97 protein-coding genes, 5 tRNA genes and 1 pseudogene are annotated in these 97,782 nt (G+C 41.7%); 46 read left to right on the top strand and 57 right to left on the bottom strand.

The genetic code is table 11. The features are described 5' to 3' along the window. Positions 1–1,785: pseudogene (locus tag J0X13_RS14270) on the bottom strand (hypothetical protein); the annotation flags it as partial. A 395-nt stretch (positions 1,786–2,180) separates the two neighbouring features. Between J0X13_RS14270 and J0X13_RS14265 the strand changes: the two are divergent. Both J0X13_RS14265 and J0X13_RS14260 read left to right on the top strand, forming a co-directional pair. Next, positions 2,181–3,770, top strand: a complete 1,590-nt coding sequence (locus J0X13_RS14265; protein WP_207072040.1) for a peptide chain release factor 3 — start codon at positions 2,181–2,183, stop codon at positions 3,768–3,770. A gap of 110 nt (positions 3,771–3,880) precedes the next feature. Next, positions 3,881–4,312, top strand: coding sequence for a hypothetical protein (locus tag J0X13_RS14260; protein WP_207072039.1), 432 nt, complete (start codon positions 3,881–3,883; stop codon positions 4,310–4,312). Positions 4,313–4,347: 35 nt separating this feature from the next. On the opposite strand, the gene J0X13_RS14255 is transcribed toward J0X13_RS14260, so the two are convergent. The 27 genes from J0X13_RS14255 to J0X13_RS14130 form a co-directional block, all read right to left on the bottom strand. Next, positions 4,348–4,659, bottom strand: coding sequence for a DUF3467 domain-containing protein (locus J0X13_RS14255; RefSeq protein WP_207029733.1), 312 nt, complete (start codon positions 4,657–4,659; stop codon positions 4,348–4,350). A gap of 53 nt (positions 4,660–4,712) precedes the next feature. After that, entirely contained in the window at positions 4,713–9,011 is a 4,299-nt protein-coding gene (rpoC, locus tag J0X13_RS14250; protein WP_207072038.1) for a DNA-directed RNA polymerase subunit beta', read from the bottom strand. A 39-nt stretch (positions 9,012–9,050) separates the two neighbouring features. After that, positions 9,051–12,860 carry a DNA-directed RNA polymerase subunit beta gene (gene rpoB / locus J0X13_RS14245; RefSeq protein WP_207029735.1) on the bottom strand — a complete coding sequence of 1,270 codons (3,810 nt, stop codon included), beginning with the start codon at positions 12,858–12,860 and terminating at the stop codon, positions 9,051–9,053. Positions 12,861–12,988: 128 nt separating this feature from the next. Beyond that, on the bottom strand, positions 12,989–13,372 hold the full coding sequence (gene rplL, locus J0X13_RS14240) for a 50S ribosomal protein L7/L12 (protein ID WP_014033483.1): 384 nt from the start codon (positions 13,370–13,372) through the stop codon (positions 12,989–12,991). 55 nt (positions 13,373–13,427) lie between these two features. After that, positions 13,428–13,946, bottom strand: coding sequence for a 50S ribosomal protein L10 (rplJ, locus tag J0X13_RS14235; RefSeq protein WP_207072037.1), 519 nt, complete (start codon positions 13,944–13,946; stop codon positions 13,428–13,430). Positions 13,947–13,969: 23 nt separating this feature from the next. After that, positions 13,970–14,662 carry a 50S ribosomal protein L1 gene (gene rplA, locus J0X13_RS14230; RefSeq protein ID WP_207072036.1) on the bottom strand — a complete coding sequence of 231 codons (693 nt, stop codon included), beginning with the start codon at positions 14,660–14,662 and terminating at the stop codon, positions 13,970–13,972. Between the two features lie 20 nt (positions 14,663–14,682). Further along, positions 14,683–15,120, bottom strand: coding sequence for a 50S ribosomal protein L11 (gene rplK / locus J0X13_RS14225; protein ID WP_207072035.1), 438 nt, complete (start codon positions 15,118–15,120; stop codon positions 14,683–14,685). Between the two features lie 67 nt (positions 15,121–15,187). Then, positions 15,188–15,739 carry a transcription termination/antitermination protein NusG gene (nusG, locus tag J0X13_RS14220; protein ID WP_014033479.1) on the bottom strand — a complete coding sequence of 184 codons (552 nt, stop codon included), beginning with the start codon at positions 15,737–15,739 and terminating at the stop codon, positions 15,188–15,190. Between the two features lie 12 nt (positions 15,740–15,751). Beyond that, complete coding sequence (gene secE / locus J0X13_RS14215) at positions 15,752–15,940, bottom strand: preprotein translocase subunit SecE (protein ID WP_100817505.1); 189 nt, start codon at positions 15,938–15,940, stop codon at positions 15,752–15,754. Positions 15,941–15,961: 21 nt separating this feature from the next. Beyond that, a tRNA-Trp gene (locus J0X13_RS14210) sits at positions 15,962–16,034 on the bottom strand. A gap of 72 nt (positions 16,035–16,106) precedes the next feature. Next, on the bottom strand, positions 16,107–17,294 hold the full coding sequence (gene tuf, locus J0X13_RS14205) for an elongation factor Tu (protein WP_207029739.1): 1,188 nt from the start codon (positions 17,292–17,294) through the stop codon (positions 16,107–16,109). Positions 17,295–17,341: 47 nt separating this feature from the next. After that, positions 17,342–17,413 (bottom strand) — tRNA-Thr (locus tag J0X13_RS14200). An 89-nt stretch (positions 17,414–17,502) separates the two neighbouring features. After that, positions 17,503–17,575: transfer RNA gene (locus tag J0X13_RS14195), tRNA-Gly, on the bottom strand. Between the two features lie 79 nt (positions 17,576–17,654). Further along, positions 17,655–17,737, bottom strand: a tRNA-Tyr gene (locus J0X13_RS14190). Positions 17,738–17,760: 23 nt separating this feature from the next. Then, positions 17,761–17,834 (bottom strand) — tRNA-Thr (locus tag J0X13_RS14185). A gap of 101 nt (positions 17,835–17,935) precedes the next feature. After that, positions 17,936–18,238, bottom strand: coding sequence for a ribosome hibernation-promoting factor, HPF/YfiA family (hpf, locus tag J0X13_RS14180; RefSeq protein WP_207072034.1), 303 nt, complete (start codon positions 18,236–18,238; stop codon positions 17,936–17,938). A 53-nt stretch (positions 18,239–18,291) separates the two neighbouring features. Next, positions 18,292–19,182, bottom strand: a complete 891-nt coding sequence (locus tag J0X13_RS14175) for a tyrosine-type recombinase/integrase (RefSeq protein ID WP_207072033.1) — start codon at positions 19,180–19,182, stop codon at positions 18,292–18,294. A gap of 97 nt (positions 19,183–19,279) precedes the next feature. Continuing rightward, entirely contained in the window at positions 19,280–19,474 is a 195-nt protein-coding gene (gene rpsU / locus J0X13_RS14170; RefSeq protein WP_119606422.1) for a 30S ribosomal protein S21, read from the bottom strand. A 92-nt stretch (positions 19,475–19,566) separates the two neighbouring features. Continuing rightward, positions 19,567–20,736 carry an acyl-CoA dehydrogenase family protein gene (locus J0X13_RS14165; RefSeq protein WP_207072032.1) on the bottom strand — a complete coding sequence of 390 codons (1,170 nt, stop codon included), beginning with the start codon at positions 20,734–20,736 and terminating at the stop codon, positions 19,567–19,569. A 10-nt stretch (positions 20,737–20,746) separates the two neighbouring features. Beyond that, positions 20,747–21,601, bottom strand: a complete 855-nt coding sequence (locus J0X13_RS14160; RefSeq protein WP_207072031.1) for a ComEA family DNA-binding protein — start codon at positions 21,599–21,601, stop codon at positions 20,747–20,749. A 14-nt stretch (positions 21,602–21,615) separates the two neighbouring features. After that, a complete protein-coding gene (locus J0X13_RS14155; RefSeq protein ID WP_207072030.1) occupies positions 21,616–23,235 on the bottom strand; it encodes an alanine/glycine:cation symporter family protein in 1,620 nt (539 codons plus the stop codon). A gap of 84 nt (positions 23,236–23,319) precedes the next feature. Continuing rightward, positions 23,320–24,327, bottom strand: a complete 1,008-nt coding sequence (locus tag J0X13_RS14150) for a potassium channel family protein (RefSeq protein ID WP_207072029.1) — start codon at positions 24,325–24,327, stop codon at positions 23,320–23,322. 2 nt (positions 24,328–24,329) lie between these two features. After that, a complete protein-coding gene (locus J0X13_RS15635) occupies positions 24,330–24,557 on the bottom strand; it encodes a PspC domain-containing protein (RefSeq protein WP_014033469.1) in 228 nt (75 codons plus the stop codon). An 8-nt stretch (positions 24,558–24,565) separates the two neighbouring features. Beyond that, on the bottom strand, positions 24,566–25,846 hold the full coding sequence (locus J0X13_RS14145) for a DUF2851 family protein (protein ID WP_207072028.1): 1,281 nt from the start codon (positions 25,844–25,846) through the stop codon (positions 24,566–24,568). A gap of 21 nt (positions 25,847–25,867) precedes the next feature. Further along, on the bottom strand, positions 25,868–26,179 hold the full coding sequence (locus J0X13_RS14140; RefSeq protein ID WP_207029747.1) for a rhodanese-like domain-containing protein: 312 nt from the start codon (positions 26,177–26,179) through the stop codon (positions 25,868–25,870). 79 nt (positions 26,180–26,258) lie between these two features. Continuing rightward, entirely contained in the window at positions 26,259–26,891 is a 633-nt protein-coding gene (locus J0X13_RS14135) for a thioredoxin family protein (RefSeq protein WP_207072027.1), read from the bottom strand. A 6-nt stretch (positions 26,892–26,897) separates the two neighbouring features. Continuing rightward, on the bottom strand, positions 26,898–27,452 hold the full coding sequence (locus J0X13_RS14130) for a TlpA family protein disulfide reductase (protein WP_207072026.1): 555 nt from the start codon (positions 27,450–27,452) through the stop codon (positions 26,898–26,900). A 134-nt stretch (positions 27,453–27,586) separates the two neighbouring features. Between J0X13_RS14130 and J0X13_RS14125 the strand changes: the two genes are divergently transcribed. The 12 genes from J0X13_RS14125 to J0X13_RS14070 all read left to right on the top strand — a co-directional run bounded on the left by J0X13_RS14125 (position 27,587) and on the right by J0X13_RS14070 (position 38,091). Further along, on the top strand, positions 27,587–28,033 hold the full coding sequence (locus J0X13_RS14125; RefSeq protein WP_207072025.1) for a MarR family winged helix-turn-helix transcriptional regulator: 447 nt from the start codon (positions 27,587–27,589) through the stop codon (positions 28,031–28,033). A gap of 7 nt (positions 28,034–28,040) precedes the next feature. Then, entirely contained in the window at positions 28,041–28,673 is a 633-nt protein-coding gene (locus tag J0X13_RS14120; protein ID WP_207072024.1) for an NAD(P)H-dependent oxidoreductase, read from the top strand. Positions 28,674–28,715: 42 nt separating this feature from the next. Next, complete coding sequence (locus tag J0X13_RS14115) at positions 28,716–29,288, top strand: YceI family protein (RefSeq protein ID WP_207072023.1); 573 nt, start codon at positions 28,716–28,718, stop codon at positions 29,286–29,288. 242 nt (positions 29,289–29,530) lie between these two features. Then, on the top strand, positions 29,531–30,928 hold the full coding sequence (locus J0X13_RS14110; protein WP_207072022.1) for an anthranilate synthase component I family protein: 1,398 nt from the start codon (positions 29,531–29,533) through the stop codon (positions 30,926–30,928). A 2-nt stretch (positions 30,929–30,930) separates the two neighbouring features. Then, complete coding sequence (locus tag J0X13_RS14105; protein WP_207072021.1) at positions 30,931–31,497, top strand: anthranilate synthase component II; 567 nt, start codon at positions 30,931–30,933, stop codon at positions 31,495–31,497. Positions 31,498–31,580: 83 nt separating this feature from the next. Then, entirely contained in the window at positions 31,581–32,576 is a 996-nt protein-coding gene (gene trpD / locus J0X13_RS14100; RefSeq protein ID WP_207072020.1) for an anthranilate phosphoribosyltransferase, read from the top strand. A 47-nt stretch (positions 32,577–32,623) separates the two neighbouring features. Further along, positions 32,624–32,926 carry a GIY-YIG nuclease family protein gene (locus tag J0X13_RS14095; protein ID WP_207072019.1) on the top strand — a complete coding sequence of 101 codons (303 nt, stop codon included), beginning with the start codon at positions 32,624–32,626 and terminating at the stop codon, positions 32,924–32,926. A 125-nt stretch (positions 32,927–33,051) separates the two neighbouring features. After that, a complete protein-coding gene (gene trpC, locus J0X13_RS14090; RefSeq protein WP_207072018.1) occupies positions 33,052–33,837 on the top strand; it encodes an indole-3-glycerol phosphate synthase TrpC in 786 nt (261 codons plus the stop codon). A gap of 8 nt (positions 33,838–33,845) precedes the next feature. Continuing rightward, positions 33,846–34,496 (top strand): phosphoribosylanthranilate isomerase, encoded by a 651-nt coding sequence (locus J0X13_RS14085; protein WP_207072017.1) that lies wholly within the window; start codon positions 33,846–33,848, stop codon positions 34,494–34,496. 13 nt (positions 34,497–34,509) lie between these two features. Continuing rightward, on the top strand, positions 34,510–35,694 hold the full coding sequence (trpB, locus tag J0X13_RS14080; RefSeq protein ID WP_207072016.1) for a tryptophan synthase subunit beta: 1,185 nt from the start codon (positions 34,510–34,512) through the stop codon (positions 35,692–35,694). A gap of 105 nt (positions 35,695–35,799) precedes the next feature. Next, positions 35,800–36,561, top strand: a complete 762-nt coding sequence (trpA, locus tag J0X13_RS14075; protein WP_207072015.1) for a tryptophan synthase subunit alpha — start codon at positions 35,800–35,802, stop codon at positions 36,559–36,561. Between the two features lie 33 nt (positions 36,562–36,594). Then, positions 36,595–38,091: a M20/M25/M40 family metallo-hydrolase gene (locus tag J0X13_RS14070; protein ID WP_207072014.1), complete on the top strand. Its 1,497-nt coding sequence runs from the start codon at positions 36,595–36,597 to the stop codon at positions 38,089–38,091. Positions 38,092–38,163: 72 nt separating this feature from the next. Here the strand turns inward: J0X13_RS14070 and J0X13_RS14065 are convergent, their stop codons facing one another. From J0X13_RS14065 to J0X13_RS14040, 6 genes are all read right to left on the bottom strand, one after another. Continuing rightward, positions 38,164–38,361: a hypothetical protein gene (locus tag J0X13_RS14065; RefSeq protein WP_207072013.1), complete on the bottom strand. Its 198-nt coding sequence runs from the start codon at positions 38,359–38,361 to the stop codon at positions 38,164–38,166. 116 nt (positions 38,362–38,477) lie between these two features. Then, entirely contained in the window at positions 38,478–39,176 is a 699-nt protein-coding gene (locus J0X13_RS14060; RefSeq protein WP_207072012.1) for a uracil-DNA glycosylase family protein, read from the bottom strand. A gap of 120 nt (positions 39,177–39,296) precedes the next feature. Beyond that, the gene (locus J0X13_RS14055) at positions 39,297–41,846 is read right to left on the bottom strand and encodes a phosphoenolpyruvate carboxylase (RefSeq protein ID WP_207072011.1); all 2,550 of its coding nucleotides are present in this window, start codon (positions 41,844–41,846) and stop codon (positions 39,297–39,299) included. Positions 41,847–42,019: 173 nt separating this feature from the next. Beyond that, positions 42,020–42,781 carry a peroxide stress protein YaaA gene (yaaA, locus tag J0X13_RS14050; RefSeq protein WP_207072010.1) on the bottom strand — a complete coding sequence of 254 codons (762 nt, stop codon included), beginning with the start codon at positions 42,779–42,781 and terminating at the stop codon, positions 42,020–42,022. A gap of 88 nt (positions 42,782–42,869) precedes the next feature. Then, entirely contained in the window at positions 42,870–43,901 is a 1,032-nt protein-coding gene (locus J0X13_RS14045; RefSeq protein ID WP_207029764.1) for an RluA family pseudouridine synthase, read from the bottom strand. A gap of 3 nt (positions 43,902–43,904) precedes the next feature. Then, complete coding sequence (locus tag J0X13_RS14040; protein ID WP_207072009.1) at positions 43,905–44,492, bottom strand: PASTA domain-containing protein; 588 nt, start codon at positions 44,490–44,492, stop codon at positions 43,905–43,907. A 79-nt stretch (positions 44,493–44,571) separates the two neighbouring features. Here J0X13_RS14040 and J0X13_RS14035 point away from each other — a divergent pair, with 79 nt between their 5' ends. From J0X13_RS14035 to J0X13_RS14015, 5 genes are all read left to right on the top strand, one after another. After that, positions 44,572–45,546 (top strand): D-alanine--D-alanine ligase, encoded by a 975-nt coding sequence (locus J0X13_RS14035; RefSeq protein WP_207072008.1) that lies wholly within the window; start codon positions 44,572–44,574, stop codon positions 45,544–45,546. A 33-nt stretch (positions 45,547–45,579) separates the two neighbouring features. Then, positions 45,580–46,035 (top strand): pantetheine-phosphate adenylyltransferase, encoded by a 456-nt coding sequence (coaD, locus tag J0X13_RS14030; protein WP_207072007.1) that lies wholly within the window; start codon positions 45,580–45,582, stop codon positions 46,033–46,035. Between the two features lie 199 nt (positions 46,036–46,234). Beyond that, complete coding sequence (locus tag J0X13_RS14025; protein ID WP_207072006.1) at positions 46,235–48,061, top strand: PAS domain-containing sensor histidine kinase; 1,827 nt, start codon at positions 46,235–46,237, stop codon at positions 48,059–48,061. Then, entirely contained in the window at positions 48,048–48,461 is a 414-nt protein-coding gene (locus J0X13_RS14020) for a response regulator (protein WP_242535739.1), read from the top strand. The genes J0X13_RS14025 and J0X13_RS14020 overlap by 14 nt, the downstream gene beginning before the upstream one ends. 70 nt (positions 48,462–48,531) lie before the next feature. Further along, positions 48,532–50,304: a M14 family metallopeptidase gene (locus J0X13_RS14015; protein WP_207072004.1), complete on the top strand. Its 1,773-nt coding sequence runs from the start codon at positions 48,532–48,534 to the stop codon at positions 50,302–50,304. Here J0X13_RS14015 and J0X13_RS14010 read toward each other — a convergent pair. Then, positions 50,297–50,896, bottom strand: coding sequence for an NUDIX hydrolase (locus tag J0X13_RS14010; protein WP_207072003.1), 600 nt, complete (start codon positions 50,894–50,896; stop codon positions 50,297–50,299). The two genes, J0X13_RS14015 and J0X13_RS14010, sit on opposite strands and share 8 nt — an antisense overlap. 7 nt (positions 50,897–50,903) lie before the next feature. On the opposite strand from J0X13_RS14010, the gene pyrE reads away from it, so the two are divergent. Together pyrE and J0X13_RS14000 are read left to right on the top strand one after the other, a co-directional pair. After that, positions 50,904–51,545 carry an orotate phosphoribosyltransferase gene (pyrE, locus tag J0X13_RS14005; RefSeq protein WP_207072002.1) on the top strand — a complete coding sequence of 214 codons (642 nt, stop codon included), beginning with the start codon at positions 50,904–50,906 and terminating at the stop codon, positions 51,543–51,545. A gap of 9 nt (positions 51,546–51,554) precedes the next feature. Then, positions 51,555–51,953: an SRPBCC family protein gene (locus J0X13_RS14000; RefSeq protein WP_207072001.1), complete on the top strand. Its 399-nt coding sequence runs from the start codon at positions 51,555–51,557 to the stop codon at positions 51,951–51,953. On the opposite strand, the gene J0X13_RS13995 is transcribed toward J0X13_RS14000, so the two are convergent. Further along, positions 51,947–52,690 carry a biotin--[acetyl-CoA-carboxylase] ligase gene (locus J0X13_RS13995; protein WP_207072000.1) on the bottom strand — a complete coding sequence of 248 codons (744 nt, stop codon included), beginning with the start codon at positions 52,688–52,690 and terminating at the stop codon, positions 51,947–51,949. The two genes, J0X13_RS14000 and J0X13_RS13995, sit on opposite strands and share 7 nt — an antisense overlap. 82 nt (positions 52,691–52,772) lie before the next feature. Between J0X13_RS13995 and rsfS the strand changes: the two genes are divergently transcribed. The 6 genes from rsfS to J0X13_RS13965 all read left to right on the top strand — a co-directional run bounded on the left by rsfS (position 52,773) and on the right by J0X13_RS13965 (position 57,503). Next, a complete protein-coding gene (gene rsfS, locus J0X13_RS13990) occupies positions 52,773–53,150 on the top strand; it encodes a ribosome silencing factor (protein WP_100817468.1) in 378 nt (125 codons plus the stop codon). Between the two features lie 6 nt (positions 53,151–53,156). Beyond that, on the top strand, positions 53,157–55,109 hold the full coding sequence (ftsH, locus tag J0X13_RS13985) for an ATP-dependent zinc metalloprotease FtsH (RefSeq protein WP_207071999.1): 1,953 nt from the start codon (positions 53,157–53,159) through the stop codon (positions 55,107–55,109). Between the two features lie 66 nt (positions 55,110–55,175). Further along, entirely contained in the window at positions 55,176–55,784 is a 609-nt protein-coding gene (locus J0X13_RS13980; RefSeq protein ID WP_207071998.1) for an LUD domain-containing protein, read from the top strand. A 4-nt stretch (positions 55,785–55,788) separates the two neighbouring features. Beyond that, a complete protein-coding gene (locus J0X13_RS13975) occupies positions 55,789–56,592 on the top strand; it encodes a phosphatidate cytidylyltransferase (RefSeq protein WP_207071997.1) in 804 nt (267 codons plus the stop codon). Further along, complete coding sequence (locus J0X13_RS13970; protein ID WP_207071996.1) at positions 56,582–57,247, top strand: phosphatidylserine decarboxylase family protein; 666 nt, start codon at positions 56,582–56,584, stop codon at positions 57,245–57,247. Before J0X13_RS13975 ends, J0X13_RS13970 begins: the two co-directional genes overlap by 11 nt. Then, complete coding sequence (locus tag J0X13_RS13965) at positions 57,240–57,503, top strand: acyl-CoA-binding protein (RefSeq protein WP_207029780.1); 264 nt, start codon at positions 57,240–57,242, stop codon at positions 57,501–57,503. The genes J0X13_RS13970 and J0X13_RS13965 overlap by 8 nt, the downstream gene beginning before the upstream one ends. On the opposite strand, the gene J0X13_RS13960 is transcribed toward J0X13_RS13965, so the two are convergent. The 5 genes from J0X13_RS13960 to J0X13_RS13940 form a co-directional block, all read right to left on the bottom strand. Further along, positions 57,500–58,768, bottom strand: coding sequence for a sterol desaturase family protein (locus J0X13_RS13960; RefSeq protein WP_207071995.1), 1,269 nt, complete (start codon positions 58,766–58,768; stop codon positions 57,500–57,502). The two genes, J0X13_RS13965 and J0X13_RS13960, sit on opposite strands and share 4 nt — an antisense overlap. 52 nt (positions 58,769–58,820) lie before the next feature. Beyond that, complete coding sequence (locus J0X13_RS13955; RefSeq protein ID WP_242535738.1) at positions 58,821–59,654, bottom strand: sugar phosphate nucleotidyltransferase; 834 nt, start codon at positions 59,652–59,654, stop codon at positions 58,821–58,823. A gap of 5 nt (positions 59,655–59,659) precedes the next feature. Further along, complete coding sequence (locus J0X13_RS13950) at positions 59,660–60,712, bottom strand: GHMP family kinase ATP-binding protein (RefSeq protein WP_207071994.1); 1,053 nt, start codon at positions 60,710–60,712, stop codon at positions 59,660–59,662. A gap of 14 nt (positions 60,713–60,726) precedes the next feature. Beyond that, positions 60,727–62,115, bottom strand: a complete 1,389-nt coding sequence (locus J0X13_RS13945) for a Gfo/Idh/MocA family protein (protein ID WP_207071993.1) — start codon at positions 62,113–62,115, stop codon at positions 60,727–60,729. A gap of 107 nt (positions 62,116–62,222) precedes the next feature. Further along, positions 62,223–64,847 (bottom strand): valine--tRNA ligase, encoded by a 2,625-nt coding sequence (locus J0X13_RS13940; protein WP_207071992.1) that lies wholly within the window; start codon positions 64,845–64,847, stop codon positions 62,223–62,225. 196 nt (positions 64,848–65,043) lie between these two features. Here J0X13_RS13940 and J0X13_RS13935 point away from each other — a divergent pair, with 196 nt between their 5' ends. Further along, positions 65,044–65,430: a DUF1573 domain-containing protein gene (locus tag J0X13_RS13935; protein WP_390822340.1), complete on the top strand. Its 387-nt coding sequence runs from the start codon at positions 65,044–65,046 to the stop codon at positions 65,428–65,430. A gap of 62 nt (positions 65,431–65,492) precedes the next feature. Here J0X13_RS13935 and J0X13_RS13930 read toward each other — a convergent pair whose 3' ends face one another. Then, a complete protein-coding gene (locus J0X13_RS13930) occupies positions 65,493–66,797 on the bottom strand; it encodes an aspartyl protease family protein (protein ID WP_242535737.1) in 1,305 nt (434 codons plus the stop codon). Positions 66,798–66,986: 189 nt separating this feature from the next. On the opposite strand from J0X13_RS13930, the gene J0X13_RS13925 reads away from it, so the two are divergent. The 9 genes from J0X13_RS13925 to J0X13_RS13885 all read left to right on the top strand — a co-directional run bounded on the left by J0X13_RS13925 (position 66,987) and on the right by J0X13_RS13885 (position 75,782). Further along, positions 66,987–68,180, top strand: a complete 1,194-nt coding sequence (locus J0X13_RS13925) for a pyridoxal phosphate-dependent aminotransferase (protein ID WP_207071990.1) — start codon at positions 66,987–66,989, stop codon at positions 68,178–68,180. After that, positions 68,177–69,193: a UDP-N-acetylmuramate dehydrogenase gene (murB, locus tag J0X13_RS13920; protein ID WP_207071989.1), complete on the top strand. Its 1,017-nt coding sequence runs from the start codon at positions 68,177–68,179 to the stop codon at positions 69,191–69,193. The genes J0X13_RS13925 and murB overlap by 4 nt, the downstream gene beginning before the upstream one ends. A 201-nt stretch (positions 69,194–69,394) precedes the next feature. Next, positions 69,395–69,961: an RNA polymerase sigma factor gene (locus J0X13_RS13915; RefSeq protein WP_207029788.1), complete on the top strand. Its 567-nt coding sequence runs from the start codon at positions 69,395–69,397 to the stop codon at positions 69,959–69,961. After that, positions 69,958–70,716 (top strand): anti-sigma factor, encoded by a 759-nt coding sequence (locus J0X13_RS13910; protein ID WP_207071988.1) that lies wholly within the window; start codon positions 69,958–69,960, stop codon positions 70,714–70,716. The genes J0X13_RS13915 and J0X13_RS13910 overlap by 4 nt, the downstream gene beginning before the upstream one ends. A gap of 74 nt (positions 70,717–70,790) precedes the next feature. Beyond that, a complete protein-coding gene (locus J0X13_RS13905; protein ID WP_207071987.1) occupies positions 70,791–71,000 on the top strand; it encodes a membrane or secreted protein in 210 nt (69 codons plus the stop codon). Positions 71,001–71,029: 29 nt separating this feature from the next. Then, a complete protein-coding gene (locus J0X13_RS13900) occupies positions 71,030–71,590 on the top strand; it encodes an RNA polymerase sigma factor (RefSeq protein WP_207071986.1) in 561 nt (186 codons plus the stop codon). A gap of 62 nt (positions 71,591–71,652) precedes the next feature. Next, complete coding sequence (gene lipA / locus J0X13_RS13895) at positions 71,653–72,528, top strand: lipoyl synthase (protein WP_207071985.1); 876 nt, start codon at positions 71,653–71,655, stop codon at positions 72,526–72,528. A 24-nt stretch (positions 72,529–72,552) separates the two neighbouring features. Continuing rightward, positions 72,553–73,563 (top strand): type I glyceraldehyde-3-phosphate dehydrogenase, encoded by a 1,011-nt coding sequence (gene gap, locus J0X13_RS13890; protein ID WP_207071984.1) that lies wholly within the window; start codon positions 72,553–72,555, stop codon positions 73,561–73,563. Beyond that, positions 73,560–75,782, top strand: coding sequence for a tetratricopeptide repeat-containing hybrid sensor histidine kinase/response regulator (locus J0X13_RS13885; RefSeq protein ID WP_207071983.1), 2,223 nt, complete (start codon positions 73,560–73,562; stop codon positions 75,780–75,782). The genes gap and J0X13_RS13885 overlap by 4 nt, the downstream gene beginning before the upstream one ends. On the opposite strand, the gene lpxK is transcribed toward J0X13_RS13885, so the two are convergent. After that, on the bottom strand, positions 75,779–76,777 hold the full coding sequence (lpxK, locus tag J0X13_RS13880; protein ID WP_207071982.1) for a tetraacyldisaccharide 4'-kinase: 999 nt from the start codon (positions 76,775–76,777) through the stop codon (positions 75,779–75,781). The genes J0X13_RS13885 and lpxK overlap by 4 nt on opposite strands. A gap of 48 nt (positions 76,778–76,825) precedes the next feature. Here lpxK and J0X13_RS13875 point away from each other — a divergent pair, with 48 nt between their 5' ends. Then, positions 76,826–77,920: a Nif3-like dinuclear metal center hexameric protein gene (locus J0X13_RS13875; protein ID WP_207071981.1), complete on the top strand. Its 1,095-nt coding sequence runs from the start codon at positions 76,826–76,828 to the stop codon at positions 77,918–77,920. Between the two features lie 5 nt (positions 77,921–77,925). Beyond that, positions 77,926–78,705 carry a zinc ribbon domain-containing protein gene (locus J0X13_RS13870; RefSeq protein ID WP_207071980.1) on the top strand — a complete coding sequence of 260 codons (780 nt, stop codon included), beginning with the start codon at positions 77,926–77,928 and terminating at the stop codon, positions 78,703–78,705. 110 nt (positions 78,706–78,815) lie between these two features. Here J0X13_RS13870 and J0X13_RS13865 read toward each other — a convergent pair whose 3' ends face one another. Further along, positions 78,816–80,162 carry an FAD-dependent oxidoreductase gene (locus tag J0X13_RS13865; protein ID WP_207071979.1) on the bottom strand — a complete coding sequence of 449 codons (1,347 nt, stop codon included), beginning with the start codon at positions 80,160–80,162 and terminating at the stop codon, positions 78,816–78,818. A 141-nt stretch (positions 80,163–80,303) separates the two neighbouring features. On the opposite strand from J0X13_RS13865, the gene J0X13_RS13860 reads away from it, so the two are divergent. Genes J0X13_RS13860 through J0X13_RS13850 form a run of 3 tightly spaced genes read left to right on the top strand, consistent with a single transcriptional unit; the run spans position 80,304 to position 83,278 of the window. After that, positions 80,304–80,453: a DUF2256 domain-containing protein gene (locus tag J0X13_RS13860; protein WP_207071978.1), complete on the top strand. Its 150-nt coding sequence runs from the start codon at positions 80,304–80,306 to the stop codon at positions 80,451–80,453. Beyond that, on the top strand, positions 80,443–81,741 hold the full coding sequence (locus tag J0X13_RS13855; protein ID WP_207071977.1) for a DASH family cryptochrome: 1,299 nt from the start codon (positions 80,443–80,445) through the stop codon (positions 81,739–81,741). The genes J0X13_RS13860 and J0X13_RS13855 overlap by 11 nt, the downstream gene beginning before the upstream one ends. Before the next feature lie 4 nt (positions 81,742–81,745). After that, positions 81,746–83,278 (top strand): cryptochrome/photolyase family protein, encoded by a 1,533-nt coding sequence (locus tag J0X13_RS13850; protein ID WP_207071976.1) that lies wholly within the window; start codon positions 81,746–81,748, stop codon positions 83,276–83,278. Between the two features lie 139 nt (positions 83,279–83,417). On the opposite strand, the gene J0X13_RS13845 is transcribed toward J0X13_RS13850, so the two are convergent. The 4 genes from J0X13_RS13845 to J0X13_RS13830 all read right to left on the bottom strand — a co-directional run bounded on the left by J0X13_RS13845 (position 83,418) and on the right by J0X13_RS13830 (position 85,720). Beyond that, positions 83,418–83,963 (bottom strand): ClpP family protease, encoded by a 546-nt coding sequence (locus J0X13_RS13845; protein ID WP_207071975.1) that lies wholly within the window; start codon positions 83,961–83,963, stop codon positions 83,418–83,420. Between the two features lie 73 nt (positions 83,964–84,036). Next, entirely contained in the window at positions 84,037–84,867 is an 831-nt protein-coding gene (locus tag J0X13_RS13840) for a mechanosensitive ion channel family protein (protein ID WP_207071974.1), read from the bottom strand. Between the two features lie 34 nt (positions 84,868–84,901). Continuing rightward, positions 84,902–85,090, bottom strand: coding sequence for a hypothetical protein (locus J0X13_RS13835; RefSeq protein WP_207071973.1), 189 nt, complete (start codon positions 85,088–85,090; stop codon positions 84,902–84,904). Then, entirely contained in the window at positions 85,091–85,720 is a 630-nt protein-coding gene (locus J0X13_RS13830) for an RNA polymerase sigma factor (protein WP_313786734.1), read from the bottom strand. It lies immediately after the preceding gene. 86 nt (positions 85,721–85,806) lie between these two features. On the opposite strand from J0X13_RS13830, the gene J0X13_RS13825 reads away from it, so the two are divergent. Further along, on the top strand, positions 85,807–86,496 hold the full coding sequence (locus J0X13_RS13825) for a hypothetical protein (protein ID WP_207071972.1): 690 nt from the start codon (positions 85,807–85,809) through the stop codon (positions 86,494–86,496). A 162-nt stretch (positions 86,497–86,658) separates the two neighbouring features. Continuing rightward, on the top strand, positions 86,659–87,054 hold the full coding sequence (locus tag J0X13_RS13820; protein ID WP_207071971.1) for a VOC family protein: 396 nt from the start codon (positions 86,659–86,661) through the stop codon (positions 87,052–87,054). Between the two features lie 45 nt (positions 87,055–87,099). On the opposite strand, the gene J0X13_RS13815 is transcribed toward J0X13_RS13820, so the two are convergent. Genes J0X13_RS13815 through J0X13_RS13805 form a run of 3 tightly spaced genes read right to left on the bottom strand, consistent with a single transcriptional unit; the run spans position 87,100 to position 90,081 of the window. Continuing rightward, a complete protein-coding gene (locus tag J0X13_RS13815) occupies positions 87,100–88,248 on the bottom strand; it encodes an MFS transporter (protein ID WP_207071970.1) in 1,149 nt (382 codons plus the stop codon). Positions 88,249–88,289: 41 nt separating this feature from the next. Then, the gene (gene kynU, locus J0X13_RS13810) at positions 88,290–89,558 is read right to left on the bottom strand and encodes a kynureninase (RefSeq protein WP_207072067.1); all 1,269 of its coding nucleotides are present in this window, start codon (positions 89,556–89,558) and stop codon (positions 88,290–88,292) included. Between the two features lie 58 nt (positions 89,559–89,616). Further along, entirely contained in the window at positions 89,617–90,081 is a 465-nt protein-coding gene (locus J0X13_RS13805) for a GNAT family N-acetyltransferase (protein ID WP_207071969.1), read from the bottom strand. Between the two features lie 66 nt (positions 90,082–90,147). Here J0X13_RS13805 and J0X13_RS13800 point away from each other — a divergent pair, with 66 nt between their 5' ends. After that, complete coding sequence (locus J0X13_RS13800; protein ID WP_207071968.1) at positions 90,148–90,789, top strand: O-methyltransferase; 642 nt, start codon at positions 90,148–90,150, stop codon at positions 90,787–90,789. On the opposite strand, the gene J0X13_RS13795 is transcribed toward J0X13_RS13800, so the two are convergent. The 6 genes from J0X13_RS13795 to J0X13_RS13770 all read right to left on the bottom strand — a co-directional run bounded on the left by J0X13_RS13795 (position 90,755) and on the right by J0X13_RS13770 (position 96,273). After that, complete coding sequence (locus J0X13_RS13795; protein WP_207071967.1) at positions 90,755–91,327, bottom strand: phosphatase PAP2 family protein; 573 nt, start codon at positions 91,325–91,327, stop codon at positions 90,755–90,757. The genes J0X13_RS13800 and J0X13_RS13795 overlap by 35 nt on opposite strands. Before the next feature lie 7 nt (positions 91,328–91,334). Beyond that, entirely contained in the window at positions 91,335–91,607 is a 273-nt protein-coding gene (locus J0X13_RS13790; protein WP_127138444.1) for a Sec-independent protein translocase subunit TatA/TatB, read from the bottom strand. A gap of 83 nt (positions 91,608–91,690) precedes the next feature. Next, a complete protein-coding gene (locus J0X13_RS13785) occupies positions 91,691–94,003 on the bottom strand; it encodes a M1 family metallopeptidase (protein ID WP_207071966.1) in 2,313 nt (770 codons plus the stop codon). Positions 94,004–94,063: 60 nt separating this feature from the next. After that, the gene (locus J0X13_RS13780) at positions 94,064–94,582 is read right to left on the bottom strand and encodes a DUF6702 family protein (protein WP_207071965.1); all 519 of its coding nucleotides are present in this window, start codon (positions 94,580–94,582) and stop codon (positions 94,064–94,066) included. A gap of 144 nt (positions 94,583–94,726) precedes the next feature. Then, a complete protein-coding gene (locus J0X13_RS13775) occupies positions 94,727–95,536 on the bottom strand; it encodes a BamP family beta-assembly machinery protein (protein WP_207071964.1) in 810 nt (269 codons plus the stop codon). Further along, positions 95,533–96,273: a BamP family beta-assembly machinery protein gene (locus J0X13_RS13770; RefSeq protein WP_207071963.1), complete on the bottom strand. Its 741-nt coding sequence runs from the start codon at positions 96,271–96,273 to the stop codon at positions 95,533–95,535. The genes J0X13_RS13775 and J0X13_RS13770 overlap by 4 nt, the downstream gene beginning before the upstream one ends. A 213-nt stretch (positions 96,274–96,486) precedes the next feature. On the opposite strand from J0X13_RS13770, the gene J0X13_RS13765 reads away from it, so the two are divergent. Further along, positions 96,487–97,782, top strand: a 1,296-nt coding sequence (locus J0X13_RS13765; RefSeq protein WP_207071962.1) for a phage tail-like protein, incomplete at its 3' end; no start/stop codon positions are given.

Genomic DNA, 97,782 nt, shown 5'->3' with positions numbered 1-97,782 from the left:
GTTCCAAGTGGAATCGGGGTCGACCGTTTGGCTGTCAAGTTCAAAATCACATGGGTCCTGTGGGTCGGTTCCGTCCTCTTCTTCATCGCCATTCGTGACTCCATCGCCATCGCAATCCGCGGTCAGGTAATCACCGCTCTGCGGCAAGGTCACACTATCGGGATTGTAGTCGCATGGATCTAATGGGTCCGTGCCATCTTCTGTTTCATCCTCGTTGGTCACACCATCGCCATCGCAATCGGAACTGTTCCAAGTGGAATCGGGGTCGACCGTTTGGCTGTCAAGTTCAAAATCACATGGGTCCTGTGGGTCGGTTCCGTCCTCTTCTTCATCGCCATTCGTGACTCCATCGCCATCGCAATCCGCGGTAAGGTAATCACCGCTCTGCGGCAAGGTCACGCTATCGGTATTATAATCACAAGGATCTAATGGGTCTGTCCCATCTTCTTTCTCTTGTCCATTGCTCACTCCATCACCGTCACAATCAGCTTTTTTCCATTCTTCTGATGGCGAACAGTCTTGATTTTCCAGTACAAAATCACAAGGATCCAACGGGTCTGTCCCATCTTCTTTCTCTTGTCCATTGCTCACTCCATCACCGTCGCAATCAGCTTTTTTCCATTCATCGGAAACGGAACAATCTTGGTGTTCCAGTACAAAATCACAAGGATCCAATGGGTCTGTCCCATCTTCCTTCTCTTGTCCATTGCTCACTCCATCACCGTCGCAATCAGCTTTTTTCCATTCTTCTGATGGCGAACAGTCTTGATTTTCCAGTACAAAATCACAAGGATCCAATGGGTCTGTCCCATCTTCCTTCTCTTGTCCATTGCTCACCCCATCACCGTCGCAATCAGCTTTTTTCCATTCTTCTGAAGGCGAACAGTCTTGACTTTCCAGTACAAAATCACAAGGATCCAAGGGGTCTGTCCCATCTTCTTTCTCTTGTCCATTGCTTACCCCATCACCGTCGCAATCAGCTTTTTTCCATTCATCGGAAACGGAACAATCTTGGTGTTCCAGTACAAAATCACAAGGATCCAATGGGTCTGTCCCATCTTCCTTCTCTTGTCCATTGCTCACCCCATCACCGTCGCAATCAGCTTTTTTCCATTCATCGGAAACGGAACAATCTTGGTGTTCCAGTACAAAATCACAAGGATCCAAGGGGTCTGTGCCATCTTCATGCTCTTGTCCATTGCTCACTCCATCGCCATCACAATCAGCTTGGAGGTATTCATCACTTTGAGGAAAGGTAATATGTTCAGGATTGTAATCACAATAATCCAATGGATCGGTAGCATCTTCTTTCTCATCTTCATCGCTTACGCCATCACCATCTGCATCGGTGTCATCTCCTCCATCTCCACAGGCGCCCAATGTATCACCATGATCTAAATGAGCCTTAACTGAAGCGGGGGCTACGCTTATTGTATGATATCCATTTCGGGGATTGTTGTAACTTTTATCTTCTTTATGGCAAAGTAAAACTTTGTCGGGACCATTATAATTAGCTTCTTCACTATTATAATTACAAACACCGGTTTCTTGAGCATCAGAATTATTAGTCTCCCAATTTCTTTGCGTATTAAAGTCCAATGCCAAATTGGAACTATTCAACGTATAGCTATCACCAGTATCATCATGAGATATATTCCTGTTGTTCTCAAGAGAGCTTGGAACATTCTTAAAAGATGTAATATTAGGATATACTATAAATCCCAGAACCAGAAGTAAGACAAAAATTTTGCCCTTTCTAAAATCTAAGAAAGTAATTTTTTCCATAAATGATAAGTTTTGGTCAACTAATCACCATGGCTTAAAGAGGTCCTCGTAATTGTAAGAAAATTGGGGTTTTCCTGTTTGTTTTAATGTCACCGGCCCTTTGGACACATATAGACACAATTACGTCACATAGTTAAACTATTTGACTCTCACCTCCTATTTTTCTCGATAAAAGGCGATTTCCTCATCATTATTTACCTCATCTGCTTGTTTTACAAATGGATAAACCCCGTGTGAATGGCTAGCGAGCATAAAACGAGCGGAAATTACTTTTCTTTTTGGTTATGGGTAACTTTAATCCTCTATTTTTTTCCAATTATATTAACAATCCCGAATCATGCTAAAAATGAGTGGCAAAACATATAAATCCCCTATTTTTGCCGAAATTTTTGTTGATGGAATTTGAAAAGGAAATAGCAAAACGAAGAACTTTCGGAATCATCTCCCACCCGGATGCCGGAAAAACAACTTTGACTGAAAAATTACTCTTGTTCGGTGGTGCGATTCAAGAAGCCGGTGCTGTAAAAAGCAATAAGATTAAAAAATCGGCTACGAGTGACTTCATGGAAATTGAGCGCCAAAGAGGAATTTCAGTCGCTACTTCCGTTTTGGCATTTATTTATAAAGACAAGAAAATCAACATTTTGGATACTCCTGGGCACAAGGATTTTGCCGAGGACACTTTTCGAACCTTGACAGCCGTAGATAGCGTTATTGTTGTTATCGATGTGGCGAAAGGTGTAGAGGAACAAACGGAAAAGCTGGTGGAGGTGTGCCGCATGCGTAATATCCCCATGATCGTTTTCATCAACAAATTGGACCGTGAGGGTAAAGATGCCTTTGACCTTTTGGACGAAGTGGAGCAAAAATTGGGACTCACAGTAACGCCTTTAAGCTTTCCGATCGGCATGGGGTACGACTTCAAGGGAATTTATAACATCTACGAGAAAAACATTAACCTTTTTAGCGGCAATAGCAAAAAGAATATTGAAGAGACCATTGCCTTTGATAATTTAGACAATCCGGAACTTGAAAAAGTAATAGGAACAGAAGCCGCCGAAGAATTGCGCGGAAATCTAGAACTTGTTGAAGGGGTTTATCCCGATTTTGATAAAGAAGCCTATTTAAAAGGTGCGCTACAGCCCGTATTTTTCGGCTCTGCATTGAACAATTTTGGGGTTCGAGAACTATTGGATTGTTTTGTGGACATCGCTCCCTCACCTCGCCCCAAAAAAGCTGAAGAACGTTTGGTAAAGGCCAATGAAAAGGATTTTTCAGGCTTCGTATTCAAGATACACGCCAACATGGACCCTAAACACCGTGACCGTCTTGCTTTTGTTAAAATTGTATCCGGTACGTTTGAAAGGAATACGCCCTATTTACACGTTAGACAGGGAAAAAAGCTGAAATTCTCTAGTCCAAACGCCTTTTTTGCCGAGAAAAAAGAAATTGTGGATGTTTCCTATCCGGGTGATATCGTGGGGCTTCACGATACGGGCAACTTTAAAATCGGTGACACTTTAACCAGTGGGGAAGAGTTGCACTACAAAGGGATTCCAAGTTTTTCTCCGGAACACTTTAGGTACATCAACAACGCCGACCCGATGAAGGCAAAACAATTGTACAAAGGTATTGACCAATTAATGGATGAAGGGGTTGCCCAATTATTTACCCTCGAAATGAACGGAAGAAAGGTAATTGGAACAGTTGGGGCCTTACAGTATGAAGTGATCCAATATAGATTGGAACATGAATATGGAGCCAAATGCACTTACGAAAACTTCCCTGTGCACAAAGCTTGTTGGGTAGAACCTGAAGATGAAAAGAACGAAGAGTTCCAAGAGTTTAAACGGGTAAAACAAAAGTTTTTGGCCACTGATAAAAAGGGACAATTGGTGTTTTTGGCGGATTCGCCCTTTTCACTACAAATGACACAACAGAAATATCCCTCCGTCAAATTACATTATACTTCTGAGTTCGAATAGTATTAAGACACTAAGAACAAGCATCATACATTTCTGGATATGAAAGGGTTATCTTTTCATATGTCTTTTTTTTGTACATTGAATAGCATAACCAATTAAATAAAGAAATTATGACTACATCAGTAAAACCACCTACATGGTTCTGGGTGGTGAGCGTTATTGCGCTTTTATGGAATTTGGTCGGAGTTTTCAACTATCTCAATCAAGCTTTTAATCAAGTAGCCATTTTGGAAAGTTTGAACCAAGCGCAACGTGAGGCTTTTGAAAGCATACCGGCTTGGGCAACCGCAGCATTTGCCATTGCCGTTTTCTCAGGGACCATTGCCTGCATAGGGCTTTTAATGCGTAAAAAATGGGCGCGCCCTCTTTTTATCATCTCATTGATTGCCGCTATTGCACAATTTATCCACTGGCTGTTTATTTCCAATGCTGTTGAGGCTTTTGGACCTTCTACCTATGCCATGCCAGTAATCATCATTGTTATTGGACTCTATCTTATCTCTTTTTCCAAAAAAGGTATCCAGAAAGGTTGGCTAAAATAAATCATAAAAAAAGCCCCGAATATTCGGGGCTTTTTTTATGCTTCACCAGTAGGTCCGAAATTTAACGGAATTGCTGGTTGTTCGTAATCTTGTATAGTTCCGTGCGCCTGTTCAAATCGGCTTACATTATCATTTAAAGCCTTCAACAGTTTTTTGGCGTGTTGGGGCGTTAAAATAATCCTGCTCTTTACTTTCGCCTTTGGTGCACCCGGCATTAAACTAATAAAGTCTACAACAAATTCAGATACAGAGTGGTTGATAATCGCTAGATTGGAATACGTTCCCTCTGCGGTTTTCTCATCCAACTCTATATTGATCTGCTTCTGTTTTTTCTTTTCTTCAGCCATACTATTTAGTCTTAAAAACAAAAACCCCGGCTTAAGGCCAGGGTTTGTTTTATTTAGAATTTAAATTCCTCTTTTCGGGCCATGATCTCATCATACTCCTCTTTGGAACCTACGATAATACTATCATAATCCCTCATACCGGTACCGGCCGGAATCTTATGTCCTACAATCACATTCTCTTTCAAACCTTCCAAGGTATCCACTTTACCACTTACTGCGGCTTCGTTCAATACTTTAGTGGTTTCCTGGAACGATGCTGCAGAAATAAACGACTTGGTCTGCAACGATGCTCTTGTGATACCTTGCAAGATTGGGGTTGCAGTTGCTGCAACAGCATCTCTTGCGGTCACCAAGGTCTTATCCTCTCTTCTTAGAATAGAGTTCTCGTCCCTTAGCTCACGTACGGTCAAAATCTGTCCTGGTTTCAATCTTTCCGAATCACCGGCATCCTCAACAACTTTTTTACCGAAAATCTCATCGTTTTCATTGATAAAGTCGTCTTTGTGTACCAATTGATTTTCTAGGAAAATCGTATCTCCTGGGTCTTGGATTTTTACTTTACGCATCATTTGTCTCACAACAACCTCGAAGTGCTTGTCATTAATTTTCACACCTTGTAAACGATATACTTCTTGCACCTCGTTCACCAAGTACTGTTGTACTGCAGATGGTCCCTTAATGGACAAAATATCTTCTGGCGTAATGGAACCATCGGACAATGGCATACCTGCTCGTACGTAGTCATTCTCCTGAACCAAGATTTGGTTGGACAATTTAACCAAGTACTTTTTGATATCGCCTGTCTTGGACTCGATAATAATTTCACGGTTACCACGCTTGATCTTACCGAAGGATACCACACCATCAATCTCGGAAACAACTGCCGGATTGGAAGGGTTACGTGCTTCGAAAAGCTCTGTTACCCTTGGAAGACCACCGGTAATATCCCCTGCCTTGGCAGATTTACGTGGGATTTTTACCAAGATCTTACCTTCTTTCACCTTCTCATCGTCATCAACCATCAAGTGAGAACCTACAGGCAAGTTGTACGAACGCAATGTTTCACCTTTTCCATCCTTGATCAACAAGGTCGGTATCAACTTTTTGTTTCTGGTCTCGGAAATCACTTTTTCTTGGAAACCGGTCTGTTCATCGATTTCAACTTGATAAGTAACCCCTTGCTCAAGATTTTCGTAAGCAATCTGACCAGAGAACTCAGAAACGATCACACCATTATATGGATCCCATTCACAAATTATAGTTCCTTTGGTAATTTTCTCACCGTTCTTAATGAACAATTGAGAACCGTAGGGGATGTTATTTGTACTTAGGGTAATTCCGGTTTTTGGATCGACAATCTTAACTTCAGATGTTCTAGAGATTACAATATCGGTTTTACCACCTTCACTGTTTTCCCCTTTAACCAATCTTAGGTCTTCAATTTCAGCAATACCATCAAACTTGGACTCCAACTTGTTATCCTCGGAAATGTTACCTGCAATACCACCCACGTGGAAGGTACGCAAGGTCAACTGTGTACCTGGCTCACCAATGGATTGCGCGGCTACAACACCAACAGCTTCTCCTCGTTGTACCATTTTATTGGTAGCAAGGTTTCTACCGTAACATTTGGCACAGATTCCTTGTGGAGCCTCACACGTTAATGGGGATCTTACCTCTATTTTCTCGATTGGAGCTGCCTCTACCCTTTTTACATCGGCTTCATTGATTTCTTGTCCTGCTTTCAGCACAAGCTCTTCGGTCAGTGGGTTGTACACATCGTGCAACGATACCCTACCCAAGATTCTCTCACCTAAGGTTTCAACAATCTCCTCGTTTTTCTTCAATGGTTCTACTTCGATACCTCTCAAAGTTTCACAATCTTCGCTATTCACGATCACATCTTGTGAAACATCCACCAAACGTCTGGTCAGGTAACCCGCATCCGCCGTTTTCAAAGCGGTATCCGCAAGACCTTTACGTGCACCGTGGGTAGAGATAAAGTATTCCAAAATCGACAACCCTTCCTTAAAGTTCGAAAGAATCGGGTTTTCGATAATTTCACCACCACCAGCTGTAGATTTTTTAGGCTTGGCCATCAATCCACGCATACCGGTCAACTGACGAATCTGCTCTTTGGAACCCCTTGCACCTGAATCCAACATCATATACACTGAGTTGAATCCTTGCTTGTCCTCACGGATTCGTTTCATCGCCAACTCGGTCAGCATAGCGTTGGTAGATGTCCAAACATCAATTACCTGGTTGTAACGCTCGTTGTTGGTGATAAGACCCATGTTATAGTTCATCATAATACCATCGACCTGCTCATTGGCCTCGCCGATCATATCCTGTTTTTCTGCAGGAATAATAATATCACCCAAACTAAAGGATAGCCCACCTTTAAAGGCAAAATCGTATCCCATGGCCTTGATTTTATCCAAAAATTCAGCAGTTCTTGGCACATCGGTCACTGCAAGAATGTCCCCGATGATATTTCTAAGGGCTTTCTTGTTCAATACCGTATTGATGAATCCTGCTTGTTCTGGCACAACGGTGTTGAACAATACACGACCTACTGTAGTTTCAATGATTTTGTAAACCAATTCACCTTCTTCGTTAAAGTCTTTGGCTCTTACCTTAATACCGGCGTTAAGCGAAACTTTTTTCTCGTTGAAGGCTATCTCTACTTCTTCAGAAGAATAGAAGGTCAATCCTTCACCCAAAACAGGCTCTTCTTTGGTAGATTTCTTGTGCTTGGTCATGTAGTACAATCCCAAAACCATATCCTGAGATGGTACTGTAATCGGAGAACCGTTCGCTGGGTTAAGGATGTTCTGTGAAGCCAACATCAATAATTGGGCTTCCAAAATGGCCTCTGGCCCCAAAGGCAAGTGAACTGCCATCTGATCCCCATCAAAATCCGCGTTAAATGCAGTACACGCCAATGGGTGCAAACGAATCGCCTTACCTTCGATAAGTTTAGGCTGGAACGCTTGGATACCCAATCTGTGCAATGTGGGGGCACGGTTCAACAATACGGGATGTCCTTTAAGGACATTTTCAAGAATATCCCATACTACGGGTTCCTTCTTGTCTATGATCTTTTTAGCTGATTTAACCGTCTTTACAATACCTCTCTCAATCAATTTACGGATAATGAAAGGCTTGTAAAGTTCTGCAGCCATATCTTTAGGAAGACCACACTCGTACAAGTTCAATTCCGGTCCAACAACGATTACGGAACGAGCGGAATAATCCACACGTTTACCCAAAAGGTTTTGACGGAAACGACCTTGCTTACCTTTCAATGAATCGGAAAGGGATTTCAATGGTCTGTTTGATTCTGTTTTTACCGCAGATGCCTTTCTTGTATTATCGAAAAGAGAATCCACAGCTTCTTGAAGCATACGTTTTTCGTTCCTCAAGATAACCTCTGGCGCCTTGATTTCCATTAAACGCTTCAAACGGTTGTTACGGATAATCACCCTTCGGTACAAGTCGTTCAAATCGGATGTCGCAAAACGACCACCATCCAACGGCACCAACGGACGCAATTCCGGTGGAATCACAGGAATCACTTTCATGATCATCCACTCAGGGTTGTTTTCCCTGTTGTTTTGTGATTCACGAAGCGCTTCAACCACCTGAAGACGTTTCAACGCCTCAGTTTTACGTTGTTTTGAAGTTTCAGTGTTCGCCTTGTGACGCAGTTCGTAGGACAATTGCTCCAAATCGATTCTGGACAATATCTCGATCAAACATTCGGCACCCATTTTGGCGATGAACTTGTTTGGATCGGTATCCTCCAAATATTGGTTCTCGGTAGGAAGCGTTTCCAAAATGTTCAAATATTCCTCTTCGGTCAAGAAATCCATTTTATTGATTTCCTCACCTTCTGGACCTTTGGCAATACCCGGCTGGATAACCACATACCTTTCGTAGTATATGATCATGTCCAACTTTTTGGATGGCAATCCCAAAAGGTATCCTATTTTGTTTGGCAGCGAACGGAAGTACCAGATGTGCGCTACAGGAACCACAAGGTTAATGTGCCCCACACGGTCTCTACGTACCTTTTTCTCCGTCACTTCAACACCACAACGGTCACAAACGATTCCACGGTAACGGATTCTTTTATATTTACCACAGGCACACTCGTAATCCTTTACAGGACCAAAAATACGCTCGCAGAACAATCCATCACGCTCTGGTTTGTGCGTTCTATAGTTAATGGTTTCAGGCTTCAAAACTTCTCCACGGGACTCTGCCAAGATTGACTCCGGAGAGGCCAATCCGATGGAAATTTTGTTGAACCTTTTTTGTGCGTTATTATCTTTTATTCTAGCCATAACAATATGGTGATGATATAATTAATGTAATATAGTATTCTACTCTTCCAAACGGATATCCAAGCCCAAACCTTTAAGTTCGTGCATCAATACGTTGAAAGATTCTGGCAATCCAGGTTCTGGCATGGTCTCACCCTTAACAATGGTCTCATAGGTCTTGGCCCTACCGATCACATCATCCGACTTAACAGTCAATATCTCCCTAAGGGTAGATGATGCTCCGTAGGCTTCCAATGCCCAAACTTCCATCTCTCCAAAACGCTGACCACCGAACTGTGCTTTACCACCCAATGGTTGCTGTGTGATCAAGGAGTATGGTCCAATAGATCTTGCGTGCATCTTATCGTCGACCATGTGACCTAATTTCAGCATGTAGATCACACCAACGGTTGCACGTTGATCAAAACGTTGACCTGTTCCACCATCATATAGGTAGGTATGTCCAAATCTTGGTACACCAGCTTCGTCTGTGAGTTTGTTTATCTCATCCAACGAGGCACCGTCGAAAATCGGGGTCGCATATTTCTGACCCAATTTTTGTCCGGCCCAACCCAATACGGTTTCGTAAATCTGACCAATGTTCATCCTTGAAGGTACACCAAGTGGATTCAATACGATGTCCACAGGGGTTCCGTCTTCCAAGAACGGCATATCTTCTTGACGAACGATACGGGCAACAATACCTTTGTTACCGTGACGACCCGCCATTTTATCACCGACTTTAAGCTTACGCTTTTTAGCGATGTATACCTTGGCCAATTTCATGATACCTGCAGGAAGTTCATCCCCAACAGAGATGGTAAACTTGTCCCTTCTTAGGTTACCTTGAATGTCGTTCAATTTAATTTTGTAGTTGTGCAACAAATCGGCCACCAATGCATTGGTTTTGTCGTCTGTTGTCCAGCTACCTCCTACCAAGTGGGCGAAATCATCAACAGCGTTCAACATTTTGATGGTGTATTTCTTTCCTTTTGGAAGTACTTCTTCACCCAAATCGTTGATTACACCTTGTGATGTTTTTCCGCTGATCAATCCGAACAACTTCTCGATCAATACATCTTTTAGTTGTTGGAACTTCACTTCGTAGTCCATCTCCAATCTTGCGATGGCTTCTTTGTCTTCGGAACGTTTTCTCTTGTCCTTGATGGAACGCGAGAACAATTTCTTATCGATTACCACACCTCTCAAAGATGGTGAAGCTTTCAATGAAGCATCTTTAACGTCACCGGCTTTATCACCAAAGATGGCACGCAACAATTTTTCTTCAGGAGTTGGATCGGACTCTCCTTTTGGAGTGATCTTACCGATCAAAATATCACCTGGCTTCACTTCGGCACCAATACGGATCATACCGTACTCATCCAAATCTTTGGTTGCTTCCTCGGATACGTTGGGTATATCGTTGGTCAATTCCTCTGCACCCAATTTGGTATCCCTTACTTCCAAGGAGTACTCATCAATATGAATGGAGGTAAAGATGTCTTCACGAACAACTTTTTCGGAAATCACGATCGCATCCTCAAAGTTGTATCCTTTCCAAGGCATAAAGGCAACCTTCATGTTTCTACCCAAGGCCAATTCGCCTTTCTCAGTAGCGTAACCTTCACAAAGCACCTGACCTTTTTTCACTTTGTCACCTTTCTTCACGATTGGCTTCAAGTTAATGCTGGTCCCTTGGTTCGTTTTTCTAAACTTCACCAATTGGTAGGTCTTTGAATCATCGTCAAAGCTTACCAAGCGCTCTTCGTCGGTCCTTGTATATTTAATAGTGATTTTTTGTGAATCCACATATTCCACTACTCCATCTCCCTCGGCATTGATCAATACCCTGGAATCGGTAGCTACTTGTCTTTCCAGACCTGTACCTACAATAGGGGAATCCGGTCTCAACAATGGAACAGCCTGACGCATCATGTTCGATCCCATCAAGGCACGGTTCGCATCATCGTGCTCCAAGAAAGGAATCAAGGATGCAGAAATAGATGCTATCTGGTTCGGTGCAACGTCGGTGTACTTCACCTCTGTTGGATCGACTACCGGGAAATCGCCTTCTTCACGGGCAATTACCTTTTCTCTTTCAATAGTTCCATCATCTCCCAATGGGATGTTGGCTTGGGCAATCTTCATTCCCTCCTCTTCTTCGGCACTTAGGTAAATGTGGTTTTTCGTATCCACTTTACCATCTTCAACTTTACGGTAAGGAGTTTCCAAGAAGCCCATGTTGTTCACCTTGGCAAATACGGACAACGAAGAAATCAAACCAATGTTCGGTCCTTCAGGTGTCTCAATAGGACACAATCTTCCGTAGTGTGTATAGTGAACGTCACGCACTTCGAAACCGGCTCTTTCACGGGAAAGACCACCTGGTCCTAGTGCGGACAATCTTCTCTTGTGCGTTATCTCGGCCAACGGGTTGGTCTGGTCCATGAACTGGGACAACTGGTTGGTTCCGAAGAAAGAGTTGATCACGGATGACAATGTCTTCGCGTTGATCAAATCGATCGGAGTAAATACCTCGTTGTCACGAACGTTCATACGCTCACGGATGGTACGAGCCATACGCGCCAAACCTACGCCAAATTGTGAGGACAATTGCTCACCTACTGTTCTTACACGACGGTTGGACAAGTGATCGATATCATCAATCTCCGCTTTGGAGTTGATCAACTCGATCAAATACTTGATGATAGTGATGATATCTTCTTTGGTCAATACTTGCTTGTCCATTCCGATATCCAAGCCCAATTTCTTGTTCATTCTGTAACGACCTACTTCACCTAAGTTGTAACGTTGGTCGGAGAAGAACAATTTGTCGATAATACCACGAGCTGTCTCCTCATCTGGTGGCTCGGCATTACGCAATTGTCTGTAAATGTGCTCTACCGCTTCTTTTTCGGAGTTGGTAGGATCTTTTTGCAAAGTGTTGTGGATAATGGCGTAATCGGATTGTGCATTGTTCTCCTTGTGAAGAAGAATGGTCTTCACGTCGGCGTCAATGATTTCATCGATATGCTCTTTTTCCAAAACGGTATCACGATCAAGTACAATTTCGTTTCTTTCGATGGAAACCACTTCACCTGTATCCTCGTCCACGAAATCCTCATGCCATGTGTTCAACACCCTGGCGGCCAATTTACGGCCCAATACTTTTTTAAGTCCGGTCTTGGAAACCTTTACTTCTTCCGAAAGGTCGAAGATTTCCAAAATATCCTTGTCCCTCTCAAAGCCAATGGCTCGGAACAATGTGGTTACCGGTAATTTTTTCTTCCTATCGATATAGGCATACATCACCGAGTTGATGTCGGTGGCAAATTCAATCCAAGATCCTTTGAAAGGAATTACCCTGGCTGAATATAATTTTGTTCCATTTGCGTGGAAAGATTGTCCAAAGAAAACCCCTGGAGATCTGTGCAACTGGGAAACTACAACGCGTTCCGCACCGTTGATCACAAAGGTTCCACTAGGAGTCATGTAAGGGATGGTACCCAAATACACATCCTGTACGATAGTTTCGAAATCTTCGTGCTCTGGATCGGTACAGTACAATTTTAAACGTGCCTTTAACGGTACGCTATAGGTAAGTCCACGCTCGATACATTCTTGGATGGAATATCTTGGTGGATCAATGAAGTAATCCAAAAACTCAAGTACAAACTGGTTTCTGGTATCTGTGATTGGAAAATTCTCCATGAAGGTGTTGTAGAGACCTTCGTTTCCTCTTTCGTCAGATTTAGTTTCAAGCTGGAAAAAGTCTTGGAACGATTTTATCTGAATGTCCAAGAAATCCGGATATTCCGGTATGTTCTTAGCGGATGCGAAATTAACTCTTTCAATAGTGTTTGTGAACATCTATGGACAAATTTTGATCGTGAATACTAAGTGGGTTCGTGTACGGCTTTATACACTCCTTATATAAATAGGCTAAGGTCTAACCAAAAAATGGAAAGACCTTAACCAAGTTCTAATGGGAAAAGCGATTATTTAAGCTCAACTTCTGCTCCAGCTTCTTCCAATGATTTTTTGATGCCTTCTGCTTCATCTTTGGCAACACCTTCCTTAACAGCTTTTGGTGCGCTGTCAACGATTTCTTTAGCGTCTTTTAGTCCAAGACCGGTCAATTCCTTAACCAATTTTACGACTGCCAATTTAGATCCACCGGCAGCTGTAAGGATTACATCGAATTCTGATTTTTCCTCAGCAGCTTCGCCTTCACCTCCACCAGCGGCAGCACCACCAGCAACGGCCACTGCAGCAGCAGCAGGCTCAATACCGTATTCTTCTTTTAAAATGTCGGCCAACTCATTTACCTCTTTTACTGTAAGGTTTACCAACTGTTCTGCAAAATCTTTTAAATCTGCCATTTTTCTATCGTTTAATAAAAATGTTTAAAAATATACTTAGTTTATTGTGCGCGAATTATTCTTTCTCAGAAAGGGTTTTAAGGATACCTGCCAATTTACCGCCTCCAGACTTAAGTCCAGAAATAACGTTTTTGGCCGGAGATTGCAACAATCCAATGATATCCCCGATAACTTCCTCTTTGGACTTGATGTTAACAAGTGCATCAAGGTTGTTGTCTCCAATGTAGATGGCCTCTTCGATAAAGGCACCTTTTAACACGGGCTTTTCTGATTTTTTTCTAAAGTTCTTGATAAGTTTCGCAGGTGCATTCCCTGTTTCGGACAACATCAATGATGTATTGCCTTTCAACACTTCGGGAAGTTCACCGAATTCCTTATCAGAAGCTTCCATTGCTTTTGCAAGCAAGGTGTTCTTAACGACCGCAAGCTTAATGTTCGCCTTGAAACACGCTCTTCTTAAATTGGAGGTGTCCACGGCATTCAATCCCGATATATCCGCCAAGTAAATGTTTGGATTATCAGCCAACTGTGCAGTCAAGTCTTTTATTACTGTTGCTTTTTCTTCTCTTGTCATAGTTAAAAAAATTGAACTACCAGTTATTGAACTGCTTTTGGATCTAATTGAATACTAGGACTCATGGTACTGGACAAGTAAATACTTCTCATATACACACCTTTTGCAGCGGAGGGCTTCATTTTCACCAAGGTGTCAATTAACTCCCTAGCATTTCCTGCAATTTTATCTGCAGAGAAAGAAGCTTTTCCAATTGCAGCGTGCACAATTCCAGTTTTGTCCACTTTAAAGTCTATCTTACCAGCTTTTACATCGGATACTGCCTTGGCAACATCCATAGTTACTGTACCGGTCTTTGGATTGGGCATTAAACCTCTAGGTCCTAAAATCCTACCCAATGGCCCAAGTTTACCCATAACGCTTGGCATGGTAATGATCACATCAACATCGGTCCAACCGTTTTTTATTTTATCCAAATATTCGTCCAATCCTACAAAGTCAGCACCGGCTTCTTTTGCTTCTGCTTCTTTGTCTGGAGTCACCAATGCCAAAACCTTTACGTCTTTACCGGTTCCATGAGGAAGGGTAACAACGCCACGCACCATTTGATTTGCTTTTCTTGGATCTACACCCAAACGAACTGCCAAATCAATGGAAGCGTCAAATTTTACATTGGTTATTTCTTTTACTAAAGCTGACGCCTCTTCCAAAGTATAGAGTTTGTTCCTGTCTATCTTGGCTTGAGCCTCTTTTTGCTTTTTAGTCAATCTTGCCATTTCTTAGTTGCTTTCAGATTTTAAAAAGGTCTTGGTCCTGCAATTTTCAGACCCATTGATCTAGCAGTACCTGCAACCATACTCATTGCAGATTCTACAGTAAAGGCATTAAGATCCGCCATTTTGTCCTCGGCGATTGCTTTTACCTGATCCCAGGTTACTGAACCATTTTTAACCCTGTTAGGTTCTCCCGATCCTTTTTTAATCTTGGCCGCTTCCATCAATTGAACTGCCGCAGGTGGTGTTTTTACAACAAAATCGAAAGATTTGTCTTTGTAAACGGTGATAACAACCGGTAAAACTTTACCTTGCTTGTCCTGTGTACGAGCATTAAACTGCTTACAGAACTCCATGATGTTAACACCAGCAGCACCTAAGGCGGGTCCAACCGGTGGCGATGGGTTCGCAGCACCTCCCCTAACTTGTAATTTAACTACCTTATCTACTTCTTTTGCCATTGTTTCTAATTAAATTTAAAGTGTGTCAATTGGAAGCAACACAGCTTTATATATGTAACAGCTCTAATTATACTTTTTCTACTTGCATATAGCTTAGTTCCAATGGTGTTTTTCTTCCGAAAATCTTCACCATTACCTCCAGCTTACGCTTCTCTTCATTGATTTTCTCAACAGTTCCATTAAAACCATTGAAAGGTCCATCAATAACCTTGACAGTTTCACCCAACACAAATGGAATGGCAACATTGTCTGTATTGACAGCCAATTCGTCCACTTTCCCCAGCATACGGTTCACTTCAGATTTTCTTAACGGAATTGGATCACCTCCTTTAACCTCGCCCAGGAAACCAATCACATTGGTTATGGAACGAATGATGTGCACCATTTCTCCACCAAGATTGGCTTTTATCATGATATATCCAGGAAAGTAAACACGTTCTTTATTGATTTTCTTTCCGTTCCTGATCTGAACAACTTTTTCGGTAGGCACTAGAACTTCTTCAAGATAGTCGCCAAATCCTGCGCGTTCCACCTCACTTTCAATATAGCCTTTGATCTTGTTCTCTTGACCACTGACCGCTCTAACTACATACCATTTTTTCTCCAGAACCTCAGACATATCGACCGATCTTTATCCTATTAATTTTTCAAAATACAACGTGATCAAATTACTGAACAAGGAATCCACGCCCCACGTTGCCAAAGCAAACAAGATGGAAAATACAGCTACAATTACCATAAGATTGGAAGCTTTACCTCTTTCCAACCAGGTAACATTATTTTTAAGCTCTTCGAATGATTCCTTTATATAAGTGACCATAATTTTAATGTATTTTACTTGCACGGGAGGAGAGACTCGAACTCCCGACACCTGGTTTTGGAGACCAGTGCTCTACCAACTGAGCTACACCCGTTTATAATTACACTGAAAGGTATCCCGAGAAAATCGGAACACCCTTGAGTGCAATTTTATAATGATTCGAATCTTAATCTAGAATCTCAGTAACCTGACCGGCGCCTACTGTTCTACCACCCTCACGGATAGCGAAACGTAGACCAACGTTACAAGCTACAGGCTGGATCAAATCCACAGTAATCGTCAAGTTATCACCTGGCATTACCATCTCAACACCGTCAGGCAAGTTAATGTTACCTGTTACGTCAGTAGTTCTCAAGTAGAACTGAGGACGGTAGTTGTTGTGGAATGGAGTGTGACGTCCACCTTCTTCTTTCTTAAGGATATAAACCTCTGCCTTAAATTTAGCGTGAGGAGTTACAGAACCTGGCTTACAGATAACCATACCTCTTTTGATATCGGATTTCTCGATACCTCTCAAAAGAAGACCAACGTTATCACCAGCTTCACCTCTATCCAAAATCTTACGGAACATCTCAACCCCTGTGATGGTAGAAGTCAATTTTTCAGCACCCATACCGATGATATCCACAGGGTCACCTGTATTGGCAACACCAGTTTCGATACGACCAGTAGCAACGGTACCACGACCTGTAATAGTGAATACATCTTCGATTGGCATAAGGAAGTCTTTGTCAACTTCACGCTCTGGCTCTTCGATCCACTCATCAACAGCTTTCATCAACTCCATAACAGTGTCAACCCATTTTTGCTCACCGTTCAAAGCACCAAGTGCAGAACCAGCAATAACAGGACCATTGTCACCATCATACTCGTAGAAAGAAAGCAATTCTCTTACTTCCATCTCAACAAGCTCCAAAAGCTCTTCATCATCCACCATATCAACTTTGTTCAAGAAAACAACGATACGTGGAATACCTACCTGACGTCCCAAAAGGATGTGCTCACGAGTTTGTGGCATAGGACCATCTGTCGCAGCAACAACCAAAATAGCACCGTCCATTTGAGCAGCACCAGTAACCATGTTCTTTACGTAATCCGCGTGACCAGGACAGTCAACGTGAGCGTAGTGACGGTTTTCTGTTTGGTACTCAACATGTGAAGTGTTGATTGTAATACCTCTTTCTTTTTCTTCAGGAGCGTTGTCAATAGAATCAAAGCTTCTTGTTTCAGACAAACCTGCGTTGGCCAATACAGTGGTGATAGCAGCGGTCAATGTAGTTTTACCGTGATCCACGTGTCCAATGGTACCAATATTTAAGTGCGGTTTGGAACGATCAAAAGTTTCCTTTGCCATTTTAAATAATTTTAATCTTAGTTTATATTAGTGTACAAATCGTTTTGAGCCAATGACGGGATTTGAACCCGTGACCTCTTCCTTACCAAGGAAACGCTCTACCCCTGAGCTACACCGGCCTATGGGTTATCAGGTTTAGAGTTTAAAGTTACAAGCTCAGCTCGTCAAAACTTCAACCTTCTTCTTGAAATCAAAGTTTCAAGTTTAGAGCGGGAGACCGGGTTCGAACCGGCGACATTCAGCTTGGAAGGCTGACGCTCTACCAACTGAGCTACTCCCGCATTTTTTCTGGACTTCCATCCAAAGATTCCATTATTTCAAAAAACCTTCTTCCCAGTTGTTCCGACGAACAACCTTTTGTGGGGGGAGCAGGATTCGAACCTGCGAAGGTAAAAACCAACAGATTTACAGTCTGTCCTCGTTGGCCGCTTGAGTATCCCCCCGCCTTAATTTTCAGTAACTTACGAGCCGATAGAGGGACTCGAACCCACGACCTGCTGATTACAAATCAGCTGCTCTAGCCAGCTGAGCTATATCGGCATTTCACCGCTTTTTACTCACTAAAAAAGCCCGCTATTTCTAACGGACTGCAAATGTATATATTTATATTTTAATTCAAAATAAATTTTGAAAAATTTTCATCAAGCTTTTGCCCTTAGTTTTTCCTTCTTTTTCACCAACTGTCTTTCCAAAGAACTACAGGCCGAATCCACAGCCTCTTCAAATGACTTACATTGTTTTTTTACCATGATTTTATCTCTTGGGACAAACACCATGATTTCCACGATCTTATTTTCTTTAGCACTTGTGTTTTCAACTTTTAAATACACATCCGATTCAATGATCTTGTCATAGAACAATTCCATCTTGTCCATCCGTTTTTGGACAAAGTCGAGGAGTTTACCATCAGCTGCAAAATTTACCGATTGTGCGTTTACTTTCATAAGACGAAGTTTTTAGTACTGTCCGAGACAGTGAAGTTAAACAATACAAGAATTTATTTCTTGTTTCTTGGGTGGGCCTTTTGATGTACTTTTTTTAGTTCGGCGATACTGTTGTGTGTGTACACTTGCGTGGATGCCAAACTGGAATGACCCAATAGTTCCTTTACGGAATTTAAATCTGCCCCCCTGTTGAGCAAGTGCGTTGCAAAGGTATGCCTAAGTATATGTGGGCTCTTTTTTACCTTGGGGGACACCAAACTAAAATACTTATTTATAGTTCGATAAACAAGTGTTTCATATATTTTAAGACCTTCTTTTGTTAGTAATAGATATGATAAATCCACCATACTTTCCAGTTCCGAGCGCTTGACCAGATAATTTTGAATCTGTTCCACCGTGGATGGCAGTAAGGGAATCAAACGTTCTTTGTTCCTTTTACCGAGCACTTTTAAAACCTGTCCGGAAAGGTTAAGATCTTTTACCTTTAGGTTGACCAGTTCGGCTCTTCGCATGCCCGTGGTGTACAATAGTTCTATGATCAGCTTGTCCCGTACTCCTTCAAAATCCTCATCAAAGGGAATTTCGGACAAAATAGATTGCATTTCGGTTTCTGAAAATGGGACCTCTACCTTTTTATTTGTTTTAAGTGCCCTATGCTTCACCAAAGGTGAAATGGGAATATCCCCAACCTTCAACAAAAACCTATAATAGGCTTGCAGCGAAGAAATTTTTCTATTGATGGTCCTATTGGAAACACCCTGATCGGAGAGAGCAACTACCCAGTTTCTGATCAAGGGGTAGGAAACATGTACTATGTTCTGCTCCCCATGATGCTCCGTACAGAATTCTGCAAAAGTTTCAATATCCTTTTGATATGCCTTTATCGTATGTTCGGAGTAGTTTTTCTCCAAACCTAGATAAGATATAAAAGCAGTTACGGACATATATCAAAGGTAGCAATTAGAATCTGTTCGTAGCTAAAACGAAAAATCCCGCTCCAATATTGGAGCGGGATTGATATATTTTGTGAAAGCGATAGCCCTATACTTCTTCTTGGTCCCTTAGGCCTTGAATGTATTGTGCTTTTTGAATTTGCGCTCTACGCTCTACAGAAGGCTTGGTGAACTGCTGTCTTGTTCTCAACTGACGCATGGTACCTGTTCTGTCGAACTTACGTTTGAAACGCTTCAAAGCTCTATCGATGTTTTCTCCTTCTTTTACTGGTATAATTAACATGGGCTACAACCTCCTTTCTTTAAAATTTTGGTCTGCAAATATACAAATGATATTTAATGGGTAAAGAAATATTTTACTTTTTTAAAGAACACCTATGTAGTGGGCTTTTTATATTCTTTTTTATCCACGATGATCTTCGCCAAAATTTCCTTCAAAATTTCAGATGTACCTCCTCCAATAGGCCCCAGTCTGCTGTCGCGCATCAAACGTGCCATTGGGTAGTCTTCAATATAACCGTAGCCTCCCAAAAATTGTAGGCAATTATAAATGACCTCATCGGCCATTTTTGTGGATTTCAATTTAGATATGGTTGCCTCCTTTACAACATATGCTCCTTTTTCCATTTGTGCTACGGTCGAATAATTAAACTGTTTGCACAACAACATATCCGAATACAAATCGACCAAACGGTGGCGCAATGCTTGAAATTGATCGATGCTCTTGCCAAATGCCTCCCGTTCGGACATATATTGCAATGCATAATCCAAGGCATACTCTGCCCGAGCATGGGCATTCACGCCCATTACCAAGCGCTCCAGAGCAAACGCTTCCATAATGTAAGCAAATCCAGCGTTTTCCTCTCCCAATAAATTAGCCGCCGGAACTTCTACATTATCAAAGGCCAATTCCGCAGTATCCGAGGCACGCCAACCCAATTTATTGAGTTTACTGGCAGAAACACCCTTGGCATTCCTATCCATAACAAACATACTTATACCCTTGTGGCCAGCATCTTTATCTGTTTTGGCAGCCAATATAATGTAGTCGCCGTAAACCCCGTTGGTGATGAATGTTTTGGAGCCATTTACAATGTAAACATCTCCCTTTTTTTCGGCCGTGGTACGCATAGCGGCAACATCACTACCTCCAAAGGGTTCAGAAACTCCCAAACATCCGATTTTATTTCCAAGCACACTGGGTTCCAGGTAAGCTCTTTTCTGGTCATCATTGGCCAATTTGTTCAGGTAGGTCATTGCCAAGTATTGATGTGCCCACATGGCCGCGGCAAAACCTCCCGAATTTATTTTCTGTAATTCCTCTAAAAAAATAACGGTATAAAAAAGGTCTAGGTCCAAACCGGAATAAGCCTCGGGGGTCATCAGGCCAAAGTATCCCATTTTACCGAACTTGGTCCATATAGCTTCATCAATCTTGCCGGATCCTTCCCATTCCTCAATATGGGGAACAACTTCTTTCTGTAAAAAATCCTTTAAACTTTCGCGGAATAAGTTATGCTCTTCCGTGAAGTACATATCGTTCATAGCAACTATTTTATAAAGACAAATATAAAGCTATTCTGTCTAGTTTTTCCGTAGGAAATTGGTCCACTTCACTCAATTCCTGCAGCGATACAAATAAACCATTTTTATCTCTATAATCAATAATATTGGATGCCAAGGACTTATCTATGTAGATTAATTGGGACAACTCCCTCACTGTCGCCTTGTTAATATTGATTTTAGTTACCAACGGAAGCTCGATTACCTGAAACTTGAGCAAAGTCCTTTCCACAACTTCGGGTTTTAGACCATACACATCATACAATTGTCCGCTGACCAAAAAGCCCCCTAATCTATCCCTAAACTTCACGATTCTTTTAGACAAGGTTTCACCAATGCCATAAACCGATCTCAAATCTTCGGCTGTGGCCGAGTTAAGGTCTTGTATTGCCATTATTTTTTTAGGCTTTGATAGCGTCTTTTTTACCGTTTGATTTTTCTCTACCCAATCTGGAAATTTAAAATACGGCGAGATTTGATTCAGCAACGAATCTGAAATTTGGGTAACGTTCTGAAATTCCTTCGCAGAATTCACAAAACTGCCCTGCTCCCTAAAAGCAAACAACCTGTCCAATTCGGAAGCAGATAATCCCAAAGCATACCCTTTGTAGTCGGTAATGTAATTCGGATTAAAAGGATAGGTTTTAGGGCTCGCTACAGGTTGATTTGCTTTTAAACTATCAACCTTATACTGTTCTGGAATATTGAGGGCAAAACCTGCTTCTCTTGTTGATGGATTTGCTTTCACATAATAATACCCTCCCTGAAGCACAATCACGATCAACAATAAAAAGAAAATCCCACTTCGTTCCTGTTTATTGAACCTGAAGTGGGATTTGAATTTCATCTTAACTTAGTCTCTTACATTTTATCCACTAAGTCTTCTGCACCATCATCCAATGCATCTTCTTTTTTATTGATGGCGTTCATATATTTTCTCAGTTCTTTTCGAACCACTGGTGTAAGCAAGATAACACCTATAATATTAGGTACTACCATTGCAAAGATCATGGCATCCGAAAAGTCGATTACGGAACCAAGACTAATGGAAGCTCCAACGACTACAAAGAACAGGAACAATATCTTATAAGCTAGGTCACTTCTTTTACTTTTTCCAAAAAGGTACATCCACCCCTGCATTCCGTAGTAAGACCAAGAAATCATGGTTGAGAATGCGAACAAGATTACCGCAATGGTCAATACTACCGAGAAGTGTGGAATAACCGTATCAAAAGCGGTAGCGGTAATCTCAACACCTTCGGTAATCTCGGTGCCGTACTGCAAGAAACCGGCTTCGTAGTTGGTAATGATGATTACCAAAGCAGTCATGGTACAAATTACCACGGTATCCACAAATGGTTCCAAAAGGGCAACGATACCCTCACTCGCGGGATACTTGGTACGTACCGCGGAGTGGGCAATGGCCGCCGAACCTACACCGGCTTCGTTGGAAAAGGCTCCCCTACGAATACCTTGGATCATTACACCGATAAGACCACCTGCTATTCCCAATCCAGAGAAGGCTCCTTCAAAAATCAATCCGAAGGCATCATCAATGGAAGAGAAGTTGGCACCCAAAATAATCAGGGCCGCCAATACATATATACCGGCCATGAAGGGTACAATTTTTTCCGTAACGGATGCTATCCTTTTAATACCACCGATAATTACGATAGCCACCAAAACGGCCATCACAATTCCAAAATACAATCCGGCATTATCGTTTTCAATGCCTGACAATTCAACAAACTGGGCGGCTGCTTGGTTGGCCTGGAACATGTTTCCTCCACCAAAAGAACCACCAATGACAAATATGGCGAACAATACGGCGAGAACTTTACCCAAACCTTTGGCATTTTTCTCTTTAAGACCTTTGGTCAAATAGTACATTGGCCCTCCGTAAACGGTTCCATCTTCACCAACGTCCCTATACTTTACACCCAAGGTACATTCTGCAAATTTTGATGCCATTCCCAACAATCCTGCAAGCATCATCCAAAAAGTTGCACCTGGACCACCAATGGAAAGGGCAACGGCAACACCGGCAATATTACCCAAACCAACTGTGGCAGAAAGGGCTGCGGTAAGTGCCTGAAAGTGGGAGACTTCTCCATGGGCCGATTCATCCCTAATGGTATCCGGCAAATCGTGCTCTTCAGCTTCATCACCATATAAGTGATCCACACCATGCTTTTCAATATCTTCATATTTACCGCGAACCACCTTTATGGCAGTCCAAAAGCCTGTAAAGTTGATGAGCTTAAAATAAATGGTAAAATATAATGCTCCTCCTACCAATACAATGAGTACCCAAGGAATCTGAAATTGATCCGAAAAAGGAATTTCGTAGAAAATTGCATCCACGAACCAACTTGTATATTTGGAGAAAACCGCATCAATTTTTTCCGATGTGCTTTCCTCCTGAGCGAAAGAAAGAGCTGGCAACAATAAACTAATTAGAGAAAGAAGTCTATACTTCATAATAATGTTTTGGTTATGTTAGTTTTTTGCAAAGGCCCCAATATCTTAAAAAATTTGCTCGCAAAAAAATTAAAGGGTGTTAAACTAGCCTATCTGAAACATTTGGTTCAGCTTCCTGATCTGCTCTGGTCGTCCCAAAACAATTACCTTGCTTCTGGGCTGCAGTACCATATCGGCCTCGGGGTTGATGATATATTTCCCATTGGGGTCTATATAACCTATTATGGTACAGCCGGTTTTTCTTCTCAAGTCCAAATCTCGCAAGGAGTGACAGTCCATTTGATTGGTAAAATCCTCAATACTGACTTCTTCCAAATTTGTTGTGTGCTCACCTTCAACGGAGAGTTGGTCCAAAAAGGTTATCAAATCGGGCATCACTACTAAAGATGCCATATGATCCCCTCCAATTTTATCGGGCATGATCACCTTGTTCGCACCTGCAAATTCCAATTTTTTTATTGAGGTAATCTGAGACGCCCTGCTTATAATGAACAGGTTCTTGTTCAATTGTCGGGCGGAAAGTACAATAAAAAGGTTGGCGGCATCGTCGGGCACCGCCGTAATTAAATACTGGGCTCTATCAATTCCTGCTTGCAAGAGTATCTCATCCTCGTTCGCATCACCCTCTACAAATAACACATCCTCCTCATGTCTGTCAATGATTTCCTTATCCTTTTCAATAACAACAAAAGGCTTTTTGTAGGCTATCAATTTTTCTGCCGCCTGCATTCCATTTCTACCAAAACCGCACACCACAACATGGTTAGAAAGACTGTCTATTTGTTTTTTCACTTTTTTCTTTTTTAGTAGTTCCAATGAATTTTTTCCCAAAATATACTCAGTGACCACAGAAATGGCAAAACCGAATATAAATACACTGGTAACGATTAAAAATACGGTAAAAATCTTTGCATTGGCATCCAATGGCCTTACCTCCGAGAAACCAACCGTGGTTACCGTAATAATGGTCATGTATACAGCCTCTATCCACGTAAAGTCGGATAACATTTTATAACCGACAACCCCAAACAAAAGCACCACAACCATTAAGGAAAGGGCCAACACTATTTTGGAACGCATCAGTCTAATCATGGTTACAGGTCAAATACAGATGTTCTTTTGGTATAGATCAGGTCTTTAATCCGAAGCCAAAATGCAATAAAAAGGTAAAGCGCAAAACCAAAACCCAAAGTAACAAAGGTTAGATAAATAAAGCTAGTACGCACAACACGGGCACGAATACCGAGCCTTTCGGCGATACGTCTGCAAACCTCGAAGCCTCTTTTTTGAAAGTAATAAAGGGTATTGTAAAATAAAGACATGGTTAAAATTATGTATTTCTATTCAATAATTGCGTACCCACGGTACATTGCATGCATTTATTTTTAGCGCAGTAATTAGTATAAAGTTCCAACTTTGCTTGACTTTCCAGCGCATTTTGGCTTCTTGAACCAATTTTATCAAAGTTTTTAATGATTGAATTGTCTTCTGTACCAAGTTGGGAGACCAATGCGACGAGCTCTTCGTTCCAATCCTTTCCCAAATGCCTTGCATAACAAAATCTAAGAGGCACCAAGGTATTGATCACAACAAGGTCAATAAACTTTTTGGATAATTTCTTCACCCGCTTTTTAGATACCTTGCCAAAAGTATAATGATATTCCCAATAGGGTCCCGTGTAAATTTCGAAGGCTTGATAAATCTCTTGCAGCTTGTTGAGGCCCATCAATTTTGAAAAAACACTGTGGGTCCCTTTATATAGGTTGACCAATTGGGAAGTTCGTATGGTGGGGAAATTAAGAGGCCGTAATCCAAAGAATTCCGGTTTGGATGTACTCTTTTTCAAACCAAACTTATGAACCAAATACTCGTACTCTTTCTGGAGTTGTAAATAATGGTTGTCCGTGCAATCGGAAACATTCAAAAGCCCAAAATGACCAAAAAGCAAAGCTTCCAATTGCAAGGGGCCGTTGGTTGTTTTTCTTACTATGGAAAAATCCAATTGACGAGCCCGCTCCAAAAAGTATGGGCCATTGACCATGGACCCAAAATTCTTGGCCAAAAGCATAAAAAGTACCGCTTCCCAATCGTTCTTGGAGACTTTCAACAACTCTAAGATTAATTTGGACTTGTGCTCCAACCTTTCAAAATACAATCGGTGCAGCCAGTTTTCGACCAAAAAGGAATCGACATTTCTTAAATCCTTCTCGCAATTGATAAAACCTGTTCGTGAATTATTCATCAAATTCCGATAGCCATTCAAAAGTTGATCTGCAACATATTGCTTCATTTCCAGAGTGGGAATTTGTGAACCATCCTTCCTAAAAACAGCAATGTCATCCTCCCAAACAACATGGAGAATGACATTGTCGTAATTTTCATCTGTTTCGTGATGATGCACGTACCAGTCAGAAGACTTGAGGTGCATCTCTACATTACCGGCCCATAGCTGTCCATCAATTTCTAGTTTGGCATTAAAAAAATCCGGCCCAGCAAGCATGTTTTGGGTTCCGGTTGCCTTTATAGATATGGTTTCACCCTTACCGGTACATAGCTGATCTGTTGGAAGCTTATTATGCTTCCAAATAAAATAAAGTAGGTCTTCTCGCATTGATTTGGGATAAATGGAGGTCTACTCTACCTTTTCGCCTTCCCAATTCATAAAGCCACCTTCCAAGTTATAGGCATTTTCAATTCCAATACTGTTCATTATGGCACAGGCTTGTCCACTTCGGGCCCCTGACCTACAATAAACGTAGTAGTTTTTAGACTTGTCCAATTTTCCCAGTTCCTCCATAAACTCTTGTCCTAGGTAAATATCAATATTTACAGCACCTGGGATATAACCTTCCTCAAACTCTTGAGGAGTTCGAACATCCAACATAAAGGCATTGTCATCATTTTGTAATTGCTCTGCCCATTCTTCTTGTGATAAATCTGCCATCTTTTTCAATTTAAGTTCTGCAAAAATAAAAATCCGGAGCATTCCTCCGGATTTCTTGTTGTTTTATTTTGATGGTATGCTATTTAATTCCGCATCCAATTGCTTTCGTTGTTTTCGGATTGATTTCATTTCCTGCCAACATTGCATCCACGGCATTCTCCACAAAAGTTTCGTCCACTTCTGATGCATCTTGATAATTGTCGTCAATAGCACCGATATATTTCACCATATTTCCGGATACGGTTTTTTCCAACAAAAAAACATGCGGCGTACGCGTAGCGCCATATTGCGGATACACGTTTTGGCCCTCATCCAATAAATAAGGAAAAGTGAAGCCTTTCTCGGCTGCGCGCTCTTTCATTTTTGCAAAACTATCGCCCGGTTTGGCGCTGGGGTTATTCGGATTTATTGCGATAACCGGCACGCCTTTGGGTTTGTATTTGGCATCCAGCGCAATAATCCTATCCTCATAAGCTTGCGCATAGGGGCAGGTATTGCAGGTAAAAATGATCAGAAAGCCCTTGGCACTATTAAAGTCGGATAGCGATACCATATTGCCGTCCACATTCTTTAATGAGAAATCGGCGGCCATATCGCCAACTTTATAACCCTTCTCCATGTTATGTTCACCTCCGTGATTCAATCCCATGGCAAAAGATGCTGCAACTATCAGGAACAAGGCAACTCCCCAAAAAATCTTTGTCTTTTTCATAATCAATTATTCAGTGAATTTGTTCAACTCTTCTTTTAATTCTTCATACGTGAAACCACGCTCGTAAAAAGTTCGTTTATCCTTATTATATATCAAGGTAGCGGGAATGCCGCCACCCCACTCTTCAGATACCTTTGGTATCCAATCATTTTGTTTTGGGTCGTCAAGGATAACCACCTTGGATTGAATTCCTCTGTTTTCTACAAAAGGTTCCAAACGGGTCTTCCACATATTGGGCATGTCCAGGTTCACAAGTATTACCTCTACATTATTGTCCTTTTGTTCTGAATTGATTCGCTCAAAATAGGGCATTTCGGCAATACAGGGTTTGCACCAAGTGGCCCAAAAATTTACAACGTAGGTTTTATCATCTTCTTTGTGGAGCATGGGTTCAAAGCCATCAAAATCATACACAGGGAACTTAACATCTGTGCTCTCCTCGGCCTCTTCCATAACAATTTCGTTGCCAGGGGTTTCAACCGTTTCTTTTTTTTGCTCTTTTTTTTCGGCACAGCCCGAAAAAATGGAAACTATCAAAGTCAAAGTAAATAACTTGTTCATTATCTGTTTTTTACACGTTTAAAAATATAGAAGTCCAGTTCGCTTTTCCACTCTTTAACAAAAATTTATCAATCAAACATTTGGATATAGATTCCAAATAAGATTACATTTGTATATACAAATATTGTTTATACATGAATGTTGAAGAGATAATAAAGACCTCAAAAAAAATTCCATTGGAACCCAGGACATTGATTCATTTGCAATTGGTACATAACAAAGTCAATGAAGCTATGAACGCTGCCCTTAAACCTTTTGAAGTCTCTCTGCAACAATTCAACGTGCTGCGAATTTTAAGAGGACAACAAGGCAAACCCGCCAACCTATCCACCTTGAACGAGCGTATGGTGACCAAAATGAGCAATACCACAAGATTAGTGGACAAACTTTTGGTGAAGGGTTTTGTAAACAGAACCGTTTGCCCTTCGAACAGAAGGAAGGTTGAGATAGTGATTACAGATTCTGGACTTAAAGCTTTGGAACAAATGGATAAGTCGTTGGAAGTTGCACATCAGGTAATCTATCAAAACTTCAGCAAAGACGATTTAGAAAAATTAAACGAATTATTAGATAAATTTTAAAAACAGCATGAGTACAGTCATTGAAAATAGAACTTGGCGTTACGCCACCAAAAAGTTTGATCCGACCAAAAAAATATCAGGTGATGACCTGGAAACCTTATTGGAAGCTACTCGGTTGAGCGCATCTTCCTATGGATTGCAGCCCTACCATGTAATCGTGGTTTCTGACCAAAAGGTAAAGGAGCAATTAAAACCAGTTTCTTGGGACCAATCCCAAATCACGGATGCATCTCACATTATCGTATTTGCCAATGCAACAAATTTTGGTGAAGAACTTGTAGATGATTACTTGGAGAACGTAAGCAAAACCAGAGAGATTCCCATGGACGGACTAAAGGGATATTCTGATTTTATGAAGTCCAAACTAATGGATCTCCCTGCAGAGACCAAAAGCACCTGGACAGCAAAACAAGCCTATATCGCCTTCGGAAATTTAATGCAGGCTGCAGCAGAATTAAGAATTGACACCTGCCCAATGGAAGGTTTCGAATCTGATAAATACAACGAAATTCTTGGACTTGACGACAAAAACCTTAACGCAGCCGTTGTTTTGGCGGTCGGTTATCGTTCGGAGGAAGATGCAACCCAGCACTTGCCCAAAGTGAGGAAATCAAAAGAAGAATTATTTACTCATATATAAACATTGAATTCTTAACAATTAATAACAGAAATTAAAACAATCATGAAAAAGACAATCTTAAGTTTAACATTGATCACTCTATTTGGAGCTTCTGCGATAGCTAACCGAATTGAAAAAGAAACCAAAGAAGTAAAGACCACCGAAAGTACGGTAACCTGGAAAGGTTACAAAGTTGGAGGTTCCCACACCGGAACTATCAACCTTGAGTCAGGTGCTTTGGAATTTGACGGTGAAAAATTGGTTGGCGGAGAGTTTGTTGTAGATATGACAAGCATCAATGCAACCGATTTGGAAGGTGATTACAAAAACAAGTTGGACGGTCACTTGAAGTCCGATGACTTTTTTGGCACTGCCAATCACCCAACGGCCAAATTGGTTTTCACCAATGTAAAATCAACAGGGAAAAATTCTTACGATGTAACTGGTGACCTTACCATTAAAGGTAACACTGAGCCTGTGACTTTTGAGGTTTCCGTTTATGGTGACAAAGCCACTGCCACATTAAAAGTTGACAGAACAAAGTACGATGTAAAATACGGATCTGGAATCATTGGGACAGCCAAGGACAAATTGATCTACGATGAGTTTGATTTGGTAGTTGATCTACAGATGTAATCAACTCCTCTTTAATCTGTGAAAATCCCGTCCGAGCAATTCTTGGACGGGATTTTTTATTTTAAACAAAACATTGTTGTCCCGTTAAAAATTCCTCCCTATATTTGACACAATGAATAACAGAACAGCAAATAACTGGTGGTGGATAAACTTACGTCAAACGTCGTGAACTAAGTCCCCATTATAATCATACAAGAGGCTTGTCATCACGACAAGCCTTTTTTAATTTATATAAGTACCAAATGAGTTACACGCTTAAGACGCATTACAAAAAAATCCTCGCGGACACCATTACACCCGTGAGCGTTTACTTGAAGATCAGGGACAAGTTCCCGAACAGTATTCTTTTGGAAAGTAGTGACTACCACGCCAACGACAACAGTTTTTCATATATCTGCTGTAATCCCATTGCATCGATTAAAGTGGAGAACGAAACCATTACACAACGTTTTCCCGATGGCTCCAAGGAAGTGACTGATGTCACTGTCGATACCGACGTTACCGAGATGATTCACAACTTTGGAAAACAATTCAAGACCACACAAAACGGATTCAAATTCATTTACAACGGATTGTTCGGATATATGGCATACGATGCCGTTCGCTATTTTGAGGATATAGAGATTTCCAAAAAAGAAGATTCAGCCAATATTCCCGATATTTATTATGCGGTGTACCAGAACATCATAGCCATCAATCATTTTAAAAATGAGGCCTACTTGTTCGCACATTGTTACGACTCCGAAAGCAATGTAGAGGAAATGGAACAACTTTTCAACGTCCGCACCTTTTCATCGTACAATTTTAATAAAGAAGGGGAGCCAGAATCCAACCTAAAGGATGAGGACTACAAAGAACAAGTTGCCTTGGCCAAAAAGCATTGTCAACGGGGCGATGTATTCCAATTGGTACTCTCCAGACGGTTCAAACAAAAATTTAAGGGAGACGAGTTCAACGTTTATCGAGCACTGAGATCCATTAACCCCTCCCCTTACCTATTTTATTTTGATTATGGTGATTTTAAAATCTTTGGCAGCTCCCCGGAAGCCCAGTTGATCGTAAAAGATGGCAAAGCGGAGATTCACCCCATTGCTGGAACCTACAAGCGTACAGGAAACGATGAAAAAGATGCCGAACTGGCCAAAAAACTGGCTCAGGACGAAAAAGAAAACAGCGAGCACGTGATGCTCGTAGATCTTGCAAGAAACGATTTGAGCCGCAACGGAAACACGGTGAACGTGGAAACCTATCGTGAAGTCCAATATTTCTCACATGTTATCCACTTAGTATCCAAAGTAACAGGTCAAAAGAAAAAGGACAGCACTACCATGAAGGTGGTCGCCGACACCTTTCCTGCGGGAACTTTGAGCGGAGCACCCAAGCATATGGCCATGCAGCTCATAGAGAAATATGAAAAAACAAGCCGTTCCTATTATGGAGGAGCTATTGGGTTCATGGATTTTGAAGGCAACTTTAACCACGCCATTATGATCCGAACCTTTTTGAGCAAGGACCACGAACTATATTATCAGGCAGGAGCAGGTTTGGTCGCAGCCTCCAATCCTGATGATGAATTACAAGAAACCTACAATAAACTGGGCGCATTGAACAAAGCACTGGAAATTGCCGAAACGATCTAAGTATGGGAAGAAAGATTTTAATGATAGACAACTACGATAGTTTCACCTACAATTTGGTACACTATCTGGAAGATTTGGATTGTGAGGTAACCGTAAAGCGGAACGACCAGCTCACTTTGGACGAAGTCGAGCCGTTTGAATACATTGTACTCTCTCCTGGACCCGGAATTCCGGATGAAGCAGGACTTTTAAAAAAAATCATCAAAACCTATGCTCCCACCAAACGTATTTTTGGAGTTTGTTTGGGGCTTCAGGCCATTGGAGAGGTGTTTGGTGGCACCTTGATTAATTTGGACCAAGTATACCATGGAGTGGATACCACGATAACCGTGACCAATGACGACCCCATTTATACCAATATGCCAAAAATGCTTCAGGTGGGAAGGTACCATTCTTGGGTGGTGGACCCTAATTTACCAGAAGTGTTGGAAACCACGGCAGTGGATGAAAACGGACAAGTGATGTCCCTTAGACATAAAGAATACGATGTAACGGCCGTACAGTTTCACCCAGAGTCCGTTTTGACACCAAAAGGAAAGCAAATGCTAAAGAATTGGTTGAACTCCTAATGTATATGTAATTACCACGCAGTTGGGAATCCAAAATAACAATAAATAGATACCTGCCCTTGCAGGAATTACAAAGATGAACAATGAAAGAGACTTTAAATAAACTGATCAATCACGAGATTCTCCCCAAGGAAGAAGCCAAGCAAATATTGGTAAACATTGCCAAGGGAGATTACAACACTTCGCAAATTGCAGCATTTTTAACGGTTTATATGATGCGAAGTGTGACCATTGAGGAACTTGAAGGCTTTCGCGATGCCCTTTTGGAACTCTGTTTGGCTGTTGATCTTGCCGAGTACGACCCCATTGACCTTTGTGGAACAGGTGGAGATGGCAAAGACACCTTTAATATTTCCACTTTGGCGTCCTTTGTGACCGCAGGAGCCGGAATACATGTGACCAAACACGGAAACTACGGGGTTTCTTCCAAATGTGGAAGCAGCAACGTCATGGAATTTTTGGGCATCAAATTTAGCAATGAGGCCGATTTTCTAAGGAAAACCATTGAAGAAGCCGGTATTTGTGTGCTGCACGCCCCCTTGTTCCACCCTGCAATGAAAAATGTGGCACCCATCCGAAGAGCGTTGGCGGTGAAAACATTTTTCAATATGTTGGGACCTATGGTCAATCCTGCATTTCCAAAAAATCAGATGGTGGGCGTATTTAATTTGGAGTTGGCCAGAATGTACGGTTATCTGTATCAGAACACGGACAAAAAGTTCACCATTCTAAATGCATTGGACGGATATGACGAAATCTCATTGACAGGCGATACCAAAACCATATCCAACCATACCGAAGCCATGTTGAAACCAGCTGATTTTGGCGTGGAAAAAGTTTCACAAGAGGAAATCAAAGGTGGTGAAGATGTCGCTGAGTCAGCTCAAATTTTTATGGATATTTTGCAAGGCAAAGGTACCGATGCCCAGAACAATGTGGTCTGTGCCAATGCAGGGGTTGCCATTGCCACCGTGGAAGGCACCACACCAAAAGAAGGCTTTGAAAAAGCTAAAGAATCCTTGTTTGGTGGTAAAGGACTGAAAGCCCTAAAAAAATTACAGGAATTGAGTAAGGACTAAATTTGATCTGATTGTCATTCCTGCGAAAGCAGGAATCCTAAAAATAAATGCTTAAGAACGTTCATCAATATTATGTTTACATTTTAACCAACAAACGTAATGGAACGTTATACATTGGCATCACCAATTCCTTGGAACGGAGGGTTCAAGAACATAAAGAGGGAGTTATTGATGGATTCACGAAAAAATATGGACTCAAAACTTTAGTCTACTTTGAAACACATCAAAACGTGAACGATGCAATAACTAGGGAAAAACGACTGAAAAAATGGAAAAGACAATGGAAGATTGATATGATTGAAAAAGATAATCCCAATTGGAGTGATTTAGCCTATGATTGGTATTCTTGATAGATCCCGCATCAGGTGCGGGATGACAAATGAAACAAAAACAATTGTCATTCCTGCGAAAGCAGGAATCCAGTGCACACATAAAAATAGATCCCGCATCAAACGCGGAGTGACAACAATAAAAAATGAACATACTAGATAAAATAGTAGCCGATAAACGCAAAGAAGTCGATTTAAAAAAATCGCTAATCACCCTACCACAACTAGAGGCTTCAGTGATGATGGAGCGCACCTCTGTTTCTTTGGCAGAAGTTTTGCGCAAAAGCAACTCGGGCATTATTGCCGAGCACAAGCGTCGCTCCCCATCAAAATCGGTGATCAATCAAAGCTTGAGCGTACAGGATGTGGCCAAGGGCTACGCTGATGCAGGAGCCTGTGGGATGTCCGTGCTAACCGATGGCAAATATTTTGGGGGCTCTTTGGACGATCTCGTCCTTGCACGAGCATCCACCAACATTCCCATTTTGCGAAAGGAGTTCATCATAGATGAATATCAAATTGTGGAGGCCAAAGCATATGGTGCCGATGTTATTTTATTGATTGCCGCCATATTGTCCAAAGAAGAAATCAAGACCTTGTCCGAATTGGCCAAAGGTTTGGGGTTGGATGTACTTTTGGAAGTACACAATGAAGAGGAACTGGAAAAATCCCTGATGCCGAGTTTGGATATGTTGGGCGTGAACAATCGAAACCTTAAATCCTTTGAAGTTGATTTGGACATCAGTAAAACCTTGTCGAAAAAAATTCCAGATGATTTTGTAAAAGTTTCTGAAAGTGGCATTAGCTCTGTGGAGGCCATTCGTGAGTTAAAGGAGTTCGACTATCAAGGTTTTTTAATTGGCGAAAATTTCATGAAGACAGACGAACCGGGTGAAAGTGCCAAAAAGTTTATTGAGAAAATAATCGCTTAACTATAACGATGAAACTAAAGATTTGTGGCATGAATCATAACCCAGAAGAGGTAGCAACATTGCAACCTGATTATTTGGGTTTTATTTTCTGGGAACCTTCTTCCCGTTATTTTTCGGGAGAGATGCCTGCATTGCCCGGTTCCATCAAAAAAGTGGGGGTTTTTGTGGACGCCCCTTTGGAAGAAGTCTTAGAAAAAGTCGGCCATTATAAACTGGATGCCGTACAACTCCATGGAAAGGAAAGTGTGGGATTTTGTCAACAATTAAAAGATAGATTTCTGTCATTTCCAGCACAGTCGAGAAATCCAGACATCATCAAAGTATTTTCCATAAAGGATGATTTTGATTTTGACGTATTGAAAGATTATGAAGAGGTCTGTGATTATTTTCTTTTTGACACCAAAGGAAAACTACCAGGCGGCAATGGTTATACCTTTGACTGGTCGGTCCTGGAAAAATACTCATCCGACAAGCCCTACTTTTTAAGCGGTGGCATTGGATTGGATTCCAAGGAAAAGTTACAGGACTTTTTAAATAGTCCCGCTTCCAAAAACTGTTTTGCCATTGATGTGAACAGTAAATTTGAGACGGCCCCGGGCCTAAAAAACATAGATGATCTAAAAGTATTTATCGAATCGCTGAATAGCGTTCGCAACTAAAAAATAAAAACCAATGAAAAGCTATCATGCTGATGAACGGGGATACTATGGTGAGTTCGGGGGTGCTTTTATCCCAGAAATGCTATATCCCAATTGCGAGGAACTTAGGCAAAACTACCTCAGCATTATGGAAGAACCTTCCTTTAAAAAGGAGTTTCATCAATTACTGAAGGATTACGTTGGCCGACCAACACCTCTTTATTTTGCAAAGCGCCTATCCGAAAAGTACAACACAAAAATCTACTTGAAACGAGAAGACCTCTGCCATACGGGAGCCCACAAGGTCAACAATACCATCGGCCAAATACTAATGGCCAAAAAATTGGGCAAGAACAGGATCATAGCTGAAACAGGTGCAGGTCAACACGGTGTGGCAACAGCGACTGTATGTGCATTAATGGGAATTAAATGTGTGGTGTACATGGGGGAAATCGATATTGCCCGCCAAGCACCGAACGTGGCCCGTATGAAAATGTTGGGAGCCGAGGTTAGACCTGCTACATCGGGCAGTAAAACCTTAAAAGATGCAACCAACGAAGCAATTCGTGACTGGATCAATAATCCTGTGAACACGCATTATATCATCGGTTCTGTAGTAGGACCGCACCCCTATCCTGATATGGTGGCCCGTTTCCAATCGGTGATCTCGGAAGAAATCAAATATCAGCTTCAAGAAAAAGAAGGAGGGGAAAACCCAGATTACGTAGTGGCCTGTGTGGGCGGTGGAAGTAATGCTGCTGGAGCATTTTATCATTATTTGGATGTTCCCGAAGTGGGAATCATTGCCGTTGAGGCTGCCGGAAAGGGAATTGATTCAGGTGAGAGCGCCGCGACATCTGCCTTGGGAAAAGTTGGTATTATTCACGGTAGCAAAACCTTGTTGATGCAAACCCAAGATGGACAAATTACCGAACCCTACTCCATTTCAGCAGGATTGGATTACCCTGGGGTCGGACCGATGCACGCCCACTTGTACGCTTCGGGTCGTGGAGAGTTCATTTCCATTACCGATGATGATGCCATGAAAGCTGGATTGGAGCTCTGCAAATTGGAAGGTATTATTCCGGCCATTGAAACTTCCCATGCACTGGCCATTTTTGAGAGCCGAAAGTTCAATCCCGATGAGGTTGTGGTGGTGAACCTATCAGGGCGCGGCGACAAAGATTTACAGAACTATATTGATTATTTTAAATTATAACCGAACGTCATTCCCGCAAAAGCAGGAATCCAAAAACCGGATTGAAACCGGATTCCGCATCAATTGCGGAATGACAACTTTTAATTTTGAATACTAGCATTGAACATGAATAGAATCAAACAAAAATTACAAGAGGACAAAAAAATTCTCTCCATATATTTTTCAGCAGGTTACCCCAATCTGGATGATACCGTCAAGATCATCCAAGAGCTGGAAAAAAACGGTGTAGACCTCATCGAGATAGGATTGCCGTTCAGTGACCCATTGGCGGACGGCCCAACCATTCAAGAAAGTTCCACGGCCGCCCTTAAAAATGGAATGAACACCTCGCTGCTCTTTGAGCAATTGAAAGATATTCGCAAAACGGTTTCGATACCTCTGATTTTGATGGGCTATTTTAATCCTGTGCTCCAATATGGCGTGGAGGAATTTTGTGCCCAATGCGAAGAAATCGGAATCGATGGTCTCATTCTTCCCGATCTACCTTTAGATGTTTACCAAGAGGAATATGAGGACATTTTTAAAAAACACGGATTGATCAATGTTTTCCTGATTACTCCACAAACGAGTAACGAACGCATCAAAGCCATAGACGATGCTTCCGAAGGGTTTATTTATATGGTGAGCTCGGCCAGTACCACTGGGGCCAAACAAGGGTTCGGCAGTGAGCAATCGGAATATTTTAATCGCATTGCAAATATGGGGCTGAACAATCCACAAATCGTTGGATTCGGTATCAGCAATGCGGAAACATTTGAGCAAGCTACACAAAAAGCCAAGGGAGCTATCATTGGTTCGGCATTCATCAAACATTTAACAGCAAATGGAGTGGATGGTATTGGTGACTTTGTGAAGCAAATTCGTTAAATTTCGGTTTTTAAAATCAAGATGATTTGTTCCATGAAAAAAACACTGTCCTTAGTTTCCCTTTTCCTTGCTTTTTCCGCTTTTGCACAAGATGATGTAGCCATAAAATCTCAAGTTGCAGATGCCATCAACGAAATCCGTGAATTTATCGCCATTCCCAACGATGCATTGGATGCGGCCGACATTGACCGTAACATTATGTGGCTCAAGCGAAAGTTTGGCGATAGAGGTTTTAATACTGCTGTTCTGGATACGGAAGGTCTTCCTTTATTCTTTGCGGCAATGCCAATGAACAGCGACAAGCCTACCGTACTTATTTACATGCATTTTGATGGGCAATCCGTCGACCCTTCCAAATGGAATCAGCCCAATCCGTATGAAGTGGTGTTGAAAGCTCCCAAAGATGATGGGTTTGAAACAGTCTCCTTTGATGAATTGGGCGACGACATCAACTACGATTGGCGTTTGTTCGGAAGATCGACTTCCGATGACAAATCGCCTATTGTGATGCTCTTGAATGCCATGGACCTATTACAGAAAGATGGAAAGGAAATTCCGTTCAATATCAAGGTGATTTTGGACAGTGAGGAAGAGAAGAGCAGTAAACCTTTGCCTGCTGCCGTAAAACAGTATCGCGAATTGTTGGATTCCGACTTTTTAATGATAGTGGACGGACCTGTCCATGCTTCTGAAAACCCAACCGTGGTGTATGGATGTCGTGGCATCACCACATTGACCCTGACGACTTACGGCCCCATCAAACCACAACATAGTGGACATTATGGCAATTATGCCCCAAATCCTGGGTTCCAGTTGGCACAATTGCTGGCTACAATGAAAGATACTGAAGGAAGAGTGACCATTCCAGGCTATTACGATGGTATTTCCATTGATGAAAAAACAGATTCCATTTTAAAAAGTGTTCCCGACAGTGATGAAGCTATCTCAGAAAAACTTCAGTTTAAAACAGCTGAAAAAGTTGGAGGTTTTTATCAAGAAGCCCTGCAATATCCTTCCCTGAACATTCGTGGACTGGGATCTGGTTGGGTAGGCGACAAGGCCAGAACCATTGTTCCCGAAAGTGCCACTGCCGAACTGGATTTGAGGCTGGTCGTGGAGAGTGACGGCAACCGATTGAAACAACTGGTTAAAAATCATATCACTAAGCAAGGATATAAGGTTTTGGACCATGTACCTTCCAAAGAGGAGCGCATGCAATTTGATAAGATCGTGACCGTGGAAGAGGGTAGCGTAACCGATGCTTTCCGAACCGAATTGGACAATCCGTATGGTGAGTTTATTGTTAACACCTTAAACCAAAGCTTTGGGCAGGAAGTTATTCAAATTCGAACCATGGGCGGTACCGTACCTATTTCTCCTTTCATCAACGAATTAAAGATTCCTGCCTTTATTGTGCCCGTTGTAAATCCGGACAACAATCAACATAGCCCGAACGAAAACGTAAAAATTGGTCAGTTGGCTTATGGCATTAAAGCCTTTTATGGAATCCTTTCTTCGCCGATAAATTAAATAAAAATCAAAATGACCAAATAAAAAAGCCCCGAACCAACGGGGCTTTTTTATGCTATTATATTATAGCGGCTATTCATTATTGCCTTTTTTCTTTTGTTGTCCCGGTGCATAAGCCTTTGCACTTTGGGCACCAGTTGTTTTTTTCACTTGTCCTGGGGCCGTACTGCTATTAACAGTTCCTCGGTTCACGGTTCCTCGATGCGCTGTGCATGATGCGAACATAATAATTGTAAACAATAAAGCTGTAACACTAAGTAAGTTTTTCATGGTTCTGTTTTTGGGATTTCTTTTGGTTATTTAATACAACGTAGAAATCTTATAAAAATTGACCTACAGCTCTTTTCATTGGAACAATCCCAAGTATCAATTGAACCTTTATCATCTTAAAAAAACTCCTGATATTGCATTATTCTATAATCCAACGTATTGAATTCAGGGTTTTTACTTTTTAAGTCTTTGTATTCCTGTAAACTCCCTACTGCCCGATTGGCAGCTCCCGAAGGGGCGGTCAGTGAAACGGTTTTTATGGTTCTCGACTGCGCTCGAACTGACACAGAACTCGAAGTTAAAGGTAACTCCAGATGATGGATACGAGGCACTTGGTTGGAGACAACCTTTAATTTGAGACCATTTTCCTTTAGCTGTTTACGAAAGAAGTATTCCGGGCCATTTTTACTGTTTCCTCCAGTGAATAAAAGTGTGTCGATGTTGGGATACTTTTTTAAGTAACCAACTAAATCTCGAAGCACCACATTTTGCATGCCCAGATCAGAGGCATCTATTTTTTCACGTTCGGCACTTTCAACAATATCACACACCCCTATTTTATGCTCGACCAAAAAACGCTTTCGTTGCTCAACCGCTTCCTCCGTATTTTCAAACTTTAGACCCAAATCAAAGATTTTATCCAGAATGGGCCACAACTGACCGTTGCAACTTCCATAACAAAAATCCACGTCCTGTGGCTTTAACTGCCCTGTTGTAAATCGAGGTGGTGGCAAGGTCCCCACAATCAATTTAGTCGCCTTGGACAATAAAAAGGGTTCGTAAGGATGTGTGTGCTTAAAACTTTGTGAACTCAAATTGAAAGTATTCTGTTCCGTATCTGGGTAAAAAATAAACAATCGGCATGATGCAAAATGTAAAGCATCATACCGATTTACAACTATTGAACTTGTATTATCCTGAGAAGAAATCCAGCATTAAGCCGAATTTCTACTGGCGTTGATGTTTCCATAGAGTGAACGGGTCACAATCTTCTCGTACAATTCTTTGTATTCGGAATTTTGTGTGATGTGATAAAGAGCGTTTTGCTGAATCACCAACAATGGCAATACGATTTTTTCCCTAATCTCTACCGATTCCCGCGATACAGCCTCGTCCTCCATTAAAATCTTGAGCCCTGAAATCTGTAAGAGCATCTTTTTTGACAATTCAAATTCCTCGTGAAGTATCTTCCAGAAATCACCAAATTCAGGATCGTCCTTCATGTAACTGGTCAAGTCAAAATTGGATTTGGCCAAGGACATCATACTGTTCAGCATCAGGGCTTTAAAGAAAGGAACTTCCTTGTACAACTTCTTCACCTCACTCAATCGCCCTTCCTCCTTCAACTTCTGAAAGGCAGAGCCCAATCCAAAGTAACCGGGAACGTTTTGTTTTAACTGACTCCATGAACCCACGAATGAAATCGCTCGTAAATCGGAAAGCGTCAGCTGCTTTTTGTTACCGCGCTTACCTGGTCTACTACCAATGTTGGCTTTGGTATAATATTTTAGGGTACTTCTATTTTCTAAGTACGGTATAAATTTCTCATGCTGTTTTAAAGCATCATATTTATCGAAACTAAGCTCAGAAAGCTCCTCGATCAATTTGCGTTGTGCTGCCGAAATGGTAAGCTCCTTACCGAACAGATTGTTGCTTAGTCCTGCGGTGAGCAACTGCTCGGAGTTATGAATAAATTGCTCCTTTGTTCCGTAAGTACTGGTAATGGTCTGCCCCTGAATGGTTAACTGAATCTCGTGGTTGGCCACATCCTTGGTCTGGGCAGCATAGAATCTGTGCGTTTTACCTCCACCCCGTGCTGGCGGTCCTCCCCTACCATCAAAGAAGATGGCGGCGATTCCGTTTTTCTTACAGACTTTGCTCAAGGTCTCCTTGGTTTTTAAGATGGACCAGTTCGCTTTCAAGTATCCTCCATCCTTGGTTCCATCAGAGAAACCGAGCATTATGGTGTGAATATCTCTTCTTCGTTCCAAATGTTGTCTGTATTTTGGGATATCGAACAGGGTTTGCATCACCTCTTCGGAAGCATCCATACCTTTCATGGTCTCGAACAATGGAACAATATCGAAAGTGATATCCTTCTCGTCCCATCCGCACCATCTGAACAATCCGAATACGAACAACACGGAAAAAATATCTTCTGAATTACTGATGATGTACCTATTACAACCATCTTCCCCGTTCTTCCCCTGGATTGCTTTTAAGTTCTGAATATTAACAATGGTATCTTTCACAATATCATCGTCAAAATCCTTTGGGTTTAGTTTGAAGTTGTCCTCAAGCAAGGTCTTTACCAATTCATCTTCTTTGAGCTCATCAATACTTTCCTTGATGATGCCCTGCTTTTTCAGCACAGTTTCCACCACCAACAAGTGCTTGCTGTGGTCTTGACGGATATCCAAAGTGGCAAAATGTGTTTTGAAGATATGAACCTTGTCTATAAACTGATCTAATTCATCCAGATACAACTCATGATAATCGGCTATCAATTTCTCCCTCATCACACTTAAATGACCGATAATCCCTTCATAGGAAATGGGTGCATTTGGGTCGAACATGGCATGGTACAGTTTTGTGCTCAACGAACTGATTTCCTCTTGCATGCTCTTAAAGGTCAGTTTCTTTCTAAGACTTTTCAATTCGTTATAATAGCACTTCATCAAAGTCAACCTTAACTCATCTGCCACTTGCTTGGTGATATCGGCCGTTACAAATGGATTTCCGTCACGGTCTCCTCCAGGCCAAAATCCGAGTTTCATTAAGTCATAGTTCTCAAACTTATCGTCCCGAATATTGCTTTTTACGTATTGATATAGTTCTCCAACAGCATCGTAATAGGTATTACGAAGAATGTAGATAATGTTTTTTGCCTCGTCCAAAGGTGTCGGCTTCTTGGCATTGATCAAGGATGTTAACCCCAATTGTTGCAAGGTCACATCAATGTCATGTATCCTATCTTCATCGATCAATGAGCGTAGCTCGGCAATAATGTCCAAAACAGCGGGCGTGTAAAACTGCGTGGGGTGTGCCGTTAAAACAATACGTGCACTAAAGGTGGAAAGTTTCTTGGAGACCTTGTCCCAATTTTTGGTTCGGTTCACCAATTCAAAGTAATCCTTGATGGTCAAGGAACTACTGTATTCCTGTAGTTTAGGAAATGCTGAATCTTCGACACTGTCGTACAGCACTACTTGACGCTCCACGTATTGCACTATCCTGAACATAAAGTCCAACCGTTCCCGTTCATCCTGAATATCGACAAAATTGGAAAAGAACACCTCCAAAATCTCTTGTGGCTCCTTGCCCTCTTTGAGTCCTTTTTCGCACTGGTCGAGCAAAAGGGGAATAAGAATCCCAACATTTTCGACATTCTTGTAGGGCAAGCTCAAGAAAAGGCTGTTATAGATATTGAATTTATTGGTTACCGATTTTTTAAACTCTTCTAACCGTTTAGTCTGCTGCTGCATGAATATATTTTATGTTAGTGTTAAAAATGGACAAACACTCAAAGGTCGTGAATAAAGTGTAACCTCTGGGTTAAATTTAAGTGTATCACAATTTAAGGCATGTGCACTCTAATCGTAACAACATGCCTTGTCGAGTATAACTTAAAGATTACTTCGGATTTTACCAAAGTTTTTTAACGGATGAACACAGGTTCGTTTTTCTTTACCGTATGTTCCTCACTGAAGAGATATCCGTCGTAGTCAAAATTCTTGATATCGTCCAAGGTTTCGGCTCCCGTATCCAAGATATAACGGACCATGGAACCACGTGCTTTTTTAGCGTAAAAACTGATGACTTTTAATTTATCGTTCTTCCAATCCTTGAATACAGGCGCAATTACCGGAACCTTAAGGCTTTTATCGTCCACGGCACTAAAATATTCGTTACTGGCCAGGTTAACGAACAGCTCGCCGTCCTTTAGTTCCTTGTTCAGGGATTCCGTAATCCGATCTTTCCAAAACTCGTATAAATTCTTTTTGCGGCCCACTTTTAATTGTGTACCCATTTCCAATCGATAAGGTTGCATCAAATCCAAAGGCTTTAAAACACCGTAAAGACCAGACAGGATTCGTAAGGTATCCTGCAGACGATCCAATTTATCCTCCGGGATGGTATAGGCATCCAAACCTTGGTACACATCACCGTTGAATGCATAAATAGCAGGTCTAGCATTGTCTGCAGTAAACGGAAGCTCAAATTTTTGGTTGCGTTCCCAATTTAAATCAGCCAACTTATCAGAAATGGACATCAGCTCCGACAAGGCTTTGGGCTTTTTCTTTTTAAGAACGGAATTCAGTTTTTCCGCTTGTTCCAAAAATTTAGGCTGACTATATTTTGATGTAGGCAAAGCCGTATCGTAATCCAATGACTTTGCAGGAGATATCACAATTTTCATCTTGTTCTAATTTTTGTAAAAATAACGAGGATTTTACTTATTTGGAAGCCTATTCCAATGGTGTTTTCAATCTTGGGATTGAAGAAAACTATGATTCGTGGTGCTTTGCATAGCCCCGCCACTTTTCAATACAATTTACCATATCCTCGGGCAGTTCGGAATCAAATCGCATGAACTCTCCGGTCACAGGGTGTTCAAATCCAAGTGTTTTGGCGTGCAGTGCTTGTCTGGGCAGTACTTTAAAGGCATTTTCCACAAATTGCTTGTATTTGGTAAAAGTGGTACCCTTTAAAATCTTATCGCCCCCGTAGCGCTCATCGTTGAAGAGGGTATGCCCAATGTACTTCATGTGTACCCGAATCTGATGGGTTCTTCCGGTTTCCAGCCTACACGAAACCAAAGTAACGTATCCGAAACGCTCCAGTACTTTGTAGTGTGTTACAGCTTCCTTCCCTTCATCTCCTTCCGGAAACACCATCATTTGGAGGCGGTTTTTGGGATTGCGGGCAATATTCCCCTCGATGGTCCCTTCATCATCTTCCAAATTGCCCCAAACCAAGGCCACGTATTCCCGCTCACTGGTCTTGTCAAAAAATTGCTGGGCCAAATGGGTCATGGCCGATTCTGTTTTGGCAATTACCAACAAGCCCGAAGTATCCTTATCAATTCGGTGGACCAATCCTGGCCGGTCCGAACTATTATTGGGCAAATTTTCGAAATGATAGACCAGCGCATTGATCAGCGTTCCCGAGTAATTTCCATGTCCCGGGTGTACCACCATGCCTGCAGGTTTGTTCACCACCAATAGCACATCATCTTCATAAACAATATCCAGTGGAATGTCCTCAGGTGTCAGTAAAAACTCGTAGGGTGGATGCTCGAACATCACCTTTACCTCATCACCTGCCTTTACCTTGTAATTTTGCTTTACAATGGAGCCATTCACCCAAATATGACCTTTTTTAGCCGCTTGTTGGATTTTGTTCCGCGTAGCATTCTCGATAAAGTTCATCAAGAACTTATCCACGCGCAAAGGTTCCTGGCCCTTAGAGGCCACAAAACCATGATGCTCATAGAGATCATCTTGAGAAAGCTCGTCCTGATTGTCCGAAGTATTCATGCTTTAGTTGGAGTCTGCCTGTACCCTGGCACTACCGGGAATGTTTCCGTTGCCACAGATCAATTCCACTTTGGAAGTTTTGGGCAATCGGTCGCCAGGTTTAATGTATTTCCCTTTGTACTTCATTCTGTAGACCATGTCCTTACCAAGTTCATCAATGTAGGTAACACGTTCTACATCCAAACCAACAGCTCTTAACATAGATGCTGCATTACGCTGCGTAACCTGTACAATATCCGGCACGCTCACTTCTTTGTATCCCGATGGGTTTACCGTAAAATAAATTTTACGATTGGCCTTCACCTTATTCCCTGCTGGCGGGTTTTGTTCCAATATTGAAAATCGTGGATATTCCGGATTAAAATTGGATGAGTCCAATACCTGGTACCTAAGCCCTGCTTCCTCTACGGCTTTTCGCATCTCCATTACCGACATTTTGGAAAAATCGGGCACTTCAACAAACTCACCGTGATTGGTCGTGCTCTTAAGCCATTGCAAAGCAACGAACACCAAAACCAACATGGTCACCGCAGCCAATCCCAACTGAATTAGAAAAGTCTTGCTTTTTAAAAAGTTGAAAAAATTTTTCATGTAGTTCACCTTATCGGGACAAATATAGGAAAGCCAACCCTTTTTTCTTTATTTTGGCTTTGCGATATTTTACAAGTCAATGAAAAAGAACATTGCCATAATTATGGGCGGCTACTCCAGCGAGCACAATATTTCCATCAAAAGCGGGAATGTTGTGTACAAGTATCTGGATAAGACCAAATACAACGCGTACCGAATTATAATAACTAAGGATAGCTGGTTTTATTTGGATGGAGCCGATAAGGAACACCCCATGGAGAAATCCGATTTCAGCATAAAAGATGATGGCAAAAAAGTTCATTTTGATTGTGTTTTCAATGCAATCCATGGAACTCCAGGAGAAGATGGTCTAATGCAGGCCTATTTTGAACTTTTAGGGATTCCACAAACCTCGTGCAACCATTATGAGGCAGCCCTTACTTTTAATAAAAGGGACTTGTTGAGCACACTGAAACCTTATGGCGTTCCTTGCGCCACCTCTTATTTTTTGAACAAAGGACAAACAATTGATGAGGATGCGATTGTGGATAAGGTTGGTCTTCCATGTTTTGTAAAGGCGAACAGAGCAGGCAGTAGTTACGGAGTTTCCAAAGTGCACAACATAGAGGATTTGGGCAATGCCATAGAAAATGCATTCAAAGAGGATACACAGATTATCATCGAGTCGTTTTTGGATGGCACAGAGGTATCTGTCGGGGTAATCACTTTCAATAACAAGGTAACCGTACTCCCGGCCACCGAGATTATTTCAGAAAACGATTTTTTCGATTTTGAGGCCAAATATATGGGCAAATCACAAGAGATAACCCCTGCTCGAATTTCCAAAATACAGGAATCCAATGTAACACAATTGGCCGAGTTTATTTATAAAACCCTAGGGTTAAAAGGCTATACGCGCAGCGAATTTATTTTTATTGGTGATGAGCCACACCTTCTCGAGATAAACACCACACCTGGACTTACCGAAGAAAGTCTTTTACCTCAACAGGCCAAAACTGCAGGAATTTCACTCGAGGAGCTTTTTGACAGCGCTATTGTTGAAGCTTTGCGATAGAAACCGTATTTTTAAAAAACTTTATTCCACAACATGAGACGCGCATTGTTCCCCGGTTCCTTTGACCCACTTACTTTAGGACACTACGATATTATAAAAAGAGGTGTTACCCTTTTTGATGAGTTGGTGATAGCCATTGGTATAAATGCAGAAAAGAATTACATGTTCACCTTGGAAGAGCGTGTCAACTTTATTAAAGAGGCCTTTAAGGACGAACCAAAGATCAAAGTAACCACTTACAAGGGCATGACAGTTGACTTTTGCAAAAAGATAGATGCCAATTTTATTTTGAGAGGTTTGCGGAACCCAGCGGATTTTGAATTTGAAAAAGCCATTGCCCACACCAATAGAAAGCTTTCCGAAATTGAAACGGTATTTCTGTTGACATCTTCCGGAAAATCTTACATCAGCTCTTCCATTGTTCGAGATGTTATAAGGAATGGGGGCGACTACACTGGATTGGTTCCCGATACCGTTGTGGTCAAATAAAAGCATCCATACCATTTTGGGGTGAAAACATAAATTGTAGGTAATTTCCTTCTTTTTTATTTTTGCCACACATAGCTTAAATTGATAAATACCACACGAATAAGTGTTTTCACAACATTAAATCGAATTACATATTGAATAATTATACATTGGTCAGAAATTTCTTAGAACCATAAAGTTTTTAAACAACCCCCGAGTTTTGAAAGCAGCTGAGAGCATTGACCAATTTTATTTACTAAAACAATTGCCTAAGGCAACAGCCCTTCTTTGCAAAGAAGGGATATTATTGGATGCCTCCTGCTCTTGGTTGGGAATATTTGGCTTACCCCCACAAAACAAAAATGGAAAGACCAAAATATTCAAACTCTATCCAAAGACATCGGACCTCAAAAAAAGACTAAAGGACAACAAACCATTTACGCTACAACACAAAACGGAAGCCAATGATGGAACCCGTCACTTAAAAAGCTATTTTGCCCCGTGGTTCGACAAGGAAGAGAATGTAATAGGGACCATTGTTCAGACCGATGATATTACTTCCGAAGTTCAAAAAGAACAAAAAATCGACTGGTTGAATAATATTTTAGAAACCAAGGTCGAAGTATCCAAAACAGGTTGGTGGGAGTATGATGTTCAAAAAGATAAACTTTCTTGGTGCAAGGAAACAAAACGCATACATCAAGTTCCGGAGAGCTACCAGCCCACTGCCTTAGAAGCCATTGATTTTTTTAAGCCAGGGTATAGCCGAAACAAAGTTTCCATGCTGTTCCACAAGGTCAGGGCAAGTCATCAAACCTACGATATAAAATTAATGCTGGTTACATACCATGGTGAGGAAAGATGGGTCCGAATAACGGGAAAACCGTTTGTTAAAAACGGAAAAGTCAGAAAAATTTTCGGAACCATAAAAGATGTTCACGATGAAGAAATGGCCGAAACCCGGGTAAAAGAACACCAACAATTACTTTCCACTTTGGTAGACAGCCTACCTTTGAATGTTTACGTGAAGGACCTCGAATCGAGAAAAGTACTGGTAAACAAAGGAGAGTGTAACTACTTTAACAAAAGTGCAGAGCAGCTTATCGGTAAAAATGATTTTGAACTTTATGATGATCAAATGGCCAAAGTTTCCAGGGAAGAGGATATACAGGTCATGAAACACCTAACACCGATAATAGGCAAAGAAACCATTAGCAAGCTTAATGGAAAAACAACCTATTTTTTAACCTCCAAAATTCCACATTTTGATTTAGAGGGCAAGGTTTGCGGACTAATAGGTATGAGTTTGGATATAACATCCATGAAAAGGAAAGAGGAAGAACTGCATAACTTGATCGATATTACCTCAACGCAGAATCAAAAGCTTATCAGTTTCGCCCATATTGTTTCTCACAATTTACGTTCCCACTCAGCAAATTTCTCCATGCTCTTAGGCTTTTTAAACTCAGAAAAAGACCCGCAGGAGAGACAACGCATAATCGATATGCTCTCACAGGCATCGGATAATTTACTGGAGACTTTAGGAAACCTGAATCAGGTGGTAGACGTGAACACCAATACATCGGCTCCTAGGAAGACCCTAAACTTGAAGCAAAGCATTGTTAAGGTCCTACAAAATCTTGCAGCATTATTGGACAAGAACAATACCGAAATCATAAATAATATTGGAGAAAATATAGAAGTAAATTGTGTGCCGGCCTACTTGGACAGCATTATATTGAACCTGATTTCCAATGCGGTCAAATATAAAAGCCCTAACCGCTCACCATTGATCACCCTTAATTCGGTTAAATCCGAAGACGGTATTGTATTGAGCATATCCGACAACGGCTTAGGGATTGATTTGAACAAATACGGAGACAGAATTTTCGGGATGTACAAAACATTCCATAACAGAGAAGATGCCAAAGGCTTTGGTCTTTACTTGGTCAGGAACCAAATCGAAGCTATGGGCGGAAGTATAACAGTGCAAAGCGAAGTTGACAAAGGCACTACATTTAATGTGTATTTTAATGAAGACAGTTAGTTGTATTTTTATCGTGGACGATGATCCCATTACCGTGTTTGGTATTAAAAAAATGTTGAAATCGGTTGTTATTTGCGACGATATTCAAATTTTCCAAAATGGACAGGAAGCCTACGAGGCCGTTAAAGAAAGGAAAGAAAACGGGAGAATTATTCCCGAAGTCATTTTCCTGGACATCAACATGCCGATTATGGATGGATGGGATTTTCTGGATGAAATTATCGCTTTGGACATCAATGAGCATATCGTAATCAATATGATCACTTCTTCAATAGATCCTTTGGATTACGAAAAATGGAACGGTTTCAAAGACAGGTGTCCGTATACACTCAACTTTAAGAACAAACCCATTTTTAAAATCGAATCAAATGATCTCGGCTGTATTACAGTCGCTTCATAAATTATAATAATCCGTATTTTTGGGGCAATCGTGCACAGGTATTTGTGCAAACCAAAGTTCCCGAAATATTTTGAAGTACATAGTTTTTTTTACGGCACTTTTTCTTTTTGCATCCTGCGAATCCGAGACCAAGGACGAGAAATCTTCGTATCCAACACATTACGAAATGTCCAATGGTAAGGAAACAGCCACTTATCAACAAACCATTGATTATTATATCGCACTTGCCCGGGAATTCCCGGAAATAAACATTCACACCATTGGTAAAACGGATAGCGGCTACCCACTGCACATGGTCACATTTAATCCTGATGGAGATTTCAACTACGAGAATATACGAAAGGAAAAATCCATCATCCTTATAAATAATGGTATACATCCAGGAGAAAGCGATGGTATCGATGCCACGATGATGCTTTACAGGGATTTGGCCACCGAAAAACTGGATATGCCTCAAAATACGGTACTGGTCACCATACCCATTTACAATGTAGGCGGTTCATTGAACAGGAATTCCACTACAAGGGCCAATCAAAACGGCCCACTGGAATATGGCTTTCGTGGCAATGCCCGTAACTACGACCTGAATCGGGATTTCATCAAAATGGACACCCAGAACGCACAGACCTTCGCCAAAATATTCCACATGGTAAAACCCGATGTGTTCATTGACAACCATGTGAGCAACGGAGCGGATTACCAATACACGTTGACCCACCTATTCACACAACACAACAAGTTAGGGGGCGAAATGGGAGAATACCTTCATGAAACATTGATGCCAAGTTTAGAAAACTCACTGGCGGAGAAAGATCGGGACATTACGCCCTACGTAAATGTATTTAACGTGCCACCAGAGATGGGGTTCAGCCAGTTTATGGATCACCCTAGGTACTCCACCGGATACACCACACTATGGAGCACTTTGGGGCTCATGGTGGAAACCCATATGCTAAAACCCTACAAACAACGCGTTGAGGGCACCTACGATCTCATGCAAAGCCTAGTTGAAATAGTTGAAGCAGAGCATCAGAACATAAAAACACTCCGTAAAGAAACCTTGGGGAAAAATTTAGACATTTCCGAGTATTACTTTAATTGGCAAGTGGACACCACACGAAGTACCCTACTTAACTTTAAGGGTTATGAGGCGGAACAAATTACCAGTGAAGTAACAGGGTTGCCACGTTTAAAGTACAATAGGGAAAAGCCCTTCACCAAGGAAACCGTTTACCAAGATTATTTTTATCCCGCGGACACCATCGATGTTCCTGCCGCCTACCTTATAAAGAAAAGTTGGAAAGGGGTCATAGAACGGTTGGATGCCAACAAAATTCAATATATACCGTTAAAAAAAGATACCACGCTTACGGTTGAGGCCTACCGCATTGTGGATTATGATACCCGAAATGCCCCTTATGAGGGTCATTACCTCCACTCCAATACCCAAGTGGCAAAAAGCACCAAGCAAATCCATTTTAGAGAAGGCGATTTATTGGTTCCTACCCGCCAACCAGGAATTAGATACCTTTTGGAAACCTTGGAACCACAAGGAACCGACTCATTTTTCAATTGGAACTTTTTTGATACCGTTCTGCAGCGAAAAGAAGGTTTCTCCCCTTACGTTTTTGAAGATGTGGCATTGGAAATGTTACAAAGTGATTCGCTATTGCAAAGAGAATTTGAAGCTAAAAAAGAGGCTGATCTGAATTTTGCCAACAATTGGTATGCTCAGCTCAATTGGATTTTTGAACGATCGGAACATTTTGAAGAAGCCTATCTCACCTATCCGATTTACCGTGTGGCAAAAGGGAGCGATGCCTCGGGACTATTGCCTAATTAAAGGGCCAATCCCTGAACAGAACCTTAATGTTATGGTAAGAATTTTTTAATGCCTTTTTGGTCTTTCGGGCACCTTTCCACTTCACTTTTTTGATGCCTTCGGATTTTTCCGCCACCAATTTCCCTTTGTAATTGGTGGACATAATAAACCAGTGTGTTTGCTTTAAGCGGTATTCACCATTTCTTTTAAAGATGTGATAAGTGGTATGCAGAAACCGTTCTATTTTAAGGTTTTTCACACCTGTTTCTTCCTCTACTTCGCGAATTGCGGCATTTTCTATGGATTCTCCTTTATCAACCTTTCCTTTGGGCAAATCCCATTTACCGTTCCGGTAAATGAACAGGACCTTTCCCTTTTTGTTGATGACAAATCCGCCACCCGCAACCACTACAGGAATCTTATGCATAAAAAGCTTCAGGATCTTTTCATCATCGGGATGATACAAATAGGCCTTCTTCAGCTTCTTTTTGGACAAAAGCTTGATAGCCTCAACAATGGAATCACCATCCAAAGAAAACAAATTACCATTGGAATCTTGGGGGCGCTCGTTTGTTAAGATCAGTGGAGCCTCATTAACAAAAACTTCATACATTTGCGCAATGGTTTTAGATAAGCAAATCGCAAAAAAAACAGCTGAGCTGTTATTACAAATTAATGCAATTAAGTTGGAACCTGAAAATCCTTTTACTTGGGCTTCGGGTTGGAAATCGCCTATTTATTGCGATAACAGGATCATGCTCTCTTACCCCCAAGTGCGGAATTTTGTAAGGGAAGAAATTGCCAAACAGGTCGAGAAACTCTATGGTAGGCCAGATGTAATCGCAGGAGTCGCCACTGGCGCCATCGGAATTGGAATTTTGGTCGCCGAAGCACTGGGTCTCCCCTTTGTTTATGTAAGGCCAAAACCAAAAGAGCACGGAAGGCAAAACCAAATTGAAGGTTATTTTGAAGATGGGCAGAGCGTCGTGGTCATCGAAGACCTTATAAGCACGGGTAACAGCAGTTTAAATGCCGTACAGGCCCTGAAGGCTCAAAATGCCGATATAAAAGGCATGATCGCAATATTTACCTATGGTTTCCCCGTATCCACCGAAAATTTTGAAAAAGAAGGTGTGGAACTTCATACGTTATCCGATTACCAAAACTTGATCGAACAAGCCTCGGAGACCAACTACATTCAACAAAATCAATTACAGACCCTATTGGAGTGGAGATCCAATCCACAAGAATGGAAGAAATAAAAATTTATAATGCACATTGAAACCCCAACAAAACAGGTAGCTAAAAGCGACAAGGAAGTATTTGAGTTCTTGGCCAACATCAAAAACTTTGAAATCCTAATGCCCGATAACATAGACAAGTTCGAAGTGTTGGACGAGAACACTTTTAAATTTGCATTGAAGGGCATGCCCGAAATCGTGCTCCGGTTAAAAGAACAAAACCCGAATGACAAAGTGGTGTTGGGCGCTGCCAGCGATAAGCTGCCCTTTACATTGACTGCGGACATTAAAGCCCTGGGCGAAAACGAAAGCGAAGTTGCATTGAGTTTTGAAGGAGAGTTCAATGCCATGATGGCCATGATGATCAAAGCTCCCATTACCAATTTTATGGGAACACTGTCCAACAACTTGGACAAAATAGGTCAGTAAAGCAAGTTTACTTCCTTTAGGTCGAATTCTTTAAATACCCTATCCTCCAGTTCAATCTCCAATTTACCGGAAGGTGAAACCCTTCGGATATACCCCATGAACATTTCTCCGTCGGCATTGGTAAAAGTGGAAGGTTTGTCCTTTCTAAAAAGTAACTTTTCGTAGGAAGGCAACAATTGTGTGACGGTCTTGGATTCGACAGCTTCCAAACGCAACCAGATACGCTCCAAGAGTTTTTGGAGCAGTTCATCCAGATTAAAATTGCGGCCTGTAATCCGTTTCAACGAGGAAGCTTTGTCCAAATTTTCAAAATCCGTTTGGTTCACGTTCAAGCCAATTCCGATAATGGACTGCCCCACCCTTTCACCTTTGAGCACATTTTCGATCAAAATGCCACAAACTTTCTTGGAACCTGACATAATGTCGTTGGGCCATTTTATCTTCACATTTGGCACCGAAAGTTCTTCCAGCACGTCACAAACAGCCATCGAAATGGCAATATTCAGTACAAACTGATGTTTGACACTCAATGCATCGAACCTTTTCAATACACTGAATGTAAGGCTTTTACCCCCTTCCGAATGCCAAACCGTCCCCATCTGTCCACGCCCTTTCAATTGTTTTTCGGCAACAACAACAGTATAATCCAAAGGATTTTCAGAACGCAACAAATCCTTTAAATATTGATTTGTGGAATCCGTGGCATCAAGTTTGAGTAATTGAAAATGTTTTCCCAATGTGACAAGCCTTTACGATTTGTTAAAAACTAGGGCTAAGAAAACAAAAAAAACATAACTTTGTAAAAACTAAACTTTTTGAATGCAGAAAACGAAAGCTAGTGCAGATGAATTGATTGCCTTGATCCTGGAAGGAATAGAAGACGTTAAAGGAGTTGATATAAATCTACTGGACCTTAGGGAAATCGAAAATACAGTTTGCGACTACTTTATCATCTGCAATGGTACTTCCAACACACATGTTAACGCAATAGTATCCTCCATCCAAAAGAAGGTGAGCAAAGCCATACACGACAAGCCATGGCATGTTGAAGGCTCAGAAAACGCCGAATGGGTGCTGATGGATTATGTCAATGTTGTGGTACATGTATTTCAAAAACACATTAGGGAATTTTATGACATTGAAGGACTTTGGGGAGATGCCAAGGTCACTATGGTGGAAAGCAGTTACAATTCTTAAGAAAAAATGGCAAAAGAAAACAACCCGAATAATAATGCTCCTAAGAAACCACGCTTTAGTTCGTGGTGGATTTATGGTGTGGTAATCGCTATTATAATTGGCTTCCAATTTTTTGGAGGAAGCAGTTTTTCTAGCACAGAAAAAACCACAACTTCTGAGTTACAGGAATTTTTACGCAATGGTGACATATCCAAAATAGTCATCATTACAAATACGCGTCAGGCCAAGGTATACCTTACTGAGGAGGCCATGAACAAGGACGTCCACAAAGGTGTGGCCGAGAAACCCCTTTTCCCCTCCACGAGTCTGGTACCACAATACGTTCTGGACTACGGAGACCTCCAAATTTTCCAGAATGAAATCACAGAAATCAAGAAAGAAAACAACTTGGACACCATTGTCGAATTCGACACGGAATCCAATGTGCTCGGTGAAATATTCTTGACCCTGTTGCCATTCGCCCTTATTATAGGTATTTGGATATACCTCATGCGCAGAATGTCTGGCGGTGCAGGAGGAGGTGCAGGCGGGCAGATTTTCAACATTGGAAAATCCAAGGCTAAACTATTCGATGAAAAAACGGATACCCGCACATCTTTTAAAGATGTAGCAGGCTTGGAAGGTGCAAAAGAAGAAGTCCAAGAAATTGTAGAGTTCCTTAAAAACCCAGATAAATATACCTCCCTTGGGGGTAAAATACCAAAGGGAGCCCTTTTGGTAGGCCCTCCCGGTACAGGTAAGACCCTTTTGGCAAAAGCCGTTGCAGGTGAGGCAAAAGTGCCTTTCTTCTCACTATCAGGTTCAGACTTCGTGGAGATGTTCGTAGGTGTGGGGGCATCAAGAGTAAGGGATTTGTTCAAACAAGCGAAGGACAAATCACCCGCCATCATATTTATTGATGAAATCGACGCTATTGGACGTGCAAGGGGAAAGAACAACTTTACGGGTTCCAATGACGAGCGTGAAAATACATTGAACCAGTTATTGACCGAAATGGATGGTTTCGGCACCAATACCAACGTAATTGTGTTGGCTGCAACCAACCGTGCCGATGTACTGGATAAAGCATTGATGCGTGCAGGGCGTTTTGACCGTCAAATTTATGTTGACCTGCCCGACCTCAACGAAAGAAAGGAAATATTCGAAGTTCACCTTCGTCCCATTAAAACGGCAGAAACACTGGATTTGGACTTTTTGGCCAAGCAAACACCCGGTTTCTCAGGAGCAGATATTGCCAATGTCTGTAACGAAGCTGCACTTATCGCAGCTCGTAAGGAGAAAAAAGCGGTGACAAAACAAGACTTCTTGGATGCCGTTGACAGAATTGTCGGAGGTCTGGAAAAGAAGAACAAAATCATCACCCCGGACGAAAAGAAAACCATTGCCTTCCACGAAGCAGGGCACGCCACCGTAAGCTGGATGCTGGAACATGCTGCACCGTTGGTAAAAGTTACCATTGTACCGCGTGGACAATCGCTGGGTGCCGCTTGGTACCTTCCCGAAGAACGCTTAATTGTTCGACCAGAGCAAATGTTCGATGAAATGTGTGCGACCATGGGTGGTAGAGCCGCAGAAAAAGTAATGTTCGGCAAAATTTCCACAGGTGCATTGAGTGATTTGGAAAAAGTAACCAAACAAGCTCGTGCCATGGTTACCATATATGGGCTTAATGATGAATTGGGGAACATTACCTATTATGACTCTTCAGGACAGAACGAGTACGGGTTCACCAAACCGTATAGTGAAGAAACGGCCCAAAAAATTGACCAAGAGATATCCAAAATGATAGAAAAGCAGTATCAACGAGCTATTAAATTGTTGGAAGACAATAAAGACAAGCTTACCGAACTTGCTGAAAGACTTTTGGACAAAGAGGTTATTTTTAAAGACGATTTGGAAAAGATTTTTGGCCAGAGACCTTTTGAAAAAGAGGAAGAAAAACTTGAACCTGCCGAATAAAATCATTTAGCAAAATCTAACCAAAAGAGTTATATTGATTCAGTAGAAAAGAACGCACAGCCATAAATGGGAGTTTTTAAAAAACTTTTCGGAGGAGGAAAAAAGGTTTCCAAGGAAACCACGGAAACCCGTGGTGAGCACATGCCCGATTTAAAGATTCCCGTAGATGAGAAATTTACCATCTACTTTAAAAAAAATGGGGGCAAATTTATCTACTGTGAAGATTTTGCAGAGGTTTCCGAAGCACTCAAAAACATTATCTCGGAAAATGATTGGCAAAACCATCTTTTCTATTCCATGGATCCAAGGTTGGAAACACGTTTTGCTTCGGAGAACATTAACTTCACCAATGACCGCAACGAAAGCGAGATTTTCTTTACAACCTGTGAGCATCTTGTTGCCCACAATGGTTCCATTTTGGTATGTTCCAATCAAATAAAGGAAAAGAAATTAAACGAACTCCCTTCCAACTTGGTGGTCTTTGCCACCACAAGTCAGTTAGTGGATTCCATAAGTGAAGCGCTCAAAATCATTAAAGAACGTTATCAAAAAAATATTCCCAATAACATTACCACATTAAAGCACTTTCAGCAAACTCCCGAAAACAAAGATGACTTTCTTTCCTACGGAAGTGCCTCAAAAAATGTATATCTTTTACTCCTAGAAGATTTCTAAATAAATGAGAGAGCTTTTGCGACGCTCCATAACAGGAGTGATTTACGTGGTACTTTTGCTAGGAGCGGTATTTTTGAGCTCGGATGCCTTCGACTTTTTATTCATGACCTTTGGTTTGGCATGTCTGTATGAATTCAAACGTATCGTTCGCTTAAAAGGATACTATATATTTTTGGCCTATTTGGCGTTATGGTGGGTCTTTATTTATTTGACCAATGACACAACCGCTATCAACCTTTTGATGCTGCTGACCATTACCGTGAACATCGCATTATTGATGTTCCTGTTCTCTAAAGGCCCCCGGAATTTCACCAGCTTACAGAAGTTTTTTATTGGGCTCTTCTACATTGGGGGCGGATGTATTTTTTTAACCATGATACCCTATAAGATTGATGAATTTGCCCAGTTTTTAATCATGGGCATCTTTATTTTGATATGGGTCAACGATACGTTTGCCTATTTAGTGGGGCGAACTTTTGGCCGTACAAAACTTTTTCCTTCAGTTTCACCAAAAAAAACCATTGAAGGTTCTGTAGGAGGTCTTATTTTTGCACTGGTAGCTGCCTATTTTTTATCGTGGTATGAAACAAGGCTCACGGTAATGGAATGGATGGCAATGGCCGGTTTAATAGTGATTGCAGGGAGTTTGGGCGATTTATTGGAGTCAAAATTCAAACGAATGGCAGGAGTAAAGGATAGCGGGGCTATTTTACCTGGGCATGGCGGAATTTGGGACCGACTGGATAGCTTGGTTTTTGCAGCACCTTTTGCTTATTTGATTTTAACTATATTCTCCTATGTTTCATAAAGAGGGGCAAAAAATTATCATCACCACATTTTTTTTAGTGGTAGCTGTGGTATTGACCGCACAATACTTCATTGATGTTGAATGGATTCGGCTTACGGTACAAATTGCTGCATTGTTGCTTTTGATAGCCATTCTGCAGTTTTTTAGGAACCCAAAAAGGTTGGTCACGCCCAATTTTGATGAAATATTGGCCCCAGTTGATGGAAAAGTAGTTGTAATCGAAGAGGTTTACGAGCCCGAATACTTTAAAGAGAACAGAAAGCAAGTATCCATATTCATGTCTCCCACCAATGTGCACGTTACAAGGTATCCGGCCAGTGGAACAGTTACCTATTCCAAATACCACCCCGGAAAATATTTGGTGGCATGGCACCCGAAATCCAGTACTGAAAACGAACGCACCACTATTATACTGCATACACCAAAATTCGGGGAAATCGGCTACAGACAAATAGCAGGAGCCATGGCACGTAGGATCGTAAACTATGCCGAAGAGGGCGAACAAGTTACTCAGGGCGATGACGCTGGATTCATAAAATTTGGGTCCAGAGTAGATTTGTTGTTACCGCTAGACTGTGATATCAACGTAAAACTCAATCAAAAAGTAGTTGGAGCACGCACTTGCATTGCTTCCGTTAGACCATTGGATGATTAACGAAGAATTACATAAAAGATTCAACGATGCCGTTAACTTTGTTAACGACTACACAGATCCATTGCCGGCCGATCTGTTACTAAAACTCTACGCCTACTTCAAAATTGCGAACAAAAACTTTGACAATCCAGGTAGTAGGACCCCCCTTATCAATGCATTCAAGGCAAATGCCCTTTTCCAAGCCAAGAGAATAAGTGTGGAAGAAGCCATGGAAAAATATGTGGAATTGGTGGAAAAAGAGCTGAAAACCCTCTAAGAAACCAGATTTGGGGCAGCAAACGATTTCTCGAAATACGTAAAATAGATAGCTCCAAAAATCGTCACCAAAAAATAAAGGGCCACCAAGTAGCTTGCCACCGAAAAATATGTGTCGATTCCAAACCAATCGTTGGTCACATAGATAAGCACCAATCCCCCCACTCCTCGAATTACTTCAATCCAAACCGCATAATTCTTGCGATCCATAAGGGTTGTATATCCGTAAATGCCGACAAAAATAAACGCACCGAAAAGCAAAAGGCCATCAAAACCAATATCCGAGTAACTGTAAAACATAAATAGCATTAAAAAGGTGGTGATGATCAACTGAAAGAGTGCATACACCTTTAAAGACGTAGACGTCTCGGGTTGATATTTTCGAAAGTCATACACGTTCTCTATAATGTCAACAGGATATTTTTCCTTTACATCTTTAGGTCGCCAACCTGTGGGCATAAACCAAATCCGTAGTTTGTCCCGGTAGCTTTTGGTCCTCCATGCATCTTGTATCAACCGCCATAAATGCTGAAAGTTGATAATTATGGGATTCCAGGTATTTGCCGGTTTTAACACGCCGTATTGCGGAGGCACCTCATCCAACTCCTCCTGAAAGGTTCCGAACATCCTATCCCAGACACAAAATATCTGCCCAAGGTTCTTATCGATGTACTCTGGATTAATGGCATGATGTACCCGATGTTGTGACGGGGTCACGATCACATACTCCAAAACCCCCATTTTACCGATATGCTGGGTATGGTACCAAAACTGAGCAAACAAATGGATGGGAGCAAGTATCGCTATCACTTGGTTGGGAACACCCAAAAGTGCGGCAGGAATCAATAAAAGTGCATAATACCCCAACAAATTTGAAATGGGCTGCCTAAGCGCACATGCCAGATTAAACTCTTCACTACTATGATGAATCACATGCTGGTTCCAAAAAAAATTGATATGATGGCTCAGCCTATGGTTCCAATAGCCGGCAAAATCCAGAGCAATAAAGGCCACTGCCCAAACTAACCAGGTAGCCTTTATTTCCACCAAGGCCAAATGCTCCAGTAAAAAGGGATAGCTTACCAAAATAAGCACCAGCCCCAGAGAATCCTTTACTACATTGGTCAGCCCAGAACTAAGACTACTCACGGTGTCCATGAGATTGTGTTTCTGATCTTTTACAAACCGACCGTAAAGAATTTCAATCAATACTAAGCCAATAAAAAACGGTGTAGCATATAACAATGCTGTTGCATACGATTCCATTTCAAAAATTTACGCTTTGCTCAATGCAAGAATGGGATTAGGTGCCTTTAAGTTACTTTAAATTTTTAAATAACTGAATATCGTTGGCATCCGTTAAATCAGGAATATGCTCGGAGCGAGGTATACACAGGACGCTTTGCGATTGTTCGGCAACCAAGTTGGCAACCGCTTTAGGCAATTCCTTTTCGTTGCGTACAGGGTCGATAGGACATTTTTGTAAATAGGAATAGATTTCCTTCCCGGAAAAACTGAAAATGTTCATGCTAACCCTTAGCTCACCTGAGGCATCTTTATATTTGGGAACATCTTCCACGTCTGGTTTTTCAATGATTTTTTGCAGATAACCCTCCGAGGAAATATCCATTACGGCAAACTTCGCAATGCGCTCCTCGGTATAATCAAAACCCGAACTGCCATAACTGATCAAGGCATGGGGAGCTTTTCTATCTTCCCTTAAATCTTGCAAAGCACCAATGGAGTATAAATTGTCCCCATTGCAAACCGTAAACGTTGTTTGCTTCAATTCTGGATACTGATCCAAACATTGTTGAAGGGCATCAGCGGTGCCCAATGGTTTTGTCCTTCCATCCGGCACCGATTGCACGGCCAAGAAAACCTCCAATCCGGTTGGAAGACCGCCTTGCTCTTTCAAATTTCTAAAAGCCTCATTTTCAGGGCTGGTGATCAAATATAGTTTGGTGTATCCTGCTTCCACAGCATTCTGAACCAAATAGTATAAAAAGGGCCTCCCATATTCCCCAACGGGAATTAAACTTTTATGGGGGATATTGTCCATAACACCTTTTTGATCTTCTCTATCTTTTAGGCTTCGCTTCATACGTGAAGATGCACCACCCACCATTATGATCAAACTTATATTCTCCATTATAATCAACTTGTTAATTCTACTGTGTAGACCGCCTTGGCACCCTTGTCCAAAAACGCCTTTTTTACCTTTTCCTCAATATCGTCCGTGATTATGGACACCATACAGCCACCACCCCCCGAACCAATGATTTTAGTTCCTACCGCCCCCGCACTGCGTGCAGCATCCATCATCTCCATCATTTCAAAAGGTGTATTTTTAATTTCATTTTGAAGAATGGTCTGGTGTTGGTTCATTAAATCTCCCAAAACTTGGATATCGGGATTCGGCTTCAACAACTCCTTTTTTGCTTCCAAGGTAATGTGATAGTTATAAATAGTAGCGTACCAATACCCCTGAAGCTTCTTGGGCACCAGATTGACATATTTTTCATAATCCTCCAAGGTGGCATGTTCCAGTTCAAACTCTGAATGAACACTTTTGACGGCCGCCGTAGCTTTTTGGGCATATACCCGGGCATTCTTTAATACCTCCAAGGTTTTTTTGGGCACTCCAGACTCTGCCACCAGCAATTTTCCTATTTTGGCATTGAGACGAGTACTTTCACCACTCTGGGTATCAATATAGAGTAATCCTTTTTGTGCTATAGTATATTGATCCATTAAACCTCCAGGCTGATCAAAGAACAGCACTTCGGCCTCATACGCCCATCTCCCGATTTGAAAGTCGCTTATTTCTTCTGACTTTCCTTGCGCAGCTACCAAAAAACGTATCCATGCCACAACTAGCGCGGAAGAACTGGAAAGTCCGGCATTTACAGGAATGTTCCCCGATATTTCGATATCGTAACCCTGATCAAACTGAAAACCTTCTTTTTTTAAAACGGCCATAACGGACCTAAAATAATCATCGGCTTGAATTTGCTTTAAATCATCGTTCAACGCAATGGATGTATTCGCTTTAAGGTCCAATAACTTTAAAAGATATATCCTATCGGTATTTGGGCTTGCCTTTAAATTGATGTAGCGATCAATGGTCCCGGCGATAACTGGCAATCCCAAATAATCCTGATGATCCCCGTAAAAACAGATTCGAGCGGGTACTTTTATTTCAATCATTGGTTACAGTCTGCTTAACTTATAATTTGCAACGGTTCGGTATCCTTCCAATTGCCTCGTGTAAAATCGGGGAAAGGCTGTGGTGCACCGCCACTGGCCACCGAACGTTCACTCAATGGGGAAACTGCACTCCATAGGCACCCTTCGTAAACATTCTGGTCCAAAGGCAATCCTTTTTGTAGGCACTCTACTATGCGATACACCATGATTCCGTCCATTCCTCCATGCCCACTGCCCCTGGCTGCTTCATTTAGCCGTTTATAGAGCGGGTGATCATATTTTTCGTATAATTTTTCGAGCTGCTCACCTTGTACCCAAGAGTGGTGATCTTCTGTAAGTCCTTCCACACCACCTTCTAAAGCTACTCGGGTTGGAAACCCAGCTAAAATACCTTTGGTTCCCTGCACCAAATTCAGTCGGGAATAGGGTCTAGGACTGGTTTCATCCCACTGTACCATAATGGTTTTTCCCATGGTTGTTTTAATGATGGATGTATTCAAGTCCCCACCTTTAAAATCGAGTTGATTCCATTTATGATCGGCCGGATAATTTTTCTCAGCGTATAACTCTCGTCCTCTTGCCGGAGTAGAGAATGAAACCAAGCTACCAAAAGTATCATCTTGTCTTGCCAAGTTCATGTATTGGGCAACAGGTCCCAAACCATGGGTCGGGTATAAATTCCCGTTTCTTTTGGCATAGTGGTATGTTCTCCAAGAGCCCGTACCTCTTTCTTGTTCTTCCATTTGCCAACGCAATTCGTGGATATAGGCAGCTTCGCCATGCAAGATCTCTCCAATTACGCCTTGTCGGCACATATTAAGGAACATCAGTTCATCTCGGCTGTAGTTAACGTTCTCCAACATCATACAATGCTTTTGGGTACGTTCACTGGCATCCACTATGTCCCACATATCCTGAATGGTGGTAGCTATAGGGACCTCAACAAAGGCATGGGCCCCATTTTCCATGGCACCAATGGCCATCGGTGCATGATTGGCCCAATTGGTAGCGATAAACACCACATCGGGGTTTACTTCTTTAAGCATGGTTCGCCATTTATCCTCATCACCCCAGTATTGAGCTATATTTTTATGTCGACTTTCTCCCGCGGCGTCCTTTACCCATTGCGTCTTTTCTTTTACCAAATCCTCATAAAGATCACAGATAGCGACTACCTCTGTCCCTTCCAAAGCGGCAAAAAACTTGGCATGGGTCCCCCCTCTGGCTCCTACTCCAATAAAAGCAGCACGAACGTTTTCCAATTTAGGTGCAGCAAATCCGCCCATATAGGTTGAATAAAGAGGTCTCTCTACATTGGCTTTTAAATAGGTGGGAGCTATCGAAACGGCAGCGGCGGTCAATGAAGTTTTTTGGATAAAACTTCTTCTATCGAGGTTTTTCATGGATCCTGAAATCAATTGGTTATTATGCCTCCCAAAGTATGAAAAATAAAAAGAAAAGGGAAGCTCACACTTCCCTTTTCAAAATCAATATACTATGTGCTTTTCGGTTATTGCAAACTTGCCAAACTCTTCTCCAATGTTTCAATCTTGGCTTCGGCATCGGCAGCCTTTTTCCGTTCCATGGCCACTACCTTTTCCGGTGCATTGTTCACAAAACGCTCGTTGCTCAACTTCTTTTCCACCGATTTTAAAAATCCTTTGGTATAATTGAGCTCTTCCGTAATCTTGGCGATTTCCGCTTCAACGTCAATGGCACCGCTTATCGGAATAAAGTATTCGTTACTCTTTACCCGAAATGTAAGGGCTCCCTCCAAACTAGCATCAACCGCTTCCATTTTTGATAGGTTTCCTAATTTGAGGATAATGGTATCCATCTGCGAACCTATGCCCTCGGCATTTAACATGAAGAGTTCCAACGCATCCTTTTGAGGGATGTTCTTTTCCTTTCTGATAGTACGAATCCCTGAAATTACCTCAGAAGCAAATTCAAAATCTGCAATCAAGGTCGAGTCCACTTCCTTTGTATCGGGCCACTGGGCAACGATCAAAGCATCCTCTGGGGTACGCTCGGCTATATGCTGCCAAACTTCCTCCGTTAAGAACGGCATAAATGGATGCAACAACTTCAAGTTTTCTTCAAAAAGTTCCAAAACCTCATTGTACGTTTTTTTGTCGATAGGCTTTTGATACTCAGGTTTCACAATCTCCAACAACCAAGAACAGAAATCATCCCATACCAATTTATAGGTAGTCATCAGGGCATCGGAAATACGGTATTTGGAGAAATGATCTTCAATATCGACCAAAGTTTGATTAAACTTGGCCTTGTACCACTCAATTCCCTTTTGAGCCGCTTCAGGCTGCGGAATATCAGCTACTTCCCATCCTTTAACCAATCGGAAGGCATTCCATATTTTATTTGCAAAGTTGGCTCCTTGCTGGCAAAGGGCCTCATCAAACAACAAATCGTTCCCGGCCGCGGAACTCAACAAAAGTCCTACACGAACCCCATCTGCCCCAAAATCCGATATCAACTGCAAGGCATCGGGGGAGTTCCCCAAGGACTTGGACATTTTCCGACGCTGTTTATCTCGCACCAATCCGGTGAGATATACGTTTTCAAAAGGTCTTTTTCCTCTGTATTCGTAACCGGCCATGATCATTCTGGCTACCCAGAAGAACAGAATATCGGGTCCCGTGACCAGATCGCTGGTCGGATAATAATAATTCACCTCCTTATTATCTGGCTCCAAGATTCCACCGAAAACACTAATGGGCCATAACCAAGATGAGAACCAGGTATCCAATACATCGGAATCTTGGCGTAAATCGGATAGTTGGATATTTGGATTCTTGGCCTTTGCCAGTTCCAATGCTTCTTCTGGAGTTTCGGCAACAACAAAATCCTCTTTACCATCACCATAATAGTAAGCAGGAATTTGTTGTCCCCACCACAATTGGCGCGAAATGTTCCAATCACGGATGTTTTCCATCCAATGGCGGTAGGTATTCTCGAATTTAGAAGGGTACAACTTTATATCCTTGGTTTCCAAAACTCCTTCAATGGCGGGTTTTGCCAGATTTTCCATTTTAAGGAACCATTGATCGGACAATCGCGGTTCGATTACCGCTTTTGTCCTTTCAGAGGTGCCCACTTTGTTGGTATGCCGCTCTGTCTTTACCAGATACCCTTTCTCTTCAAGCTCTTTCGAGATTTCTTTGCGCACCACAAAACGGTCCTTTCCCTCGTAGTGAAGCCCAAAAGAGTTTAAGGTGGCATCTTCGTTAAAAATATCGACCACCTCCAGGTTGTGCTTATCTCCAAGGTTTTTATCGTTCTCGTCGTGAGCAGGTGTGACTTTTAGGCATCCTGTACCAAACTCAACATCCACATATTCATCCTCAATAATAGGAATTACCCTATCGCAAATGGGTACAATGGCCTTTTTGCCGCGTAAGTGATGATATCTTTCGTCATTTGGATTGATACAAATGGCCGTATCTCCCAAAATAGTCTCTGGACGGGTGGTGGCAATGGTCACTTTTTCATCAGAACCTTCAATCGCATAAGACAAGTAATACAACTTACCTTGGCGTTCTTCATATATCACCTCCTCATCAGAAAGAGTGGTCTTAGCCTCAGGGTCCCAGTTCACCATTCGGTACCCTCTATATATCAAACCTTTGTTATATAAATCAACAAAAACCTTAATTACCGAGGCTGACATATCGTCGTCCATAGTGAATTTGGTGCGGTCCCAGTCACAAGAACAACCCAGTTTCTTCAATTGTTGTAAAATGACACCCCCATATTCGTTGGTCCAATCCCAGGCGTGTTTTAGAAATTCATCACGCGACAATTTTGACTTGTCGATTCCATCTGCTTTAAGCTTGGCCACAACTTTAGCCTCCGTGGCTATGGAAGCGTGGTCCATTCCAGGTACCCAACAGGCGTTTTTCCCCAAGAGTCTGGCTCTTCGGATAAGCACATCTTGAATGGTATTATTTAGCATATGACCCATATGGAGTACCCCCGTGACGTTTGGAGGGGGTATTACTATGGTGTATGGCTCCCTTTCATCTGGTTTGGAACTAAAGTAATTATGCTCGGACCAGTAGGCATACCAATGTTCTTCGACCCTTTTTGGGTCATATTTTGATGGAATTTCCATTTTTCGGTACAGTTTTTGTTTTATTGGACTGTGATTGGTTTTTTGAAGGGAAGCTAAATGTTAATTTTACGCTATTCTTCGGATTAGAGCCAATCCAGAAATACGAAACAAAAATAAGTAACGTTATTCTATAACAAAAGAATTTTGGATGCAGGTATCAAAACATCTACATTTGAAGTTCACCCAAAAACCAAAAATGATGAAAAAAACTGTACTCATGCTGTTTGTAGGGCTTTTATCCTTAGGGGTATATGCTCAAGAGACTGCTAAAATCGAATTTAAGAGCGAGACCATTGATTACGGAGAAATCGAAAGAGGTAGTGATGGTGTTCGTGTTTTTGAGTTTACCAACACAGGAAATGTTCCTTTAGTGATCAGTAATGTTAGGTCCAGCTGTGGATGTACAATTCCCAAAAAGCCAGAAGAACCTATCATGCCTGGTAAAACCGGTCAAATCGAAGTGAAATATGATACCAACAGAGTTGGCCCAATAAGAAAGGCAATTACTGTTACATCGAATGCAGATACTCCTACGAAAGTTCTTAAAATAAAAGGAACCGTAAAAAATCCTGGAGCGAAGTAAGCGAAAAAATATATATATATTTAAAAGCCCCGCAACCATTTACTTGCGGGGCTTTTTATATGTTAATCGTCGTCGAACATCTTTTTGAGCACAAAGGTGAACAACAAATCAGTATTATACCTTTCTATAAGCACCCTAATTCGTTTGCCTTCTTTCTCGTTGAGCATTTTCAGAATTTCCTGAAGCTTATATTTATGTACTTTTCTGCCATTAACGGCCAAAATAACATCACCTTTCTGTAGGCCAGCTTCTTCAGCGGGACTGCCCGCACGAATACCGGAAACCACGATTTCCGGGACCAGACTTAACCGGGTTTTATTTTCCAATAAAATCTGAACGTTACCAAAAGTATCGCTGCCATCTTCTTCTTTTACGATACCGTTGACATCCGCAATACTTTCAGCTATATAGCGCAAGCCATTATGCTGTAGGTCTATACCTGCCAAATTGTATTGAAAAGGGTCTTTGAAGTTTCCATTCTTTTTTAACGTAACCAATCCCCGGGCATAATCGAATACCATATTAAAACGCTTGAGTACTTCTCCCCCAAGGCTTCCATTGCGGTCTCCCAAACTATCCATACCCTGAAAAGACTCTCGATAAGGGAAAGCTACTTTAGCCTCGTCCAACTCAAAACCACCTATTCGAACTCCATTGATTTTACTGCGTTTTCCAAAGATATCTCCACTCAACCCCCTGCCTAAATGGTCTTCATAGTTCTTTTCTGGTATTGCCAATCCTTTATCCGGCTCCGGAAAAAGCCACAAGGCATCACTACTTCCTGTATCCACCAACAATTTCACGGGCACATTTGCCGTGTCCTTCATTAAAACCATTCCTTCCACATAAGCTTTTCTTTTTTCTATGGTAAGAGGAATGGTCTGTGTTTTTCTGCTATCCCTGTACTTATAATGTTTTGGGTTGTGCAATTTCAATTTTCTAGAAGAATAATTCACCTCAACAACAAAATCTCTGAACAGATCATATCCCATAATTCCATGTACAGGAATTCCCAAGGATGTTGAAAAATTGATTTCCCTATCCAGAACCACATAAAGATCTTGCGAAAAGTTTTTGGCTTTTCCCAGTTTAAAGGCATTACCCTTAGAGCTTAATGCTTTCATTGGCTCTCCCCCACCAAGGCCTCGAATGGTAACCTCGGATACATTATTGATTGGAATTGAGTCCGATTCGGATAGATTGAAAAGAATAGGTTTACTCACGCCGGAATCCAAAATAAAGGTGAGTTCCGTGCCATTGATCTCGACAGGAATAATGATCAGGTTATTGATCAGTTCAAATTTTATCTTTTGGAATTTTTCACCTTCGGGCAATTGATACCCTTGTGCCATAACAAACAATGGCATCAATAAAAGAAGTGCAAAAAAGATGATATTTTTCCTCAACATACTTAATTTCAATACATCATACCTATTAAATATACAAATTAAGATGCAAACCTGATATTAATTTAACATTTCGATAAGCAAGTAATTATTCTTTAAAGTTGTTGTTTTCGATAGTTGGTTTTCTCATTTTTGCCAAAACTTTAGCTCATGCCAAGTATCTCACATAAAGGGACACAAATGCCCGCTTCGCCCATTCGCAAATTGGTACCATATGCGGAAGCTGCCAAAAAAAGGGGAACCCATGTAATCCACCTTAATATTGGACAGCCTGACATTAAAACTCCGAAGGTAGCGCTAGATGCTGTAAGGAATCACAATATTGAAGTGCTTGAATATAGCATGACCCAAGGTTCTGAACAGTATCGCCAAAAAATAGCGGCCTATTACGCCAAACAGGACATTTTTGTTGACGCCGAAGATATTATTGTAACTACGGGGGGTTCCGAAGCACTGTCATTTACCATGGGAACCATTATGGACAACGATGATGAAATTATCATTCCGGAGCCATTTTATGCCAATTATAATGGATTTGCCACCGCTGCAGGGGTTAAAGTAAAACCTATTGCATCGTCTATAGAAAATAATTTTGCCCTTCCTCCTATTTCCAAGTTTGAAGAACTTATCACACCTAAAACAAAAGCCATCTTAATTTGCAATCCTGGAAACCCAACTGGATACCTATACAGTAAAGAAGAAATACATCAATTGGCCGAGTTGGTGAAAAAACATAATCTTTTCCTTGTTGCTGATGAAGTTTACCGAGAATTCACCTATGACGGCAGGGAACATTATTCCATTTTACAAGTGGAAGGATTGGAAGAGCATGCCATTGTGGTCGACTCTGTTTCCAAGCGTTATAGTATGTGCGGTGCAAGAATCGGCTGTTTAATCTCTAAAAACACCGAGGTAATCGGTACTGCAATGAAGTTTGCACAAGCGCGACTATCGCCGCCAACTTTTGCTCAAATTGCGAGCGAGGCGGCCTTGGAAACTCCCCAGGAATATTTTGATGCCATAATCGAGGAATATGTTTCCAGACGGAACCTCTTAATTACCGAACTCAATAAACTGGAAGGTGTTAAGGTGGCCACACCGCAGGGTGCGTTTTACTGTGTTGCCGAACTACCTATCGAAGATGCCGACCACTTTGCACAATGGTTGTTGGAAAGTTTTGAGGTCGATGGAAAAACCGTGATGGTTGCTCCAGCAGCTGGCTTTTACGCAACACCGGGTCTTGGAAAAAATCAGATAAGAATTGCCTATGTGCTCGAAAAAGAGCAACTTGTAAAGGCTGTCCAAATTTTGGGCAAGGCCTTAACCGAGTACAACGCCCAGTGAACATTCAGGAAAACATATCCTTAAAAAGCTACAATACCTTTGGTATTGATGTTAAAGCACGGTTTTTTGTAGAAATAACCGGACTGGTACAACTTCAAAAAGCACTGGAACTCAAGGCATACCCCAAAAAATTCATCATCAGTGGTGGCAGCAATATGTTGCTGACCAAGGACATTGACGCACTGGTGATGCACATCCAACTTAAAGGCATTACCGTTGTTGAGGAAGATGAGGATACCGTTGAAGTAAAAGTTATGGCCGGCGAAAATTGGCACGAACTGGTGATGTGGAGTTTGGAGCAAGGATACGGTGGATTGGAAAATCTTTCGTTGATTCCCGGTAATGTGGGCACGGCACCCATTCAAAACATCGGTGCCTACGGTGTGGAACTAAAAGATGTCTTTGTAAGCTGTGCTGCCATGGATGTAAAAACCGGAGAACTGGAAGGTTTTGACAACGAAGCCTGCCAGTTTGGTTACAGGGATTCTATTTTTAAGAACAAGCTGAAAGGTAAATATATCATCACTTCAGTTGTTCTAAAATTGACCAAAAAAGACCATGTGCTGCACACGGGTTATGGTTCCATCGAAAATGAACTGAAGAACAAAGGAATCATTCATCCGACCATAAAGGACATTTCCAATGCAGTAATCGATATTCGAAGAAGCAAATTGCCGGACCCGAAGGAAATTGGGAACAGTGGTAGTTTTTTTAAAAACCCCATCATTTCCAAAAAAACCTTTGATAAATTCATTAAAAAAAATCCCAACGCCCCTTTTTATGAGGTAGATGATAATCAATATAAAATACCTGCAGGGTGGCTCATAGAACAATGCGGTTTTAAAGGCAAAAGGTTCGGTGATGCCGGAGTACACGAAAAGCAAGCATTGGTTTTAGTTAATTACGGCAATGCGACGGGCAAAGAAATTCTTTTCTTGGCCAAAAAGATCCAGGAGGAAGTGCAAAAAATATTCAAGATAAAAATCCAGCCAGAGGTAAACATAATAAAATAACCCTCGCATTGAAATCAATAACGAGGGTTATACCAAACCAAACTAACCAAATTTATATATGTCATCAGGGCTGTAAAACCCTTTATTTGTTGCTAAATCCGCTAAACAAAATGCTTTTTCTGTCTTAGCTTTGTTTTATATACGAGATAAATCCTATTTTAGATTTTGGCCCCACAAAAAATTTTACCAAAAGCACCATAAATGAGCACATTGATCGAGAGACATATTGTTTCACTCCTAGCCGAAAAGGACGATAAGGCCATTTCCCTTCTCTACGAAAACTATGGAGACACGCTCTTTGGGGTTGCCTATAAAGTGGTTAAAGACGAAGATTTGGCCCAAGATGTACTTCAGGAAAGTTTTATCAAAATCTGGAAAAAAGCAGATACTTACGACCCTTCAAAGGCCAAACTTTTTACTTGGTTGTTCCGAATTACCCGAAATACAGCCATAGATAAGTTAAGAAGTGTCACCAATAAATCGGACAAAGAGATCCAAATCGACGTTTCGGACGTATATAATGTTGGAGTAAAGAGTATAAATCCCGAACATCTGGACATCCAAGATAACTTGGACAAAATCGAAGATAAGTATAGGATTGTTCTTGAAGCCCTGTTTTTTGAGGGAATGACGCAGCAGGAGGCAAGTGATGAATTGGATATTCCCTTGGGAACCATAAAGTCCAGATTAAAAATCGGACTTAGGGAGCTTGGAAAGATTTACGGTACAACTATGTCTTTGCTTCTGTTATTAAACCTATTATCATGAAAGAGAAAGTTAAAATATTTTTAGAATCCGACATCTTGGAAAAGTATCTTTTGGGAGATACTACAAAAGAAGAGTCTCAAAAGGCCGAGAGGTATATTGCCATGTATCCTGAGGTAAGGGAAACATACGATACGCTTCAAAAAAACTTGGAGACCTTTGCCAACTTGTATGCCAAAAAGACCCCTGAAGGTCTAAAAGAAGTAATTCTTGCCAGTGCCAAGAAAGAAAGTGTGGTGAGCAAAAGATTCATGCGCTATGCTGTCGCAGCAAGTATCGCCATTATGATCTTCGCCGGTTCCTCCCTTTTCTTCTGGAACCAGAACAAGAATTTACAAGAAGAAAATACCATGGTCACAAACCAAATCAAGTATTTGGAAAACAACATGAAGGACCAGTTGGCCGACATGAGAAACCAATTTATCGTTCTCAACAATCCCGCCACCAAAAAGTATCAAGTTAAGGGTGAACGTGAGGCCAAAGAACTCAAGGCCATTGCATACATCAACCCCGTAAAAAAACTATCGTACATCAACGTGAGCAATGTTCCGGAACTTCCAGAGAACAAATGTTTCCAGATGTGGGCCGAAGTCAACGGTGAATTGGTCAACTTAGGGGTCATCAAAAATTTTGATGAAAAAGATAAGCTCCTTGCCCTTCCCTACGCCGATAATGCCGTAGGTTACATTACCATAGAACCAGAAGGTGGAAACAACACCCCTTCGGTGGACAACATCGTTGCCAACATCAAATATTAAGGTTCAATTTAAAGAAACCTTAAACGGGCTACCCTTTAGCAAGGTATTTTGTACCTTTGCGTAAAAGTTGAAATATGAAGTTAGCATTAGTTACCATTGGATTGTTGGCACTTGCTTTTGCAGGAATCGCCATCAAAATCTGGGGAAAAAAGAACGGTGAGTTTGCTGGAACATGCGCAAGTCAAAGCCCCTTTTTAAACAAGGATGGCGAAGCTTGTGGTTTTTGTGGTAAACTTCCCGAAGAACAAGATTGTAAAAAAGACACCGTTACCAACACCCAATAATTCGTAATTTTTCAGGTAAGACTCATTTTTTGGAAAAAACCGACGATTCCATCAAGGAGATTATACAAAAGGCAAAAGAAGGAAACCAAATTGCCTTTAGCACGCTTCTTGACACTTTTTGGAACGATGTTTACGGTTTTCAATTACTTCGTACAAAAAATGAGAACGACGCGGAGGATATCACCATAAGAACCTTTTCCAGGGCGTTCGGTAAAATTGACACTTACGACGAAAATTACGAGTTCAAGACTTGGCTCATTACCATATCCAAAAATCTTCATGTAGACCTTTTGCGAAAAAGAAAGAGAAGTCTAATGAACGAAATGGAATCCCGTGGCGACGAGGTAAAAAGAGTATTGGACGAAACTCCCACAGTGGAAGACCGTCTGATCACAGAGCAAAACCTTGCACACCTGCTGCAGGACATCAAAAAATTGAAGCCGCACTACCAAAAGGTCATCAACCTTCGGTATTTTCAGGAAATGAGCTATGCCGATATCGCCAAAGAACTCAACGAGCCCGTTAACAATATCAAAGTAAAACTGCTCCGTGCCAAAAAGCTATTGGCGGAAATCATCAAAAAAAAGTGACCCCTTTCGAGGCATTAAGTTTCTTTCACAGTTTCGTATCTTTGTAAATCTAAATTAGTTGTATGAGCACAAGCGTAGCAGAAAATGTTCTTCCACCTAAAGGGAAACCAAAATGGCTAAGGGTCAAGCTCCCAACGGGCAAAAAATACACCCAGCTTAGAGGACTCGTGGACAAATATGACCTTAATACCATTTGTACCTCCGGGAGTTGCCCGAACATGGGTGAATGCTGGGGAGAAGGTACGGCTACTTTTATGATTTTAGGCAACATCTGTACCCGCTCTTGTGGATTTTGCGGTGTTAGGACAGGTCGACCTGAAACCGTGGACTGGGCAGAGCCAGAAAAAGTGGCCCGCTCCATAAAAATCATGAACATAAAACATGCCGTGCTCACATCGGTAGATAGGGACGACCTTAAGGATATGGGCTCCATCATTTGGGCAGAAACGGTTAAAGCAGTCCGAAGAATGAATCCGGAGACCACCATGGAAACCCTTATCCCTGACTTCCAAGGAATATCCACACACTTGGATAGAATAATAAAAGTAGCTCCGGAAGTGATTTCCCACAACATGGAAACCGTTAAAAGACTGACTCGAGAAGTTAGAATCCAGGCCAAATACGAAAGAAGCCTTGAAGTGCTGGACTATTTGAAGAAAAATGGAGCAAATAGAACCAAATCAGGTATCATGCTCGGCCTTGGTGAAGAAGAAAACGAGGTCATCACCACAATGGAAGACCTCAGAAAAGTTGATGTTGATGTAATCACCATTGGACAATACCTACAACCATCCAAAAAACATTTGCCCGTAAAACAATTTATTTTACCGGAGCAGTTCAAAAAATATGAAGAAATAGGGTTGGAAATGGGCTTTAGGCATGTGGAAAGTGGAGCCTTGGTTCGATCATCGTACAAAGCTCACAAACACATACACTAGCTCAATCGCGCGCCCTCCCCAATCATGAAAAGTATAACCATTGGAATAAATGGCTTTGGCCGTATTGGCAGAACCCTTTTCAGGCTTTTGCTGAACCATCCGAACATTAAGGTCGCGGCGATAAACGATTTGGCCAATGCCGAAACCTTGGCCCATCTCCTCAAATATGATAGCATACACGGGGTATTAAATAAAGAAATCGCGCACAAGGACAACGGCATCTTGGTAGATGGCAAGGAAATTCCAGTGCTCAACCACCATCACCCCAAAGAAATAGATTGGAAATCGCTCGGGGTAGATATTGTTGTGGAATCCACAGGAAAATTCAAGACCCGCCAAGATTTGGAATTCCATATAAAAAATGGGGCAAAAAAGGTGATTCTTTCCGTCCCACCATTGGACGACTCCATCAAAATGGTGGTCCTTGGGGTCAATGAGGATATCATAAACGGTGAAGATCAAATAATTTCCAATGCATCCTGCACAACCAACAATGCTGCTCCAATGATCAAGGTCGTCAATGAGTTGTGCGGTATTGAACAAGCGTATATTACTACGGTACACTCGTATACCTCTGATCAAAGCTTACATGATAGCCCGCATCGGGATTTGCGCAGATCAAGGGCCGCCGGACAATCCATAATCCCTACAACAACGGGAGCCGCAAAGGCACTGACCAGTATTTTTCCTGAATTGTCGGAAGTAATAGGAGGTTGTGGTATCAGGGTTCCAGTTCCAAACGGCTCACTTACGGATATCACATTCAATGTAATCAAAGAAACCTCGATTGAAGAAATAAATGCTACCTTTAAAAAGCAAGCGGAAAACAACTTAAAAGGTATTTTAAATTATACTGAAGACCCTATTGTTTCTATCGATATAAACAATAGTTCGTTCTCTTGTACGTTTGATTCTTTGATGACCTCCGTTATCGGTAAAATGGTGAAAATCATCGGATGGTATGATAACGAAACTGGATATTGTTCCAGAATTATTGATTTAATAGCTTTGCTGATAAAGAAAAACTACGTTTGATCTTCAACTTCGTCAATAAAAGTCTGGGCAAAAATTTGCCATTTCTCCTGTGCACAATACTATGTACACAACTCTCTTTTGCCCAAAGCGAAGAAAATTCCATATCGAATGTAAACGACATATTAAATGAGTTTATACAATATCGACATGAGAATAAAGTAAACAAAGCCTTAGAAACTTTGAACAAGGCGGCCAATATTGCCGAGAGGAATGAAGACACCAATCTTTTAATCGACATTTATCAACAGATGTCAAAACTGCTCTTGGAAGAGGGTGATAGGGAAACTTCCGAATTTTATTGGAGCAGGGCTTCTTATTATTTGAAAGATAACCCCTATCCGCTAGGAGAAGCATTTCAATTATATATGGATGCCGCCCTCAGATTTGATGAAGGCAATAATTTTCAAGCACTGAAACAACTGGAAGAAGCCAGGAAAGTCAGCAATAACAGAAACCTCACCAACAATATACTTTTACTTGAGGCCAACATCTACTCCAATATTGAAAAGTTTGATGATGCCATCAAGAACCTGCACGCCCTTATTGTAAATTCAGATAATGAAGAGCGTGCATACCTGGCCACCCGAGCGAACTTGGAATTGGGAAAAATAAGCGTCACCCTAGATGATCTCGAAGAAGGGGTCATCCATTCCAAAGCGGCTTTGGAACTGGCAGAAAAACACGGTTTCTCCAAAGAAATCAAAAATGCTTTCGAACAATTATCATCCATATACGAAGCTGATGGCAATTATCGCGAGGCACTGAGATATTCAAAAGGTTTGGCCCAAATCAAGGATTCCATATTCAACATAGAAAAAGTTCAATTGGATTCGGATACGGCCGATAAAACCCGTTTTGACCATCAAATGAACGAAATGAACAAACTCCAAGCTAAAAACGAGGAGTTGAGCGAATCCAAAAACCGTTCAGAAATCACGGCCATATTAACCTCCGCCTTTTTGACCATTATATCCTTGTTAGCGGTTTCATTGTTCAGGAACAACCAAATAAAACTCAAAACCAATGATCTTCTCTACACTAAAAACAAGGAATTGGAGTTGGCGAGGGATGCAGCGGTTTCTGCCATGGAGGCCAAAACAAATTTTCTGTCCACCGTTACGCACGAGTTACGGACACCTTTATACGCCGTAACAGGGCTTACGCATTTGTTGTTGGAAGAAAACCCCTCCGAACACCAAAAGGAACATTTAAAATCGTTAAAATTTTCCGGGGAATACCTGCTCAATTTCATTAACGATATCCTGCAAATCAATAAAATTGATGCTGAAAAACTTGAGCCGCTCAGTATAGAATTCAAACTGCACAAAGTTCTGACCGATGTTGTAGAATCCCTTCAACAGAATGCCAACGAAAAGAACACGGAGCTCATCTTGGATTATGACCGTACCATACCAGGAAAGCTCTTGGGAGACCCGATAAAACTATCCCAAATTTTCATGAACTTGGTAGGTAACGCCCTTAAATTCACCAAAAATGGTAAGGTAGAGGTTATTGCCAAAATGCTCAATAAAGATGAAGATCAAGTAAAATTATATTTTGAGGTAAGGGACAATGGTATCGGTATTTCCGAAGAGCAGCAGAAAAATATCTTTGAGAGTTTTGAGCAGGGCTCTATCCAAATCAACCGGGAATATGGAGGAACAGGTCTTGGATTGACCATTGTAAAGAGTCTTTTGGGATTGTTTGGCAGTACCATTCACTTGGAGAGTGAATTGGGCCATGGAAGTTCTTTTTATTTTGAAATGGATTTGGATTACGAAAGCAAACAGGGTGAAGAAGTTGTTTTCGAACTCAATCCAGAGGAATTCCAATTCAAAGGCTTACATGTTCTGGTGGTCGAGGACAACAAAATCAACCAGGTGATCACCAAAAAAATGCTCACCAAAAAAGAAATTACCTGCGACATTGCCAACAATGGTAACGAAGCAATTGATTTGGCCCAAAAAAACAGCTACGATGCTATTCTAATGGATATTCACATGCCTGGTATCAGCGGTGAAGAGGCAACACGACAGATTCGGAAATTTGATACAAACATCCCCATAATTGCACTTACGGCGATTTCTTTAGATGACAGTTTGGATAGTTTCTACGAAGCAGGCTGTAACGATGTGGTCACCAAACCATTTAAGCCCGAAGTGTTCTACCAAAAAATAGGAGAGAATATTTTTAGGAGCAAAATGCAAGGTTCCGTCTAAAACAAGGCTTCAATAGCATTTTTTAACACCGTTTCATCTTCTTTGGAAAAACTATGTGCTATTTCCAAAAAGTATAGTTTTTCGACCCTCCCTTTTAAGCGAACAAAATCCTTTTCGGTGGTCAATATCAGCTCATAATCCTTGAATAGTTCAATTTCCTTGTCGGAGAAATGATGGTGATCCCCAAACCGGAAATGTTTAAAATGAATTCCTTCCGCACGCAGATGCCGAACCAAAGGTGCTGGCGAAGCGATTCCCGTCACTAAAGCCACTTGCTTATCATTTAATTGAGCTAATGGTATTTTTTCCTCGCCCCCATCAGATATTAAATCATGATAGGTTAGCGTGGCAAATAACACCTTTTGGTGCTTTTTTGGTTTAAGTTTTGATGTAATGACCTTCTTTTCCTCTTCGGAAATACCAACTGGACATTTGGTTACAACAATCAAGTTGGCGCGATGCGCTTCCTTTTTGGCATCTCGAAGATTTCCGGTGGGCAAATACCAATCATTGATATATAAATTATGGTAGGTAGTGAGCAGTAATGAAAAATTCGGCTTTACCCTTCTATGCTGAAAAGCATCATCGAGAACAATAACATCGGGGTCGACCAAATCCTGTAGTTTTTCGATACCATTGCACCGATCAGCGTCTACGGCAACCGTTACCTTGGGAAATTTTTGATGGATCTGATAAGGTTCATCTCCCAATTCCAAAACCGTACTTTGAGCATCTGCCAAGTAAAAACCCTCGGATTTACGCTTGTAGCCCCTGCTTAGGACAGCAGTTTTTCGGTTTTCCAATATCCGAAGCAAATGTTCCGTCATAGGGGTTTTACCTGTGCCCCCAACACTCAAGTTGCCCACACAAATGGTAGTTGTTTTGTACGATTTGGACGAAAAAACACCAATATCGAACAAGAAGTTTCGAACATAAACCACAAAGGCATAGACCAAAGAAATGGGGAACGCTATTTTCCGGAGCAATTGAAGCATTGAACGAAAATATAATATTTTATCTTTAGCCCACTTAACATTTTTAAAATGAACGTTAACGAGATAGCAAAAACCCTGGAGGAATTGGCTCCTTTGGCCCATGCCGAGGATTTTGACAACGTAGGCCTCCTAGTGGGAGACCCGAACATGGAGGTTAATGGGGTTCTAGTGACCCTCGACACTTTGGAAAATGTGGTGGACGAAGCCATCGAAAAAAAAAGCAACCTTATCGTAAGCTTTCACCCCATTATTTTCAAGGGATTGAAAAGGTTGACAGGGAGCAATTACGTAGAGCGCGTTGTACTAAAGGCCATAGCCAACAATATTGCCATTTACAGCATGCATACTGCATTGGACAATAGTAAAATGGGGGTAAATGCGAAAATTTGTGAGGTTTTGGGAATCAAAAACCCAGAAATCCTTATTCCAAGGGCAAAAAGCATCAAAAAATTGACCACCTACGCCCCCAATGCCGATGCGGAAAAGATAAAGCTGGCCCTCTTCTCGGCAGGTGCTGGGGAAATCGGCAAGTATAGCAATTGTAGTTATAGCGTGGAAGGCACCGGAAGCTTTAAGGCAGAAAACGATGCTAATCCATCCATTGGAAAAGTTGGTGAGCTACATTTTGAGCAAGAGACACAGATCAACGTCATCTATTCCTTTGAAAAAGAAAAAAGAATCCTAAAAACTCTTTTTGAAGCCCACCCTTATGAAGAAGTAGCCTATGAGGTGCTCACTTTGGAAAACACCAATCAAGACTTGGGGATGGGCATGATAGGCACTCTTGAAAACGAAATGAGTGAAAAAGATTTTTTGCTTTCGGCCAAAGAACGGATGAATGCTTCCGTAGTAAGGCATTCAAAACTACTCGGAAATAAAGTTAGGAAAGTTGCCGTATTAGGGGGGAGCGGAGCGTTTGCCATTGGCGCCGCAAAGAAAGCGGGTGCCGATATTTATGTTACGGCCGACCTTAAATATCACGATTTTTACCAAGCCGAAAATCAATTGGTGGTTGCAGATATTGGGCACTTTGAAACTGAGCAGTTTACAAAAGATTTATTGGTTGATTATCTTACGAAAAAAATTCCTAATTTTGCAGTCTCTTTATCGGAGAGTATAACGAATCCCATCAAGTATTTATAAAATATATGGCGAACAAGAAAGAAAGCACTGTGGAAGAAAAGTTGAGAGCACTGTACGATTTACAGCTTATTGATTCCAGAGTGGATGAAATCCGCAATGTTAGAGGCGAATTGCCTTTGGAAGTACAAGACTTGGAAGACGAAGTTCTTGGTCTTAAAACCAGAATGGACAAATTGAAAACGGATGTTGAGACCATCAACTTTGAGATTACTGCCAAAAAGAATCTTATCGACGAGTCCAAGGCGCTAATCAAAAAATATAGCGAGCAACAAAAAAACGTAAGGAACAGCCGAGAGTTCAATTCCTTGAGCAAAGAAGTGGAGTTCCAAGAGTTGGAGATTCAATTGGCCGAAAAGAACATTAAAGAGTTCAAAGCGCAGATTGAGCAGAAAAAAGAGGTGATTTCCGCAACCAAAGAGAAATTATCTGAACGTGAAGGTCACTTGAAGCACAAAAAAGGTGAACTCGATGCCATTCTTGCAGAAACTGAAAAAGAAGAAAAAGCCCTTTTGAAAAAGTCGGAAGAATACGAAGACAAAATCGAAGAGCGTTTGATCAAGGCATACAAAAGAATCCGTCACAACGTGAAAAACGGTTTAGCCGTGGTTCCTGTTGAGCGTGGAGCTTCTGGTGGTTCTTTCTTTACCATTCCACCACAGGTGCAGGTAGAGATTGCATCCCGTAAAAAAATCATTACCGATGAGCACAGTGGAAGAATTTTGGTAGACCCTCTTTTGGCCGAAGAAGAGCAGGAAAGAATGCAAAAACTTTTTGCCAAAATCTAATTTCCATTACGTAAGAAATTAAAAAAGCCACCTTTTTAAGGTGGCTTTTTTAATGCTGTAGGTTTTATCAAAACAGCTATCTTGATTGTGCCGACATGGCAATTGACCATCTACTTACCTAAAAGTTCCAGAATTTTATCCTCTACTTCTTGGGAGTCCCATTTTTCTTCAATATTGGGCGTTTTCATTACCTCCTTCATAATTTCTTCCTGCAAATCTCCAATCGCCAATGCCTCCGAATAAGGTTTGTCCGAAAAAGTAACACGACTGTAAACAGGCACCCATTTTTCTGGGTGTTTGCCTGCAAAATGCTTTTCAATTTTTTTCTGTAACAAAAACTTTGGGTCGGCAGTTTTACTGCTCATTTCAACAAAGTTCCGGTAACTTAGTTCGGCAATGGCATCTGCATTGGGTTTCCGTTCCTCCTGGTATTCGGAAAAAATGGTATCCCAATCATCCCCATGCTTTTCCATGAGCTGGTTGAGCACATAGATGTCCTCGAAACCGGCGTTCATTCCTTGTCCGTAAAAAGGGACAATGGCGTGCGCCGAATCCCCCACAAGGGCCACTTTGTTCCAATAGGTCCATGGATAGCACTTCATGGTAACCATGGCACTGGTAGGATTGGTAAAAAAGTCTTTGGTCAAATCTTCTATTTCCTTGCGAACGTTCGGGAAGTATTTTTTGAAAAATGCCTTGGCATCATCGACAGTAGTTATGCTCTCAAAGGAAATTTCCCCTTCAAACGGCAAAAACAAGGTACAGGTAAAACTACCATCAATATTGGGCATGGCTATGAGCATAAACTCTCCACGCGGCCAAATATGGAACGAGTTTTTGTCCAACTTGTGCGTTCCATCCTCGTTGCCTGGTATGGTAAGTTCCTTATAGCCAACATCTATAAAGTGCTGCGAGTAATTAAACCTGCTCCTACGTTGCATTTTATGGCGGACCCTCGAGAAAGCACCATCACAGCCAAAAATCAAATCATATTGATACTCCTTCCACTCACTTTTTTCCGTTTCGCCCGTATAGATTTTGGCCTCTGGCAAATTCACGTCCCAGACCTTTTCATTAAATCGAAAAGTAGCTCCTTCCTCTTCTGCAAGATCGATCATCCGCTTATTGAGGATACCTCGGGATATGGACCAAATAGCCTCTCCATCCTTTCCATACTTTTGAAAATAAACGGGTTTATCGTTTACATGCATGGCACGCTTATCCAAAGGAATTGCCAAGTCTTTGATTCTATCACCAATACCTACTTCGTCCAAGGAACGCCATCCTCGGTTGCTCATAGCCAAGTTGATGGATCTTCCCGAAAACTTGATGGTCCTGATATCCGGTCTTCTATCAAAAACGGTGACCGTATGTCCAATTCTTCGAAGATATATTGCTAAAAGGGAACCCACCAATCCGGAACCGATGATGGCTATATTTTTTGGAGTCTGTGCCATAAATGCCCAATGGGCTTAATTCTGATTAAAGCGATAAAAGTAAGCATTTTGCGCATTAAACTGTTCGGATTCCTTCGTTTCACTCAACCTTATCCATATTTTGTTTAATTTTTTGTTATTTTTATTAAACAATAAATTGGATTGACGCACAAGAAACCGTATTTACCCACTAAAATATGTCCCGTATGCAAAAGACCCTTTGCTTGGCGAAAAAAATGGGCCAAGGTTTGGGAGCAGGTCATCTATTGCAGTGAACGGTGCAGAAAAAACAAAAACAAGGATGGAAACTAGTCTTATTTGGTTCGGAAACAACCTAAGGATTCAGGACAACGAAGCACTGAACAAAGCTGCTAAAGCTGACCGCTTGGTTGCTGTCTACTTCTTTGACCCTCGACAGTTCCAAGTCAATTCATTCGGATTTAGAAAAATGGAACGTTTCAGGGCCAAGTTTTTATTGGAGTCGGTGCTTCAACTTCAGAAGAATCTGGAAAAAATCAACATTACCTTACTTGTCTACCACGAAAAACCGGAAGCCAAGATTCCCGAATTGGTGCAGCGCTTCAACGTCAACAATATTTATCTTCAGCATGAGTGGACGTCCGAGGAAAATCAGGTGATTCAAAATGTTGAAAACCGAATACACCAAACGGTGACGTTCCACAAAACCATGGACCAGTTCCTTTTTCATCCTGAGGACATTCCCTTTGACTCGTATGCGCAGATTCCGCAGATATTTACAGTTTTTCGAAAAAAATGCGAGAAGCATGTTCAAGTAAGACCTTGTTACGACAAACCAAGAGTATTCCCATCTGACAATCGAATGGAATCCCAACCGCATCTCCCTAGCTTGGAAGACCTCGGGTTTTCCCACTTTGAGGCGGACCATAGATCTGCCTTTCCTTTTATGGGTGGCGAAAACAACGCCCTAAAACGGTTGCAGCATTATTTTTGGGACACCAAAAAACTGGCCTACTACAAAAAAACCAGGAACGGACTGGTGGGCACGGATTATAGTTCCAAATTCTCCCCTTGGTTGGCCAATGGCAGTATTTCTGCCCGCACGATTTATTGGGAGGTCAAACGTTTTGAAAACGAAATCAAGAAAAATCAAGACACTTATTGGCTGATTTTTGAACTGATTTGGCGAGATTACTTCAAATATGTTTCGCTAAGGCATGGCAACCAAATTTTTAAAATCGATGGTATCCTTAAAAAGGATTATAAATGGCACACCAACGAGGCGGTCAAACACGATTGGATCAATGGTAAAACCGATGATGATTTTGTAAACGCAAACATGATTGAGCTTAAAAATACCGGGTGGATGAGCAACCGCGGCCGACAGAACGTGGCCAGTTATTGGTCCAAACACCTACAACAGGATTGGCGCATAGGGGCCTCTTATTTTGAAGCCATGCTCATTGATTATGATGTACACAGCAATTGGGGCAACTGGATGTACAACAGTGGCGTGGGCAACGACCCACGGAACAGGACCTTTAACACCGAAAGGCAAGCGGAACGATACGATCCAAACAAAAAATTCCAGAGCCTTTGGTTACAACCCACCTTATTCTAATTTGATGAAAACACTTAGACTAATCCTTGGCGATCAGCTCAATTTATCCCATAGCTGGTTACATCAAGTAGATGATGACCATATATACCTTATGGCCGAAATGCGGCAGGAAACGGATTATGTAAAACACCACATCCAAAAAGTGGTCGGTTTTTTCTGTTCCATGCGGAATTTCGCAAATACGCTGAAAGACGAAGGGCACAACGTGATATACCTTAAGATTGGTGATCCAAACAATCCCCAGAAACTACTGGACCTTATTGATCAAACCATTTCGGAGCACAATATTGAAAAGTTTGAATACCAATTGCCGGACGAATACAGGTTGGACCAACAGCTCCAAGAAATCTGTGAGTCCATTTCCATTGCTTCAGAAGGTTTTGATACGGAACATTTTTACACTAGCAGAAATGAACTGGAAAATCATTTCAAGGGCAAAAAACAATTACTGATGGAAAGTTTCTATCGGATGATGCGAAAGAAACACAACATTTTGATGGTAAACGAACAGCCTGAAGGCGGAAAATGGAATTTTGACCAGAGCAATCGTAAAAAATGGAACGGTTCACCGGAGATTCCAGAAGAACTATCCTTCAACACAGATGTTACCGAACTGTTGGATGAAATCAAAAGTGCCAAAGTAAACACCTTTGGTAACATTGATGCCAAAAACTTTCCATGGCCCACCTCCTACCAAGAATGCAAAAAGTTATTGGATTTTTTCTGTTCGAAGTTGTTGCCCTATTTTGGAGACTATCAAGATGCTTTGCATACCCAAGAAAAATATCTGTTCCATTCCCGTCTGTCCTTTGCCATGAACAGTAAAATGTTATCGCCAAAAGAAGTCATAGACACGGTTATAGAACAGTATTACCAACATAAAGACGATATCCATATTTCGCAAGTGGAAGGATTTATACGACAGATATTGGGATGGCGTGAATACATGCGCGGCGTATATTGGAAAGAGATGCCGGGCTACGCTGAATTGAACAATCTAGAGAACCACAACCCTCTCCCAGATTTCTTTTGGACGGGGAAAACGAAAATGAACTGTCTGCACAAAGCCATCACCCAAAGTCTGGACGATGCCTATGCCCACCACATTCAACGTTTAATGGTCATCGGCAACTATGCACTGCTCACGCAAGTTGACCCCAATGAAGTAGATGCCTGGTATTTGGGGGTATACATTGATGCCATTGAATGGGTGGAGATTACCAACACCCGAGGCATGAGTCAATTTGCCGATGGCGGTCTCGTAGCTACCAAACCTTATGTAAGCAGCGCCAATTACATCAATAAAATGGGGAATTATTGCAAGGAATGTGCCTACAGCCATACGGTTAAGTCTGGAGAAAACTCCTGTCCGTTCAATTCCCTTTACTGGAACTTTTTAGAGGAAAAGAAAGCACATTTCAAGAACAACCAACGTATGTCGATGATGCTGAGCTTATTAGAGAAGAAAAGCAAGGAAGAGTTGATCGGGTTACAAGAAAGGGCGCGCAACATTATTGAAAGGCCCGATCAATTTTGATTTTAACAATCGGTTGAAATCCGATGGCTGTCAAATTATCGTATATCTATTACAATATTCCGCTACGGCGTCTATATATAAAAAGTCCTTCACAATACGTTGCGAAGGACTTTTCACTTTTTAAGAAGTTGTTGTCTTATTATAGGATTTCATCCACGATTCCGTATTCCACGGATTCTTCGGCACTCATCCAGTAGTCACGATCAAAATCCTTCATCACCTTATCATACGGTTGTCCACAATTTTCCGATAGGATTTTAGCGCCCAATTCCTTGGTCTTGATGATTTCCCTTGCCTGGATCTCGATATTGGAGGCCTGTCCCCTTGCCCCACCACTTGGTTGGTGTATCATAACACGGGCGTGTGGCTGAATAAATCTTCTACCCTTTTCCCCTACCGATAAAAGTATGGAACCCATAGAGGCCGCCAAACCGGAACATACCGTGGAAACAGGGCTTTTTATCTGTTTAATGGTATCATAAATGGCAAAACCAGAGGTTACGTACCCGCCTGGGCTATTGATGATCAATTGAATCTCTTTATTGTTCAACATATCCAAATACAGTAACCTGTCTATTACGTGCTTTGCAGAATCATCATCTACTTGGCCCCACAAAAACACTTTGCGGTCTTCTAACAGTTTTTCTTGGATCAATTCCTGAACTTTTCCTTTTTTTGAACTCATTTTTTACGTGTTGTAAGACTTCAAAAATAATCAAATTCCAAGGAAGTTACCGCACTTGTTTTTCACAATACGCCTATTCTGATTTTATCTGCACTTTTTGTGATACCACATCCTTGATCGGAATCACGAATTTACCCTCTTGCGTTTCCAAAGTAAGGCTATTGTTCTCAATGGCTTTTATGGTTCCTTCATTGCCACCAATTACAATTTTGTCGCCGACCACATACGTTTTCCGGGTGTAAAATGCCCTTAGGATATCTGCCACGATCTCGCGGGAGCCCAAGCCAACCCCCAAGGCGAAAGCCAAAAGGAAAGAGCCCAAAATCAAGGTAATGTTATTGGTGATGATGGTGGTATCCACCCCTGCCTGATTCAATGCGGTGATGGACATAAAGATGACGATCACGTAGAAAAATAGGTTGCTTACAATATTGGAACCGCCAAATTCCAATGAATCGAACAATCGCTTTATGGTTTTCTTTACAAAATTCCCGATATAGAACCCGAGCATCAATAAGGCAAGGGCACTAAAGAATTGCGGTAAGTAATGTAAGAGGTTGCCAATTTCCTTGGATATGATTTTCCAATCCAAAATATCGGCGGCCACAATCAAAAAAACCAAGAATAAAAACCACCGTACAAAGCCCGATATAATTTTGATGAGGTCTATTTCAAGGTCGCCTTTGCCTGTGAAATCCATACCGTTAATTTTATCGTTCAGCAGATCGATTTTAGCGAGTTTTAAGATTTTCCTTAAAAGGAAAAGGACGATTTTGATGATAATCCAACCCAAAAACAAAATAACGATCGCTCCCAAAATTTTAGGAAAAGCCAATGCTATCTCTTTGCCCATTCCGGATAAGGAATCAAGTGTCACATTTTTCCATTCATTAATAGTCTCCATAGTTGTTGTTTATTTATAGTGTTCTGTTAGTTGATTAGTTTTCCCCTAGGGTTCGAAACAGTTTACGCAAAGCTCCTCCCAAATTGATCGAGAACAATGAAGCCATGTCCATGATCAACTTTGCCGCCGCAATATCGTTCATCACTTTTTGCTTCATTTCGGGCGGTGCTTCGTGCAGCGAAGCCTCCAGCTCTTTAAATGGGTTTTTGTGTTTCTTTGCCATCTATTCCAGGGTATTGTAGATTTCCAATAGTCTTTCTTTTGCTCTTTTTAGCCTCATCTTCACAGCACTCTCTCCAACGTTCATTAAACTCACCAGTTCTTTAATGCTGGCTCCATCTTGATATTTGAGCAACAATATAGATTTGTCCTCAACGGCAATTATCTCCAATGCTTTCTTGAGTTTATCCGCTTTCATTTCATACAAACTCTCATCGGGCACTTCTTCGGTAAGCTTATGTTCGGAATTTTCAACTTGTACGGACTTGTCCCGTATTTTGAGTTGTTTGTTCCTATTAACATAGTTCACGCAAAAATTATAGGTAAAAGAATACAGCCAAGTAGAAAACTTCGACTTCCCTTTAAAGGTCCGAAGCTTGATAAAAAGTTGGAGGAATACATCCTGCGTTAGATCCTCCGCCTCGTCCTCGGATTTTGCAAATCCGTAACATTTATTGTACACCATCTTGGCATAGCGATCATATAACTTCCCAAAAAGCATAGGGTCGTTGTCCGCTACAATCTGTTTCACTAATTTCTCATCGGAAAGATGTACGTATAAGTCTTCCTTTTCCAAAAACGCTTTGTCGGGGTTACTTATAAGAATTAGAAACAAGTTTTTTAAAAAAGTCACTCCAGAAACAGATTTATTTGGTCAGGCTTTTTAAAATGGGGCGCAAAATAAGAGATTTTCCTAGTATATTTGGTTAAAAACCTGATATGAAGACCAATTACATCGTTGCCCTGTTGTCTATTTTAATTTTTGCTTCGTGTAAAACGGAACCCAAAAAAACCGAAAAAACGGCCGAACCTACCGCAACTGAAAAAACTGTCCCCGAACGTATTGCTGAGGCTCATGGCTTTGATAATTGGGCCGACGTGAAGGAAATTACCTTTACCTTTAATGTGGATCGGGATTCCATGCATTTTGAGCGTAGCTGGGACTGGGAGACCAAAACCAACAACGTTACGGCCATATCTGGAGCCGACACCCTTACGTACAACCGAAATTCCATGGACAGCATTGCGCTAAAGACCAATAGCGGTTTTATCAATGACAGATACTGGTTGATGGCCCCATTTAATTTAATTTGGGACTCCGGCAACTATACCTACGAACATACCGGAGAGGCCACGGCGCCCATTAGCAACGAGCCCATGCAGAAACTTACTATTGTGTATGCCAACGAAGGTGGTTACACCCCAGGTGATGCGTACGATTTTTATTTTAAGGATGATTATATTATTCGTGAGTGGGCATATCGCAAATCCAACCAAGAAGAGCCCAACTTGGTCTCCACTTGGGAAGATTATGTGGATGTCGATGGTTTACAATTGGCCCAACAGCACAACCGCCCCGATGGCGGAACCAGTTTATATTTTACCGGGCTTTCTGTAAGCAAGGAGTAATGCAGTTATTGTGAGTCAGTAAAACCCACAAAGCATATATTAAATTATCCCGGTCACAAGTTAAAGGTGATGTTAAGCATTGGTTCTATTCCTATGTATAGGTACCATAATATAAAATATACCGGTACCAATTAAGTTGGCCAGAATGTAAAATCACCGAAAATGAAAATAACACTGATTAGTATTCCCGTTCGAGACCAAGAAAAGGCGATGCGGTTTTATACCGAAAAATTAGGCTTTATTAAAAAGAAAGACGAACCTTTAGGTGGTGGTAACAGATGGTTGATACTAGTATCTAAAGATTGGGTAGATGGACCAGAATTATTATTAGAGCCCGCACCCAACCACTTTGAACCATCCAAGGTGTATCAAGATGCATTGATGGAAGCAGGTATACCATGGACACAATTTGATGTTGAAAATGTAGACTCCGAATACGAACGTTTGACCGAGCTAGGAGTTGAGTTCAGTGTAAAGCCCACTAAAGCAGGAAACGTAAAATATGCAATCTTTAATGACACCTGTGGGAACAATATTCAATTGGTACAGGAACTTTAAAAGCACTATTGCATTGGTCAGATACAGGGAATTGATTGTTTCCCTTCACTTTCCTCTCCTACGCAAGAAAAAAGTAATACCAAAAACCAAGAGGGCCATACACAACAGTAAGAGAAAGCTATAGTTTAAAGAGGCACTTTCCGCAATAAAACCAAGGATTACGGGACCCAACAAAAACCCCATATACCCAGCTCCTGCAATAAAAGCTACCCCTTGGGAAGAATCCACTCCCTTTACATTGCCCCCAATTCGGAACAACTCGGGCACTATAACCGAAAAGCCAAGGCCATTAAAGGCAAATCCGACAATAGACCATACCGTATGCTGCGTGAGCACCAAAACAAAACCAACAGCGGCAATAAGCGCACCCAGCATAACTATTTTAATGGGGCCTATTTTGGCACTGATCCCATCCCCTAGAAATCGACCTAAGGTCATAGTAGTGGAAAATGCCAAAAATCCTGCTCCAATGAGCATCTCCGGGGCCATGGTCATTTCTTTGAGGTACAGGGAGCTCCAATCTATTATGGCACCTTCGCTACCAAAAGACACAAAGCCGATAATCCCCAGTAATAGCAATGGTTTAAACAACTTCAGGCTAAAAGGTTCCTTTTCCACTGGGGCTGCCACTATCTGGATGTAATGTTTTTTCAGAAAAAAATTGATGACAAAAACCAAAACTACGGTAATGCCCATGTGCAACACAGGGTTCCCGATTACAGGAATCAGGAAACTACCGAGTCCCACCAAAATACCACCTAAACTAAAAAAGCCGTGGGCAGCGGACATAAAGTTTTGCTTATCCTCCTTTTCAATCTCCGTGACCAAGGTGTTTATAGCAATATCAATAAAACCGTTGCTGGCCCCAAAAAGGTAGAGCCCAGCCATCAACAAATAATAATTGGGTGCCATAAGCGGTAACATGGCCGTAACCGAGACAAACAAAACCCCATACCACGAAGCCCTTCCCACCCCAAGTTTATTGATGATCTTGGAGGCCACGGGAAAAATGGTAAAAACCCCTAGGGACAAACAAAAAAGCGCTATCCCCAAATCAGCTTTGTTTATATCCAGTTTTTCCTTCACCGTAGGGATATAAATGGCCCAAGTACCAAACCAAATATTGATACTGGTAAATACCCATGCCGGTGCAAAATACCTTGGGTTGGATAAAATTAGCCAAAGGGATTTCATATGTTGGTCGAGTTTGGTCGGTTCATTTTAATGAATGGAATTTATTTTCCCTGTATTCCTTCCTTTAAGATCTGTCCAAAACGGTACATATCCTCATACGAACAATATAGGGGGGCAGGGGCCAACCGGATAACGTTGGGTTCCCTCCAATCGGTAATCACACCGTTTGCCATTAAATAATCAAAGATGGCCTTACCTTCACCGTGCAAAAAAACGGACAGTTGACAACCCCTTGCCTTAGGGGTAATGATCTCAAATGTGCTATCCACTTCCTTATCGATTTCGTGCAGTACAAACTCCAAATAGGCCACAATGGTCTTTTGTTTTTCGATCAGGGCATCCATACCCACTTCATCAAATATTTCCAAAGAAGCCAAATAAGGTGCAATGGACAATATGGGCGGATTGCTCAATTGCCATGCATCGGCACTTTCAATGGGGTCGAACTCGGGTTTCATTAAAAATCGGGTCTCCTTTTTGGTACCCCACCAGCCCTCAAAACGTGGAATGTCTTCTTTGCCCAAATGTTTTTCGTGTACAAAGATTCCAGATGCGTTCCCTGGACCACTGTTCATGTATTTGTAGCTGCACCACGCGGCAAAATCAGCACCCCAATCGTGTAGGTTCAGTTTGATGTTTCCGACCCCATGGGCCAAATCCCATCCCACAAAGGCACCTACACCTTTTCCTGCTTTGGTGATGGCTTCCATATCCAGTACTTGACCGTTATAATAGTTGACACCGCCCATCAGCACCAGGGCCAGCTCATCTCCTACCTCGTTGATCTTTTGAATGATATCTTCCGTACGCCAAGCATGTTCGCCTTCCCTCTTTTTTACCTCAACAATGGTATCTTTGGGGTCCAATCCATGAAAGCGGACCTGACTCTGCAGCATATATTGATCGGACGGAAAGGCTTTTTCCTCACAGATAATCTTAAAACGTTTTTCGGTGGGTCGATAAAAAGATATCATCAATAAGTGAAGGTTTACCGTAAGCGTATTCATCACTGAAATTTCCTTGGGCATGGCCCCTACCACTTTGCCCAAACCTTCAGCAAGTCTTTCGTGATAGTCCCACCAAGGTTTATCGGCATAAAAATGACCTTCCACAGCCAGTTCCCGCCAATCCTTCATCACATCATCCACAAACTTTTGGGTCCGTTTGGGTTGAAGCCCAAGTGAGTTTCCCGTAAAATAAATCACATCTTTTCCGTTGACCTGTGGGTAGTGGAATTCGTTTCGGTAGGAAGCCAATGCATCGGAAGCATCAAGCTTTTTTGCAAATTCAAGCGTATTCTCGAATGTCATTTTCTCTTTGGTTTGCATCAAAAATACGATTTGTGGGAGTAATGTGGGGAAAAGAAATTTACTCTAAACGCATTTCGATGATATGCTTTTTAAAACCCACTTTTTCATAAGCCTTGATAGCGGGCAGATTTTCGTTGTAAACAGTCAATCTGATTTCCTTGTATCCCTCTTGTTGGGACCATTGCTTAAGTTCGTCAACAATTAGGGCATTGATACCCTTCCCCCTAAAACCCTCGTCCGTATACATAAAACCAAGATAGGCATACAGCTCATGGTCCAGATAATGTCTCGCTCTTTTGGGAATGGCATAGCCCGAAGCAACTATCTTCCCCTCTGTTTCCGCCACCACCACATGAGCTTTAGGGTCTTGGATCATTTCGCCAATATCGTAGTAGCTGATGGGCCCTTCTTTTATGGTAACATCAAAAGGTCGTTCAGCCTTTATGATTTCCTGTTCAAAATTCAGCAATACGGGAAGATCTTCCAGTGTTGCCGTTCTTATGTTCACCTTTGGTAATGCCATGGAATGCTTTTGGTTTATCAACTGTTCCAATGTAGTTCTTTTCTATATTTTTGCGAAAAATATATCATGCATTTCCTATCGCCCATTTTGGAGAGTTACATTGCCAATAGTTCGGAGGATGAACCCGAATTGTTGCAAGAACTGACCCGAGAAACGCACTTAAAAGTGGTACAGCCCCGAATGATCACAGGGCATTTTCAGGGTCGGGTGTTGAGCATGCTCTCCAAGATCATCAACCCCAAATATATTTTGGAAATCGGCACTTACACAGGCTATTCGGCCCTATGTTTGGCGGAAGGACTTAAAAAAAACGGGGAACTCCACACCATTGAGGTAAACGAGGAACTCCATCAAATGCAACGTAAATATTTTGATAAAAGCGGTTATGGAAACCAAATCATTCAACACGTTGGGGACGCGTTGGATATTGCTCCCAGCTTAAACCGTACTTTTGACCTTGTTTTTATTGATGCGCAAAAGGTGAACTACGATGCCTATTTTGAAGCTGTGATCAAAAAAACCAAACCAGGCAGTATTATTCTGTCCGACAATGTGCTTTGGTCCGGGAAAGTGGTGGAGCCTTTACAAAAGTCAGATAAAGCAACCGCGGCATTGCTTGAGTACAATAAAAAATTAAAAGAAGACCCTAGAGTGGAAACAGTATTGTTGCCCATTAGGGACGGACTGACACTGAGTAGGGTGCTATAAAGCTCCGGTACAGAACATAAAAAAGCCATCCGGAAAACAAACCTACCACCATACCCACAATAATGTCCAACGGAAAATGCACACCCACGTAAATACGGCTCATGGCAAATAAGATAGGCCAAATAAAAAACAGTGCCGCCCATTTTACTTTACGGCGCAGAAACAAAAATACCAACATGGTTATGGAAAACGAACTGGAGGCATGTCCTGAAAAAAAACTATAGTCCGTTGGAGTTTTTAAGATACGGATCAGGGTATTGATTTCTTCGGTATTATTAGGGCGCAACCTAGCTACCGATATTTTGGTGAAATGCGTAACAACTGTGATAAAAATGGCCAACGCGAGCACGGTAAAAAACATGTGGAGTGCCACCTTTCTGGGGAATTTGAGAAAAAACAATACCAAGAATAGGATAAAAAGGGGAATCCAGGTAGAGATATTGGTGACCGTGGACCAAAAAACATCATAATCCTCTATGCCCAATCCATTGAGATAAACAAAAGTGTCCCTATCCCATTTGAGCAATTTTTCCAACATCGGAATCTTACTTATTGAGGTCTCTTTTGATGGAGCCGGAAACTTCGTCTACATTCTTTTTCACATCATCGATTTCCTTACGGATGTTCTTGGTGAAGTCGGTATCCACATCCGCAGTCTTCTGGATTTCGCGTTTAATATCGTCGGTAGCGTCCTTAAGTTGGCGCATTCCTTTGCCGAGCCCCCTGGCTATTCCAGGAATCTTATCTGCACCAAACACCATCACTACAATGAATAGGATGAAAAAAATCTCGGCTCCGCTTATAAATAGAAATTGCATGGCACAAATATAATCAGATATTGGGTTCAAAATAAAAAAAGCCCCGTGAAATCACGAGGCTCTTAACATAGTTTTTTCTTTTACTATTTTCCTTTGATGTTCTCCTTGAACTTATCAAAGTCAGACTTCTCTTCTTTCTTGGGCCAAGAATTGTTGGTCGTATCAATATCGGCTGTTTCCAATTTTGGATCCACCACGATTCCAACCAATTCTTTTTCCGTGGCCATCACTCTTTTTACCTCAGCATCATTCTTTCTCCAAATTTCAGGAGGATACGTAACGCTCTCGGTAGTACCATCGGCATAGGTGTACTCCACTATCAATGGCATTGGAATACCTCCTGGCTTATCAAAAGTGATTTCATAGAAATACTTTGGCTCTTTAACCTGAGCTCTTTGAGCCTCGGTCATGTTGTCCATCATAAACTCCTTAAGGTTCTGGGAAGTTTCGGTCGGTGATTTACCTTTTAGCTCGGGAGCAAAATCCTCACTGTCTTCTTCGGCCAAATAAACCAAAGGCGGAAGGTCGGCCTCGGTAAGGTTTCTGTCAGCCATGTATTTTTCCATTTCCTTGGTAGGCTTGTTGGACACGTAGTATTTTTTAACTCCTTTTACGCCAATATCCACATAATCGGTAGTGTAGAACCATCCTCTCCAGTACCAATCCAAATCCACAGCGGAAGCATCTTCCATGGTACGGAAGAAATCTTCTGGGGTCGGGTGTTTGAACATCCAACGTTGCGCATAGGTTTTAAAAGCATGGTCAAACAATTCTTCTCCCATTACCGTCTCTCTAAGAATGTTAAGAGCAGTAGCTGGTTTTGCGTAGGCATTTGGTCCAAGCTGATATACATTTTCCGGGTTGGACATAATGGGTGAAATATAGCTTTGATCACCTGCCATATAAGGAACAATCTTAGCTGGGTCACCTCTTCTTGAAGGGTACTTTTCGTTTGGAGCGATAACCTCAGGGTTGTTTTTTCCAAACTCTTGCTCGGCCAAGTACTGCATAAACGTATCCAAACCTTCGTCCATCCATCCCCACTGACGTTCATCGGAGTTTACGATCATTGGGAAGAAGTTGTGACCAACCTCGTGGATGATCACACTGATCATACCATACTTAACTCTATCGGAGTAGGTACCATCCTCGTTTGGACGACCATAGTTCCAACAAATCATCGGATACTCCATGCCTTGGTTTTTAGCATGTACGGAGATTGCTTTGTGGTAAGGGTAATCAAACGTGTGTTTGGAATACGTTTCCAAGGTCTGTGCCACGGCTTTGGTGGACATTTCCTCCCAAAGTGGGTTACCTTCTTTTGGATAAAGCGAAACTGCCATTACATCTTTGTTTCCGATTTTAACGGCTTGCATGTCCCAAATAAACTTTCTGGAAGTGGCAAATGCATAATCCCTAACGTTGGTTGCCTTAAACTTCCAGGTTTTGGTATCTGTGGAAAATCCTTTTTCCGCAGCTTCTGCTTCTTCTTGTGTTACAATGATCACAGGCTTATCATAAGATTTTTTGGCCTGCTTGTAACGCTTCATCATATCTCTAGAGAATACATCGTCACGGTTTTGAAGCTCACCCGTCGCATCCAATACGTGGTCTGCAGGAACGGTAATGCTCACGTCGTAGTTACCGAATGGCAATGCGAACTCTCCACTTCCCCAGAACTGATGGTTTTGCCATCCTTCCACATCGCTGTACACAGCCATTCTTGGGAAAAACTGGGCAATTACATAGGCACGGTTACCGTCTTCTGGAAAATACTCGTATCCAGAGCGGGCTCTGTTTACCGTGTGATCAGGGATATTGTACCACCACTTTATATCGAACGAAATTTTCTCACCACTTTTAAGCGGTTGTGGGATATTGATACGCATCATGGTCTGATTGATGGTATAGGACAATGGTTTTCCACTGCTATCGGTTACCGATTCAATATTAAAACCACCATCAAATGGCTCAGTGATATAGGTCTCGGCAAAATTACCGGCGGTATAGGCAATATTTACACCATTTCCGTTACGAAGTGGTGACTTGGAATCCTTGGCACGTACATTTTGATCTAACTGTACCCAAAGAAACTCTAGATCGTCCGGCGAATTGTTATGATATGTAATGGTCTCTTCCCCATTGATTTTCGCATTTTTATCATCCAGGTGAATATCCATCACGTAATCCGCCTGTTGTTGATAATAATCTGGACCGGGTGCCCCAGAAGCGGACCGGTATGTGTTTGGTGAGGAAAACTCCTCGTACAATTGTTTAAATTTACTCTGGTTGTAATGTCCGGGCTCCCGCTCTTCTTTAACGTCTCCCTCTTGTGCCATAACCACGGCTCCAAAAAGGAACAACACGGAAGCAAAGCAATACTTGATTCTGTTCATTTTCTATCTGATTTTATAACGGTGAAAAATAACATATTTTAACCAAATGTTAAGAATAGGTCATAAGTTTAACATTCCTTTATTGTTCTCCCTGATCAACACAAAACTTTTTTTGTTGCCCTTCCATTTTACATGGACCACATTTTTCTGTTCATCGAACAAATCAGTGAGCACTTCGTTCTGTACGGACATGGTTTTTATTTTTGATAAGTCCACATCGGGGATTTCCAGGTAACAGATGACCACGTCGGTATCGTAGCGTTTCCCCAAAAAATTATATGGTACGATTTCCCCATCAAATTCCACCACAAATTTGGTCCTGAAATATTTCTCGATGTATTCGTCCGCAATCTCGGATTCCTTTGGAGTGGCCAACTTGGTCTCTATACCGTACCGTTCCTTGAGAAGCTTATCGAGGTCATCTATAAAAACCCGACTGGTAATCTGGAAAGCTTTATCGTCCTCCGAATAGGAAATATTGGTGACGCTTACATAGAATTTATGGGCGGATGAGAAAGAAAAAAACAGTAGAATTACCAAAGGTAGCACCCAGAGTTTTGCTTTTTTTAGTTTCATCATGTTCAATAAGACTTTAATTGTGCAACAATGTTACAGTTTTAGCATACGTTCTGCAATTTACCTGCCAAACTATTTTTTCGGGACATTTCGACTGCGCCCAATAAGACAGCGGTTCCAAACCTTCAACTCCTGACTCCTGAAAAATCAATCCAAATCGTTGTTTTCGCGATAAGCTCTGCTTTTCTGCAACATGACATCCCATATTCTTAATTTATCCTTAGAGGCTAACGCTGCCTGAAACTTTTCATCCACTTCGCAGAAATACATAAAATCATCAATTTTTTCCAAGGGGATTTTTAACGTGGTCAAAAACAGGGAATCGGCATAAAAGCTTTGTACCTGTTGTGTTTGAGCATAGGTACTTTCAATCTTCACCCGGTTTTTGAGCATTTTGGTGCGACCGGTAATCGCATTGATTATTGGATTAAGACTAAGGGCTCCTCCCGCTCCACCAATGCCACCTCCACCCATTACGCTCATGCTGGAAGCTTCCTGTAACCTTCTTTCACTTTGCGTAGGTATACTTTGGTGGGCATTCGGCAATTTTAGGGCTTCGGCGCTCACATCCTTTTCCAAGGTGACCCTATCGATATCCTTACTTAAATCCCCTGTTAAATCGTAGGGTCTTACCACCACTTCCTTCAATTGGTTCACGAACTCCTGCATGGGCACTTGAATAAAGCTGGACTGGTACAATGCTTCGGTGACGGGCAAAGATTTCTTTAAAAAATGAACTGCGGAAAACACCAAGGTGTCATTGACCCGGACACGGATTGAAAAGTTCCCCTCAAAATCGGTGATCACAGCATCATTTGTAGTGCTATTTTGTACCACGACCCCTACAACATCCTTATCAGGGCTCGTTACTCTTCCTTGCAATGTTTTGACACTTCCATCTTGGGCAAGAGCCCATTGGGTGGCAAAAACTATCAATGCAAAAAAGATTTTTTTCATTCCTCATTCAAGGTTGCCAGATACTCCTTGCTTTGGGTGACCAAAAAATCGATCAGTTGGAATTCGTTTTCTTTTTTGAGCAAGGTCTGCGAAGGTATTTTATCATCACAATACAAAAGAAATGCATCTATTTTGTCCTGTGGTAGTCTAAGGTCCACTACAAAGAACTCATCATCGTAAACATGCCTGAGAACTTCGCTCACCTTAAGCGGTGCCCTTTGTTGCCCATTGACCTCTTGCGATTTGAACAAAGCCTTGAATATGTTTACAAAATTGATTCCGTCCTTCATCCCCCGGGTAATTCTGGAATTGGCGATATTCTCGACCTCCGTACCCCGATCTATTTCATAATTGAATTCCTTGAAATCCTCGTTCTTTACCTGCAGAAACCTCTCTTGGTTTTCCGGGGTCACCACCACTTCGTCCAGTTCCTGTACCTTTTCATCCACTTCCACCACCAAGCGGTTGTTCGCTAAAATTTCGGGCGTAATTTCAACCACCTCCAATTGATAGTTTACCGCGGTAAACACCAACTGATCCCCATCTTTTACGCGGATCATAAATTCTCCGTTTTCGTCGGTTATGGTAGCTATTCCGCTGGTAGAATTGATAACGTTCTCGTTAGGTACGTTCGAACTCCGGTAAAGCACCTTTCCCCTGAGCATTTGGCGGGTATCCTGTGCCATGGACCAGCCGGACACAAGCAAAGAGAACACTATCAAAAATATATTTTTCATTTCAATGTATTTAGCACAAGTTAAAGAAAACCCTTGGAGGCGATAAAAAAAATTAAGGCGTTCTAAACTTTTGTTAATTCTGTACCCTACAAATATACCAAAGGGAATTCCATTCACCCTCTAATTACGTGTTTTGACGGTATTTATTAAAAATATTGAAACATAAGGTTAGTTTTGTTTTTTACGTTTGGAAATCCTCAAATAACAAACACTGTGAAAACTTCAATTGTCACCTTGATCATTGGCCTACTCATGATCAACAGCATCAGCGGACAGGTAAAAATCGGGAACAACCCGCAAAACCTGGACCCCGCCTCCGTACTCGAACTGGAAAGCACTACCCGCGTATTGGTCATCACCAGGGTTACCGATGCCCAAATGAGCCTGATCGACCCATTGCCCGGTGCCATGGTGTACAATACCGACCAAGAGTGCCTGCATTATTACAACGGAACGGTATGGGTAAACATCTGCGACGAACTGGACAATTCGTTTACCGTAAGCACCAGGGCCGATTATTTAAGACTACTGAATCCACAAGCCAGGGACAGCACAGTGGTAATTACCCCAACGACCAATCCGGACGGTAGCGTTAATTACAATTTTGAGGTAGGACAGATCACCGGAGCCAATATCGTGACACAATCCATTAATGGGGATTCAAAAATACAGCCGACATCCATTACCACGGGATTGCTGGCTCCAAAATCCGTAACCATTGGCAAGTTTGCCGATGCCACGAGTGGACAGGCCGGGGACATTTTCCAATGGAACGGTACCCAATGGACCTTGGTCAACGAATCGGTATTGGGGATTACCGAAAAAGACAGCATTATAGGGAATGAAGTTTTCGATGCCACCGATGCCACTTTGATCCGATCCGGAAATGGAGAAGACATTCCGTATACCTTGGATGTTTCCGAAGGAGGAATTACAGCTTTTGAGATTGCCACAGGTGCGGTAACTACTGATGAAATATTCAATGGCACCATTTTAACAGAGGACATTGCGGATGCTGCCATCACCAATGCCAAACTCGACAAAGCAACCATTCCGTTGAGTGGGTTCGGGGCCGCGGGAGCACCTGTGGATTTAGGCAATCAAAATATGGTTAATGTTGCTGACCCAACAAATCCGTTAGATGCGGTAAACCTTCAATATTTGGAAGGAGCAATTACCGCATCCGAAGCAGCAGACCTAGACATTAATCCAACCAACGAACTCCAGAGCCTGAGCCTGGCAAGCGACCAGTTGAGTATCAGCGACGACCCGACTGCGACGCCAGTCGACCTCAGCGGTTACCTGGACAATACCGACAGTCAGAACCTCAGCATTGGAGGCGCGGGAACACCGAACCAAACAGTGGAGGTCGCCATATCCGGAGGTACGAACGCACTTGTGGATATCCGTGACGGGGATTCAGACCCCACAAATGAAAACCAGACGGTTTCTGCGAGCACGGGAATATCAGTGTCCCAAACTGGACAGGACTTCCAGGTCACAAATACA

The organism is [Muricauda] lutisoli (nom. illeg.) (assembly GCF_017313105.1).
Classification (GTDB): domain Bacteria; phylum Bacteroidota; class Bacteroidia; order Flavobacteriales; family Flavobacteriaceae; genus Flagellimonas; species Flagellimonas lutisoli.
This window is presented reverse-complemented; position numbering and strand designations above follow the sequence as displayed.

Excerpts from the sequence above, each read along its gene's own strand:
- J0X13_RS13910 (WP_207071988.1), top strand. The coding sequence starts at position 69,958 with ATGAAAGAGAAAGTTAAAATATTTTTAGAATCCGACATCTTGGAAAAG.
- J0X13_RS13845 (WP_207071975.1), bottom strand. The coding sequence starts at position 83,963 with ATGAGTTCAAAAAAAGGAAAAGTTCAGGAATTGATCCAAGAAAAACTG.
- J0X13_RS14070 (WP_207072014.1), top strand. The coding sequence starts at position 36,595 with ATGAAAAAAACACTGTCCTTAGTTTCCCTTTTCCTTGCTTTTTCCGCT.
- J0X13_RS14130 (WP_207072026.1), bottom strand. The coding sequence starts at position 27,452 with ATGAACAAGTTATTTACTTTGACTTTGATAGTTTCCATTTTTTCGGGC.
- coaD (WP_207072007.1), top strand. The coding sequence starts at position 45,580 with ATGAGACGCGCATTGTTCCCCGGTTCCTTTGACCCACTTACTTTAGGA.
- J0X13_RS14055 (WP_207072011.1), bottom strand. The coding sequence starts at position 41,846 with ATGCAGCAGCAGACTAAACGGTTAGAAGAGTTTAAAAAATCGGTAACC.
- J0X13_RS14040 (WP_207072009.1), bottom strand. The coding sequence starts at position 44,492 with ATGAAAAATTTTTTCAACTTTTTAAAAAGCAAGACTTTTCTAATTCAG.
- J0X13_RS14000 (WP_207072001.1), top strand. The coding sequence starts at position 51,555 with ATGCACATTGAAACCCCAACAAAACAGGTAGCTAAAAGCGACAAGGAA.
- J0X13_RS13930 (WP_242535737.1), bottom strand. The coding sequence starts at position 66,797 with ATGCCATTGTTTGTTATGGCACAAGGGTATCAATTGCCCGAAGGTGAA.
- J0X13_RS13970 (WP_207071996.1), top strand. The coding sequence starts at position 56,582 with ATGTTTCATAAAGAGGGGCAAAAAATTATCATCACCACATTTTTTTTA.
- rsfS (WP_100817468.1), top strand. The coding sequence starts at position 52,773 with ATGCAGAAAACGAAAGCTAGTGCAGATGAATTGATTGCCTTGATCCTG.
- J0X13_RS14150 (WP_207072029.1), bottom strand. The coding sequence starts at position 24,327 with ATGATTAGACTGATGCGTTCCAAAATAGTGTTGGCCCTTTCCTTAATG.
- J0X13_RS14255 (WP_207029733.1), bottom strand. The coding sequence starts at position 4,659 with ATGGCTGAAGAAAAGAAAAAACAGAAGCAGATCAATATAGAGTTGGAT.
- J0X13_RS14265 (WP_207072040.1), top strand. The coding sequence starts at position 2,181 with ATGGAATTTGAAAAGGAAATAGCAAAACGAAGAACTTTCGGAATCATC.
- J0X13_RS14110 (WP_207072022.1), top strand. The coding sequence starts at position 29,531 with ATGAGTTACACGCTTAAGACGCATTACAAAAAAATCCTCGCGGACACC.
- J0X13_RS14160 (WP_207072031.1), bottom strand. The coding sequence starts at position 21,601 with ATGAAATTCAAATCCCACTTCAGGTTCAATAAACAGGAACGAAGTGGG.
- J0X13_RS13865 (WP_207071979.1), bottom strand. The coding sequence starts at position 80,162 with ATGGCACAGACTCCAAAAAATATAGCCATCATCGGTTCCGGATTGGTG.
- trpC (WP_207072018.1), top strand. The coding sequence starts at position 33,052 with ATGAACATACTAGATAAAATAGTAGCCGATAAACGCAAAGAAGTCGAT.
- J0X13_RS13915 (WP_207029788.1), top strand. The coding sequence starts at position 69,395 with ATGAGCACATTGATCGAGAGACATATTGTTTCACTCCTAGCCGAAAAG.
- J0X13_RS13805 (WP_207071969.1), bottom strand. The coding sequence starts at position 90,081 with ATGGCATTACCAAAGGTGAACATAAGAACGGCAACACTGGAAGATCTT.
- J0X13_RS14145 (WP_207072028.1), bottom strand. The coding sequence starts at position 25,846 with ATGCGAGAAGACCTACTTTATTTTATTTGGAAGCATAATAAGCTTCCA.
- trpB (WP_207072016.1), top strand. The coding sequence starts at position 34,510 with ATGAAAAGCTATCATGCTGATGAACGGGGATACTATGGTGAGTTCGGG.
- J0X13_RS13905 (WP_207071987.1), top strand. The coding sequence starts at position 70,791 with ATGAAGTTAGCATTAGTTACCATTGGATTGTTGGCACTTGCTTTTGCA.
- nusG (WP_014033479.1), bottom strand. The coding sequence starts at position 15,739 with ATGTCTGAGGTTCTGGAGAAAAAATGGTATGTAGTTAGAGCGGTCAGT.
- J0X13_RS13840 (WP_207071974.1), bottom strand. The coding sequence starts at position 84,867 with ATGGAGACTATTAATGAATGGAAAAATGTGACACTTGATTCCTTATCC.
- tuf (WP_207029739.1), bottom strand. The coding sequence starts at position 17,294 with ATGGCAAAGGAAACTTTTGATCGTTCCAAACCGCACTTAAATATTGGT.
- rpoC (WP_207072038.1), bottom strand. The coding sequence starts at position 9,011 with ATGGCTAGAATAAAAGATAATAACGCACAAAAAAGGTTCAACAAAATT.
- J0X13_RS14045 (WP_207029764.1), bottom strand. The coding sequence starts at position 43,901 with ATGAATACTTCGGACAATCAGGACGAGCTTTCTCAAGATGATCTCTAT.
- J0X13_RS14125 (WP_207072025.1), top strand. The coding sequence starts at position 27,587 with ATGAATGTTGAAGAGATAATAAAGACCTCAAAAAAAATTCCATTGGAA.
- J0X13_RS13775 (WP_207071964.1), bottom strand. The coding sequence starts at position 95,536 with ATGAAAAAAATCTTTTTTGCATTGATAGTTTTTGCCACCCAATGGGCT.
- J0X13_RS14175 (WP_207072033.1), bottom strand. The coding sequence starts at position 19,182 with ATGTCCGTAACTGCTTTTATATCTTATCTAGGTTTGGAGAAAAACTAC.
- J0X13_RS14155 (WP_207072030.1), bottom strand. The coding sequence starts at position 23,235 with ATGAAGTATAGACTTCTTTCTCTAATTAGTTTATTGTTGCCAGCTCTT.
- rplK (WP_207072035.1), bottom strand. The coding sequence starts at position 15,120 with ATGGCAAAAGAAGTAGATAAGGTAGTTAAATTACAAGTTAGGGGAGGT.
- J0X13_RS13795 (WP_207071967.1), bottom strand. The coding sequence starts at position 91,327 with ATGTTGGAAAAATTGCTCAAATGGGATAGGGACACTTTTGTTTATCTC.
- J0X13_RS13790 (WP_127138444.1), bottom strand. The coding sequence starts at position 91,607 with ATGCAATTTCTATTTATAAGCGGAGCCGAGATTTTTTTCATCCTATTC.
- rpsU (WP_119606422.1), bottom strand. The coding sequence starts at position 19,474 with ATGTTAATTATACCAGTAAAAGAAGGAGAAAACATCGATAGAGCTTTG.
- J0X13_RS13975 (WP_207071997.1), top strand. The coding sequence starts at position 55,789 with ATGAGAGAGCTTTTGCGACGCTCCATAACAGGAGTGATTTACGTGGTA.
- kynU (WP_207072067.1), bottom strand. The coding sequence starts at position 89,558 with ATGACATTCGAGAATACGCTTGAATTTGCAAAAAAGCTTGATGCTTCC.
- yaaA (WP_207072010.1), bottom strand. The coding sequence starts at position 42,781 with ATGAAAATTGTGATATCTCCTGCAAAGTCATTGGATTACGATACGGCT.
- lpxK (WP_207071982.1), bottom strand. The coding sequence starts at position 76,777 with ATGCTTCAATTGCTCCGGAAAATAGCGTTCCCCATTTCTTTGGTCTAT.
- J0X13_RS13965 (WP_207029780.1), top strand. The coding sequence starts at position 57,240 with ATGATTAACGAAGAATTACATAAAAGATTCAACGATGCCGTTAACTTT.
- rpoB (WP_207029735.1), bottom strand. The coding sequence starts at position 12,860 with ATGTTCACAAACACTATTGAAAGAGTTAATTTCGCATCCGCTAAGAAC.
- J0X13_RS13820 (WP_207071971.1), top strand. The coding sequence starts at position 86,659 with ATGAAAATAACACTGATTAGTATTCCCGTTCGAGACCAAGAAAAGGCG.
- J0X13_RS14120 (WP_207072024.1), top strand. The coding sequence starts at position 28,041 with ATGAGTACAGTCATTGAAAATAGAACTTGGCGTTACGCCACCAAAAAG.
- J0X13_RS14135 (WP_207072027.1), bottom strand. The coding sequence starts at position 26,891 with ATGAAAAAGACAAAGATTTTTTGGGGAGTTGCCTTGTTCCTGATAGTT.
- J0X13_RS13950 (WP_207071994.1), bottom strand. The coding sequence starts at position 60,712 with ATGATTGAAATAAAAGTACCCGCTCGAATCTGTTTTTACGGGGATCAT.
- J0X13_RS13780 (WP_207071965.1), bottom strand. The coding sequence starts at position 94,582 with ATGATGAAACTAAAAAAAGCAAAACTCTGGGTGCTACCTTTGGTAATT.
- J0X13_RS13875 (WP_207071981.1), top strand. The coding sequence starts at position 76,826 with ATGAACGTTAACGAGATAGCAAAAACCCTGGAGGAATTGGCTCCTTTG.
- J0X13_RS14140 (WP_207029747.1), bottom strand. The coding sequence starts at position 26,179 with ATGGCAGATTTATCACAAGAAGAATGGGCAGAGCAATTACAAAATGAT.
- J0X13_RS13850 (WP_207071976.1), top strand. The coding sequence starts at position 81,746 with ATGAAAACACTTAGACTAATCCTTGGCGATCAGCTCAATTTATCCCAT.
- trpA (WP_207072015.1), top strand. The coding sequence starts at position 35,800 with ATGAATAGAATCAAACAAAAATTACAAGAGGACAAAAAAATTCTCTCC.
- gap (WP_207071984.1), top strand. The coding sequence starts at position 72,553 with ATGAAAAGTATAACCATTGGAATAAATGGCTTTGGCCGTATTGGCAGA.
- trpD (WP_207072020.1), top strand. The coding sequence starts at position 31,581 with ATGAAAGAGACTTTAAATAAACTGATCAATCACGAGATTCTCCCCAAG.
- J0X13_RS14065 (WP_207072013.1), bottom strand. The coding sequence starts at position 38,361 with ATGAAAAACTTACTTAGTGTTACAGCTTTATTGTTTACAATTATTATG.
- rplJ (WP_207072037.1), bottom strand. The coding sequence starts at position 13,946 with ATGACAAGAGAAGAAAAAGCAACAGTAATAAAAGACTTGACTGCACAG.
- J0X13_RS13785 (WP_207071966.1), bottom strand. The coding sequence starts at position 94,003 with ATGAACAGAATCAAGTATTGCTTTGCTTCCGTGTTGTTCCTTTTTGGA.
- J0X13_RS14105 (WP_207072021.1), top strand. The coding sequence starts at position 30,931 with ATGGGAAGAAAGATTTTAATGATAGACAACTACGATAGTTTCACCTAC.
- J0X13_RS14010 (WP_207072003.1), bottom strand. The coding sequence starts at position 50,896 with ATGTATGAAGTTTTTGTTAATGAGGCTCCACTGATCTTAACAAACGAG.
- J0X13_RS14165 (WP_207072032.1), bottom strand. The coding sequence starts at position 20,736 with ATGAACGATATGTACTTCACGGAAGAGCATAACTTATTCCGCGAAAGT.
- J0X13_RS14115 (WP_207072023.1), top strand. The coding sequence starts at position 28,716 with ATGAAAAAGACAATCTTAAGTTTAACATTGATCACTCTATTTGGAGCT.
- J0X13_RS13935 (WP_390822340.1), top strand. The coding sequence starts at position 65,044 with ATGATGAAAAAAACTGTACTCATGCTGTTTGTAGGGCTTTTATCCTTA.
- J0X13_RS13940 (WP_207071992.1), bottom strand. The coding sequence starts at position 64,847 with ATGGAAATTCCATCAAAATATGACCCAAAAAGGGTCGAAGAACATTGG.
- pyrE (WP_207072002.1), top strand. The coding sequence starts at position 50,904 with ATGGTTTTAGATAAGCAAATCGCAAAAAAAACAGCTGAGCTGTTATTA.
- ftsH (WP_207071999.1), top strand. The coding sequence starts at position 53,157 with ATGGCAAAAGAAAACAACCCGAATAATAATGCTCCTAAGAAACCACGC.
- J0X13_RS13960 (WP_207071995.1), bottom strand. The coding sequence starts at position 58,768 with ATGGAATCGTATGCAACAGCATTGTTATATGCTACACCGTTTTTTATT.
- rplA (WP_207072036.1), bottom strand. The coding sequence starts at position 14,662 with ATGGCAAGATTGACTAAAAAGCAAAAAGAGGCTCAAGCCAAGATAGAC.
- J0X13_RS14035 (WP_207072008.1), top strand. The coding sequence starts at position 44,572 with ATGAAAAAGAACATTGCCATAATTATGGGCGGCTACTCCAGCGAGCAC.
- rplL (WP_014033483.1), bottom strand. The coding sequence starts at position 13,372 with ATGGCAGATTTAAAAGATTTTGCAGAACAGTTGGTAAACCTTACAGTA.
- J0X13_RS13815 (WP_207071970.1), bottom strand. The coding sequence starts at position 88,248 with ATGAAATCCCTTTGGCTAATTTTATCCAACCCAAGGTATTTTGCACCG.
- hpf (WP_207072034.1), bottom strand. The coding sequence starts at position 18,238 with ATGAAAGTAAACGCACAATCGGTAAATTTTGCAGCTGATGGTAAACTC.
- J0X13_RS13855 (WP_207071977.1), top strand. The coding sequence starts at position 80,443 with ATGGAAACTAGTCTTATTTGGTTCGGAAACAACCTAAGGATTCAGGAC.
- J0X13_RS13925 (WP_207071990.1), top strand. The coding sequence starts at position 66,987 with ATGCCAAGTATCTCACATAAAGGGACACAAATGCCCGCTTCGCCCATT.
- J0X13_RS13835 (WP_207071973.1), bottom strand. The coding sequence starts at position 85,090 with ATGGCAAAGAAACACAAAAACCCATTTAAAGAGCTGGAGGCTTCGCTG.
- lipA (WP_207071985.1), top strand. The coding sequence starts at position 71,653 with ATGAGCACAAGCGTAGCAGAAAATGTTCTTCCACCTAAAGGGAAACCA.
- secE (WP_100817505.1), bottom strand. The coding sequence starts at position 15,940 with ATGGTCACTTATATAAAGGAATCATTCGAAGAGCTTAAAAATAATGTT.
- J0X13_RS15635 (WP_014033469.1), bottom strand. The coding sequence starts at position 24,557 with ATGTCTTTATTTTACAATACCCTTTATTACTTTCAAAAAAGAGGCTTC.
- J0X13_RS13770 (WP_207071963.1), bottom strand. The coding sequence starts at position 96,273 with ATGAAAAATATATTTTTGATAGTGTTCTCTTTGCTTGTGTCCGGCTGG.
- J0X13_RS13800 (WP_207071968.1), top strand. The coding sequence starts at position 90,148 with ATGCATTTCCTATCGCCCATTTTGGAGAGTTACATTGCCAATAGTTCG.
- J0X13_RS14085 (WP_207072017.1), top strand. The coding sequence starts at position 33,846 with ATGAAACTAAAGATTTGTGGCATGAATCATAACCCAGAAGAGGTAGCA.
- J0X13_RS14020 (WP_242535739.1), top strand. The coding sequence starts at position 48,048 with ATGAAGACAGTTAGTTGTATTTTTATCGTGGACGATGATCCCATTACC.
- J0X13_RS13955 (WP_242535738.1), bottom strand. The coding sequence starts at position 59,654 with ATGGAGAATATAAGTTTGATCATAATGGTGGGTGGTGCATCTTCACGT.
- J0X13_RS13945 (WP_207071993.1), bottom strand. The coding sequence starts at position 62,115 with ATGAAAAACCTCGATAGAAGAAGTTTTATCCAAAAAACTTCATTGACC.
- J0X13_RS13980 (WP_207071998.1), top strand. The coding sequence starts at position 55,176 with ATGGGAGTTTTTAAAAAACTTTTCGGAGGAGGAAAAAAGGTTTCCAAG.
- J0X13_RS13825 (WP_207071972.1), top strand. The coding sequence starts at position 85,807 with ATGAAGACCAATTACATCGTTGCCCTGTTGTCTATTTTAATTTTTGCT.
- J0X13_RS14095 (WP_207072019.1), top strand. The coding sequence starts at position 32,624 with ATGCTTAAGAACGTTCATCAATATTATGTTTACATTTTAACCAACAAA.
- J0X13_RS14260 (WP_207072039.1), top strand. The coding sequence starts at position 3,881 with ATGACTACATCAGTAAAACCACCTACATGGTTCTGGGTGGTGAGCGTT.
- J0X13_RS13870 (WP_207071980.1), top strand. The coding sequence starts at position 77,926 with ATGGCGAACAAGAAAGAAAGCACTGTGGAAGAAAAGTTGAGAGCACTG.